Annotated in this window: 107 protein-coding genes (2 of these 107 cut by a window edge); 66 read left to right on the top strand and 41 right to left on the bottom strand. The window is 63.7% G+C overall.

The window, feature by feature from the left end:
• From tsf to B552_RS0102595, 15 genes are all read left to right on the top strand, one after another.
• Positions 1–755: the 3' portion of a translation elongation factor Ts gene (tsf, locus tag B552_RS0102665; RefSeq protein WP_019447450.1), read on the top strand. Its footprint begins 124 nt before the window's first position; the window shows 755 of its 879 coding nt (coding positions 125–879); its start codon lies off the left edge, out of view; its stop codon occupies positions 753–755.
• 307 nt (positions 756–1,062) lie between these two features.
• Entirely contained in the window at positions 1,063–1,773 is a 711-nt protein-coding gene (gene pyrH / locus B552_RS0102660) for a UMP kinase (RefSeq protein ID WP_026035248.1), read from the top strand.
• A 109-nt stretch (positions 1,774–1,882) separates the two neighbouring features.
• Positions 1,883–2,443 (top strand): ribosome recycling factor, encoded by a 561-nt coding sequence (frr, locus tag B552_RS0102655; protein ID WP_019447448.1) that lies wholly within the window; start codon positions 1,883–1,885, stop codon positions 2,441–2,443.
• 52 nt (positions 2,444–2,495) lie between these two features.
• On the top strand, positions 2,496–3,266 hold the full coding sequence (locus B552_RS0102650; RefSeq protein WP_019447447.1) for an isoprenyl transferase: 771 nt from the start codon (positions 2,496–2,498) through the stop codon (positions 3,264–3,266).
• Between the two features lie 41 nt (positions 3,267–3,307).
• On the top strand, positions 3,308–4,129 hold the full coding sequence (locus B552_RS0102645) for a phosphatidate cytidylyltransferase (protein ID WP_019447446.1): 822 nt from the start codon (positions 3,308–3,310) through the stop codon (positions 4,127–4,129).
• 27 nt (positions 4,130–4,156) lie between these two features.
• Positions 4,157–5,335: a 1-deoxy-D-xylulose-5-phosphate reductoisomerase gene (gene ispC / locus B552_RS0102640; RefSeq protein WP_019447445.1), complete on the top strand. Its 1,179-nt coding sequence runs from the start codon at positions 4,157–4,159 to the stop codon at positions 5,333–5,335.
• A 42-nt stretch (positions 5,336–5,377) separates the two neighbouring features.
• Complete coding sequence (rseP, locus tag B552_RS0102635; protein WP_019447444.1) at positions 5,378–6,769, top strand: RIP metalloprotease RseP; 1,392 nt, start codon at positions 5,378–5,380, stop codon at positions 6,767–6,769.
• A gap of 114 nt (positions 6,770–6,883) precedes the next feature.
• A complete protein-coding gene (bamA, locus tag B552_RS0102630; RefSeq protein WP_193352164.1) occupies positions 6,884–9,244 on the top strand; it encodes an outer membrane protein assembly factor BamA in 2,361 nt (786 codons plus the stop codon).
• A 21-nt stretch (positions 9,245–9,265) separates the two neighbouring features.
• The gene (locus tag B552_RS0102625) at positions 9,266–9,799 is read left to right on the top strand and encodes an OmpH family outer membrane protein (RefSeq protein WP_026035247.1); all 534 of its coding nucleotides are present in this window, start codon (positions 9,266–9,268) and stop codon (positions 9,797–9,799) included.
• A gap of 51 nt (positions 9,800–9,850) precedes the next feature.
• Positions 9,851–10,957, top strand: a complete 1,107-nt coding sequence (gene lpxD / locus B552_RS0102620) for a UDP-3-O-(3-hydroxymyristoyl)glucosamine N-acyltransferase (protein WP_019447441.1) — start codon at positions 9,851–9,853, stop codon at positions 10,955–10,957.
• Positions 10,954–11,406 carry a 3-hydroxyacyl-ACP dehydratase FabZ gene (gene fabZ / locus B552_RS0102615; RefSeq protein WP_019447440.1) on the top strand — a complete coding sequence of 151 codons (453 nt, stop codon included), beginning with the start codon at positions 10,954–10,956 and terminating at the stop codon, positions 11,404–11,406. Before lpxD ends, fabZ begins: the two co-directional genes overlap by 4 nt.
• A 38-nt stretch (positions 11,407–11,444) precedes the next feature.
• Positions 11,445–12,248: an acyl-ACP--UDP-N-acetylglucosamine O-acyltransferase gene (gene lpxA, locus B552_RS0102610; RefSeq protein ID WP_019447439.1), complete on the top strand. Its 804-nt coding sequence runs from the start codon at positions 11,445–11,447 to the stop codon at positions 12,246–12,248.
• Positions 12,249–12,260: 12 nt separating this feature from the next.
• Positions 12,261–13,469, top strand: a complete 1,209-nt coding sequence (lpxB, locus tag B552_RS0102605; RefSeq protein WP_019447438.1) for a lipid-A-disaccharide synthase — start codon at positions 12,261–12,263, stop codon at positions 13,467–13,469.
• Positions 13,469–14,125 (top strand): ribonuclease HII, encoded by a 657-nt coding sequence (gene rnhB, locus B552_RS0102600; protein ID WP_019447437.1) that lies wholly within the window; start codon positions 13,469–13,471, stop codon positions 14,123–14,125. Before lpxB ends, rnhB begins: the two co-directional genes overlap by 1 nt.
• A gap of 9 nt (positions 14,126–14,134) precedes the next feature.
• Positions 14,135–14,923: an RNA methyltransferase gene (locus B552_RS0102595; protein ID WP_019447436.1), complete on the top strand. Its 789-nt coding sequence runs from the start codon at positions 14,135–14,137 to the stop codon at positions 14,921–14,923.
• A gap of 21 nt (positions 14,924–14,944) precedes the next feature.
• On the opposite strand, the gene B552_RS0102590 is transcribed toward B552_RS0102595, so the two are convergent.
• Positions 14,945–15,496, bottom strand: a complete 552-nt coding sequence (locus B552_RS0102590; RefSeq protein ID WP_019447435.1) for a hypothetical protein — start codon at positions 15,494–15,496, stop codon at positions 14,945–14,947.
• A gap of 89 nt (positions 15,497–15,585) precedes the next feature.
• Entirely contained in the window at positions 15,586–16,515 is a 930-nt protein-coding gene (locus B552_RS0102585; protein WP_019447434.1) for a pyruvate, water dikinase regulatory protein, read from the bottom strand.
• Between the two features lie 256 nt (positions 16,516–16,771).
• On the opposite strand from B552_RS0102585, the gene ppsA reads away from it, so the two are divergent.
• The 3 genes from ppsA (at position 16,772) to B552_RS0102570 (ending at position 20,756) form a co-directional block, all read left to right on the top strand.
• Positions 16,772–19,156, top strand: a complete 2,385-nt coding sequence (ppsA, locus tag B552_RS0102580) for a phosphoenolpyruvate synthase (RefSeq protein ID WP_019447433.1) — start codon at positions 16,772–16,774, stop codon at positions 19,154–19,156.
• A 178-nt stretch (positions 19,157–19,334) separates the two neighbouring features.
• On the top strand, positions 19,335–19,769 hold the full coding sequence (locus B552_RS0102575) for an NfeD family protein (protein WP_019447432.1): 435 nt from the start codon (positions 19,335–19,337) through the stop codon (positions 19,767–19,769).
• Positions 19,770–19,817: 48 nt separating this feature from the next.
• A complete protein-coding gene (locus tag B552_RS0102570; RefSeq protein ID WP_019447431.1) occupies positions 19,818–20,756 on the top strand; it encodes a stomatin-like protein in 939 nt (312 codons plus the stop codon).
• Positions 20,757–20,834: 78 nt separating this feature from the next.
• Here the strand turns inward: B552_RS0102570 and smpB are convergent, their stop codons facing one another.
• The gene (smpB, locus tag B552_RS0102565; protein WP_019447430.1) at positions 20,835–21,284 is read right to left on the bottom strand and encodes an SsrA-binding protein SmpB; all 450 of its coding nucleotides are present in this window, start codon (positions 21,282–21,284) and stop codon (positions 20,835–20,837) included.
• Positions 21,285–21,461: 177 nt separating this feature from the next.
• On the opposite strand from smpB, the gene B552_RS0102560 reads away from it, so the two are divergent.
• Both B552_RS0102560 and B552_RS0102555 read left to right on the top strand, forming a co-directional pair.
• Positions 21,462–21,902, top strand: coding sequence for a type II toxin-antitoxin system RatA family toxin (locus tag B552_RS0102560; RefSeq protein ID WP_019447429.1), 441 nt, complete (start codon positions 21,462–21,464; stop codon positions 21,900–21,902).
• Between the two features lie 10 nt (positions 21,903–21,912).
• Entirely contained in the window at positions 21,913–22,242 is a 330-nt protein-coding gene (locus B552_RS0102555; RefSeq protein ID WP_019447428.1) for an RnfH family protein, read from the top strand.
• Between the two features lie 15 nt (positions 22,243–22,257).
• Here the strand turns inward: B552_RS0102555 and B552_RS0102550 are convergent, their stop codons facing one another.
• Complete coding sequence (locus tag B552_RS0102550; RefSeq protein ID WP_019447427.1) at positions 22,258–22,800, bottom strand: DUF4124 domain-containing protein; 543 nt, start codon at positions 22,798–22,800, stop codon at positions 22,258–22,260.
• Positions 22,801–22,895: 95 nt separating this feature from the next.
• Positions 22,896–23,855 carry a DMT family transporter gene (locus tag B552_RS0102545; protein WP_019447426.1) on the bottom strand — a complete coding sequence of 320 codons (960 nt, stop codon included), beginning with the start codon at positions 23,853–23,855 and terminating at the stop codon, positions 22,896–22,898.
• A gap of 125 nt (positions 23,856–23,980) precedes the next feature.
• On the opposite strand from B552_RS0102545, the gene guaB reads away from it, so the two are divergent.
• The 3 genes from guaB to guaA all read left to right on the top strand — a co-directional run bounded on the left by guaB (position 23,981) and on the right by guaA (position 27,775).
• Positions 23,981–25,444 carry an IMP dehydrogenase gene (gene guaB, locus B552_RS0102540; RefSeq protein WP_019447425.1) on the top strand — a complete coding sequence of 488 codons (1,464 nt, stop codon included), beginning with the start codon at positions 23,981–23,983 and terminating at the stop codon, positions 25,442–25,444.
• An 86-nt stretch (positions 25,445–25,530) separates the two neighbouring features.
• On the top strand, positions 25,531–26,181 hold the full coding sequence (locus B552_RS0102535; protein ID WP_019447424.1) for a hypothetical protein: 651 nt from the start codon (positions 25,531–25,533) through the stop codon (positions 26,179–26,181).
• Entirely contained in the window at positions 26,156–27,775 is a 1,620-nt protein-coding gene (gene guaA / locus B552_RS0102530; RefSeq protein WP_019447423.1) for a glutamine-hydrolyzing GMP synthase, read from the top strand. The genes B552_RS0102535 and guaA overlap by 26 nt, the downstream gene beginning before the upstream one ends.
• Positions 27,776–27,820: 45 nt before the next feature.
• Here the strand turns inward: guaA and B552_RS29340 are convergent, their stop codons facing one another.
• Complete coding sequence (locus tag B552_RS29340; RefSeq protein WP_280949268.1) at positions 27,821–27,946, bottom strand: hypothetical protein; 126 nt, start codon at positions 27,944–27,946, stop codon at positions 27,821–27,823.
• Between the two features lie 59 nt (positions 27,947–28,005).
• Between B552_RS29340 and B552_RS0102520 the strand changes: the two genes are divergently transcribed.
• Entirely contained in the window at positions 28,006–29,043 is a 1,038-nt protein-coding gene (locus B552_RS0102520; RefSeq protein WP_026035244.1) for an alpha/beta hydrolase, read from the top strand.
• 61 nt (positions 29,044–29,104) lie between these two features.
• On the opposite strand, the gene B552_RS0102515 is transcribed toward B552_RS0102520, so the two are convergent.
• Positions 29,105–29,719 (bottom strand): DUF2239 family protein, encoded by a 615-nt coding sequence (locus B552_RS0102515; RefSeq protein ID WP_019447420.1) that lies wholly within the window; start codon positions 29,717–29,719, stop codon positions 29,105–29,107.
• A gap of 209 nt (positions 29,720–29,928) precedes the next feature.
• Here B552_RS0102515 and B552_RS0102510 point away from each other — a divergent pair, with 209 nt between their 5' ends.
• A complete protein-coding gene (locus tag B552_RS0102510) occupies positions 29,929–30,975 on the top strand; it encodes an endonuclease/exonuclease/phosphatase family protein (RefSeq protein WP_019447419.1) in 1,047 nt (348 codons plus the stop codon).
• Positions 30,976–31,094: 119 nt separating this feature from the next.
• A complete protein-coding gene (locus B552_RS0102505; protein WP_019447418.1) occupies positions 31,095–31,607 on the top strand; it encodes a DUF1993 domain-containing protein in 513 nt (170 codons plus the stop codon).
• Between the two features lie 4 nt (positions 31,608–31,611).
• Here the strand turns inward: B552_RS0102505 and B552_RS0102500 are convergent, their stop codons facing one another.
• Positions 31,612–32,844: an amidohydrolase family protein gene (locus B552_RS0102500; protein WP_019447417.1), complete on the bottom strand. Its 1,233-nt coding sequence runs from the start codon at positions 32,842–32,844 to the stop codon at positions 31,612–31,614.
• Between the two features lie 54 nt (positions 32,845–32,898).
• Positions 32,899–34,443 carry an MFS transporter gene (locus B552_RS0102495; RefSeq protein ID WP_019447416.1) on the bottom strand — a complete coding sequence of 515 codons (1,545 nt, stop codon included), beginning with the start codon at positions 34,441–34,443 and terminating at the stop codon, positions 32,899–32,901.
• A 451-nt stretch (positions 34,444–34,894) separates the two neighbouring features.
• Here B552_RS0102495 and queE point away from each other — a divergent pair, with 451 nt between their 5' ends.
• The 8 genes from queE (at position 34,895) to creD (ending at position 43,279) form a co-directional block, all read left to right on the top strand.
• On the top strand, positions 34,895–35,530 hold the full coding sequence (queE, locus tag B552_RS0102490; RefSeq protein ID WP_019447415.1) for a 7-carboxy-7-deazaguanine synthase: 636 nt from the start codon (positions 34,895–34,897) through the stop codon (positions 35,528–35,530).
• Between the two features lie 3 nt (positions 35,531–35,533).
• Entirely contained in the window at positions 35,534–36,016 is a 483-nt protein-coding gene (locus tag B552_RS0102485; RefSeq protein WP_019447414.1) for a 6-carboxytetrahydropterin synthase, read from the top strand.
• A 7-nt stretch (positions 36,017–36,023) separates the two neighbouring features.
• Positions 36,024–36,593, top strand: a complete 570-nt coding sequence (gene tadA / locus B552_RS0102480) for a tRNA adenosine(34) deaminase TadA (RefSeq protein ID WP_019447413.1) — start codon at positions 36,024–36,026, stop codon at positions 36,591–36,593.
• Positions 36,590–37,510: a muramoyltetrapeptide carboxypeptidase gene (gene ldcA / locus B552_RS0102475; RefSeq protein ID WP_019447412.1), complete on the top strand. Its 921-nt coding sequence runs from the start codon at positions 36,590–36,592 to the stop codon at positions 37,508–37,510. The genes tadA and ldcA overlap by 4 nt, the downstream gene beginning before the upstream one ends.
• Positions 37,511–37,745: 235 nt before the next feature.
• Positions 37,746–39,368 carry an ABC-F family ATPase gene (locus tag B552_RS0102465; protein ID WP_026035243.1) on the top strand — a complete coding sequence of 541 codons (1,623 nt, stop codon included), beginning with the start codon at positions 37,746–37,748 and terminating at the stop codon, positions 39,366–39,368.
• A 271-nt stretch (positions 39,369–39,639) separates the two neighbouring features.
• Positions 39,640–40,338: a two-component system response regulator CreB gene (creB, locus tag B552_RS0102460; protein ID WP_019447410.1), complete on the top strand. Its 699-nt coding sequence runs from the start codon at positions 39,640–39,642 to the stop codon at positions 40,336–40,338.
• Between the two features lie 6 nt (positions 40,339–40,344).
• Positions 40,345–41,784, top strand: coding sequence for a two-component system sensor histidine kinase CreC (gene creC, locus B552_RS0102455; protein ID WP_019447409.1), 1,440 nt, complete (start codon positions 40,345–40,347; stop codon positions 41,782–41,784).
• Between the two features lie 118 nt (positions 41,785–41,902).
• A complete protein-coding gene (creD, locus tag B552_RS0102450) occupies positions 41,903–43,279 on the top strand; it encodes a cell envelope integrity protein CreD (protein WP_019447408.1) in 1,377 nt (458 codons plus the stop codon).
• A gap of 44 nt (positions 43,280–43,323) precedes the next feature.
• On the opposite strand, the gene B552_RS0102445 is transcribed toward creD, so the two are convergent.
• Positions 43,324–43,980, bottom strand: a complete 657-nt coding sequence (locus B552_RS0102445) for a hypothetical protein (protein WP_019447407.1) — start codon at positions 43,978–43,980, stop codon at positions 43,324–43,326.
• 202 nt (positions 43,981–44,182) lie between these two features.
• Between B552_RS0102445 and B552_RS0102440 the strand changes: the two genes are divergently transcribed.
• From B552_RS0102440 to B552_RS0102425, 4 genes are all read left to right on the top strand, one after another.
• Complete coding sequence (locus B552_RS0102440; RefSeq protein WP_019447406.1) at positions 44,183–45,613, top strand: aldehyde dehydrogenase family protein; 1,431 nt, start codon at positions 44,183–44,185, stop codon at positions 45,611–45,613.
• A gap of 126 nt (positions 45,614–45,739) precedes the next feature.
• Positions 45,740–48,214, top strand: a complete 2,475-nt coding sequence (locus B552_RS0102435; protein WP_019447405.1) for a penicillin acylase family protein — start codon at positions 45,740–45,742, stop codon at positions 48,212–48,214.
• Between the two features lie 105 nt (positions 48,215–48,319).
• Positions 48,320–49,048, top strand: coding sequence for a glutamine amidotransferase (locus B552_RS0102430; protein ID WP_019447404.1), 729 nt, complete (start codon positions 48,320–48,322; stop codon positions 49,046–49,048).
• Positions 49,045–49,761 (top strand): MOSC domain-containing protein, encoded by a 717-nt coding sequence (locus B552_RS0102425; RefSeq protein ID WP_019447403.1) that lies wholly within the window; start codon positions 49,045–49,047, stop codon positions 49,759–49,761. Before B552_RS0102430 ends, B552_RS0102425 begins: the two co-directional genes overlap by 4 nt.
• Positions 49,762–49,794: 33 nt before the next feature.
• Here the strand turns inward: B552_RS0102425 and B552_RS0102420 are convergent, their stop codons facing one another.
• A complete protein-coding gene (locus B552_RS0102420; RefSeq protein WP_026035242.1) occupies positions 49,795–50,046 on the bottom strand; it encodes a DUF1289 domain-containing protein in 252 nt (83 codons plus the stop codon).
• A gap of 151 nt (positions 50,047–50,197) precedes the next feature.
• Here B552_RS0102420 and B552_RS0102415 point away from each other — a divergent pair, with 151 nt between their 5' ends.
• Positions 50,198–50,668 carry a PaaI family thioesterase gene (locus B552_RS0102415; RefSeq protein ID WP_019447401.1) on the top strand — a complete coding sequence of 157 codons (471 nt, stop codon included), beginning with the start codon at positions 50,198–50,200 and terminating at the stop codon, positions 50,666–50,668.
• Positions 50,669–50,696: 28 nt separating this feature from the next.
• Here the strand turns inward: B552_RS0102415 and B552_RS0102410 are convergent, their stop codons facing one another.
• The 5 genes from B552_RS0102410 to prpB form a co-directional block, all read right to left on the bottom strand.
• The gene (locus B552_RS0102410; RefSeq protein ID WP_019447400.1) at positions 50,697–51,824 is read right to left on the bottom strand and encodes an asparaginase; all 1,128 of its coding nucleotides are present in this window, start codon (positions 51,822–51,824) and stop codon (positions 50,697–50,699) included.
• Positions 51,825–52,205: 381 nt separating this feature from the next.
• Positions 52,206–53,399, bottom strand: coding sequence for a 2-methylaconitate cis-trans isomerase PrpF (gene prpF / locus B552_RS0102405; protein ID WP_019447399.1), 1,194 nt, complete (start codon positions 53,397–53,399; stop codon positions 52,206–52,208).
• A gap of 14 nt (positions 53,400–53,413) precedes the next feature.
• Positions 53,414–56,011, bottom strand: coding sequence for a Fe/S-dependent 2-methylisocitrate dehydratase AcnD (acnD, locus tag B552_RS0102400; RefSeq protein WP_019447398.1), 2,598 nt, complete (start codon positions 56,009–56,011; stop codon positions 53,414–53,416).
• A gap of 96 nt (positions 56,012–56,107) precedes the next feature.
• Complete coding sequence (prpC, locus tag B552_RS0102395) at positions 56,108–57,265, bottom strand: 2-methylcitrate synthase (RefSeq protein ID WP_019447397.1); 1,158 nt, start codon at positions 57,263–57,265, stop codon at positions 56,108–56,110.
• A gap of 58 nt (positions 57,266–57,323) precedes the next feature.
• The gene (gene prpB, locus B552_RS0102390) at positions 57,324–58,232 is read right to left on the bottom strand and encodes a methylisocitrate lyase (RefSeq protein ID WP_019447396.1); all 909 of its coding nucleotides are present in this window, start codon (positions 58,230–58,232) and stop codon (positions 57,324–57,326) included.
• 302 nt (positions 58,233–58,534) lie between these two features.
• Here prpB and prpR point away from each other — a divergent pair, with 302 nt between their 5' ends.
• Both prpR and B552_RS27045 read left to right on the top strand, forming a co-directional pair.
• A complete protein-coding gene (gene prpR, locus B552_RS0102380; RefSeq protein WP_083860206.1) occupies positions 58,535–60,526 on the top strand; it encodes a propionate catabolism operon regulatory protein PrpR in 1,992 nt (663 codons plus the stop codon).
• A gap of 338 nt (positions 60,527–60,864) precedes the next feature.
• Entirely contained in the window at positions 60,865–63,300 is a 2,436-nt protein-coding gene (locus tag B552_RS27045) for a hypothetical protein (protein WP_019447394.1), read from the top strand.
• 605 nt (positions 63,301–63,905) lie between these two features.
• On the opposite strand, the gene egtB is transcribed toward B552_RS27045, so the two are convergent.
• Both egtB and B552_RS0102360 read right to left on the bottom strand, forming a co-directional pair.
• Complete coding sequence (gene egtB / locus B552_RS0102365) at positions 63,906–65,195, bottom strand: ergothioneine biosynthesis protein EgtB (protein WP_019447392.1); 1,290 nt, start codon at positions 65,193–65,195, stop codon at positions 63,906–63,908.
• Positions 65,196–65,420: 225 nt separating this feature from the next.
• On the bottom strand, positions 65,421–66,041 hold the full coding sequence (locus B552_RS0102360) for an NAD(P)H-dependent oxidoreductase (RefSeq protein ID WP_019447391.1): 621 nt from the start codon (positions 66,039–66,041) through the stop codon (positions 65,421–65,423).
• Positions 66,042–66,187: 146 nt separating this feature from the next.
• Here B552_RS0102360 and B552_RS0102355 point away from each other — a divergent pair, with 146 nt between their 5' ends.
• From B552_RS0102355 to B552_RS0102315, 9 genes are all read left to right on the top strand, one after another.
• Positions 66,188–67,189 carry a LysR substrate-binding domain-containing protein gene (locus tag B552_RS0102355; RefSeq protein ID WP_019447390.1) on the top strand — a complete coding sequence of 334 codons (1,002 nt, stop codon included), beginning with the start codon at positions 66,188–66,190 and terminating at the stop codon, positions 67,187–67,189.
• Between the two features lie 156 nt (positions 67,190–67,345).
• Positions 67,346–67,759, top strand: coding sequence for a DoxX family protein (locus B552_RS0102350; protein ID WP_026035241.1), 414 nt, complete (start codon positions 67,346–67,348; stop codon positions 67,757–67,759).
• 103 nt (positions 67,760–67,862) lie between these two features.
• Positions 67,863–68,402 (top strand): DUF4136 domain-containing protein, encoded by a 540-nt coding sequence (locus tag B552_RS0102345; protein ID WP_051003516.1) that lies wholly within the window; start codon positions 67,863–67,865, stop codon positions 68,400–68,402.
• A 124-nt stretch (positions 68,403–68,526) separates the two neighbouring features.
• Complete coding sequence (locus tag B552_RS0102340; protein ID WP_026035239.1) at positions 68,527–71,823, top strand: DNA translocase FtsK; 3,297 nt, start codon at positions 68,527–68,529, stop codon at positions 71,821–71,823.
• Positions 71,824–71,833: 10 nt separating this feature from the next.
• Positions 71,834–72,220 carry a cupin domain-containing protein gene (locus B552_RS0102335; RefSeq protein WP_019447386.1) on the top strand — a complete coding sequence of 129 codons (387 nt, stop codon included), beginning with the start codon at positions 71,834–71,836 and terminating at the stop codon, positions 72,218–72,220.
• A gap of 116 nt (positions 72,221–72,336) precedes the next feature.
• Positions 72,337–73,806 carry a glycine betaine ABC transporter substrate-binding protein gene (locus tag B552_RS0102330; RefSeq protein ID WP_026035238.1) on the top strand — a complete coding sequence of 490 codons (1,470 nt, stop codon included), beginning with the start codon at positions 72,337–72,339 and terminating at the stop codon, positions 73,804–73,806.
• A gap of 90 nt (positions 73,807–73,896) precedes the next feature.
• Positions 73,897–75,150: a cytochrome c gene (locus B552_RS0102325; RefSeq protein WP_019447384.1), complete on the top strand. Its 1,254-nt coding sequence runs from the start codon at positions 73,897–73,899 to the stop codon at positions 75,148–75,150.
• The gene (locus B552_RS0102320) at positions 75,147–76,979 is read left to right on the top strand and encodes an NAD(P)-binding protein (protein WP_026035236.1); all 1,833 of its coding nucleotides are present in this window, start codon (positions 75,147–75,149) and stop codon (positions 76,977–76,979) included. The genes B552_RS0102325 and B552_RS0102320 overlap by 4 nt, the downstream gene beginning before the upstream one ends.
• A gap of 68 nt (positions 76,980–77,047) precedes the next feature.
• On the top strand, positions 77,048–77,788 hold the full coding sequence (locus B552_RS0102315; protein WP_019447382.1) for a DUF1120 domain-containing protein: 741 nt from the start codon (positions 77,048–77,050) through the stop codon (positions 77,786–77,788).
• A gap of 53 nt (positions 77,789–77,841) precedes the next feature.
• Here the strand turns inward: B552_RS0102315 and B552_RS0102310 are convergent, their stop codons facing one another.
• Positions 77,842–78,282 carry a MarR family transcriptional regulator gene (locus B552_RS0102310; RefSeq protein WP_019447381.1) on the bottom strand — a complete coding sequence of 147 codons (441 nt, stop codon included), beginning with the start codon at positions 78,280–78,282 and terminating at the stop codon, positions 77,842–77,844.
• Between the two features lie 421 nt (positions 78,283–78,703).
• Between B552_RS0102310 and B552_RS0102305 the strand changes: the two genes are divergently transcribed.
• Together B552_RS0102305 and B552_RS0102300 are read left to right on the top strand one after the other, a co-directional pair.
• Positions 78,704–79,498 carry a hypothetical protein gene (locus B552_RS0102305; RefSeq protein ID WP_019447380.1) on the top strand — a complete coding sequence of 265 codons (795 nt, stop codon included), beginning with the start codon at positions 78,704–78,706 and terminating at the stop codon, positions 79,496–79,498.
• Positions 79,495–80,742, top strand: a complete 1,248-nt coding sequence (locus B552_RS0102300) for a BamA/TamA family outer membrane protein (protein WP_035879304.1) — start codon at positions 79,495–79,497, stop codon at positions 80,740–80,742. Before B552_RS0102305 ends, B552_RS0102300 begins: the two co-directional genes overlap by 4 nt.
• Positions 80,743–80,806: 64 nt before the next feature.
• Here the strand turns inward: B552_RS0102300 and B552_RS0102295 are convergent, their stop codons facing one another.
• The gene (locus tag B552_RS0102295) at positions 80,807–81,346 is read right to left on the bottom strand and encodes a carboxymuconolactone decarboxylase family protein (RefSeq protein ID WP_019447378.1); all 540 of its coding nucleotides are present in this window, start codon (positions 81,344–81,346) and stop codon (positions 80,807–80,809) included.
• A 162-nt stretch (positions 81,347–81,508) separates the two neighbouring features.
• Here B552_RS0102295 and B552_RS0102290 point away from each other — a divergent pair, with 162 nt between their 5' ends.
• The 6 genes from B552_RS0102290 (at position 81,509) to B552_RS0102265 (ending at position 86,643) form a co-directional block, all read left to right on the top strand.
• Entirely contained in the window at positions 81,509–82,438 is a 930-nt protein-coding gene (locus tag B552_RS0102290) for an AraC family transcriptional regulator (protein ID WP_019447377.1), read from the top strand.
• Positions 82,439–82,494: 56 nt separating this feature from the next.
• Entirely contained in the window at positions 82,495–83,412 is a 918-nt protein-coding gene (locus B552_RS0102285) for a LysR family transcriptional regulator (RefSeq protein WP_019447376.1), read from the top strand.
• A 121-nt stretch (positions 83,413–83,533) separates the two neighbouring features.
• Positions 83,534–83,986 (top strand): CidA/LrgA family protein, encoded by a 453-nt coding sequence (locus tag B552_RS0102280; RefSeq protein WP_019447375.1) that lies wholly within the window; start codon positions 83,534–83,536, stop codon positions 83,984–83,986.
• Position 83,987: 1 nt separating this feature from the next.
• Positions 83,988–84,677: an LrgB family protein gene (locus B552_RS0102275; protein ID WP_019447374.1), complete on the top strand. Its 690-nt coding sequence runs from the start codon at positions 83,988–83,990 to the stop codon at positions 84,675–84,677.
• Between the two features lie 145 nt (positions 84,678–84,822).
• On the top strand, positions 84,823–85,776 hold the full coding sequence (locus tag B552_RS0102270) for a Ku protein (protein ID WP_019447373.1): 954 nt from the start codon (positions 84,823–84,825) through the stop codon (positions 85,774–85,776).
• A 15-nt stretch (positions 85,777–85,791) separates the two neighbouring features.
• Positions 85,792–86,643, top strand: a complete 852-nt coding sequence (locus B552_RS0102265) for a tetratricopeptide repeat protein (RefSeq protein WP_019447372.1) — start codon at positions 85,792–85,794, stop codon at positions 86,641–86,643.
• Between the two features lie 6 nt (positions 86,644–86,649).
• On the opposite strand, the gene B552_RS0102260 is transcribed toward B552_RS0102265, so the two are convergent.
• Entirely contained in the window at positions 86,650–86,898 is a 249-nt protein-coding gene (locus B552_RS0102260; RefSeq protein ID WP_019447371.1) for a zinc ribbon domain-containing protein, read from the bottom strand.
• Positions 86,899–87,026: 128 nt separating this feature from the next.
• On the opposite strand from B552_RS0102260, the gene B552_RS0102255 reads away from it, so the two are divergent.
• On the top strand, positions 87,027–87,479 hold the full coding sequence (locus B552_RS0102255) for a MarR family transcriptional regulator (RefSeq protein WP_019447370.1): 453 nt from the start codon (positions 87,027–87,029) through the stop codon (positions 87,477–87,479).
• Here the strand turns inward: B552_RS0102255 and B552_RS0102250 are convergent.
• Together B552_RS0102250 and B552_RS0102245 are read right to left on the bottom strand one after the other, a co-directional pair.
• A complete protein-coding gene (locus tag B552_RS0102250; protein WP_019447369.1) occupies positions 87,415–88,833 on the bottom strand; it encodes a sensor histidine kinase in 1,419 nt (472 codons plus the stop codon). The genes B552_RS0102255 and B552_RS0102250 overlap by 65 nt on opposite strands.
• The gene (locus tag B552_RS0102245; protein ID WP_019447368.1) at positions 88,830–89,522 is read right to left on the bottom strand and encodes a response regulator; all 693 of its coding nucleotides are present in this window, start codon (positions 89,520–89,522) and stop codon (positions 88,830–88,832) included. The genes B552_RS0102250 and B552_RS0102245 overlap by 4 nt, the downstream gene beginning before the upstream one ends.
• Before the next feature lie 214 nt (positions 89,523–89,736).
• Between B552_RS0102245 and B552_RS0102240 the strand changes: the two genes are divergently transcribed.
• A complete protein-coding gene (locus B552_RS0102240; protein WP_019447367.1) occupies positions 89,737–90,801 on the top strand; it encodes a porin in 1,065 nt (354 codons plus the stop codon).
• A gap of 108 nt (positions 90,802–90,909) precedes the next feature.
• On the opposite strand, the gene B552_RS0102235 is transcribed toward B552_RS0102240, so the two are convergent.
• Positions 90,910–91,395, bottom strand: a complete 486-nt coding sequence (locus tag B552_RS0102235) for a GFA family protein (protein WP_019447366.1) — start codon at positions 91,393–91,395, stop codon at positions 90,910–90,912.
• A gap of 233 nt (positions 91,396–91,628) precedes the next feature.
• On the opposite strand from B552_RS0102235, the gene B552_RS0102230 reads away from it, so the two are divergent.
• Positions 91,629–91,967, top strand: coding sequence for a hypothetical protein (locus B552_RS0102230; protein WP_019447365.1), 339 nt, complete (start codon positions 91,629–91,631; stop codon positions 91,965–91,967).
• An 88-nt stretch (positions 91,968–92,055) separates the two neighbouring features.
• On the opposite strand, the gene B552_RS0102225 is transcribed toward B552_RS0102230, so the two are convergent.
• Genes B552_RS0102225 through B552_RS0102205 form a run of 5 tightly spaced genes read right to left on the bottom strand, consistent with a single transcriptional unit; the run spans position 92,056 to position 96,862 of the window.
• Positions 92,056–92,994 carry a LysR substrate-binding domain-containing protein gene (locus tag B552_RS0102225; protein ID WP_019447364.1) on the bottom strand — a complete coding sequence of 313 codons (939 nt, stop codon included), beginning with the start codon at positions 92,992–92,994 and terminating at the stop codon, positions 92,056–92,058.
• Entirely contained in the window at positions 92,991–93,914 is a 924-nt protein-coding gene (locus tag B552_RS0102220; protein WP_019447363.1) for a 2-hydroxy-3-oxopropionate reductase, read from the bottom strand. Before B552_RS0102220 ends, B552_RS0102225 begins: the two co-directional genes overlap by 4 nt.
• A 23-nt stretch (positions 93,915–93,937) precedes the next feature.
• Positions 93,938–94,723 (bottom strand): 2-dehydro-3-deoxyglucarate aldolase, encoded by a 786-nt coding sequence (gene garL / locus B552_RS0102215; protein ID WP_019447362.1) that lies wholly within the window; start codon positions 94,721–94,723, stop codon positions 93,938–93,940.
• A gap of 46 nt (positions 94,724–94,769) precedes the next feature.
• The gene (locus B552_RS0102210) at positions 94,770–95,864 is read right to left on the bottom strand and encodes a malate/lactate/ureidoglycolate dehydrogenase (protein ID WP_019447361.1); all 1,095 of its coding nucleotides are present in this window, start codon (positions 95,862–95,864) and stop codon (positions 94,770–94,772) included.
• Positions 95,865–95,866: 2 nt separating this feature from the next.
• Positions 95,867–96,862 carry a tripartite tricarboxylate transporter substrate binding protein gene (locus B552_RS0102205; protein WP_019447360.1) on the bottom strand — a complete coding sequence of 332 codons (996 nt, stop codon included), beginning with the start codon at positions 96,860–96,862 and terminating at the stop codon, positions 95,867–95,869.
• A 315-nt stretch (positions 96,863–97,177) separates the two neighbouring features.
• Between B552_RS0102205 and B552_RS0102200 the strand changes: the two genes are divergently transcribed.
• Positions 97,178–98,857, top strand: coding sequence for a thiamine pyrophosphate-binding protein (locus tag B552_RS0102200; protein ID WP_019447359.1), 1,680 nt, complete (start codon positions 97,178–97,180; stop codon positions 98,855–98,857).
• 26 nt (positions 98,858–98,883) lie between these two features.
• Here the strand turns inward: B552_RS0102200 and B552_RS0102195 are convergent, their stop codons facing one another.
• From B552_RS0102195 to B552_RS0102180, 4 genes are all read right to left on the bottom strand, one after another.
• Positions 98,884–99,201, bottom strand: coding sequence for a hypothetical protein (locus B552_RS0102195; RefSeq protein WP_019447358.1), 318 nt, complete (start codon positions 99,199–99,201; stop codon positions 98,884–98,886).
• A 110-nt stretch (positions 99,202–99,311) separates the two neighbouring features.
• A complete protein-coding gene (locus tag B552_RS0102190; RefSeq protein WP_035879321.1) occupies positions 99,312–100,556 on the bottom strand; it encodes a type II toxin-antitoxin system HipA family toxin in 1,245 nt (414 codons plus the stop codon).
• A 101-nt stretch (positions 100,557–100,657) separates the two neighbouring features.
• Entirely contained in the window at positions 100,658–100,966 is a 309-nt protein-coding gene (locus B552_RS0102185) for a helix-turn-helix transcriptional regulator (protein WP_026035229.1), read from the bottom strand.
• 328 nt (positions 100,967–101,294) lie between these two features.
• The gene (locus B552_RS0102180; protein ID WP_019447355.1) at positions 101,295–102,401 is read right to left on the bottom strand and encodes a porin; all 1,107 of its coding nucleotides are present in this window, start codon (positions 102,399–102,401) and stop codon (positions 101,295–101,297) included.
• Between the two features lie 372 nt (positions 102,402–102,773).
• Between B552_RS0102180 and B552_RS29045 the strand changes: the two genes are divergently transcribed.
• The 3 genes from B552_RS29045 to B552_RS0102165 are packed head-to-tail and all read left to right on the top strand — an operon-like array spanning position 102,774 to position 104,661.
• Positions 102,774–103,343, top strand: coding sequence for a hypothetical protein (locus tag B552_RS29045; protein ID WP_019447354.1), 570 nt, complete (start codon positions 102,774–102,776; stop codon positions 103,341–103,343).
• Positions 103,340–103,954, top strand: coding sequence for a hypothetical protein (locus tag B552_RS0102170; protein WP_019447353.1), 615 nt, complete (start codon positions 103,340–103,342; stop codon positions 103,952–103,954). The genes B552_RS29045 and B552_RS0102170 overlap by 4 nt, the downstream gene beginning before the upstream one ends.
• Complete coding sequence (locus B552_RS0102165; RefSeq protein ID WP_019447352.1) at positions 103,951–104,661, top strand: hypothetical protein; 711 nt, start codon at positions 103,951–103,953, stop codon at positions 104,659–104,661. The genes B552_RS0102170 and B552_RS0102165 overlap by 4 nt, the downstream gene beginning before the upstream one ends.
• A gap of 146 nt (positions 104,662–104,807) precedes the next feature.
• Here B552_RS0102165 and B552_RS0102160 read toward each other — a convergent pair whose 3' ends face one another.
• From B552_RS0102160 to B552_RS0102130, 7 genes are all read right to left on the bottom strand, one after another.
• Complete coding sequence (locus tag B552_RS0102160) at positions 104,808–105,869, bottom strand: cyclase family protein (RefSeq protein ID WP_019447351.1); 1,062 nt, start codon at positions 105,867–105,869, stop codon at positions 104,808–104,810.
• Positions 105,870–106,023: 154 nt separating this feature from the next.
• Positions 106,024–106,191: a hypothetical protein gene (locus tag B552_RS0102155; protein ID WP_237718150.1), complete on the bottom strand. Its 168-nt coding sequence runs from the start codon at positions 106,189–106,191 to the stop codon at positions 106,024–106,026.
• Between the two features lie 272 nt (positions 106,192–106,463).
• Positions 106,464–106,922 (bottom strand): hypothetical protein, encoded by a 459-nt coding sequence (locus B552_RS0102150; protein WP_019447349.1) that lies wholly within the window; start codon positions 106,920–106,922, stop codon positions 106,464–106,466.
• Between the two features lie 158 nt (positions 106,923–107,080).
• Positions 107,081–108,769, bottom strand: a complete 1,689-nt coding sequence (locus tag B552_RS0102145; RefSeq protein WP_035879301.1) for an MBL fold metallo-hydrolase — start codon at positions 108,767–108,769, stop codon at positions 107,081–107,083.
• A gap of 113 nt (positions 108,770–108,882) precedes the next feature.
• On the bottom strand, positions 108,883–111,276 hold the full coding sequence (locus B552_RS0102140) for a DNA polymerase II (RefSeq protein WP_019447347.1): 2,394 nt from the start codon (positions 111,274–111,276) through the stop codon (positions 108,883–108,885).
• 72 nt (positions 111,277–111,348) lie between these two features.
• Positions 111,349–112,101 carry an anti-sigma factor gene (locus B552_RS0102135; RefSeq protein ID WP_019447346.1) on the bottom strand — a complete coding sequence of 251 codons (753 nt, stop codon included), beginning with the start codon at positions 112,099–112,101 and terminating at the stop codon, positions 111,349–111,351.
• Complete coding sequence (locus B552_RS0102130) at positions 112,098–112,697, bottom strand: sigma-70 family RNA polymerase sigma factor (RefSeq protein ID WP_237718149.1); 600 nt, start codon at positions 112,695–112,697, stop codon at positions 112,098–112,100. The genes B552_RS0102135 and B552_RS0102130 overlap by 4 nt, the downstream gene beginning before the upstream one ends.
• A 169-nt stretch (positions 112,698–112,866) precedes the next feature.
• Here B552_RS0102130 and B552_RS0102125 point away from each other — a divergent pair, with 169 nt between their 5' ends.
• A complete protein-coding gene (locus B552_RS0102125) occupies positions 112,867–113,487 on the top strand; it encodes a ferritin-like domain-containing protein (protein ID WP_019447344.1) in 621 nt (206 codons plus the stop codon).
• Between the two features lie 133 nt (positions 113,488–113,620).
• On the opposite strand, the gene B552_RS0102120 is transcribed toward B552_RS0102125, so the two are convergent.
• Positions 113,621–114,291, bottom strand: the 3' portion of a protein-coding gene (locus B552_RS0102120; protein ID WP_019447343.1) for an aspartate/glutamate racemase family protein. Its footprint extends 31 nt past the window's final position; the window shows 671 of its 702 coding nt (coding positions 32–702); its start codon lies off the right edge, out of view; its stop codon occupies positions 113,621–113,623.

Genomic DNA, 114,291 nt, shown 5'->3' with positions numbered 1-114,291 from the left:
GCGTCAAGCTGGGCAACAAGGCCAGCAAGGCCGCCTCGCGCGTGACCGCTGAAGGCATCGTGGCCGCGTTCATCGACGGCACCACCGGCGCACTGGTCGAATTGAACTGCGAAACCGACTTCGTGTCGAAGAACGACGACTTCCTGGGCTTCGGCGCCAAGGTTGCCGAACTGGTTGCCAAGCAGAACCCGGCTGACGTGGCTGCGCTGTCGGCACTGGAAATGGACGGTTCGACCGTGGACGCGGTCCGTTCGGCACTGATCGGCAAGATCGGCGAAAACATGACGATCCGCCGCTTCGTGCGCTACGCCAATGGTGGCAAGCTGGCTTCGTACCTGCACGGCACCCGCATCGGCGTGATGGTCGAGTTCGATGGTGACGAGACCGCCGCCAAGGACGTGGCCATGCACGTGGCCGCCATGAAGCCGGTGTCGCTGTCGTCGGACCAGGTGCCGGCCGAGCTGATCGCCAAGGAGCGCAGCATTGCCGAGCAGAAGGCTGCCGAATCGGGCAAGCCGGCCGAGATCGTCGCCAAGATGGTGGAAGGTTCGGTCCAGAAGTACCTGAAGGAAGTTTCGCTGCTGAACCAGCCGTTCGTGAAGAACGACAAGCAGACCGTCGAGCAGATGCTGAAGGCCGTCAACACGAACGTGAAGGGTTTCACGCTGTTCGTGGTGGGCGAAGGCATCGAGAAGAAGCAGGACGACTTCGCCGCTGAAGTGGCTGCCCAGGTGGCCGCTGCCCAGAAGGCCTGATGTCCGGGTGGCCGGACGGGTTTCCCCCGAGGGGGTGATCATCCAGCCACCGTATAATGCCGAGGGGCGCCGCAAGGTGCCCCTCTGCACAAGTACGGCTGCCAGTGTGCGCCGTGCCAGTCAGTTTTCGCAGTCACCGGCATCTGGTGTGTCTTTTGACGGGCGTTGCCTGCAGATGACAGCGAAAACCGGCTTGTCTCAGTCATGAGATTCCGTATTCTTGCGCGGCCGGTGCGCAGATGCTTCGTGCCGCCCGCGCCCATCCATCCGTTCGAACGAGCGATCAAGAACCAGCCCGAGGGTGAACATGCCAGCCTATAAGCGCGTCCTTCTGAAACTGTCCGGTGAGGCCCTGATGGGCGACGATGCCTTTGGCATCAACCGGGCCACCATCGAAGGCATGGTCAATGACATTGCCGAAATCGTGAAGCTGGGCGTCCAGGTGGCGGTAGTGATCGGTGGCGGCAATATTTTCCGCGGCGTCGCCGGCGGTGCCGCAGGCATGGACCGTGCCACTGCCGACTACATGGGCATGCTGGCCACGATGATGAATGCGCTGGCACTGCAGGATGCCATGCGCCACGCCAGCATCGAGGGCCGTGTGCAGTCCGCGCTGCGCATGGACCAGGTGGTCGAGCCATACATCCGCCCGCGCGCCATCCGTCAGCTCGAAGAGGGCAAGGTGGTGATTTTCGCTGCCGGCACCGGCAACCCGTTCTTCACCACCGACACCGCTGCCGCACTGCGCGGCTCCGAAATCGGCGCGGAAATCGTGCTCAAGGCGACCAAGGTGGACGGCGTCTACACGGCCGACCCCAAGAAGGACCCCAGCGCCACGCGCTACACCACGATCACGTTCGACGAGGCGATTTCCCGTAATCTGCAGGTCATGGACGCCACCGCGTTTGCGCTGTGCCGCGACCAGAAGCTGCCGATCAAGGTGTTTTCGATCGTCAAGCCGGGCGCGCTGAAGCGCGTCATCCTGGGCGAGGACGAAGGTACGCTGGTGCACGTTTAAGGGGGCCGGATCGCAGCAGAATGCGGATTCGGGCCGTCCTCAGAGTAGAATATTCCATTTTCGATCCCGCCAGGCGGGATCCTGTCAGGCTGTTTTCCGGAGGTAAACCATGACCGTCGCCGACACTAAGAAGAGCGCCGAGCAAAAGATGCTGAAGTCGATCGAAGCCTTCAAGGCCGATCTGGCAAAAGTCCGTACCGGCCGCGCGCATGCCGGCCTGCTTGACCATGTTCAGGTGGATTACTACGGCTCGATGGTGCCGATCAGCCAGGTGGCCAACGTCGGCCTGGGCGATGCCCGCACGATCACCGTGCAGCCGTGGGAAAAGAAGATGGTGCAGGCCGTCGAAAAGGCGATTCGCGATTGCGACCTGGGCCTGAACCCGGCAACGATGGGCGATGTGATCCGCGTGCCGATGCCCGCGCTCACCGAAGAGCGCCGCAAGGAACTGACCAAGGTGGTCAAGGGCGAGGCGGAAGGTGCCAAGGTGGCCGTGCGCAACCTGCGCCGTGATGCCAACGAGCAGTTCAAGAAGCTGGTCAAGGACAAGACCATTTCCGAAGACGACGAGCGCCGCGGCCAGGAAGACGTGCAAAAGCTCACGGACAAGTTCGTGGCCGAGATCGACAAGCTCGTGGCCGAGAAAGAGAAGGAGATCATGACGGTGTAAGGCCGTCCCGGCGGCTGGCCCGCCGGGGTTGCCAGACATCGTCTGCAATTCCATGCAGCACATCAGTTCGACGCTAGGCGTTCCCAATACCACTTATGTGCCTCGACACGTTGCCATCATCATGGATGGCAACGGTCGCTGGGCGACGCAGCGTCATCTGCCCCGCGTGGCTGGCCACAATCGTGGCCTGGACGCCGTGCGCGAGATCGTGCAGGCGTGCGCGGCGCGCGGCGTGCAGTACCTGACCCTGTTCGCGTTCAGTTCCGAGAACTGGCGCCGTCCGGCCGACGAGGTGTCCTTTTTGATGCGCCTGTTCATGACCGCGTTGCGCCGCGAGGTGGTCAGGATGCATGCCAACAACATCCGCCTGCGCGTGGTCGGTGACCTCGCGCGGTTCAGCCCGCGTATCCAGCAACTGATCAAGGATGCCGAAGCGCGTACCGCCGGCAATTCGGGCCTGACAGTGACGATCGCCGCCAACTACGGCGGCCGCTGGGACTTGCTGCAGGCAATGCGCAAGATGCTCGCGCATTCGCCGATGCTCGATACGGAGGCGCTCGACGAATCCGAGCTGGCCCCGCACCTGGCGATGGCCTACGCCCCTGAGCCGGATCTGTTCATCCGTACCGGCGGCGAGCAGCGCATCAGCAATTTCCTGCTTTGGCAGCTCGCCTATACCGAGCTGTATTTCACCGATATCTTCTGGCCCGATTTCGATTCCGCCGAGCTGGACAAGGCATTTGCCTCGTACCGCCAGCGCGAGCGCCGCTTCGGACGGACCAGCGCACAACTGGTGGCGCCGGGCCTGTCCGGCACGGCCTGAAACATCAATCCAGATACAAGAACCACGGGACCCTGCAGCGCATGCTTCTTACCCGCGTCATCACCGCCGTATGCCTGTTGCTGTTGATCCTGCCAATTCTCTTCCTGGCGCCCCCGACGGCGCTGGCAGGCCTGGTCGCGGTTATCGTGCTGCTGGGCGGATGGGAGTTCGGGCGCCTGATCGGGCTGCGCGGCGCCTGGCCGTACATATATGCCGTAGCCTGCCTGCTGGCGCTGATTGCCTGGCATGACGCACCCGAGCGGCAGGCCGTCACCTGGCTGATGGAGGGCGCGCTGGTTGCCTGGGGTGTTGCGCTGGTGCTGATGGCGCGCGGCGTGCACAAGGCCACCACGGGTTTTACGGTGCTTGGCGCCATCCTCGGCTTGATCATGCTGCCGGCATTCGGCCACGCGGTCATGGTGCTGCGGGCTGCTGGTATCGGCGTCCTGCTGACGGCGGCGGTGCTGGTCTGGGCGGCCGATATCGGCGCATACTTTGTCGGAAAGGCCATCGGCCGGCGCAAACTGGCCCCGTCGATCAGCCCCGGAAAATCCTGGGAAGGCGCCATCGGCGGCTGGCTGCTGGCGATGATCGTGGCCCTGGCATTCGCGGCGACCCGCGCGTTTTCTCCCACGTGGTATTCGCTGGTTGCCGACAAGGGTGGGCTCGGCCTCGTGGCCATCCTGACCACGCTGCTGGTTGCCGCCAGTATCGTCGGCGACCTGTTTGAGTCGCTGCTCAAGCGTCAGGTCGGCATGAAGGACAGCAGCCGCCTGCTGCCCGGGCACGGCGGGGTCCTGGACCGGATCGACGCACTGATTCCGGTGTTCCCGCTGGCAGCGCTGCTGCTGGTCTGGGTCTGATCAATCTGAATTCGCTTTTCTGCTTCTATGCAACGCATCACCATCCTTGGCGCCACGGGATCCATCGGCGAGAGCACGCTCGACGTCGTTCGCCGCCACCCGGATCGCTACACCGTGCACGCACTTAGCGCGCATCGGCAGGTAGACAAGCTGGCTGCGGCCTGCCTGGAGTTTCGTCCGGCACGCGCCGTGGTGGGCTCCGCGGAGGCCGCGCGCGAACTTGAGGGCAAGTTGCGCACCAGCGGCGTCAACACGGAGGTGAGCTACGGCGAAGCGGCGCTTGAATCGATCGCCGAGGATGCCGGCACCGATGCCGTGATGGCAGCCATCGTCGGCGCGGCGGGGCTGCGGTCCTCGCTGGCAGCAGCGCGCGCCGGCAAGCGCGTGCTGCTGGCCAACAAGGAATCCCTGGTGATGTCGGGCAGCATCTTCATGGATGCCGTGCGCGTGAATGGCGCCACACTGCTGCCGATCGACAGCGAACACAACGCGATCTTCCAGTGCCTGCCGACCAGCGATCCGCGCTATGGCGCAGGCGTGACGAAGGTAATGCTGACTGCCTCGGGCGGGCCGTTCCGCACGCGCGATCCGTCCACGCTGCATGACATCACGCCCGACCAGGCCTGCGCGCACCCCAAGTGGGTAATGGGGCGCAAGATCTCGGTGGACTCGGCAACGATGATGAACAAGGGGCTCGAGGTCATCGAGGCCCACTGGCTGTTCGACGCGCCTGCCGAGAAGATCGAGGTACTGATCCATCCGCAGAGTATCGTGCACTCGATGGTGGCCTACGCCGACGGCTCGGTGCTGGCGCAATTGGGCAATCCGGACATGCGAACGCCCATCGCCTACGGCATGGCTTACCCGGAGCGGATCGATTCGGGTGTAACGCCGCTCGACCTGACAGTCTCAGGCGGGCTGCATTTTGAGACTCCGGACCTTGAGCGCTTCCCGTGTCTGGGGCTAGCCTTTGATGCGTTGCGTGCCGGAGGTGTGGCACCGGCCGTGCTGAACGCCTCGAACGAAGTTGCCGTGGAGGCCTTCCTGGGCGGTGACATCCGCTTTACCGATATTGCGCGCGTGGTGGCCGGTGTGCTGGAGCAGCCCGCACAGGGGGCGGCCGACACGCTGGAAGGTGTGCTGGCGGCAGATGCCGAGGCGCGCCGTGCCGCACAGGCGTTGCTGAAAAAGCTGGCCGGCCGCTGAGCCGCTCACGGCACAGGTCAGATATTGAAGGGGTGATTTGCCATGCAAACTGTCATCGCGTTCGTCGTCGCCCTCTGCATTCTGATTTTCGTGCACGAGATGGGGCACTACCTGGCCGCACGCGCGTGTGGGGTCAAGGTCCTGCGTTTTTCCATTGGTTTCGGGCGCCCGCTAGCTCGCTGGATCGGCAAGGGGCGTGACCGGACCGAGTGGACGCTGGCGGCTATCCCGCTTGGTGGCTACGTCAAGATGCTCGACGAGCGCGAGCGCGACCCCGAGAACGATCCTCCGATCGACCCGGCGGAGCTGCCGCGCGCGTTCAACCGGCAGCCGGTCGGCAAGCGTTTCGTGATCGTCGCGGCCGGGCCGCTTGCGAATTTCGCACTGGCTATCGCGCTGTACCTTGTGTTGTTCGCGGGCGGCATGCGCGAGCCGGTGCCCGTGGTGGCTGCGCCGGCAGCAGGTACGGTAGCCGCGCAGGCCGGTGTGCGTGACGGTGACCGCGTGCTGTCTCTGACCGCCAACGATCAGACCGAAGCCGTGCGTTCATGGAACGATCTGCGCATGGCCGTCTTCTCGCAGGGGTTCGGCGATGCGCGGGCAGTGCTGCATGTTCGTGGCGCCGATGACGTGGAGCGCGACGTCACGCTGGCCCGGCTCCCCAATACCGGTGGCAATCCGGATCAGGACCCGCTGGCAACGCTGGGCCTGTTCCTCAAGGGCGGGCCAGTAACGATCACCGAGGTTGTGCCTGATTCTGCGGCGCAGCGCGCGGGGCTCAAGGCGGGCGACAGGGTGGTGGCATGGCAAGGCCAGCCACTCACGCAGGCCAGCGAACTGATTCGCGGCGTCCGGGCCCGTCCGGGGCAGGATGTCACACTTGGCATTGAACGCGCGGGGCAGCGCATCGATGTCACGGCGAAGCTTGACGCCGCCCAGGCGCCACAAGGCGAGTCGGGGGGAAGTGCCCAGGTCGGCAAGCTCGGCGCGGCGCTCACCCAGTCCGTCCAGACGGAAATCGTGCGCTACCCGCTGATCCAGGCCCTTGGCCGGGCCGCGAATCAGGTCTGGAGTACCAGCACGCTATCGCTGAAGCTGCTCGGCAAGATGCTGGTCGGGCAGGCCTCGCTGCAGAATCTCAGCGGTCCACTGACCGTGGCCGATTATGCGGGGCGAGCCGCGAATATGGGTTGGCAGCCGTTTATCAGTTTCCTCGCATTGGTCAGCGTTAGCCTCGGCGTGCTGAATTTGTTACCCATTCCGGTTCTGGATGGGGGGCATTTGCTGTATTATTGCGTGGAATTTTTGACTGGCAGGCCTGTTCCAGACCACTGGCAAGCGATGCTACAGAAGGTCGGCATCGCGTGCATCTTGCTCCTGACCTCACTCGCTTTGTTCAATGACGTCAGCCGACTGTTTCTCGCGCGCGGCTAGTTTCGCGCAGCCGGAAGCTTCTGTCGGAGGGGGGCGGTCGTATCCTGGGGGACGAATTCCCGCCGGGAGTGTACAGCCGTGCCAGCATTGCCAGGCCTGGAGCCAATGCCCTGCATGAAATCGATGAGGAATAGGGGATCGACTTTGATCAGAAATAAGCGCATCTCGCTGGGTCTGCTGACGAGTGCCATTATTGCGGCGTGGAGCCCTGCGGGTTTCGCCGCCGATCCGTTCGTGGTCAAGGATATCCGCGTGGAAGGCCTTCAGCGCGTGGAGCCGGGTACGGTGTTTGGCTACCTTCCGGTCCGCGTGGGTGAGACCTTTACTGACGACAAGGGTGCGGACGCGATTCGCGCGCTCTATAACACCGGCTTCTTCAAGGACGTGCAGATCCGCGCCGAGGACGGCGTGCTGGTCGTGCAGGTGGAAGAGCGCCCGGCGATCTCGCAGCTCGAGTTCGTCGGCATCAAGGAATTCGACAAGGACACGCTGCGCCGCTCCCTGCGAGCAGTGGGCGTGGCCGAGGCGCGTTACTACGACAAGGCGCTGATCGACAAGGCCGAACAGGAGCTCAAGCGCCAGTACGTGGCGCGCGGCTATTACGCGGCAGAAGTTCAGACCACCGTGACGCCGGTAGACCGTAACCGCGTGTCGGTGGTGTTCAACGTGGACGAAGGCCCTGTCGCCAAGATCCGCCAGATCAATATCGTCGGCAACAAGGCTTTCAAGGAAAGCACGCTGCGCGACGAAATGCAGCTCTCCACGCCGAACTGGTTGTCCTGGTACACCAAGAACGATCTGTATTCGAAGCAGAAGCTGACGGCCGACCTGGAAGCGCTGCGCTCGTTCTATCTGAATCGAGGCTATCTCGAATTCCAGATCGAATCGACGCAGGTTTCGATCACGCCGGACAAGAAGGACATCTACCTGACGCTGAACATCAGTGAAGGCGATCAGTACAAGGTGTCCGACATCCACCTGGCCGGCGAAACGCTTGGCAAGCAGGAAGAGATGGAAAAGCTGCTACAGCTGAAGAAGGGCGACATCTTCTCGTCCGAAAAGCTGACCGCCAGCACCAAGGCGATTACCGACTTGCTTGGTACGTACGGCTACGCGTTCACGACGATCAATCCGCAGCCCCAGATCGACAAGGAGAAGCGCGAGGTTGCGCTGACCCTGATGGTGGACCCGGGCCGTCGCGTATATGTGCGCCGTGTGAACGTGGTGGGTAACAGCAAGACCCGCGACGAAGTCGTGCGCCGCGAAATGCGCCAGATGGAATCGTCGTGGTTCGATAGCGAAAAGCTCCAGCAGTCGCAGGCGCGTATCAACCGTACCGGTTACTTCACCGATACCAACATCACCACAGAGGACGTGCCCGGCGCGCCCGACCAGGTGGATGTGAACGTGAACGTGACCGAAAAGCCGACCGGCCAGATCAGCCTGGGTCTGGGCTTCTCGTCGACCGACAAGCTCGTGCTGCAAGCCGGCCTGCGCCAGGACAACGTGTTCGGTTCCGGTACCAGCCTTGGCCTGGATGTGAACACGGCCAAGTCGTTCCGTACGATCGCGCTGACGCAGTACGACCCGTATTTCACGGTGGACGGCATTAGCCGTTCGACGGACATCTTCTATCGCACCTCGCGTCCGCTGTACTACACGGGCGACCAGGACTACAAGATTGAAACGGCGGGTGGTGGCTTCAAGTTCGGCGTGCCGTTCTCGGAAGTCGACACCGTGTTCTTCGGCCTCGGCTACGAGTGGACCCGCATCACGGTCTCGCCCAATACGCCGACCCAGTATGTGTCGTTCCTGCAGAAGCTCAACAAGCTTCCGGCCGGACAGACCGTGGGCACCGCGTCACCGATCAACAACTTCCCGTTCACGATTGGCTGGGCACGTGACCGCCGCGACAGTGCGCTGATCCCGACGAAGGGACCGTACACCCAGGCCAACCTGGAAGTGGGTATCCCGGGCGGTGATACGCAGTACTACCGCGCCAGCGTGCAGCAGCAATACTTCTATCCGCTGTCGAAGTCCTTCACACTGGCTTTCAACGGTGAAGTGGCCTATGGTCACGGCTACGGCAACACGCCGTTCCCGGTGTTCAAGTACTTCTACGCCGGTGGTATCGGCTCGGTGCGCGGTTATCAGACCAGCACGCTGGGTCCGAAGGACCAGAACGGCAACCCGGTGGGCGGTGCATCGAAGATGATCGGTAACGTGGAATTCGTGTTCCCGCTGCCGGGCTCCGGTGTTGACCGTACACTGCGTCTGTTCACGTTCTTCGACTTCGGTAACGTTTATCAGGAAGGCGCGCCGCTGCTGTTCAGCGACCTGAAGTATTCGACCGGTTTCGGTATGTCCTGGCTGTCGCCGATCGGTCCGCTGAAGGTCAGCATGGGCTTCCCGCTGAAGAAGGACCCGACCGACAAGGTCCAGCGCTTCCAGTTCCAGATCGGTACCGCGTTCTGATCCCCACAAAGGATTTGTTTGATGAAACTCCAAACTCCACTGATGAAATCCCTGAGCGCGGCCGCGCTGGCCGCTGCGGCCCTGTGCGTGGCGGCCCCGGCGATGGCTCAGGAGGCGCGCATCGCCGCGGTCAACTCGGAACGTATTCTGCGTGATTCGCAGCCTGCGAAGGCTGCCCAGGTCAAGCTTGAGCAGGAATTCTCCAAGCGCGACCGCGAACTGCAGGACATGGCCCAGAAGATCAAGGCCATGGCTGACAAGCTCGACAAGGACACCGCCGTGTTGGCCGACTCGGATCGCCAGCGCCGCCAGCGTGAAGTGGCTGACCTGGACCGTGAATTCCAGCGCAAGCAGCGTGAATTCCGTGAAGACCTGAACCAGCGCCGCAACGAGGAACTGGCCCAGGTGCTGGAGCGCGCCAACCGTGTGATTCGCCAACTGGCCGAGCAACGCAAGTACGATCTGATCGTCCAGGAAGCTGTTTATGTGAACCCGCGTATCGACATCACCGATGACGTGATGAAGGCGCTGAACGCCGGCAGCACCGGCAAGTAAGCGGCGACGCGGCACGTCGACTGCCGTTTCGATTATCAAGGAAGTACTGCCATGAAGACACCCACACTGGGTCAGCTCGCCACCGAGAACGGCGCGCAGGTTGTGGGTGATCCCGACCTGGCCGTGCACGGCCTGGCTCCGCTCGACCAGGCAGGTCCCGCCGACCTGTCTTTCCTGTCCAATCCGCTATACCTGCCGCAAGCGCTGGCCTCGGCCGCGGGTGCCGTGATCGTGTCGCCTGCCGACCTCGAGCGTATACGCGCGGACGGGAAGGCCGATGGCCGCAACTGGCTGGTGGCACGTAATCCGTACGTCTGTTTTGCGCGCGTGGCACAGCGTTTCGACCGCGTTGCCAATGCAGACCCGCGCACGGGGATCGATCCCCGCGCCAGCGTAGCGGCGGACGTTGTGGTGCCGGTGTCGTGCTTTATCGGTCCCAATGTCGTGATCGAGTCCGGCGCCCGGATTGGCGAGCGAGTCCGGATCCTTGCAAATGGCTTTATCGGCGCAGGCGCGGAGATCGGCGAAGATACGCTCATCTACGCCAATGTTTCTGTCTATCATCGTTGCGTGGTAGGTGCGCGCAACATATTGCATAGCGGGGCAGTGATCGGCGCGGATGGATTTGGCTTCGCTCCCGACATCGGTCCGGCCGGCGTCGAGTACGTCAAGATTCCCCAGGTGGGACGTGCCGTGCTCGGCAACGACGTGGAAATCGGCGCCAATACGGCGGTCGATCGCGGCGCGATGGCGGACACGGTGATCGAGGACGGTTGCAAGATCGACAACCAGGTGCAGATTGCGCACAACGTCCATGTGGGTGCCCATACCGTCATCGCCGGCACTGCCGCGGTGTCGGGCAGCACCAGGATCGGCCGTTTCTGCGTGATCGGAGGCGCGGCCAATTTTTCCGGCCATTTGAATATCGCCGACCGGACCACAGTGTCTGGCGGTACGTCGATTACCAAATCGATTACAAAACCCGGTGGGCATTACACCAGCGTGTTCCCGTTCACATCGCATGGCGAATGGGAGCGAAATGCGGCGATTGTTCGTGGCTTGTCAAAGCTGCGCGAGCGCGTGGTGCAACTGGAACGCAGGCTGCGCGGCGAAACTGCCCCGGCCCAAAGCAAACAAGACGAAGAGAAATCATCATGACCGCATCTGACATCGATATCCGCAAGATCCTGAAGCTGTTGCCGCATCGGTATCCGATCCTGCTGGTCGACCGCGTGCTCGAGTTCGAACCGCAGAAGCGTATCAAGACCCTGAAGAACGTAACGATCAACGAACCGTACTTCATGGGCCACTTCCCGGAACAACCGGTGATGCCGGGAGTCATGATCCTTGAGGCGCTGGCGCAGTCGGCCGGCCTGCTGACTTTCGGCGCCGATATGGAGCGCAAGGAAGGCGCACTTTATTACTTCGTCGGGATCGACGGCGCGCGTTTCAAGCGCGTCGTGTATCCGGGAGACCAGCTCCATCTGAACGTGACCGTGGAACGCTATATCCGCGGTATCTGGAAGTTCAAGGCCAGCGCAACCGTTGACGGTGAGGTGGCCTGCGAAGCCGAGCTGATGTGCACCGTCAAGCAGGCCGAAGGCTGAGCGCAGAATCGAGCAGAACAGACCACAGGACAGGACGTATGACGCAAATCCATCCCACCGCACTGGTCGACCCGAAGGCGGAACTGGCCAGCGATGTGACCGTCGGCCCGTTTTCTATCGTTGGCCCGAATGTGCGGATCGGCAGCGGTACGCGGATCGGATCGCATACCACGGTCGAGGGCCATACCACGATCGGCGAAGGCAACCGGATCGGGCCGTATGCCTCCGTGGGCGGTGTGCCGCAGGACATGAAATACGCCAACGAGCCGACCCGGCTCGTGATTGGCGACCGCAACACGATTCGCGAATTCACGACGATCCACACCGGTACGGCGCAGGATCGCGGCGTGACCAGTCTCGGCAACGACAACTGGATCATGGCCTACGTGCATATTGCGCATGATTGCAGCGTAGGCAACCACACGGTGTTTTCGAGCAACGCGCAGATTGCCGGCCACGTGGAAGTGGGCGACTGGGCGATCCTGGGCGGCATGAGCGGCGTGCATCAGTTCGTCCGTATTGGCGCCCACGCGATGCTGGGCGGTGCCTCTGCGCTCGTACAGGACGTGCCGCCCTTCGTGATCGCTGCAAGCGACAAGAATGGCAACAAGGCGACCCCGCATGGCGTCAACGTCGAGGGGCTGCGTCGCCGTGGGTTCGATGCCGGCCAGATCGCCGCATTGCGCCAGGCCTACAAGCTGCTCTACAAGTCCGACCTGAGTTTTGACGACGCACGCAACGAGATCGCTGCAATGCTTGGCCAGGCGGATGTCACCACCGCCGCGCCTCTCAAGGCGTTCGTGGAGTTTCTGGCCGCGACCCAGCGCGGTATCGTTCGCTGATTCCGGCGCAACATGGTCGACGCCGTCGTGCAGGCCGCGCTTCCCGTCAATGCGGGCGCACATGTAAACAAGCGAGGCACGATCGCCATGGTTGCCGGGGAGGCATCCGGCGATCTGCTTGCTTCGCTTTTGCTGGAAGGGTTACACACAAGGCTTGGTGAATCCGTGGACTACGCCGGGATCGGCGGCCGCCGGATGATGGCTCAGGGCTTTGTCTCGCATTGGCCGATGGAGACGCTGTCGGTCAATGGCTATGTGGAAGTACTAGGTTCGCTGCGCGAGATCCTGGCAACGCGCAGGGCAATTCGTGATCGGTTGCTGGCGCAGCCGCCGCTCTGCTTTATCGGTGTTGATGCCCCCGATTTCAACTTCGGGCTAGAGGTGCCGCTGCGCCGCGCCGGCATCCCGGTCGTGCATTTTGTCAGTCCATCGATCTGGGCATGGCGCGGCGGGCGAATCCGTACGATTGCACGGGCCGTCGACCATATTCTCTGCCTGTTTCCATTTGAGCCGGAAATCTACGCAAAGGCTGGTATTCCGGCGACCTATGTTGGCCATCCGCTGGCCGATGTCATTCCGATGGTGCCGGACGTCGCCGGCGCCCGCGCAAAGCTGGGACTGCCGGAAGGCAAGCGGATCGTGGCGGTGCTGCCGGGTAGCCGGCAATCCGAAGTGCGTAACCTCGGAGCGACATTCTTCGCGGCCATGGATCGCATGCATCGTATGGACGGCAACCTGTCGTTCGTGCTGCCGGCAGCCAGCGCTGCGCTGCGGGAGATCGTCGAGACCTTGCATGCGCAGTACCCGGATGTCGACCTGACCATCGTGGAAGGGCAATCGCATCTGGCGATGGAGTCGGCTGATGTGGTGTTGCTCGCAAGTGGTACGGCTACGCTCGAGGCGGCGCTGTACAAGAAGCCGATGGTGATCTCATACAAGGTGCCCTGGCTCACTGCGCAGATCATGAAACGGCAGGGGTACCTGCCGTACGTGGGACTGCCGAATATACTTTCGGGCCGCTTTGTCGTGCCCGAGTTGCTACAGGACGATGCCACGCCGGAAGCGCTGGCACGCGAGACGCTGCTGCAACTCAATGACGAAGGCAATATCGCCTTCCTGCACGAGCACTTTACGGCCATGCACAAGACCCTGAAGCGCGACACCGCCAGGCTCGCGGCAGGCGTGGTTGTTGACCTGATGCACAGCCGAGGGGTGGTCTGATGGCAAGATCCAAGAGCACGGCATCGGCACAACTCGGCCTTGAGCTGACGCAAACCGTGGCGGTGGTACAGCGCCTGTGTGGTGTTGATGAGGCTGGGCGCGGCCCATTGGCGGGCCCGGTCTATGCTGCCGCGGTGGTGCTGGACCCCGCGCGTCAGATTCGTGGGCTGGCCGATTCGAAGATTCTCAGTGCCGAGAAGCGTGAGGCACTGTTCGATCGAATCTGCGAGCGCGCGCTAGGCTGGCACATCGCGTCGGCTTCCGTGGCCGAAATCGATTCGCTGAATATCCTGCACGCATCGATGCTTGCCATGCAAAGGGCCGTGCAGGGCCTGGCTGCCAAGGGCGTGATCCCTGATCTTGTGCAAGTCGACGGCAATCGTTGTCCGCAGGTGGCGTTCCCGGTTGAGGCCATCGTGAAGGGGGATGCAAAGGTGCGCGCCATTTCAGCCGCGTCGATTCTGGCAAAGGTTGCGCGAGATCGTGATCTGCTGGTGCTGCATCAGGAGTTCCCGGAGTATGGCTTCGATTCGCACTTTGGCTACCCCACGCCCCAGCATTTCGCGGCGCTGGAACGGTTCGGCGCGACGCCGCATCATCGGCGCTCCTTTGCGCCGGTGCGCAAGGTGCTTGAGCGCGACGCCCTACCTTTTTGAGGCAGATACTTGAAGCATGTCACTTCGCGCGACAACGCGCTGTTCAAACAGCTTAAGGCCCTGACGGGGTCCACGCACCAACGCCGCAAGGCAGGACAGTCCGTGCTCGACGGCGTCCATCTTGCGCAAGCCTACGTCGCTGCCCTCGGGCAGCCTGCGAACTGCGTCGTTAGCGAGCGCCACTATGACCATGTAGAGGTGCGTTCGCTGCTCGAGCGGATCGATTCGGACAGGGTCGTGGTGCTGGGCGATGCGCTGTTCACGCAGATCAGCAGCGTGGTCAATGGCATCGACCTGATGCTGGTGATCGACACGCCGGCGGGTCATCTGCCTGCGAAGATCGATACGGACTGCATCATCCTTGATGGCGTGCAAGACGCCGGGAACGTCGGGTCCATTCTGCGAAGCGCGGCTGCGGCCGGTATTCCGCATGCATTCCTGACCACTGGCTGCGCGTTTGCGTGGTCGGTCAAGACGCTGCGCGCCGGCATGGGTGCGAACTTCCATCTCAATATTGTCGAACACTGCACGCTCGAGATGCTTGAGAGCCGCCTGGCCGTGCCGTTGCTGGCAACGTCGTCACATGCAGACGCAGCCGTGTTCGATACGGATCTGCGTCAGCCGGTAGGCTGGGTGGTCGGCAATGAGGGCAGCGGTGTCAGCCCTGTGTGGATGGCGCGCGTATCCCGCACGGTAGGCATTCCTCAGCCTGGAGGGCTGGAGTCGCTGAACGTTGCCGCCGCAACAGCGGTGTGCCTGTTCGAATCGGTCCGTCAGCGCCGAACACCTGGCAGGTAGAAGTGGTGCGGCGGGCCATGGCTACCTCGGCCGCTTTGTCGCACCTGCTCCGGAGGCCGCCGGCGTATTCGCCTTCTGGTCGACTAGCTGGATCAGCAGTTCAGTGATCGAGTCGAGCTTCTGATCGACCTTGGTTTCCAGTCGCTCGAATTTACTGTCGAATTTGGTTTCCAGTCGCTCGAACTTGCTTTCGAACTTGGTTTCCAGTTTCTCGAAGCGCTCCTCGATTTTCTCGAAGCGTTCATCAATCTTGTCAAATCGCTGATCTACCCGGGCGAACCGATTGTCCACGGAGGCTTCCAGCCTTCCCACCCGGTCGCCGAGTCCTGTGATGGCTTCTTGTTGGGTGTCGAGTCGGGCCGTAACGGTCCGGATGTCGGCATCGACCATCGCCCGGGACTGGCGCGCGGAGTATTCGACGACGGCAAAGACGCCGGTCAGCGACAGCGCGACGCCGCTGAAGATAAGGCCGGCACTTTTCAACGTGTGGAAATGGCCGGTGGACGCCGCTGAGCGGCGCCCGTCGCGGCGCGCGGCATTGTCGGGGCGGTCAGAATATTGGTCTGCGGTCATTATGTGCATTGGTCCGATGGAGGCAATGTAGGACAGCCTTCATCGTGCCCATCCGACCGCAGTCATAACAGGGGACGATTCTGAAAATGCTAGTAGTTGTCCCGGTCGACCTTGATCTCCTGAAGGATCGTGGTAGCGATCTCCTCGATCGATTTGTGTGTCGATGACAGCCACTTGATGCCTTCACGGCGCATCATTGCTTCAGCCTCGTTGACTTCGTACCGGCAGTTCTCGACTGCTGCGTACTTGCTGCCCGGACGCCGCTCGTTGCGGATTTCCGTCAGGCGCTGCGGGTCGATCGAGAGGCCGAAGATCTTCGGCTTGAACGCGTACAGTGCGGACGGCAGCCGGCCGCGCTCGAAGTCGTCCGGGATCAGCGGGTAGTTGGCCGCCTTGAGTCCATACTGCATGGCCAGGTAGAGGCTGGTCGGCGTCTTGCCGCTGCGCGACACGCCCACCAGGATCACATCGGCCTCCTGGAGGTTCTTGTGCGACTGCCCATCGTCGTGCGCCAACGAGAAATTGATGGCCTCGATGCGGTTCTTGTATGCCTCGGTGTCTGCGTTCTGGTGAAAGCGCCCGATGGCATGCGTGGATTTCAGGCCCAGTTCCTTTTCGAGAGGCTCGATGAAGGTCTGGAACATGTCGAGAATCATCCCCTTGGCGCGCCGCATTGCCTTGTTCGACTCGGCGTTGACCAGGGTGGTGAATACGATAGGCGGCACGCCCTCGTTGTAGAAAGCCTCGTTGATCTTGCCAACCGCCATATGTGCCTTATCCGGCGTGTCGACAAACGGCATGCGCACCTTGCGGAACCGCATCTCGAACTGCGCCAGGATTGAATGGCTGAACGTTTCGGCCGTGATGCCGGTACCGTCGGAGACGATAAAGACCGTACGCACTGCAGGGCGATCCGCAGGTGCCACTTCATCGGAGCGGGTGGCAGGGCCGGCCGTGCCGGAAACGGGCGCCGCCTGCGGTGCCGGTTGCGCTCCTTCAGGCGTTTCGGGGAGGGACATGTCTGACAATTATTTGAAGCCGCGGCTGCGCGAAAGTGCGATGCGGCACGGTAGAATAGCGGCGATCTTTTGGCTAAGCAATTCCGCCAATGCCGTTCGGACAACGATCTGCGGCTAAATTGTCGACAATGTGCGCCGCAGCATGAAATGCTTCCGCTAGCACACGGAATTGCTCAGCCAAGCGATCCGCCGGGAACAGAACCCCAACAACATACCGGTCGGTGCGAAAGATTTCTTACTTTGTTTTGAGGCTTTTATGACCAACCAGGTAGATAACGGCGCCTACGTGCTGCCGTTCGAGCAGTTGCGCATGCAGGACGTGGAAACCGTCGGCGGCAAGAACTCCTCGCTGGGGGAGATGATCTCCCAGCTCGCCGGTGCCGGCGTTCGCGTTCCGGGCGGTTTTGCCACCACGGCACTCGCGTTCCGCGACTTCCTCACGCACAACAACCTGACCGCACGCATTTCCGAACGCCTGAAGACGCTCAACGTCGACGACGTGAAGGCTCTGGCGGAAGCCGGCGCCGAAATCCGTGGATGGGTGGCGGCCGCGCCGTTCCAGCCGCGCCTGGAAGCCGAAATCCGCGAGCACTACGCCCGCGTGTCGGCCCGCGAAGGTGCCGAGGCATCGTTTGCGGTGCGTTCCTCGGCCACGGCCGAAGATCTGCCCGATGCATCGTTTGCCGGTCAGCAGGAGTCGTACCTCAACGTCAGCGGCATTGACGACGTGCTCGACAAGATCAAGCACGTGTTTGCGTCTCTCTACAACGACCGTGCCATTTCGTACCGTGTGCACAAGGGTTTTGCTCACGACGTGGTGGCGCTGTCGGCTGGCGTGCAACGCATGGTGCGATCGGACCTGGCTGCCTCGGGCGTGATGTTCACGATCGATACGGAATCGGGCTTCCCGGACGTGGTGTTCATCACGTCGAGCTACGGCCTGGGCGAAACGGTTGTGCAGGGCGCAGTGAACCCGGACGAGTTCTACGTCTTCAAGCCGACGCTGCAAGCCGGCAAGTACCCGATCATCCGCCGTTCGATCGGCTCGAAGCTGATCAAGATGGAATTCACCAAGCCGGGCGAAGCCGGCCGTGTGAAGACCGTGGACGTGCCGCCTGAACTGCGCAACCGTTATTCGATCACCGATGACGACGTGAGCGAACTGGCGCGTTACGCGATGATCATCGAAAAGCACTATGGCCGCCCGATGGACATCGAGTGGGGCAAGGACGGCAAGGATGGCAAGATCTACATCCTCCAGGCTCGCCCTGAGACGGTGAAGAGCCAGTCGGCCGGCAAGGCCGAACAGCGCTTCAAGCTGAAGGGTACGTCGGCTGTGCTGACCAGCGGCCGCGCTATCGGCCAGAAGATCGGTACCGGCCCGGTACGCGTCATCAACGATCCGTCCGAAATGGAACGCGTGCAGCCCGGCGATGTGCTGGTGGCGGACATGACCGACCCGAACTGGGAGCCGGTCATGAAGCGCGCTGCTGCGATCGTCACCAACCGTGGCGGCCGTACCTGCCACGCTGCGATCATCGCACGTGAACTGGGTGTGCCGGCAGTGGTGGGTTGCGGTGACGCGACCGACCTGCTGAAGGATGGCACGCTCGTGACGGTATCGTGCGCCGAGGGCGACGAAGGCCGCATCTATGACGGTTTGCTCGAAACCGAAGTGACCGAGGTTCAGCGCGGCGAAATGCCCAAGATCTCGACCAAGATCATGATGAACGTCGGCAATCCCCAGCTTGCGTTCGACTTCGCGCAGATTCCGAACGAGGGCGTCGGCCTGGCCCGCCTCGAGTTCATCATCAACAACAACATCGGCGTTCACCCGAAGGCGATCCTCGACTATCCGCAAGTCGATGCCGACCTGAAGAAGGCTGTCGAATCGGTGGCTCGTGGTCACGCCAGCCCGCGCGCGTTCTATGTCGACAAGCTGGCCGAAGGCATTGCGACGATCGGTGCTGCGTTCTATCCGAAGCCCGTGATCGTGCGTCTGTCGGACTTCAAGTCGAACGAATACAAGAAGCTGATCGGCGGTTCGCGCTACGAGCCGGACGAGGAAAACCCGATGCTGGGCTTCCGCGGCGCGTCGCGTTACATCGCGGACGATTTCGCCGAGGCGTTCGAGATGGAATGCAAGGCCATGAAGCGCGTACGCGATGAAATGGGCCTGACCAATGTCGAGATCATGGTGCCGTTCGTGCGCACGCTGGGCCAGGCCGAGCGCGTGATCGAACTGCTGGCCAAGCACGGCCTGAAGCGCGGCGAGAACGGCCTGCGCATCATCATGATGTGCGAGGTGCCGTCCAACGCGATCCTGGCCGAGGAATTCCTGCAGTTCTTCGACGGTTTCTCGATCGGTTCGAACGACCTGACGCAGCTGACGCTGGGTCTGGACCGCGACTCCGGCATGGAGCTGCTGGCCCGGGACTTCGACGAGCGCGATCCGGCTGTGCGTTTCATGCTGCAGCGTGCCATTTCCACGGCGCTGCGCCTGGACAAGTACGTCGGCATTTGCGGTCAGGGCCCTTCGGACCATCCGGACTTTGCGGCATGGCTGGCCAAGGAAGGCATCAAGTCGATCTCGCTGAATCCTGATTCTGTGGTCGAAACGTGGCAACAACTGGCTTCGTGAGGCATTTCGCGTCACAATAGCGACTATCACGAATAGACAGTGTCCGGCCTGAAGGCCGGCACACCGCGTGACACCGGCCCTGCGGCAGGTGTTCCATCTGCCCCCGCAGACGCCGTAGGCGTTTGGCGGGGGTTTTTGTTTTTGCGGGGTGTCTTGTTTCCTCCGGGAAAGGAGCGGGATGACGTCGTACTATCTTTGGTTTGCCGCTGCGGTCGTGCTCGTGATCGCGGAAATGGCAACGGGGACTTTCTATCTGCTGATGATCGCCTGCGGAGTTGCCGCAGGTGGCATTGCCGCGCTACTGGGCGCTGATGAGCCAATCCAGACCATAGTCGCGGCGGCGGTTGCCATCGTGGCAATTGTGCTGTTACGCCGTACGCGCTTTGGCAAATTACGCCGCCGCGATGCTGCTTCCAATCCAGACGTCAACCTCGATATCGGCCAGGAAGTCGAAGTGCCGGTCTGGGATGACTCCCGCCGTGCACGCGTGCCATATCGCGGTGCCGATTGGACCGTGGAACTCGCGCCAGGTAGCGAGCCGAAGCCGGGCCGCTATCGCATCGTCGAAGTGCGCGGCGCCACGCTGATCGTTGCTCGCCATTACACGGCCTGATTTCTTTCGCATTACACAAGTAGTCAATCCTTTTGAAGGGAGTCGTACATGCTCGCCTATCAGCTTGGTCTGTTTCCGCTGATCCTGCTTATCGCCGCCATCGTGCTGATCGCCAAGTCGATCAAGATCGTGCCGCAGCAGCACGCATGGGTGCTTGAGCGCCTGGGGCGCTATCACGCCACGCTGACGCCGGGGATGTCGATCGTCGTGCCGTTCATCGACCGGGTAGCCTACAAGCACATCCTCAAGGAGATCCCGCTTGATGTGCCGAGCCAGGTCTGCATTACCAAGGACAATACGCAGCTTCAGGTGGATGGGGTGCTGTACTTCCAGGTCACCGATCCAATGAAGGCGTCCTATGGGTCGAGCAACTTTGTGGTGGCCATCACGCAACTGTCGCAGACCACGCTGCGTTCGGTGATCGGCAAGCTTGAACTCGACAAGACCTTCGAGGAGCGCGAGTTCATCAACCACAGCGTGGTAAATGCACTGGATGAGGCTGCCGCGAACTGGGGCGTGAAAGTGTTGCGCTACGAGATCAAGGACCTGACGCCGCCGAAGGAAATTCTCCATGCGATGCAGGCGCAGATTACGGCGGAGCGCGAAAAGCGTGCACTGATCGCTGCGTCCGAGGGCAAACGGCAGGAGCAGATCAACCTGGCGTCCGGCGCGCGGGAGGCGGCCATCCAGAAGTCCGAGGGCGAGAGGCAGGCGGCCATCAACAAGGCGCAGGGCGAGGCGGCCGCGATCCTGGCCGTGGCAGAGGCAAATGCACAGGCAATCGAGAAGATCGGCCATGCCATCCGTGGCGAAGGCGGCACCGAGGCCGTCAATCTGAAGGTTGCCGAGGAATATGTGGCCGCATTTGGCAATCTTGCCAAGCAGGGCAATACGCTGATCGTCCCGGGCAACCTTGGGGAAATGAGCTCGATGATCGCGTCCGCACTACAGATTGTGAAGGGTCAGAAGGCCGAGAAGGTGGCTTGATCGGTCCCGGAATGGAGCCGGCAGAAGCGAAAACGGAGGCATTTGCCTCCGTTTTTCATGAAAAAGGCCGCGCCGAGACTATTCCTTGGCGCCCTTCATGAGGCGTGCCTTCTCGCGCTGCCAGTCGCGGTTCTTCTCGGTTTCGCGCTTGTCGAACTGCTTCTTGCCCTTGGCGAGGCCAATTTCGCATTTGACGCGGCCGCGCGTGTAGTGAAGGTTCAGCGGTACCAGCGTATAGCCGCGCTGCTCTACCTTGCCGATCAGTTTCTTGATTTCGTCGGCCTTGAGCAACAGTTTGCGCGTGCGGACCGGGTCGGGCTGGACGTGGGTGGAGGCGCTTTGCAGCGGGCTGATATGCGCGCCGATCAGGAACATTTCTGCATCGCGCACCACGACGTAGCCTTCCTTGATCTGAACGCGCCCGGCGCGAATCGCCTTGACCTCCCAGCCCTCGAGCACGACCCCGGCCTCATACCGCTCTTCAATGAAGTAGTCGAAAAAGGCCTTCTTGTTTTCAGCGATCGTCATGCGGGAAGTGGGTTCCTAAACGTGTGTGCCGCCACGGGTTCGGGGGCGGCATGGGTAAGCCGGGTAGGGTACTGGCAGGGCGGGGCGTGCCGTGCGCGCGGCTGTCGGCTAAAATTGCGATTTTAGCAAACCGTTCCGGCCCCGGCCCAGTCCGGCAGCGCCCCGCAATCCGTATACATGGCAGATGTCCATAAATCCGTCCTGCTCGGTTTTTCGGCCGAACAGATGTACGACCTGGTAACGCGCGTGGAGGACTATCCAAAGTTCCTGCCGTGGTGCGGCGGCGTGGAAGTCTTCGAGGAGACTGACGCGCTGCTGGATGCCAAGATCCATATCCATTTCAACGGCATCAAGCAGTTTTTTCACACGCGCAACGTGCAGGAGCGTCCGACCCGGATCGATATGACGTTCGCCGATGGACCTTTCAAGGTATTCAACGGCTCGTGGCGATTCACGCCTTTGCGTGCCGACGCGTGCAAGATCGAATTTCACCTGCACTACGAGTTTTCAAGCTTCATCCTCGAGAAGATCATCGGGCCAGTGTTCAGCATGATTGCCAACACCTTTGTCGATGCCTTCGTGAAGCGCGCCGAGGTGGTCTATGCCAACAACGATTGAGCCACAGGCCATGGTGCGCCTGACCGTCTGCTACGCGCTCCCCGACGCCGTGTTCCTGAAGGAACTGGATGTTCCTGCTGGCACGACGATCATAGGCGCGATACAGGCGAGCGGCCTGACACAAGCACATCCCGAGGTGGATCCGACGACGCTGCGCGTCGGCATCTTTGGCAAGCTCAAGACGCTGGATACGCCGGTGCGTCCGGGGGACCGCGTCGAGGTGTATCGCCCGCTGACCGCCGACCCGAAGGCGGCTCGGCGCAAGCGGGTGCAGAAGACTCGTGAGACGGGGACGCGCGAGGGCCAGAAATGGCTGCGCAGGGGCAGCCAGGGCGATTGATCGCGGCAGGGCAGGTCAGCTACTGCATTGCTGCTGCAGGGCTTCGTTGGTCCGGGTCAGTTCCGCGGTCCGTTCGTCATTGTTCATGCGCACGGGTGCGCCGTCGGGGCCGGCTTTCGCCGCGCGCATGCCTTCGCTCAGGCCCGTTGCATAGTTGCGCAGTTCCTGGCAGTTCTGCTGTTTGGCCAACTGCTCGCGCTCCTTGGTGGCTGCATCGAGGTCCGCCTTGATGCGCGCTTCGCGGCGCTCGCGGAAATCGGCATCCGGGTCGCTCGGCTTGTTGCTGGCGGACTTGGCGCTGGCAGTCTGCATGCGCGGCGCATCTGCCTTGGCCTGACCATCTGCTTTCGGTGCGGTGTCCGCCTCAACGGGGCGGTAGGCGCCCGCTACGCGGCCCGGGGCCACGATGATGGCCCGATCCGGTACTGACGGCGGCGGCGGGACATCGCTGTAGACCGTGCGCCCGTTGGCTTCCTTCCATTGCCATTGAGAGAACGCCGTGCCTGGCACGGCGAGGCTTGCAGCAATCAGCAGGTACAGCGCGGACGATCGGTTCATGGCGAAAGCGTCAACAGGTGGTCAGCGGGTTGCGATGGGCATCAGACGCCAGTGGGGTTGACAGCGAAGTGACCCGTGCGTCATTGGCCGCTAGTCTACTGAGACTTGTCGGTCGCGTGCAAGCGCACGGACCACGCCACGCCGGCCATCAGCAACACGATCGCCGCGATTTCAAGCGGCCGTGGCCAGCGGTGATCGAACACAAAGCCGTATGCCAGCGCGAACAGCGTCTCGAAAACGATCATCTGACCAGATAGCGTCAGCGGCAATCGGCGGCTGGAAATGTTCCAGAGGTTGTTGCCAATTAGCGACGCTCCGAGTGCCACGGCTGCGTTGATGGTCCAGAACCACTGCCAGTCCCGACTGCTGCCAGGCGCGGTCAAGATATCGCCAAATGCCAGCCAGCCGATGCTGCCGAGCACAAGGGACACAAGGCCGGTGGAGAGGCCGTAGAGCGCGGACCATTCGTTGCCGCTGTACTGGGGGTTGCGCTGCAGGTAGCGTGCGTTGTCCACGGCGTACAGCGTCCAGCAGACCAGTGCGCCAGCCGCGCAGACCACGCCCGCGAACTTCTGCCAGACGGGGCGCGCCGCCGCGCTGACCGCGGCGCCATGTGCGCTCCCGACGCCGCCAAACAGGTCGATATTGATGCAGGCGATGCCGGCGGCCACCACGAGCAATGGCAGCACCAGGCGGCGCAGCGGCACGGCGCCGTGGTCGCGCCGGCCCATCAGGGTGACCGAGATCGGCAGGATGCCGATGATCAGCGACGTTGGCCCCACGCCCGCAAGCTGCACGCCAAAGGCCAGCAGCACGTAGTAGAGCAGGTTGCCGGTGAACGCCTGGCGCAGCAGGGCAAGGCAGTCGGCGCGCGTCAGTTTGCGTGCGAGGCGCCGCATCAGCGGCAAGGCCGCGACAAGTGCCACCAGGCCATAGGCCAAATACCGGCCAATCGCGAGTTCCCATGGCGAAAATGCCGGCAGCAACTTGGGCGCGATGAAAACCATCCCCCAGAAAGCGCCCGCCATCAGGCCGCACAACACACCGATTCCCATGGTCTCCCCAATCCGTCCTTGCTGGTCGCCGAAAAAGGAGGCCGAGATTAGCAAAGGCACTGCAATAACGCATCAGCAAATCCTGCATTCCTGTATAATCTGCTTTTGCGCCTAGAGGATTCGCTATGCGTCTTGTCCAGAAAGCACTCACATTCGATGACGTGCTGCTCGTCCCGGCCTATTCGGCCGTCCTGCCCCGGGATGTTTCCCTCCGCACCCGCCTGACCCGTTCGATCGAACTCAACATTCCGCTGGTTTCCGCCGCCATGGATACCGTGACGGAAGCTCGCCTGGCCATTTCGATGGCGCAGTCCGGCGGTATCGGTATCGTTCACAAGAATTTGAAGCCGGCTGATCAAGCGCGCGAAGTGGCGCGTGTGAAGCGCTATGAGTCCGGTGTGCTGCGTGACCCGATCACCATTTCGCCGGAAATGAAGGTGCGTGATGTGATCGCCCTGTCGCAGCAGCACGGCATTTCGGGTTTCCCGGTGCTTGAAGGCAAGACCGTGATCGGCATCATTACCAACCGCGACCTGCGTTTCGAGGAAGAGCTTGACGCCCCGGTGCGCGCCAAGATGACGCCGCGCGAAAAGCTGGTGACCGTGGCCGAAGGCGCGCCGCTGGAAGAAGCCAAGCGTCTGATGAACCGCCACCGCCTGGAGCGCGTGCTGGTGGTCAACAGCGCATTCGAACTGCGTGGCCTGATCACGGTGAAGGACATCCAGAAGGCCGTGGACAATCCGCTGGCCAGCAAGGATGCACATGGCCAACTGCGCGTAGGCGCCGCGGTGGGCGTGGGCCCGGATAACGACGAGCGTGTGGAATTGCTGGTCAAGGCAGGCGTGGACGTGATCGTGGTCGATACTGCCCACGGCCATAGCCAGGGCGTGCTGGACCGCGTGCGCTGGGTCAAGCAGAACTTCCCGCAGGTTCAGGTGGTTGGCGGCAATATCGCCACCGGCGCGGCAGCGCTGGCGCTGGTCGAGCATGGCGCGGATGGCGTCAAGGTCGGTATCGGCCCGGGTTCGATCTGCACCACGCGTATCGTCGCAGGCGTCGGCGTGCCGCAGATCACCGCCGTGTCGAACGTAGCCGAAGCGCTGAAGGGCACCGATGTGCCGCTGATCGCCGACGGCGGCGTGCGTTACTCGGGTGACGTGGCCAAGGCGCTGGCGGCTGGCGCGCACACCGTGATGATGGGCGGCATGTTCTCGGGTACCGAGGAAGCGCCGGGCGAAGTGTTCCTGTACCAGGGCCGTTCGTTCAAGAGCTACCGCGGCATGGGTTCGGTTGGTGCCATGAAGGATGGCGCTGCCGACCGTTACTTCCAGGAAGACAACACCGCCAACGTCGACAAGCTCGTGCCCGAAGGCATCGAAGGCCGTGTGCCTTACAAGGGCTCGGTGCAGGCGATCATCCACCAGCTCACCGGTGGTATCCGCGCGTCGATGGGTTACTGCGGCGCCAGCTCGATTGCCCAGTGGCACGACACTGCCGAGTTTGTGCAGATCACTGCTGCAGGCATGCGTGAATCGCACGTGCACGACGTGCAGATCACCAAGGAAGCGCCGAACTACCATATCGATTGATTTCGATCTGGTGCCTTTCACCACGGCCGCGCTGGCTTCGTCGACGTTGACGGGGCCGCGCGGCCGCGCCGCAAGAAGGAGCGCTCATGAAAGTATTGCTGCGAGCCGTGCTGTTCTTCGACGCATTGCTCGAGTTACTGCTCGGCATCCTGCTGCTGATGTCGCCGTTCACCACGCTGTACGCGGCGTTGCAATTGCCGCAACCCCAGCCGGCCCTGTTCGGCCAGTTGCTTGGCGTGGCGACGATCGGGCTGTCCTGGCTGCTGTTCCAGGCCACCATCAACGGCCAACTGACCGTCGCGGTGGCGCGGACCACGGGCTACGTGAACCTGGTCAGTGCGGTGCTGGTTGCCGCCTGGACGCTGTTCCTCGACATGCCGGTGCAAGGCGCCGGAAAGATCTGGCTGCTGACGCTGGCCGCGGTGCTGATCTTCTTCGCCATCGTGCAGATTCCTGCGGCCAAGAAGGTGCGCCTGCGTGAACGGCAGCAGGCTGAACTGGCCAGGGCTGACCGCGATAGCGGCGCGGCCGATGGCTACTATCCGAACAACGAACCTGGTGCGGCCCGTCCGGCGCGCCCGAATGCATCCCCCGTATCCCCCGCATCTCCAGAATACCGGCGCGAGCCGGGCATCACGCCACCGCCCGGCTATGGTCCGGGCACCGAGGTGATGCCCGAACCCGATCCGGAAGCACTGCCAACTGCCAATCATGCACGACAAAATCCTCATTCTTGATTTCGGCTCGCAAGTCACGCAACTGATCGCCCGCCGCGTTCGCGAGGCGCACGTCTACTGCGAAATCCATCCGAACGACGTTACCGACGAGTTCGTGCGCGACTTCGCGCCGAAGGGCATCATCCTGTCCGGCAGCCACGCCAGCACCTACGAAGACCATCAACTGCGCGCGCCGCAGGCCGTATGGGACCTCGGTGTTCCGGTGCTTGGCATCTGCTACGGCATGCAGACGATGGCCGTGCAGCTGGGCGGTAAGGTGGAGTGGAGCGATACGCGCGAGTTCGGCTATGCCGAGGTGCGTGCGCATGGCCACACGAACCTGCTCAAGGGCATCGAGGACTTTGCCACGGACGAAGGCCACGGCATGCTCAAGGTCTGGATGAGCCACGGCGACAAGGTCACGGCGCTGCCGGAAGGCTTCAAGCTGATGGCCTCCACGCCGAGCTGCCCGATCGCCGGCATCGCCGACGAAGCACGGGGCTATTACGGCGTGCAGTTCCACCCGGAAGTTACGCATACGTCGAAGGGTCGCGAGATGCTCGAGCGCTTCGTGCTGCAGATCTGCGGTACGAAGGCTGATTGGGTCATGCGCGATCACATCGCCGAAGCCGTCGCAAAAATTCGCGAGCAAGTGGGCGATGAGGAGGTGATCCTCGGCCTGTCCGGTGGTGTCGATTCGTCTGTGGCTGCTGCGCTGATCCACCGCGCGATTGGCGACAAGCTGACCTGCGTGTTCGTCGATCACGGCCTGCTGCGCCTGGATGAAGGCAAGATGGTGATGGAGATGTTCGCGGGCCGCCTGCATGCGAAGGTCGTCCACATCGATGCCTCCGAGCAGTTCCTCGGCCATCTGGCCGGCGTGACCGATCCCGAGCAGAAGCGCAAGATCATCGGCCGCGAGTTCGTCGAGGTATTCCAGGCCGAGGCGAAGAAGCTGAGCAACGCCAAGTGGCTGGCGCAGGGCACCATCTACCCGGACGTGGTGGAATCGGGCGGCACCAAGACCAAGAAGGCAACCACGATCAAGAGCCACCACAACGTCGGTGGTCTGCCGGAAACGCTGGGCCTGAAGCTGCTGGAACCGCTGCGCGACCTGTTCAAGGACGAGGTGCGCGAACTGGGCGTGGCGCTGGGCCTGCCGCCGGAAATGGTCTATCGCCACCCGTTCCCTGGCCCGGGCCTGGGCGTGCGGATCCTCGGCGAGGTCAAGCGCGACTACGCGGACCTGCTGCGCCGCGCCGATGCGATCTTCATCGAGGAACTGCGCAAGACGATCGCGACGGAGCAGGATGCGGCTGCCGGCTTGTGCGAACCGAATCAGGTGGGCAAGAGCTGGTATGACCTGACCAGCCAGGCATTCGCCGTGTTCCTGCCGGTGAAGTCCGTCGGCGTGATGGGCGATGGCCGCACGTACGACTACGTCGTGGCGCTGCGCGCCGTGCAGACCACCGACTTCATGACCGCGCACTGGGCGCATCTGCCGTACGCGCTGCTGGGCCGCTGCTCGAACCGCATCATCAACGAGGTGCGCGGGCTGAACCGGGTGGTGTACGACGTGTCGGGCAAGCCGCCTGCAACGATCGAGTGGGAGTGATTCGGCGTCCAGCACCTGCTGGCTTCGAGTAGCACGAGAACACAGCTAAGCCCGCGTCACCGACGCGGGCTTTTTTGACGCCGCCTGCCGGTCGTCAATTTCTTCTTTTGGGTTGGTGGGTATTTTGGGCTGGCAAATGTCGCTGCTTGCCTGCGCTGTGCTCTGCTTCATGATCCTCTTGTGGTATTTCGCGGGCACCATCCCTCCATTAGAAGGAGCAGAGGTTTCTCATGGTTCCACTCGATAGCCGACTTCGTCGCGGGCCAGTCGCCAAGACCACGTTGCGGTACTGGGCGACTGCGCTGGCGGCCATTTATTTGGTACTTGTCCAGACGGGCTGCTCCACCATGCCCGACAACGTTGCTGAACAGACGCTGCCTGTCCGCGGCGAGTCCTTCCATTTTCTGGACACAGCGGATGCGCGCTTCTATCGCCTTGAACTCGGTATCGAGAATTCGTCTGAGATCGCGATTTTTTTCATCAGCGGCTCCGGATGCGCCAGCATCAAACATCGCCTGAGTCCCTTCTTCGGGCCGATCCGCGGCAAGGTCAATGCAACGGTTTTCGCGCTCCAGAAGCGATCGATCGATGAAGAGAACCGTACAGGCGGCGCTTGTTCGGCGGACTTTCGCAAGACGGATTTCATCGGGCAGTCGGTTGCCGACCAGCGCGAGTTCATTGATGCTCAATTGGCCAAGCTCTCCGTCAAGCCAACTGCTGTCGTGCTTATGGGGGCCTCGGAAGGTGCTGTCGTCGCTACCAAGATTGCAAATGCAGACCGACGGATCACCCATCTCGGTCTGATCGGTGGTGGCGGCACGACGGTACGGGAGAACCTGCAGGGCCTGTCGCGTTCCACCTGGTACTTGCGTAACCCGGAGAAGGGGTTCGCGGAAATCGCGAGAGATCCCGACAATACCGACGCGAAGGTCTGGGGCCACAGCCACAAGTACTGGGCTTCCTTGCTGGATATCGATATCGGCAACGAGCTGATCCAGCTAGACATCCCGATCGTCGCCGCCATGGGGGAAAAGGATGAAGCCGTGCCGGTTGATGCCGCGCGCCGCCTTTATGCAAGGTTCGAGATAGCCGGCAAGAAGAACCTGGTGCTGCTGATCTACCCTAACGCCAATCACCGCCTGGAGGACCGGGAGCTCAAAACGTCCTACGCCGGCGATTTTCTCGAAAAGCTTGTTGCGACCATTCAGGATTCCGTGGCTGCCGAGCGCCACCGGGCGCTCGGCCAAGGAGAGACCCGTGAAGAGTAGGTGAAACGCGACGGTGCGTGGCGCCTTCGCGCTTGGGGGCATTTCGCCCCCCTTTATCTTTTCAGTCCGGAGCGGAAGCTGCCAGATGCAGCGCGTGGTTGCGCACGTCGGTGGGCCATGCGCCGATCAGGTCTTGCAGCCTGGCCTGATCGTTGGCGAACAGCGCGCGCGTGGCTTCTTCGTACCCGGGCAGATCTCCCGCGATGGCCAGCATGAAGTGATAGGCGCGCTCCTGGGTTTGCCGGAGCCGAGCCTTTTCGCTGCCGGTGCGGCGGGCTTCCTCGACGAGTTTCCTCAGTGCCACCGACGCGCCGCCGGGTTGGGCGGCAAGCCATTCCCAATGCCTTGGGAGCAGGGTCACCTCTCGCGCCACCACGCCCAGCTTCGGGCGTCCGCGCCCCTTCGGCGCCGACGCTTCCGACGTTTCTGACGCTTCCAATTGGTCGTCCGGATGCTCGTTTCGCGGGGTTCCGGTGGGCAACCGGCTGGCAATCTCCTGTTCCGTTCCCCTGATGTCCACGTCGATCGAGCGGCCGGTGGCGTCGTCGAAGATCAATACCGGGCCGGGCGTGCCGGCTTCAAGTACCTGTTTGACGGCTAGGGCATTTGCCAGCAGCGGCCCGGAGGCGATGCGCTGGTATCCGTTGAAGCTGGTGTAGGTAGCGGTTTGGGTCATGGCGGGGCGGGTGAATTTGTCAGCACCGTTGAATAATATCCGGGTATAAATTGAATTGCAATATCACCCGGGTACAAATTACGTGGCTGTTCAACGAAATCCGTTCGCGGCCTTGCAGCAATTTGACCGAGTCCAACGCTTCACGGACCAAGCCTCTGCACGATCGACGGCTCCATTTGCGAGCAAATCGTCAACGATCCGAGGCACAGATGTCAGGCTACGAAGGTATCGGGCGCATCGCCGACCCCCAAACCCGCACCCGCACGATTGAAGGCCTGACGCGCCTTCGGCAGGCGCTTTCCACCGAAATCCCCACCCGGACGGCCACGGATACGCTGTTGCTGGCCACCTGGAACATTCGCGAGTTCGACTCCGGCAAGTTTGGCTATCGTTCGGACGAGGCTTACTACTACATCGCGGAGGTCCTGAGCCGTTTCGATCTCATTGCGATTCAGGAAGTCCGCGACGGGCTTTATCCGCTGCAGCGCATTCGCGACTTGCTGGGACCCGCCTGGTGGGACTACCTGGTGACGGACGTCACGCTCGGTGTGTCAGGCAATGCCGAACGCATGGCGTATCTCTACGATCGACGCAAAGTGCGTTTCACGGGGCTGGCGGCGGAGCTTGTACTGCCCAGGCCGAACGGTGCAAAGGCGGAGCCGGTGCAATTGGCCCGCTCTCCCTACCTGGCGGGGTTCCAGGCCGGCTGGGCCTTCCTCACGCTCGCAACCGTCCATATCTACTACGGCACCGGCACGGCGGCGGACCCACGCCGGCTGGCCGAAATCACCGCGCTGAGCCAAACCATCGCCAAGGCGGCAGGCAAGCTGTCTGCGGCGCCTCAGCCGGGGCCGGGCATTCGGCCCGAGCCTGGCAACCTGATCATGCTTGGCGACTTCAACATCTTCAATCGCCGCGACGTGACGATGCAGGCGATTACCGATGCCGGATTCGTCATCCCCGAGGCGCTCCAGTCGGTACCGGGTTCGAATGTGGACGGGAGCCGCCACTACGACCAGATCGCGTACTTGCAGCAGCTCTCCCATATGCAGCCGACCGGGCGCGCGGGGGTGTTCGATATCTACGAACACGTCTACCGGCTTGCCGATGCCGCGGACTACGCCCGTGAGCGGCAGGCGCGTCCCGGCCAAAGTTTCAAGGACTGGCGCACCTACCGGATGAGCGATCACCTGCCGATGTGGCTCGAGTTCCGGATCGACGACGCGGACGCGTTCCTGGCTGGTCTGGCATCTTGATCTCATAGCCTGATCTCAGAGCCTGATCGCACGGCCTGGCGAATTCCGGTCTATGCTCACGCCAGCGGGGCCAGGGGCCCCGCATGAAGGCAAGACACGTTTCCATGCAAGGAGTCACGATGGCCCTCTCGATGTACGACGTATCGATACCCGTATTCATCCGCGCGCTGACAAACCTGTCCGCGATTCTCGAAAAAGGCGCTGCGCACGCAACGGCGCAGGGCATGGACGCCGCCGAGCTGATTCAAACGCGCCTGATCGCCGATATGGATCCGCTGGCGGCGCAGGTGCAGCGCGCGAGCGATTCGGCCAAGGGCTGTGCGGCGCGCCTGGCCGGTATCGACATTCCGTCCTTCCCGGACAATGAAACGACGTTTCCCGAGCTGCAGGAGCGGATCGCCAAGACCATCGGCTATCTGAAGACGATCCAGCCTGCGCAGCTTGAAGGCAGCGACGCGCGCCCGGTCGAACTCAAGCTGCGCAACGGACCGATTACGTTCGACGGCAAGAGCTACCTGCTTGGTTTTGCGCTGCCGAACTTCTTCTTCCACGTGACCACCGCCTACGACATCCTGCGCCACAAGGGTGTGCAGATCGGCAAGATGGACTTCATTGGCGCGCCGCCGCGCTGAAGCGTCAGGCCAGCAGGTCGAACTCCCTATTCCGAAAGACGCGGCCGCCACGCATCACGAAGTCCACCTGAGTGGTGACCGAAATATCGGTGGTTGGGTCGCCGGGCATGGCAACGATGTCCGCCTGGCGGCCGACCTCCAGCACGCCCAGGTCGGGACGCTGGAGCAGGTCCGCCGCCACGCTGGTGGCAGACCGCAACGCGCGCGCGGCAGACATGCCCGCTGCAACCATCGCCTGGAATTCGAGAACGCCATGCGAGAACGGGAACATGCCGCAGTCTGTCCCAAAGGCGATGTTGGCACGGCTGGCGGTCATCCGCCGTTGCGCGGTCTCGATTTCTTCCATGTCGCGCGCGAACTTCCACACGGCCTGTGGCGGAAGCTCACCGGCCTGCAGCATGTCCTTGTCTTCGCGCGTGAGCTGCATGGTCGGCACAAGGAACGCGCCCGATGATTCGGCCATGGCGATGCCCTCGTCGTCGATCAGGTAGCAGTGCTCAAGACTGCGGACTCCCGCACGCAGGGCCTGCTTGCAGCCTTCGGCGGCGCCAGTGTGGACCGCCACGGGAATGCCCAGTTGCCGTGCGGTCTCGGTCACGGCGTGCATTTCGTCCTCGAACCATGTGACGCGCGCGGGGTCGTCGCCAAAGCTCATGTAGCCGCCGGTGTTCATCGCCTTGATCCAGTCCGCGCCGTGCGCCTGTTGGCTGCGCACCAGTTCGCGGATCTGCTCCGGCGAGTCGGCCGTCTTGGAAAGTCCCCGGTGGCAACGGCACGGAAAGGCGGCCTGCATGTCGGCGTGGCCGCCGGAGGCGCTGATCATATGCGGGGCCACGATCAGGCGAGGGCCCTGGAGCACGCCGGCATTGATCGCGTTGCGCAGGTCCAGGCCGGGCCATTCCGGATCGAAAGTGCCCAGGTCGCGCAGCGTCGTGAAGCCGTAGCGCATGTAGCTGCGCGCCAGATGCAGGCCGTGCAGCGCCTTGAATGCGCTTGACTGGAGAATCTGCAGCTTCAGGTTCATCCCGTCGAGGAACAGGTGCACGTGCGTGTCGATGAAACCTGGTGAAACGGTGCGGTCGGACAAGTCGATCACGCGTGCATTGCGTGGTCGACCGACAGACGGGCCGATCGCCGCAATCGCGTCATGTTCGATCAGGATTTCGGCCGGGCCCAGCAATGTGTCGCCGAGGCCGTTGAACAGGTTGCCGCAAACAAGGACTGTGGATTCAGGCATGGGAACTGGCTCCTTGGAAATTGTCGGGTTGTGATCAGGGGCGCGGCGCCAGGGTCAGGCGGACTGGCGTTCCTTGGTTCGAGGAATTGTCAGCATGATCGCTACAGCTGCGACGGCGATCATGCACAGGTTGAACATCAGCGCGAGGGTGGCCGCTTCGCGGATCGGGACTAGCGTCTGGTCGCCCTGGAAGTCGATCAGCCCGTCGAGCCAGGGCCCGCCTCCCGTGTCGGCCCGGACAGCGGTAAAGATGGCGGCGGAGATGGCGACACCGAACGCGCCGCCCAGCGACGACGCCATCTTGTAGATGCCGGCTCCGGAGCCGGCCTGGTTCTCCGGCAGGGCCGACAGCGCCGCGTCCGTGGACGGTGTGGCATAGAACGCCAGCCCGATCCCCTGCAGTGCGAAGCCGATGCACGCCAGCAGCTTGTAATCGGCCAGTGTCGTGTGTGTCATCGACAGCAGCACCACCGACATGCCTGTGATCAGGCAGCCCCACAGCATGGGCTTGCGCGCGCCAAATCGTTGCAGCAGCTTCTCGCCGACGCGGATAAAGGCAATGATCGTGACAGCGAACCCGATGGTCAGCATGCCGGCCTGCTGCACGGTCAGGTTGCCGCCGATCTGCACCAGCTGCATGACGACGATCAGCGTGCCCGCCACGCCGTTGAGCATGAAGTTTGAGATGGTTGCGCCGGTATAGGACCGGTTGCGGAACAACGCGAAATCGATCAGTGCGTCGGAGGTACGTGCTTCGTGACGCAGGAACAGTACGCCGAAGACCAGTGCGATGGCGATCAGTACAAGGACGGGAGCACTGCTCCAGCCGAGCCGCGCGCCTTGCGTCACAACCACCTGGAGGCAGATCATCGCGATCATGAACGCGAAGATGCCGAACCCGTCGATCTTCGCGTCCCGCATGTTCCGTGCCCGGCTTTCGGGTGTGCCGCGAATCATCAGCAGACCGGCAATGGACACCGCCACGGACACAAGGAAGATGGCCCGCCAGCCGAGGTTCTGCGCGACCAGTCCGCCGAACAGCGCGCAGAGTCCGGAGCCGCCCCAGGAGCCGATCGACCAGATGCTGATGGCTCGTTGGCGCGCTGGGCCGGTCCAGTAGGTCTTGATCAATGCCAGGCTGGCCGGCATGATGCATGCCGCCGACAGGCCCTGCAACGCGCGGCCAAGGATCAGGCAAGCCGCGGAAAGGGACCCCGGCGGTGCGAACCCCACCAGCAACGATCCGGCGATGCTCAGGCAGAGGCCAAGCTGGAGAACCCTGAGGCGGCCAATCCGATCCGCGACGCCGCCCATGAAGACGATGAAGATCCCCGAAAACAGCGCGGTGATTGCCACGGCGATGTTCATCGTCGTGGCGGGCAGGCCAAGGTCCGTGCCCATGTCCGGCGCGATGTTCAGCGTGGTCTGTGCGAACAGCCAGAATGTGATGACGCCAAGCACGATGCCGAACAGCAGCCGGTCATTACCCTGGAAGGCGGGTTCCCCGGCTGCGGCTTCCCCGGTTGCTTCGGGGCCGCCTGGTGCTGGAGGTGGAGGCGGCTGATGCGGTTGCGCCGCGGTGCGATCTCGGTGTGCCACAGTCGTGTCCTATTTTCGCAGAGCAACCGGAGAGGTCGCCGCACTGGTTCGTCTTGTCGATGCATCGAAATGCAGCGCACAACGTAGCAGTCATGTGGAGAAGACATGTTGCGCAAAGGCAGGAATGCAGGCTGCGGGCCTTCGGCGCGCATTGATGCATGGCAACTGGCGTGACATGGCATTCGGTCCGATCGGCGGCGCCTCGCCGGCAGGGCGTTTGTGCCGGGTCCACGACACGACCGTCCACACGATGCGTGCCAGTGGATTTGGCGCGGTTTACTATGTGAACTGGCAGTTGCAGGTATCGCTCGCCGGGTTTCCTGGTTGCCTGATGGGACGGGTCAGCACTTGCTTAGCGAAAACCCTAGGTTCTTGATACAATCGCCGGTTGCCCATCCATCGGCTTTTGCCTAATTTTTAAGCAGATACCGGACATTCAAGACTCAATCGCATGACTTACGCCGTCAAGGAAATCTTCTATACGCTGCAGGGCGAAGGCGCCAACGCCGGCCGCGCCGCGGTGTTCTGCCGCTTCTCGGGTTGCAACCTGTGGACCGGCCGCGAGGAAGATCGCGCGCGGGCGGTTTGCCAGTTCTGCGACACGGACTTTGTCGGGACCGATGGTACGCTGGGCGGCAAGTACAAGACTGCCGAGGAACTGGCGGCGGTGGTGGCTGCCGAATGGCCGCAGGTTGCGGGCGGCAAACCGCTGGTGGTCTGCACCGGCGGCGAGCCGTTGCTTCAGCTGGACACCCCGCTGATCGACGCGCTGCACGCGCAGGGATTCGAGATCGCCATCGAAACCAATGGGACGTTGCCCGTACCCGATGGGATCGACTGGGTTTGCGTGAGCCCGAAGATGGGTTCGGAACTGGTGGTGAAGAAGGGCGACGAACTCAAGGTCGTGATTCCGCAGGACGGTCAGGACTTCGCGGCATACGAGCAACTGGATTTTCGCTATTTCATGGTGCAGGCCATGGATGGCCCGCTGGCGCGACAGAATACGGCCGCGGCGGTGGAGTTCTGCCAGCGCCATCCGCGCTGGCGCCTCTCGCTGCAGACTCACAAGCTGCTGGGCATTCGCTGACACATGAGCAAACAAGTTTCCATTACGCGCCGCCTCGAATTCGATGCCGGCCACCGCATTCCCAGCCATGGCGGCCAGTGCCGCAATATCCATGGCCATCGCTATCGCCTGGACCTGACGCTTTCGGGCGAGGTCCTGCATCAGGAAGGCGCGCCCGACGACGGCATGATCCTGGACTTCGGTGATATCAAGTCGCTCGCCAACGAGCACCTTGTGTCGAAGTGGGATCACGCGTTCCTGATCTATCGCGGCGATACCGCATTGCTGAACTTCCTGCAGTCGATGGACAACCACAAAACCGTGGTGATCGACAGCATCCCGACCGTGGAGAACCTCGCTCAGGTGGCCTTCGACATCCTGGCGCCGATTTTCAAGGACTGCTTTGGTCATCATCTGCAACTGACCAGGCTGGTGCTGTTCGAAACGCCGAACTGCTGGGCCGAAGTCAGCGCACCGCTCAGCAGCAGCCTGCCGGCGCAGGACTGAGCGTTCCATGTCAGGCGCGCCCGTATTTGCCGACGCCGCCGCGCGCGACCGCTTCTACATGACCGCCGCGCTGGAAGAGGCGCGGCTGGCCGAAGCGGCCGGCGAGGTGCCGGTGGGCGCCGTCGTGGTCTGGGACGACAAGATCATCGCGCGCGGCCATAACCTGCCGATCCGCTCGGTCGATCCGTCCGCGCATGCGGAAATGCAGGCGCTGCGCGCCGCGGCCAAGGTGCTCGGCAACTACCGCATGCCCGAGTGCGAGATCTACGTGACGCTGGAGCCGTGCGCGATGTGCAGCGGCGCGATCCTTCATGCGCGTCTGCGCCACGTGGTATTCGGCGCGGCCGACCCCAAGACTGGCGCGGCCGGCAGTGTTGTCGACCTGTTCGCGCAGGCCACGCTCAATCACCAGACCACGCTTGCGCGTGGCGTGATGGCCGAGGAATGCGGCCAGTTGCTGCGCGATTTCTTTGGCGCGCGGCGTCGGGCGCAGAAGGCGGCAAGAGCCTTGCAGGTCTCGCCAGCGGAGGCCGATTCGGGGAAAATTCAGGCTTCCGACCCGACATCCGAAACATGAGCCAGTCCATTGAAGTCCGCCTGATTGCCTCGTCCGGCTATCCCCACGACGTTGCCGTTGCCGCACGCGGCTGTGCCTGGCTCAAGCACCACGGCTACCACGTCAACAACCCCGATGTGCTCGCGCGCCGCTACCTGCGCTTTGGCGGTACCGACGAAGAACGTCTGGCCGACCTGCATGCGATCGGCACCGGCACGGCGCGCGAACTGACGCTCGCTGTGCGCGGCGGTTACGGCCTGGCGCGTCTGCTCGACCGGATCGACTTCGCGCGCATCGCCGCGCAGGCGAAGACGAGCGGTACGCCGATTGTCGGCCATAGCGATTTCACGGCGTTCCAGCTTGCCTACCTGGCGCTTGCGGGCGGAGTGTCGTTCGCCGGCCCGATGCTGTTGGCCGATTTTGGCGAGGAGCGCGTGGACCCCTACATGTGGCGGCATTTCGAAGGCATCCTGCACGATCCGGCCTACACGGTCGAAGTCGAGTCGCCCCAGTTGACCGCGCCGATCACCGTGGAGGGCACGCTGTGGGGCGGCAACCTTGCCATGCTGTGCACGCTGCCTGGCACGCCGTATATGCCGAAGGTGGATGGCGGCATCCTGTTCCTCGAGGACATCAACGAGCCGCCTTACCGTGTGGAGCGCATGCTGCTGCAACTGCTGCATGCCGGCGTACTGGCCAGGCAGCAGGCCATCGTGCTCGGCGATTTCTCGAACTACCGCACCACCGACTACGACAACGGCTACAACATGGACGCCGTGTTCGACTACGTGCGCGAGCAACTGCGCATTCCGGTGCTCACGGGCCTGCCGTTTGGCCACTGCACGCGCAAGCTGACGCTGCCGGTGGGCGGCAACGCGCGCCTGACCGCACATGCCGACGGGTTCACGCTGGCCATGTCCGGCTATCCCACGCTTTAACCACGCTTTGACCACGCTTTGACCACGCCTTAACCACGCTTCAAGCTGCAACCGGGCCGGCATCAGGCCGGCACCCGGCCAGCACCGGGCTGGCTGGCGGCTTACCAGATACACCCGCGAGTGGTAAAATTGCGGGTTATTTCCCCATTTCGCTGCGCCGGGCGCTGATGCCGGCTGCCAGCAGCCATACCAGGGTGCCCAAGCGGCACACCGACATCCAGACAAGGTTCCAGACGTGCTTTCTACCGCAAACATCACCATGCAGTTCGGCCCCAAGCCGTTGTTCGAGAATATCTCGGTCAAGTTCGGCGAGGGCAACCGCTACGGCCTGATCGGCGCGAACGGCTGCGGCAAGTCCACGTTCATGAAGATCCTGGGCAGCGATCTGGAGCAGTCGGCGGGCACGGTGATGCTGGAGCCGGGTATTCGCCTGGGCAAGCTGCGTCAGGACCAGTTTGCCTATGAAGACAACCGCGTGCTCGACGTGGTGATGATGGGCCATACGGAAATGTGGGCCGCCGCCAGCGAGCGCGACGCGATCTACGCGAACCCCGAGGCCACCGACGAAGACTACATGAAGGCCGCCGAGCTGGAGGCCAAGTATGCCGAGTACGACGGCTACACGGCCGAAGCGCGTGCCGGCGAACTGCTGCTGGGCGTGGGCATCCCGACGGACCAGCACCAGGGCCCGATGAGCGAGATCGCCCCGGGCTGGAAGCTGCGCGTGCTGCTGGCGCAGGCGCTGTTCTCGAATCCGGACGTGCTGCTGCTCGACGAACCGACCAACAACCTCGACATCAATACGATCCGCTGGCTGGAAGACGTGCTCAACGAGCGCAATTCCACCATGATCATCATTTCCCACGACCGTCACTTCCTGAACTCCGTGTGCACGCACATGGCGGACATGGACTACGGCACGCTGAAGGTCTATCCGGGCAACTACGACGACTACATGCAGGCGTCGATGCAGGCCCGTGAGCGCCAGGTGGCCGCCAACGCGCGCGCCAAGGAACGCATCACCGAACTGCAGGACTTCGTGCGCCGCTTCTCGGCCAACAAGTCCAAGGCCCGCCAGGCCACCTCGCGCCTGAAGCAGATCGACAAGATCAAGGTCGAGGACATCAAGCCGTCGTCGCGCCAGAACCCGTTCGTCCGCTTCGAGTTCGAGAAGAAGCTGCACAACCTGGCCGTGGAAGTGGAGAGCATCACCAAGACCTACGACCGCAAGATCATCAACAACCTGTCGATGGCGGTCCAGGCCGGCGAGCGCGTGGCCATCATCGGCGAAAACGGCGCGGGCAAGACCACGCTGCTGCGCAGCCTGCTGAACAGCGTCGTGGAGACCGGCGTGCAACGTGGCGTGGAAGTGGACCGCGGCACGGTCAAGTGGGCCGAGAACGCCAACGTCGGCTACATGCCGCAGGACACGTACGAAGAATTCCCGAATGACGTCAATGTGATGGACTGGATGAGCCAGTGGACGCAGGCCGGCGACGACGACCAGTCGCTGCGTGGCACGCTGGGTCGTCTGCTGTTCTCGGCCGACGACATCAAGAAGAACGTCAAGGTGCTGTCCGGCGGCGAGAAGGGCCGCATGATCTGGGGCAAGCTGATGCTGGGCCGCCACAACGTGCTGGCGATGGACGAGCCGACCAACCACATGGACATGGAGTCGATCGAATCGTTGCAGATCGCGCTGGACAAGTTCCCCGGCACGCTGATCTTCGTCTCGCATGACCGCGAACTGATCAACGGCCTGGCCACGCGCGTGATCGAAGTCCGCGCCGACGGCTCGATCACGGACTACCTCGGCACGTACGACGAGTACCTGCAATCGCAGGGTATCGAGGCGTAAGGTCTCGACTCCTGGTCGTACTTCCCCCTTTCACCCGTATGTGATGTGAAAGGGGGGCAATTTCACACTCCCGCCTTCACATTCGGCTCACCGTCCCTTCACCGGACATGTCGACACTGGCAGCTCCATCTCACCGGGGGCTTGCACATGAGACGTCGTCGACCAGCCGACATCGCCGCCTTTCTTCGTCGCGTCCGCCAACTTCTGCGCGTGGCCGAACCAGCCCGCAATGGCGGATAATGCGCTTCATTCCTGCCGATGCAGCGCCCGAATGAAACAGCCATCCATTCTTGTGGTCGAGGACGAGTCCGCCATTGCGGATACGATCCTGTATGCCCTGCGTACGGACGGCATGCAGGCCGAACATTGCATGCTGGGCGGCGAGGCGCTGGCAAGGTTGCGGGCGCAACAGCCGGATCTTGTCGTGCTCGACGTGGGCCTGCCCGACATCAACGGCTTCGAAGTCTGCCGGACACTGCGGACGTTCACCGATGTGCCCGTGATCTTCCTTACGGCCCGCCACGAGGAAATAGACCGGATTGTCGGCCTGGAGATTGGCGCCGATGACTATGTGGTCAAGCCGTTTTCCCCCAGGGAACTGGCGGCGCGGGTGCGCGTGATTCTGCGTCGGGTACGTCGATCCGAGCCCGTCGTGGTCATGACAGCGCAAGCGGCCGAGCGGATGGATGGCTTCCACCATGATCCTGAGGGTGCGCGGGTGGCGTATCGGGGCCAGTGGCTGGACCTGACACGCTACGAATACCGGCTGCTGGCGCTGCTGGTGCAGCACCCGGGGCGAATCTATGCCCGTGCGCAACTGATGGACCTGGTATGGCAGGACGCGCTCGATACAGTCGACCGGACCGTCGACACCCACGTGAAGACCCTTCGCGCGAAACTACGCGAGGTGGACCCGGCGGGCGACCCGATTCGCACGCATCGCGGCATGGGGTATTCGTTGGAAGTCTGACCGTCCATGCACATCGGCCTGCGTATCTTTTTCGGTTTCTTTCTGGTGGTCGGCCTGGCCGCATTCCTGACGCTGCGCGTGTTCGTCCAGGAGGTCAAGCCAGGGGTGCGTCAGGCAATGGAAGACACGCTGGTTGATACCGCACACGTATTGGCCGTGCTGGCAGCGGACGACCTGAAGAACGGTCACATCGCGGATGGAGGGTTTGCACACCGCCTGGCGCAACTCCGGGAGCGACCCATCGATGCCAGCGTGTGGGGCATGCACAAGGATGCGGTCGGCTATCGCATCTACATCACGGACGATCATGGCATCGTCCGCTTCGATACGCTGGGCGCTGCGGTTGGTCAGGACTATTCCCGCTGGAACGACGTCTATCTGACGCTGCAGGGCAAGTACGGTGCGCGCAGTACGCGCTCGGTTCCCGACGACGAGAACAGTACGGTGATGTACGTGGCGGCCCCAATCCGCGATGGCGAGCGGATTATCGGGGTGCTGACCGTGGCCAAGCCAAACCAGACCGTGGCGCCATTCATCGCGCGTAGCCAGGGGATCATCCTGACCTACGGCCTGCTGCTGATCGGTGGCGCGGCGGTGATTGGCGTGGCCTGTACGCTCTGGCTGGTGTTCGGCTTGCGCAAGCTGCAGCGCTATGCGCGGGCAGTGGCCGCTGGCGAGCGTGCCGAGATGCCGCTGCGGGGCGCTAGCGAGCTGGCCGAACTTGGCCGCGCCGTGGAGACCATGCGCCTGCGTCTGGAAGACAAACAGTATGTGGAGCATTACATCCACACCCTTACGCACGAGATGAAGAGCCCTCTCGCGGCCATTGGCGGCGCAGCGGAGTTGCTGCAGGAAGACATGCCCGCTTCGGATCGCCAGCGTTTTGTCGGCAACATCCGTAGCCAGGCGCAGCGGCTCGATCTGTTGATTCGCAGACTGTTGACGCTGGCGGAAGTCGAGCAGCGCCAGCACCTGGAAAATCGTGAGTCCGTGACGCTGGCGAATGAGATCGGGCAGATTCTGCAGTCGCTGGAACCCAGGGCGCGCCGGCGCGCTGTGCAGCTGCGTTGGCAACCGCCGGCCGAGAGCCTGGTGGTGACGGGTGACGTGTTCCTGCTGCGTCAGGCAATCATCAATTTGCTGGACAATGCGCTTGATTTCGCGCCTGCGGGCACGGCAATCGATGTGGCGGTTGAGCTGTCGCCACAGCAGGACCAGGCTGTGGTCAGGATCGACGATCGTGGTCCAGGCATCCCCGACTATGCGATGCCTCGGCTGTTCGAGAGGTTTTATTCGCTGCCACGCCCTGACGGACGTGATCGCGGCACTGGCCTTGGCTTGTGCCTGGTTCGGGAAGTGGCATTGCTGCACCAGGGTACGGTCACCATGACCAATCGCGAGGGCGGCGGCGCGCGCGCGGAACTGGTCCTGCCCGCCGCGACCTGAGTGCTGCCAGCGCGCGGTAAGGCGACGCTAAGGGCTCTTCCTGATCTCTTCACGTCCACCCCACGTTCGCTCCACATCCAGTGGCTAGTCTTGCTGCATCTCCACTCGCAAGACTCTCATGAACAAGGCTCTGTTTTACCGAATCGCGATCATCGCCTGCGTGATCCTGCTGTTGTGGATTGCCTTGCAGATGGTGCTTGGCATCGTAAGCGAACGTAGTGAGTATCGTGATGCCGCCGAGCGCAGCATCTGGCAAAGCTATGCCGGGCCCCAGACCCTGACCGGCCCGATCATCGTCGTGCCATACAAGGAAGTCATCGCAGTGGCGGGTGTCTTGCCACCACAGTTTCGAGAGGAATCCCGGCAGCTGCTGGTATTCCCGAAGACTTTGCAGATGCGCGCCGAGATGATGCCTGGCGAGCGCTACCGGGGCATCCACAAGACCATTGTCTATGAGGCCGCGAGCCAATGGTCGGGTACGATCGCGCTGCCCGACCTGACTTCGACCGAGGACCTGCGCAAGTCCGTCGACCATGTCCGCTTCGAGATGGGGCAGCCCTACGTGGTGCTTGGGGTGGGCGACATGCGAGGGCTGATTTCGCAGCCGGTGCTGTACCTTGACGGCAAGCCCATTGCCCTGCAGCAGGGGACCCGGCTCGATACCTTGCCTCAGGGGCTGCATGCTCGGGTGGACACAGGGGGCGCCGCGGGCAAGCCGCTGGAGTCGCGCATCGTACCGTTCCAGTTGACGCTGTCCGTATTGGGCGCCCGGTCAATGTCGATGGCACCGATAGGGGACCAGAACCAGTTCACGATGCATTCCAAATGGCCGCATCCCAGTTTTGACGGTGACTTCCTGCCTCGCCAGCGCACCGTCAAGGACGATGGCTTTGCCGCGGAATGGTCGGTCACCGCCTTCAATACCCGCGTGCGTGACCAGTTGGCCGGCGCACCAGGGGCAGGCCAGACGGCAGCGTTGCAGGCGCCGTCCGTGACGCTGATGGAACCGGTCGATATCTACGTCAAGGCGCAACGTGCGGTGAAGTACGGATTGCTATTCGTGCTGCTGACCTTCGCCGGGCTCTATCTGTTCGAAATCGTGAAGGCATTGCGCATTCACCCGGTCCAGTACCTGCTGGCGGGGCTCGCGCTGGCGCTGTTCTTCCTGCTGCTGGTCAGCCTTTCGGAACATTTGCCGTTTCTGTTTGCCTATCTGTCGGCAAGTGCGGCCTGCATTGGTCTGCTGGGCTTCTACCTGACCTTCGTGCTGCGGAGTTGGCGGCGTGGCGCGGGTTTCGCGCTACTGCTGATCGCACTGTACGGGGCGCTCTATGGCCTTTTGGTGTCAGAGGACAGCGCGCTGGCGTTGGGATCGCTGCTGCTGTTCGTGATGCTTGCCTGCATCATGACGATTACGCGCAAGGTGGATTGGTATACGGTGGGTGACCAGCCACAGCAGGTCGAGCTACTTTCTCCGGCAAAAGAAACGATCTGAGCGGCATCGTCCGTCGCACTGGAATGTGCGACGGACGATTGGTGCTACCGTGCCGGCGCCACCCCCATCTCCGCCAGCATCTCGTCAAGCTGATCGACGATCGCGCGTGCAGTGATCTCGCCCTTGGCCTTCTGCAGTGCCGCGCCAAGCGTATCGCGCAAGGCAGCCAGTTCCACCAGCGTGGACGCCTTTTCCACCTTGACCTGCAGCACGTAGCCGCGCAGGCCGAGATGATTTCCGATCACATCCGTGAAGAAGTGGTACAGCCGCTGATAGCTGTCCGTGCCCGTCGGGGCTGATCTGGCCGGGGGCGCCGGGGGCGCCTTGGCGCCGGTGGCGATCGTGGTATCTGCAAGGACATCGTCGATGCCCTTGCCGTCAGCGGTGTTGAACGCGGAGTAGGCTGCAAACAGATTGGTTTCGGCCGGTGCGCGCTGCGTGGCGGGCTTGGCCGGGCGGGCGACGGCAGCGGCGGGCGCCGGATTGGCGCTGGCCATCGGCTCGACCAGCCCAAGCGCAAGCAGCGTATCGAACGCTTCCTCGGCAACGCCCAGGCCGCTTACCTGCGCGAACAGCTCCGATTTCACGCGTTCCCCGTTCACAATCAGCAGCAACGCGCGCAGCTTCTGGTCAAGCTTGCGCGCGCGTGTGCGGATCTCCTCGTGTCCTGCCTCCGTCTTGCGATAGACCGGATCGACCATGTCTCGCTCCTTTGTTATGGTTCGGCCGCCCGCGGCGAGCCCCTCGGGAGTTTGTGGTACGCGGCCGATTATCGCCATCTTGTTGTCCGGAGCGGGTTGCGTCGCAGGAAAATCCGAACTGCAAACCGCTCTACAATGTGGTGCACCACGAAAGTAACAAAAAAAATTGCAACCGCCGATCCACCTAATGAGAACTGTGGCCATGCAACAACGAGACAAACTTTTCATCAACGGTACATGGGTGGCACCCCACGGCACGGGGGCCATCGATGTCATTCATTCCGCCACCGAAGATGTCATGGGCAGGATCCCCGAGGGGGATGCCCGTGACGCCGAAAACGCCATCGCCGCAGCGCGCGCCGCGTTCGACGGCTGGTCGAGCACGCCGCCGTCCGTGCGTGCCGGCTATATCCGCAAGATTGCCGAAGGGCTCAAGGCGCGAACCGAAGAACTGGCGCAGATGATTGCCGGCGAAGTTGGCATGCCGATCAAGCTGGCTCGCGCCATTCAGGTGGGTGGACCCGTGTACAACTGGGGCCAGGCCGCAGCGATGCTCGAACAGTTCGAGTTTGAGGAGCAGGTCGGCAATTCGCTGGTCGTGCGTGAGCCGGTTGGCGTTGTCGCGGCGATCACGCCCTGGAACTACCCGCTGAACCAAATCACGCTGAAGGTGGCGCCGGCGCTGGCCGCCGGCTGTACGGTGGTGCTCAAGCCGTCTGAAGTGGCACCGCTCAACGCCTTCGTGCTGGCCGAAGTGATCGAGGCCGCCGGCCTGCCGCCTGGCGTGTTCAACCTCGTCACCGGCTATGGCCCGGTGGTGGGCGAGGTGCTGGCGAGCCATCCCGAGGTCGACATGGTGTCGTTCACCGGTTCGACCCGCGCGGGCAAGCGCGTCTCGGAACTGGCAGCGCAATCGGTCAAGCGTGTGGCGCTGGAACTGGGCGGCAAGTCGGCATCGGTGGTTCTGGACGACGCGGACCTGCCGGCGGCCGTCAAGGGCACGATCAGCGCCTGCTTCCTGAATTCCGGTCAGACCTGCTCGGCGCACACGCGCATGCTGGTGCCGCGCTCCCGTTATGACGAGGTCAAGGCGATCGCCGCCAAGGTGGTGGAAGGCTTTACCGTGGGCGATCCGCTCGTCGATAGCACGAAGCTTGGACCGCTGATTTCCGCTGTGCAGAAGGAGCGCGTCACCGGCTACATCCGGCGCGGCCTGGAAGAGGGTGCCGAGCTGGTGGCGGGCGGCCCCGACACCCCGGTCGGCCTGGACCGTGGCTTCTTCGTCAAACCGACCGTGCTCGGCAACGTGGACCCTAGGGCTACCGTGGCGCAGGAGGAAATCTTCGGGCCGGTGCTTTCGGTCATCTGTTATGACGACGAGGACGAGGCCATCCGCATCGCCAACGACAGCATCTATGGTCTGGGCGGCGGGGTCTGGTCGGGCGACGAATCCCGCGCGATCCGCGTGGCACGTCGTATCCGCACGGGTCAGGTCGATATCAACGGTGGGCCGTTCAACATGAATGCGCCGTTCGGCGGCTACAAGCAATCAGGCAACGGCCGCGAAGGCGGCAAGTTCGGCCTTGAGGAATTCCTCGAGTACAAGTCGCTGCAACTCAAGAAGCCCGCCTGATCGGCGATTGGGTTCGCGATATCATCAATGCCCGGCATGTCCGGGCATTTTTTTATGGCGTCGTTGATGACGCCATTTGTTGCGTCTGTCTTGCGTCTGTCTTGCGTTTGTCCACGGGGAAAGTTGATGCGCTGGTTGAAACGGCTGGGCTTGGGTTTGTTGGGCATCGTGCTGCTGGCAGTAGCCGCGTCGATTGGCGGCTATATCTGGTACCGGCAGGCGTCCCAGCCGGATGTGGCCGGTACCCTGCGCCTGACGGGCCTGCGGGACCGTGTCATCGTGGTGCGCGACCGCAATGCCGTACCGCATATACAGGCGGCCAACGCGCTCGATGCCTATTACGCGCTTGGCTACGTGCATGCGCAGGACCGGCTCTGGCAGATGCAGATGAGCAAGCGCATCGTGGCAGGCCGGCTGGCCGAGATCCTGGGCCCCAGTGCGCTGGATACCGACCGCTTCCTGCGCACGCTGGGCGTGCGGCGCAATGCCGAGGCGATCCTTGCGCAGATGCCACCCGAGCCCCGCGCCGTGCTGCAGGCCTATGCCGATGGCGTCAATGCATTCATCGATACGCGCAAGTCGGCCCTGCCGCCCGAATTCCTGATTCTCGGTACCCGGCCCGAGCACTGGGAGCCGGCCGACACGCTGGGCTGGCAGACCATGATGGCGTGGGACCTGGGCGGCAACTGGACGCAGGAAGTGCTGCGCATGGGGCTGGCGCAGCAACTGCCCACGGCGCGTATCGCCGAAATCCTGGCGCCGTATCCGGGCGACAAGCCGCTGCGGACGATGGACTATGCAAGCTTCTATCGCCAGCTCGCCCCGGTGGCCACCGCCATGGCGCGCGTGGTGCAGCAGGCGCCGTCCGGTTACGTCGAAGGGATGGGATCGAACAACTGGGTTGTCTCCGGGGCTCACACGCGCAGTGGCAAGCCGCTGCTGGCCAACGACCCGCACCTGGGGCTGCAGGCGCCTGCGCTCTGGTATTTCGCGCATCTGCAGGCGCCGGGCCTGGAGCTGACCGGAGCCACGCTGCCCGGCGAGCCACTGGTGGTGCTGGGGCACAACAAGCGCATTGCATGGGGATTCACCAATACCGCGCCGGATGTCCAGGATCTCTATATCGAACGGATCGACCCCGCCAATCCAGGCCGCTACCAGACGCCGGATGGCTGGGCGGAGTTCGCGACGCGCACCGAGACCATCCACGTCAAGGGCGAGCCCGATGTCACGCTGACCGTGCGCAGTACGCGCCATGGTCCGGTCATGTCCGATGTGGCGGAGCCGATCAGCGCTGCGGCAAAGCCGCTTGGCGCCCAGTTTGTAGTGGCGTTCCAGTGGACCGCGCTGCGGGCCGATGACCGCACGTTCCAGGCCGGCCTGAAGATGAGCCAGGCATCCGACTGGAAGTCTTTTCTGGCGGCCCTGCGGGATTTCCACGCGCCGCAGCAGAACATCGTCTATGCGGACGTCGATGGCAATATCGGCTATATCGCGCCGGGGCGCGTTCCGCTGCGCCGCGCCGACAACGACCTCATGGGCCTGGCCCCGGCGCCGGGCTGGGATGCGCGCTACGACTGGCAGGGTTTCGTGCCGTTCGAAAAGCTGCCGCAGCGATTCAATCCGCCAGAGGGCATGATCGCCACGGCCAACCAGAAGATCGTGCCGGACGATTATCCGTACTTCATCACGAGCGAATGGACGGTGCCGTATCGATACCAGCGTATCCGCACGCTGCTGGAGGCCGAACCGCACCATACGCCGGACACGTTTGCCGCGATCCAGAAGGACGTAGTCTCGCTGGCGGTGCGCGACGCGCTGCCGCTGCTGCTTGCCGCGCCCGTGGCCAGCGACGCCACGCGCCCGCCGCGCGAACGCGCGTTGCTTGACGCGCTGCGCAAGTGGGACGGCACCATGGCAGCGGATCGTGCCGAGCCGCTGGTTGTGACCGCCTGGCTGCGCGAATTGTCGCGCCTGCTGTTTGAGGACAAGGTTGGCGAAGCCCAGTTCAACCGGCTCTGGGAACAGCGCAACGTCCAGTTGCCGATGCTCAATGCCATGCGCGATCCGAAGGGCATGGGTGCGTTCTGGTGCGACAACTCCCGTACGACGGCGCATGAGAGCTGCGCGGACACAATTGGGCTGGCCTGGCAACGTGCCATCGCCGACCTGGACCGGCGCTATGGCGACGACCCGGGCAAGTGGCGCTGGGGCAAGGCCCACACCGCGCGCGCCGAGCACAAGCCATTCGGCAAGGTGCCGTACCTGGCCAGCCTGTTCAACGTGCGCGTGCCGACCGGCGGCGACACCTATACGATCGATGTGGGCCGCCACAACCTTCGCGATGAACATGCGCCATTCGAAAGCACTCACGCGGCCAGCGTGCGTGCGATCTACGATCTGGCCGATCTGTCGGAGTCGCGCTTCATGACGTCGACCGGACAATCGGGCAATCCACTTTCGACCCACTACCGCGACTGGACCGAGAAATGGGCGGCAGTACAGTTCATTACGATTGGTGCCCATCGGCGCAATCCGGGCGGCGACAGCTTCGACACACTGGTACTGCGGCCCGCTACCGATGGACAGGATGGGCACTGAAGTATCCGAAGGCACGCGCAGGGTGTCAAAGATTGTGTCAGTGCGGATGGGTGGATCACGGACCGGCGTTAACATGTCGGGGCTTTCTTCCGCAGGAGTCATTCGATGAGCGATATCCAGCCGGGCCGAGGCTCGCGCCGTACTGACGTTATCCAGCACGTGGCTTTCGAGCACGCGGGCGTGATTGCCGATGCCGCCCGCGCACGCGGCCATGAGATCCGCATCTACCAGGCCGGCGTGGACGACCTGACGCCGGTGCAGGCCGATCCGGCCGATCTGCTCGTGGTGCTGGGCGGCCCGATCGGCGTCTACGAAACCGAAGCCTATCCATGGCTCGAAGCCGAGATCGCGGTGATTCGCCAGCGGCTTCATGCGCGCCGGCCGATGATCGGTGCATGCCTGGGGGCGCAATTGATTGCGGCCGCCGCCGGTGCGCGCGTGTACCCGGGAACACGGGAAATCGGCTGGGCGCCAATTACGCCGACGGACGCGGGGAAAGGCTCGCCGCTGGCTACGCTGGCCGAGGCAGACTGGCACGTGCTGCACTGGCACGGCGATACCTTCGACCTGCCAGCCGGGGCCGAACTGCTTGCCTCGACGGCCGCCACGCCGCACCAGGCCTACGCAATCGGCAAGCATGTGCTGGCGCTGCAGTTCCATCCCGAAGTGAAGGCCGGTGATATCGAGACCTGGCTGATCGGCCATACGGTCGAACTGGCCCGCGCCGGTATCGACCCGCGTACGATCCGCCGCCGCACCGCCGAGATCGGCGCGACGGTTGCCAGTGCCGGCGAGCGGATGTTCGCGCGCTGGATGGAGGAGGCTGGCCTGTGAAGGATGAGGGAATCGACATCGACATCGACATTGCCGCGGTGCTGGCCGGTAAGGTCCGGCCATTTGGCCCGAAGGGTTTGCCCAGCGGCATCGCAAAGATCGTGGTCGACGGCCCGGTGAAAGTCACGACGCTTGGCCTGGATATCGACGAGCAAGGCGACCCGAAGCACCACGGCGGCCCAGAAAAGGCCATTCACCACTATCCACGCGATCACTATCACGCGTGGCGCGAGTCTTTGACGGCGCAGGGCGGCGAAGTCGGGGTGCTGGACCACGCGGGGGCATTCGGCGAAAACCTGAGCACGCAGGGTTTGACGGAAGCAGATATCTGCATTGGCGACCGTTTTCGTATCGGTACGGCGCTGGTGGAAGTCTCGCAGGCGCGCCAGCCGTGCTGGAAGCTCAATCACCGATTCGGTTTTGCGGGGATGTCCCGTGCCGTGCAGGAGAGTGGGCGCACGGGCTGGTACTACCGGGTGATCGAGGAGGGCGAAGTCTCGTCCGGCGACAGGCTGGTGCTGGTGGCGCGCCCGTACCCGCAGTGGAGTCTGCAGCGGCTGCTGCATGTGCTCTATGTGGATCGCCTCAACTACGCGGCACTGGCCGAGATGGCCGAACTGCCTCCGCTGGCCGAAAGCTGGCGCAAGCTGGCCCGCCAGCGCGTGGCAAACCATGTGGTCGAGGATATGGAAAGGCGGCTGGCCGGCGGCTGATGCCGCGTTGGCCGCATTGGCCGCGCCGGACGGTCAGTCCTGCTGGAACCGCCGTGCGGTGCCTTCGCGGGTGATCCGCTCCCAGATCACCTGCTTTTCCTCTTCGCTGAAGAACACCCAGTTGCTGACCTCGGCGGCCGTGCGGCCACAGCCCTGGCAGACCTCGTCGAAAAGCGTCGAGCAGATGCCGACGCACGGGCTGTCCGGGCGGTCCCCCAGGCGCGCCTGGCCATCGGCTGCGGCGGTGTCGGACGGGGCAAGTGACTCGGACGGATTGACGGGCATAAGGCGGTGCGGGCGGTACGGAAACGACAGGCCGCACATTATAAACGTCCGCCGATCGGGGATTACCCGCGACGTCATTGTGGTCGTGCAGCCACCCGTCTACGCTGGACGGGTCATGATTCCACCGCAGCCAATTTCCGGGAGATTGCCGATGGCCGAGCCAAGCAGACCTGTGGAGCCGCGCAATGCGGCGATGATCGAGTCGGTGCTGATTGCCTCGCCGGTTGCGCGCGCGCTCGGTATCCGGATCGATTCGCTTTCTGCCGATCACGTGGAAATGCTGCTGCCATTCAGCATGGCCAATATCACCGTCGGTGACATCGTGCATGGCGGCGTGATTGCCACGCTGATCGATGTGGCGGGTGCGGCCGCGGCGTTTTCGGCGGTAGATCTGGATGTCGTGAAGACCGGAGCAACTGGCTCACTGTCGATCCAGTACCTGGCACCGGCCAGGGCGGTAACCCTGCGCGCCGTTGCCGACGTGCTGCGCCGGGGCAAGCGGCAGGTGGCGACCGAGGTCTCGGTCTATGCGGTACAGGACGCGGAACAGGATACGGATGGGAGTGGTGATACGGAGGCCGTGCTCGTTGCCAAGGCATTGATGAGCACGGCCCTGATCTAGCGGGCCGGACGCTGCCGGCCTCCGGGGATCAGTACTTCCAGAAGATCTGCTGCAGCGCCTTCGGGTCGTTGGTCTTGGTCAGCGCCAGCGCCATCAGGATGCGCGCCTTCTGTGCGATCTGGTCGTCGGTCACGATCCAGTCGTACTTGTCGTCAGGCTGCTCGCCATTGCGGATCACCACGCCGCTGCCCGTACGGGACGCACGCACGATGAACACGCCCTTGGCGCGTGCGGCCTTGAGCGGCTCGACCATGTAGTCGCCCACGCTGCCATTGCCGGTGGCGTCGAAGATGATGGCCTTGGCGCCGCTCTTCACGGCGGCATCGACGGCGGCCGGGTTCATGTTGCCGTACGCATAGACGATGGCCACTTCAGGCAACTTGTCGATCTTGTCGATATCGAACTCGGTCTGCGTGGTGTGCGGACGGGCCGGCAGGCGGAAATACAGCGTGCGGCCTTCCACCACATAGCCCAGCGGGCCGAACGGCGAGCGGAACGTCTCGACCTTGAACGTGTTGGTCTTCGTCACGTCGCGGCCGGTCTGGATCTCGTCGTTGAGCACCACCAGCGTGCCCTTGCCCTTCGATGCCGGGTTGGACGCCACCAGCACGGCATCGTACAGGTTCAGCGAGCCATCGGCGCCCAGCGCCGTGCCAGGGCGCATCGAACCGACCACCACCACGGGCTTGTCGCTCTTCAGCGTCAGGTTCAGGAAGTAGGCGGTCTCTTCGATCGTGTCGGTGCCGTGCGTGATCACGATACCGTCGACATCGGGCTGCTTGAGCAGTTCGGAAACGCGCTTGGCCAGCTTGAGCAGCCGTTCGTTATTGAAGCTCTCGGAGCCGATCTGGAAGACCTGCTCGCCCTTGACGTTGGCGATCTTCGAGATTTCCGGCACGGAAGCAATGATCTTGTCGACCGGTACCACGGCGGACTGGTACGCCGCCGTGTTGGTGGCCGCCGCGCCAGCACCGGCGATGGTGCCGCCCGTGCCGATGATCACGATGTTGGCCTTGCGGGCTTCGGCCGTGGTGCCGGCCGGTGCCGTCGTGGCGGTGGCCGGGGCAGGGCTCAGCTGGGCGTGTGCAACGCCGGTGAACAGGGTGGCCGAAAGCAGCAGGGCGGCCAGGGGTTTGAGGTGGGCAGGATGTTGCATGATTCTCCTCATGGCGGCAGATCGCATGGCTCTTGTGGAGGCATGCTTGCCGCTTGTGGTTGGGGTCATGAAACCGCAGCACTGGAACGGCAATGCCCTCTCCCCCGACCCCTCTCCCGTTTCACGGGAGAGGGGAGCAGACCGACGTCATTTCAAATGCGTTCGGTGTTCTCCCCTCTCCCGCGCGCGGGAGAGGGGCGGGGGAGAGGGCCTGCAGTTCAGGCGCCACGGAGCGTGCACTATACCGAGGCACTCAAGTTGCGTCGACAACTGCACCAATAAAGGCACAACCCGCAAACGTATGCCAGATAAGACAAAGCGGCATCTTCCGTGAGGAAGATGCCGCTTCATGGGGACCAGCAGAGGAGTGTATGTCCGCGCTTAGAACGCGTCGCCCGGAATGCGAACCCAGCCTTCCATCAGCACGCGTGCGCTGCGGCTCATGATGGCTTTCGTCACGGTCCATTCACCGTCGACCTTGGCGGCCTGCGCACCCACGCGCAGCGTGCCAGACGGATGGCCGAACCGCACGGCCTCGCGTTCGCCGCCGCCAGCCGCCAGGTTCACCAGCGTTCCGGGGATCGCCGCGGCGGTGCCGATGGCAACGGCGGCGGTGCCCATCATCGCGTGGTGCAGCTTGCCCATCGACAGCGCACGGACCAGCAGGTCTACGTCCGAAGCGTTGACGGTCTTGCCGCTCGATGCGGTGTAGGTAGCCGGCTTCGCCACGAAGGCAACCTTCGGCGTGTGCTGGCGCCGGGCCGCTTCGTCGATATCGCGGATCAGGCCCATGCGCTTGGCGCCGTACGCACGGATCGTCTCGAACATCGCCAGCGCCTTGGGGTCGCCGTTGATCGCTTCCTGCAGCTCGGTGCCGGTGTAGCCGATAGCCTCGGCATTGACGAAGATCGTCGGGATGCCGGCGTTGATCATCGTGGCCTTGAGCGTGCCGACGCCGGGCACTTCCAGGTCATCGACGAGGTTGCCGGTCGGGAACATCGAGCCGCCGCCATCGTCGCCTTCGTCGGCGGCCGGGTCCATGAACTCCAGCTGGACTTCGGCTGCCGGGAACGTGACGCCATCGAGTTCGAAGTCGCCCGTTTCCTGCACCGCGCCGTTGGTGATCGGCACGTGCGAGATGATGGTCTTGCCGATATTGGCTTGCCAGATCCTGATCGTCACAGTGCCGTTCTGCGGAATCCGCGCGGCATCGATAAAGCCGTTGCTGACCGCGAACGGGCCCACGGCGGCCGACAGGTTGCCGCAGTTGCCGCTCCAGTCGACAAACGGCTGGTCGATCGATACCTGACCGAACAGATAGTCGACGTCGTGGTCCGGACGCGAGCTCTTCGAGACCAGCACGGTCTTGCTGGTGCTCGAAGTGGCCGCGCCCATGCCGTCGATCTGCTTGCCGTACGGATCAGGGCTACCGATCACGCGCATCAGCACCGCGTCACGGGCCTTGCCCGGGACCTGCGCGGCCTCGGGCAGGTCCTGCACGCGGAAGAACACGCCCTTGCTCGTGCCGCCACGGATGTACGTGGCGGGGATTCTGATTTGGGGTACATGTGCCATCGTCAGATTCCTTATCAGGCCGCTGCGCGCGAGGACTCGAGGAAGTCCTGCGCAAAGCGCTGCAACACGCCGCCGGCCTCGTAGATCGACACTTCTTCGTCGCTGTCGAGGCGGCACAGCACCGGCACTTCCACGCGCTCGCCGTTCTTGCGGTGGATCACCAGCGTCAGCGCCGCGCGCGGCTTGCGTTCGCCGATGATGTCGAACGTTTCCGTGCCGTCGATGCCGTACGTGGCACGGTTCTCGCCAGTCTTGAACTCCACGGGCAGCACGCCCATGCCGATCAGGTTGGTGCGGTGGATGCGCTCGAAGCCTTCGGCAACGATGGCTTCCACGCCAGCCAGGCGTACGCCCTTGGCGGCCCAGTCACGCGACGAGCCCTGGCCATAGTCGGCCCCGGCCACCACGATCAGCGGCTGCTTGCGATCCATGTAGGTCTCGATGGCTTCCCACATGCGCACGACCTTGCCTTCCGGCTCCACACGCGTCAGCGAACCCTTCTTGACCGCACCGTCGACCACGGCCATCTCGTTGATCAGCGTCGGGTTGGCGAACGTGGCGCGTTGCGCGGTCAGGTGGTCGCCGCGGTGCGTTGCGTACGAGTTGAAGTCTTCCTCTGGCAGGCCCATCTTGGCCAGGTACTCGCCGGCCGCACTGTTCAGCAGGATCGCATTCGACGGCGACAGGTGATCGGTGGTGATGTTGTCGCCGAGCACTGCCAGCGGACGCATGCCGCGCAGCGTGCGCTCGCCGGCCAGCGCGCCTTCCCAGTACGGCGGACGGCGGATGTACGTGCTTTGCGGACGCCAGTCGTAGAGCGGGCTGATCGACGTATCGTTCTGTGCCTGCAGCGCGAACATCGGCTCGTAGACCTTGCGGAACTGCTCGGGCTTCACGCTCTGCTTGACGATCTCGTCGATCTCTTCGTCGGTCGGCCAGATGTCCTTGAGGTACACGGGCTTGCCGCTGGCATCGGTGCCCAGCGCATCGCGTTCGATGTCGAAGCGGATCGTGCCGGCGATCGCGTAGGCCACCACCAGCGGCGGCGAGGCCAGGAAGGCCTGCTTCGCGTACGGGTGGATACGACCGTCAAAGTTGCGGTTGCCGGACAGCACGGCCGTGGCGTACAGGTCGCGGTCGATGATCTCCTGCTGGATCTTCGGATCGAGCGCGCCGGACATGCCGTTGCAGGTCGTGCAGGCGAACGCCACGATGCCGAAGCCGAGCTTTTCCAGGTCCGGCAGCAGGTTGGCTTCTTCCAGATACAGCTCCACCGCCTTCGATCCCGGCGCCAGCGACGACTTGACCCAGGGCTTGCGGGTCAGGCCGCGTTCATTGGCGTTGCGGGCCAGCAGCGCGGCGGCAATCACGTTGCGCGGGTTGCTGGTGTTCGTGCAGCTGGTGATGGCGGCGATGATGACGGCGCCGTCGGGCATCTGGCCCGGCACTTCTTCCCACTTGCCGGCGATGCCGCGTGCGGCCAGGTCGGAGGTCGGCAGGCGCTTGTGCGGGTTGGACGGGCCAGCCATGTTACGCACCACGGAGGACAGGTCGAACTTGAGCACGCGCTCGTATTCGGCCGTCTTCAGCGCATCGGCCCACAGGCCGGCGGCCTTGGCGTAGGTTTCCACGAGCTGGACCTGCGCGTCTTCCCGGCCGGTCAGGCGCAGGTATTCGGTGGTCTGCTCGTCGATGAAGAACATCGCGGCCGTGGCGCCATATTCGGGGGCCATGTTCGAGATGGTTGCGCGGTCGCCGAGCGTCAGCGTCGAAGCGCCTTCGCCGCGGAATTCCAGATACGCGCCGACCACCTTTTCCTTGCGCAGGAATTCGGTCAGGGCCAGCACGATGTCGGTGGCGGTGATGCCAGGCTGGCGGCGGCCAGTCAGTTCCACGCCGACGATGTCAGGCAGGCGCATCCACGATGCACGGCCCAGCATCACGTTCTCGGCTTCCAGGCCGCCCACGCCGATGGCGATCACGCCAAGCGCGTCAACGTGCGGCGTGTGGCTGTCGGTGCCAACGCAGGTATCGGGGTAGGCCAAGCCGTTGTCGGCATGGATGACCGGCGACATCTTCTCCAGATTGATCTGGTGCATGATGCCGTTGCCCGGCGGGATCACGTCGACGTTGCGGAACGCCTTCTTGGTCCAGTTGATGAAGTCGAAGCGGTCTTCGTTACGGCGATCTTCGATGGCGCGGTTCTTCGTGAACGCATCGGGGTCGAAACCGCCGCATTCAACGGCCAGCGAGTGATCGACGATCAGCTGCACCGGCACCACCGGGTTGACCTTGGCGGGGTCGCCGCCCTGGTCTGCGATGGCGTCGCGCAGGCCGGCCAGGTCCACCAGCGCGGTCTGGCCGAGAATGTCGTGGCAGACCACGCGGGCCGGGAACCACGGGAAATCGAGGTCACGCTTGCGCCCGATCAGTTGCTGGAGCGAGGCGGTCAGCGTGGCGGGGTCGCAGCGGCGCACGAGGTTCTCGGCCAGCACGCGCGACGTGTAGGGCAGCTTGTCATAAGCGCCCGGGGCGATGGCTTCAACCGCGGCGCGCGCGTCGAAGTAGTCGAGCTTGGTGCCGGGCAGCGGCTTGCGGAATGCAGTGTTCATGGCGTCGTGAGGACTGTTCGTGCCGGCCGCCGCGTCCGGCCCCGAGGGGATCGATGCGCGGACGGCGGCACGTTTTTCTTGCAATACAGGCGCGCCTTAGGCTCGTTTTTCGATCGGCACGAACTTCAGGTTCTCCGGACCGGTGTAGTTGGCGGTCGGACGAATGATCTTGTTGTCGATGCGTTGCTCGATCACGTGCGCGGCCCAGCCCGAGGTACGGGAGATGACGAACAGCGGCGTGAACATCGAGGTCGGCACACCCATCACGTGGTAGCTCACCGCGCTGAACCAGTCGAGGTTCGGGAACATCTTCTTGGCGTCGGCCATCACCGTTTCCAGGCGCTCGGCGATGTTGAACATCTTCATCGAGCCGGCGTCCTTCGACAGCCTGCGGGCCACGTCCTTGATCACCTGGTTACGCGGGTCGGCGATCGTGTACACCGGGTGGCCGAAGCCGATCACGACTTCCTTGTTTTCCACGCGGCGACGGATGTCGGCCTCAGCCTCGTCCGGGGTGTCGTAGCGCTTCTGGATCTCGAAGGCCACTTCGTTGGCGCCGCCGTGCTTCGGACCGCGCAGCGCGCCAATGCCGCCGCAGATGGCCGAATACATGTCGGAGCCCGTGCCGGCCACCACGCGGCAGGCGAACGTCGATGCGTTGAACTCGTGCTCTGCGTACAGGATCAGCGAGGTCTGCATCGCGCGTTCCCACAGCTTCGACGGGGCTTCGCCGTGCAGCAGGTGCAGGAAGTGGGCGGCGATCGAGTCGTCGTCGGTTTCCACTTCGATGCGGCGGCCGTTGTGGCTGTAGTGGTACCAGTACAGCAGCATCGAGCCCATGCTGGCCATCAGGCGGTCGGCGATGTCACGCGCGCCCGGGGTGTTGTGATCGTCCTTCTCCGGCAGCACGGTGCCCAGCACCGAAACGCCGGTGCGCATCACGTCCATCGGGTGGGCGCTAGCCGGCACCCATTCGAGGGCGGCCTTGACGTTGGCGGGCAGGCCGCGCAGCGCCTTCAGCTTGGTCTTGTAGGCGGCCAGTTCGGACTTGTTCGGCAGCTTGCCGTGGACCAGCAGGTGAGCGATTTCCTCGAATTCGCAGGTGTCGGCGATGTCGAGGATGTCGTAGCCGCGATAGTGGAGGTCATTGCCGCTGCGGCCCACGCTGCACAGTGCGGTGTTGCCTGCTGCGACACCCGACAGGGCAACGGACTTCTTGGGCTTCGGGGTGGCCAGCGGTTGGGCTTCGGACATGAGGGTCTCCTGGTTAAGCTTGGTGTGTTTGCGTGCGGTCATGGCGGTGGGTGCTGAATCAGCGGCCCTTGCCCTGTGCGAAAAGCGAGTCGAGCTTCTGCTCGAAGTCATGGTAGCCGATGCGATCGTAGAGTTCGGCGCGCGTCTGCATCGTGTCGACCACGTTCTTTTGCGTGCCGTCGCGGCGGATCGCCTCGAAGACGTTTTCGGCTGCCTTGTTCATGGCACGGAATGCCGACAGCGGGTACAGCGACATGGCAATACCAACGCTGCGAAGGTCGTCCAGCGTGAAGTACGGCGTGGCGCCGAACTCGGTCAGGTTGGCCAGAACCGGCACCTTCACGGCATCGACGAACTTGCGGTACATGTCGAGGTCGGTCATGGCCTCGGGGAAGATTGCATCGGCGCCGGCTTCCACGCAGGCCACGGCACGCTCGATGGCGCTGTCCAGGCCTTCCACGGCCAGTGCATCGGTACGGGCCATGATCACGAAGTGCTCGTCGGTGCGTGCGTCGACGGCGGCCTTGATACGGTCGACCATCTCACCCTTGGTGACGATTTCCTTGTTCGGGCGGTGGCCGCAGCGCTTGGCGCCGACCTGGTCTTCGATATGCATGGCGGCTGCGCCGAACTTGATCAGCGAGCGCGTGGTGCGGGCCACGTTGAAGGCAGAGGAGCCAAAGCCGGTGTCGACGTCGACCAGCAGCGGGGTGTCGCACACGTCGGTGATGCGGCGGATGTCGGTCAGCACGTCGTCGAGATTCGAGATGCCGAGATCGGGCAGGCCTAGCGAGCCGGCGGCCACGCCGCCACCCGACAGGTAGATCGCGCGGTAGCCCGCACGCTTGGCCAGCAGCGCGTGATTGGCGTTGATGGTGCCCGGGATCTGCAGCGGGCTTTCATCGATCAGGGCCTGGCGGAAGCGTGCGCCGGCGGAGCGGGCGAGTTCGGTGGCGGTAAAGGTCATGGCGTGAATCCGTTATTCGTGAATGCTGAAACCTGTCTGAACAGGGCCGCCCTATGGCGCAAGGCGTGTGCCAGCCCGCAAGTGACGGGTACGGCAACCGCCTGCCGGGCTGCCGAACCGGCGGTTATCCCTTATTCATCAGGGGGTTACATCGTGCGAGTGCTGTGTGAGGCCCGAATTCAGATGCTGCATCTGGCACATTTCGCATTCGAATTTGAAATTCATTGCATTTCAAAGTTGAAATGCGAGGCGGGCCGGCGCACAATCCACAACGACTATACGCCCGTCGCAGACGCTGTTCCATGACTCCTTCGCCCCCCACTGTCCAGCAGCCTATTTCCCTGAATCCGTCCGGTCCGGTGGCACCCGGCGCCCGCCCGCGTATCTGGGCCATGGGCATCAGCCGTCTCTCGCGGGCCTTTGCCGAACTGATTCCCGCCTATGCTGGCCGCGCGGAGTTCCGGATCGTCGGCCGGGCGTTCGAGGCAGCCGCCAGTGCAATCAACCGGGAGGCGCGCGAGAACCGCGTCGATGTGGTGGTGGCGGGCGGATCGAACGGCGCCTATCTGCGCCAGCACGTTGATGTGCCCGTGGTGCTGGTCAAGGTGACCGGCTTTGACGTGATGAGCGCACTGGCCACCGCGCGCCGGATCTCGCCCAAGGTGGCGCTGGTGACCCATGCGTCGACCTATGCCGAGGTCGATGAATTCGTGCGTGCCTTCTCGCTCGATATCCCGCGATATACCTATCTGACCGAAGACGATGCCACGGCACGCGTGCGCGCGCTCAAGGAGGAGGGTGTGCGCGTGGTGGTTGGCCCGGGCATGGTGACCGACCTGGCCGACAAGTACGGACTCGTCGGCGTATTCCTGTACTCGGGCAACGCGGTGCGGCTGGCGCTGGAAGACGCAATCGAGGCCGCGCGCCTGCGCCGTATCGAATCCACCCGGCGCGAGTACGTGAACACGATCCTGGCCCACCTGAATGAAGGGGTGGCGGCCGTCGACGGCGAGGGGCGCGTGCAGGCGTTCAATCCGGCGATGGAGCGTTTCCTGGGCGCGCCGGCCGGCGTCGCGGTGGGCCGCAAGCTGTCCACGCTGGCGCCGGGCCTGTCGCTCGACGGCGTGATGCAGAGCGGCACGCGCGAACTGGAGGCGATCCATCGGCTCGGCGACAAGATGGTGGTGGTCAACCGGATTCCGATTGTCGGGGAGACAGGTACCACGGGCGCGGTACTGACGATCCAGGATGCCAACGCAATTCATCGCGCCGACCGCAACCTGCGGTCCCGTTCGCGTGCCCGGGCCGCCGGCGTGCGGTACAGCCTGGAGGACCTGGCCGGCGACTCCCCGGCGATGAACGATTTGCGCGCGTTGGCGCGGCGTTATGCGCTGGTCGATTCAACGGTGCTGGTCAGCGGCGAGAGCGGCACCGGCAAGGAAGTGCTGGCGCAGGGTATGCACGATGCCAGCCCGCGGCGCGCGTTTCCGTTTGTCGCGGTCAACTGCGCGGCATTTCCCGAGACTCTGCTCGAATCTGAGCTGTTCGGCTACGAGGAAGGCGCATTCACCGGCGCGCGGCGTGGCGGCAAGGCGGGCCTGTTTGAGTCGGCCCATAACGGCACGCTATTTCTCGACGAGATTGGCGACATGCCCCCGGCACTGCAAACGCGCCTGCTGCGCGTGCTGCAGGAAAAACAGGTGCTGCCGATTGGCGCCATCGAAGCGGTGCCGGTCAATGTGCGCGTAATTGCCGCTACCCACCGGGACCTCTCCGCGCTGGTGCGCGAAGGATCGTTCCGCCAGGATCTCTACTACCGGCTCAATATCCTGCGCATCGAGATGCCGCCATTGCGCGACCGCGCGGCGGACCTGCCCGTGCTGGCTGAACTGCTGTACCGGCGCGCCCAGGAGCGGCTTGGCATTGCCGAGGCGCAAGCACTGCCCGCGATTGTCCGTGCCCGACTGGCGCGCTACGCGTGGCCGGGGAATATTCGCGAGCTGGAAAACGTGACCGAACGGATCGCCGTGCTCGTGGCCGGCGCCAACCTGACGCCGGCAGCCTTGCAGCGCGAGTTGCAGGCAGCGGTGCCAGAACTGTTCTCAGGCGACCAGGGGATTGCCATCGCGATGGCCGAGGGCGAACCCGCGCAGTCGCTGGCCGGGGTCTCCAAGGCAAGCCAGGCGGAGCATATCCGCCGTGTGCTGGCCGACTGCGGCGGAAATCGCGCGGCGGCGTGCGCGCAGTTGGGTATCAGTCCGACGACGCTGTGGCGGCGGTTGCGTGAGGGGTGATCCTGATCGCTGCCGGTCGGTGGTGAAATCATTATCGCCTCTATCAAGTTGGGGCGATGTTCGGGCAAGAGGCACACTGGCTGGTGGCAATTGGAGCGGCATCCTGCGCAAGTTCCTAGCATGTGCATCAATATTGTGTATATCGTAGAATATTTAAATATTGGATAACTAAAAATTAAATTCCTTTAATAATAAAAATGCTGTTTTCATGGGAATAAAAAAGGTAGCCTTCGGCGCTCGGGTTCTCTGGGTCAACCGATATGTCAGCTGCCACATCTACCAGTCCACCACTCCCCCCACTAAAGTTATTGCGCTTCGTTTTTCCGCTACGCAAAAAGGTGCAAGGTAACGACGCGGAGTCCGTTGAGATCACTGACGAACATGAATTTCATAAGCTCTTGACGAAGGAGCCGTCGGGTACCTTTGCGGTCAGCCGCAATGGCATGTGGCACGGAGGTATCCACATTTCCGAGGCCGGGGCCGGCCAGTGTCTGGACCTGGAGGGTGGGGTGCGTTGCATCGCTGATGGCGAGGTCGTCGCGTGGCGGCTGAATCGAAACTATCCGGTCAGCGAGTTGCCTGCCCAGGCTGATATGCCGTCCATCAAGGCTCCCTATAGCACTGGCTTTGCCCTGGTTCGCCACTCGATGGAGTTTCCCCGGGGTACCAAGCTGGTGTTCTTCAGCCTGTACATGCACCTGCAGGATTTTGCCGGGTATGACGGTGACAAGAAACTGCGTAGGCCCGCATACTGGTCGCCAGAGTTCAAGGTGACGGCCTTTGCCCGAGACAAGCCATATGCGAGGGCATCTGGTCAAGCTGCGCCACCTGAGCAGACGGGGCTGAGGGTCCGTGTTACGAAGCCAGACGGCGCGCCCTTGTGCATTTTGCCCCGAGGAGCACAATTCAGCATCAGTGAACGCGCGGGCGACTGGGGCAGGATCAAGGATGCGCATGGCGCGCAGCCTTATCCACCCAGGGCGGGAGGCTACGCTGCACCAGCAGATGCCCTAGGCGGGTGGGCCTTCCTGGGCAACACGAACGGCGGCCCAGCGGTTGACGAGGTCATGCCGGACACATTCTTCGACCGTGTGGTCATTCCTCCTGCGCCAATCAAGATCAAGGCAGGCGAACTGGTCGGACACCTAGGTCGCCATGATTCGCTCAACCAGTTGATCGCGAACCGGATGGTGCACATCGAGGTTTTTTCCGGGGACGACATCAAGGCCTTCCTCAAGCAGGGGCGTGCGTGGATCTCGGAGAACTCGCATCGGCCCGACGCTTGGGAGGCGCTGGGATTGCCTGGCGATCCAACGATCTTGCGCGTGGACAGAAGGACCAAGCTCTACAAGGCGGCCAATCACGAAGGGCAGGACGCTCCCCAGACAGACGTCATCTACGTGGCGGCACTAGCAGAACTCGCCAGGCGGAAGGAGAACTCCTACACCGAAACTGAAGCGGGCCCTGACCGTCGGCGGCGATGGTGGAAGGTCGAGAGTGCGAATGTATTGCGTCACCCCATCAGTGGTTGGGTGCGGGAGGAGAATTTTGCGGGCGGCAGGGTCACGCTCGAGTCTGCACAGGCTTGGATCGATTTCGACGTCTTCGAGGGGGCGCACGACCCGACCCACACAACGTTTGTCAATGCCAGGGCGCATGTCGACCACGGATTAGGGGCGGATGTGCCTGCGCCAAGCGCACTGGAAAAGCTCAATCCATTGATGGCCAAGGTCTATCGTGCCGTCTATCAGACCGGGGACGGTAGCCAGGCTGCCGACGAACTGCGCGTCGCCTGCGACGACCCGTGGCGGGCATTAAGCCTGTCACGACTCATCATCAAGCACGAGAGCGAATGGGCCAACCCTGCCAAGTGGAAACAGCTTGTCCGGGAAATCGAAAATCAGGCCGGGGCGAAAGCGCTGCACGAGGCCGAGCAGATGCGAATCGAGAAGCTGGTCTGGTGGGATGAGGTGAAGGCAGGCGTCCCGGATCTGCCGCTGCCGAATGTGTTTCATATTCATCCGGTGGGGTTCGTCGGGAATTTCTTCAACAAGTTTCGATTTACATCGGCGCAGTTGAAGAGGCTCTTTCCAAGAGCCAGGGACTCCCTGCTCGTTGAGATTGTTGATGAACTCAATGCGCATATCGATTTCTACAAGCTTGATACGCCATTGAGAAGAGCTCATTTCTTTGCGCAGGTCATGCAGGAGACAGGGTCGTCGATCGGCCTTGAAGAGGGGTTTGTATGGAGCGCGGAAAATCTCAAAAGAACTTTCTCATATTTTCGTCGCAATCCGGAGATGGCGGACGCGCACGGATATGCCAGTCAGCGCGGAGTAAAGGAAGACGGTGCTAGGATGGCCCAGACGGATTTTGAGGCAATCGCGAATGGTGCTTATTGCAACAGGAGGGATCTTGGAAATGGCGACTATAAGAGTGGAGATGGATGGAAATATCGCGGGCGCGGCTTGAAGCATTTGACTGGGCGCGCAAATTATCGAGCGTTCACAGCCTGGCATGTCGAAAATCAGGCGGAATGGCCAACTGAACTGCTTGATTTTGAACAGGCTCCAGATCTGCTGCTTTCTGCAAAGTATGCGGTTCGGTCTGCTGTATATTTTTGGCTGAGTGGGAGGTTGCCAGAAAAAGCTGATCGTGGATCGGATTCAAGTCATGTTGATGATATTACTGAAATTGTGAACTTTCATACAGATAGCAGGGCGGCTCGTGTCAGAAATTTCGAGTTTATATGGTCACAAGGAGTTTTGAATTGAAATGGTTTCATGGTCTCTCTCTTTTTTGTTTGGGTTTTTCTGCCGCGGCCCAACCATGCGGGGCGAACAATGATACTCTTTGCCGTCCAACTGAGGAGGTCTATTTTAGTTGTGCAACGAGTAGTGAAAGGATTATATCTTTGTGTGCATCGGGAAATATATCCCCAAATAACGGCCATGTTCAGTACCGATTTGGGGGGCTAGGCGATATCGAGCTTCAATATCCACGCGTGGCGGATGTGCCGTTTAACCGATTCTTTATTAGCGACATTCATGCGGGTGGCGTAAGTTTTACTCATGTAAGATTCAAATCTAATGGATATGATTATGTTATATATGACGGATTTCCGAGTGGTGTCTATGTTTTGAAAGATGGTCGCAACGTCGCGAATCATGTTTGCAGTTCGGGTGCAGCCACTTATCGCCTGAGTCCAAGGGCGTTCCGGGGGATAACAACCGTTCCGCCCGACGATGAGATCGATGGTTAAGGGGATGTGCGAGGCATTGAAGCGATTGCTGGCCGGTAGCGGAATCCAGCGATTCTAAGATTTGCAATTAACGGCCAAAATTTCACCACGCCAACAGACAGAAGCTTGCAAAACTCGTCAAGCATCATCTGCCAACCGCACTCCCGTGAACTGCCATCGCTGATGCGGATAGAAGAAGTTGCGATAGCTTGCGCGGATATGCGACTCGGACGTGACGCACGACCCGCCGCGCAGCACCATCTGGCTGCTCATGAACTTGCCGTTGTACTCGCCCACGGCACCAGCGTTCGGCCGGAAGCCGGGATAGGGGAGGAAGGCGCTGCCGGTCCATTCCCAGACGTCGCCGAACATCTGTCGCAAGGCTCCGGCCGTGTTCTGGCGATCGGGCAGGGGGCGTAGCACGCGATCTTCGACAAAATTTCCCGTGGCCGCCAGGTTGCGTGCCGCATGTTCCCATTCGGCCTCGGTGGGCAGGCGGCGCTCGGCCCAGCGAGCGAACGCGTCGGCTTCGAAGAAGCTCACATGCGTCACCGGGCTTTCCGGATCGACAGGCTGCATGCCGCGCAGCGTCATCTGCCACCATGTGCCGTCGTGGTCTTCCCAGTAGAGCGGTGCCTCGATGGCGTTGTCGCAGACCCAGCGCCAGCCGTCCGATAACCAAAGCCCGGCAGTCTGGTAGCCGCCGTCCTCGATGAACTCGAACCACTGCCGGTTGCTGACCGGGTGCGAACACAACGCGTAGGGCTGCAACAGGACTTGATGGCGCGGGCTTTCGCAATCGAACGCGAAGCCGTCGCCGCCGTGCCCGATGCTCACCACGCCCCCCGGGATCGAGATCCATTCAGGCTCGGGGCGAGGGTCCGTGATGACCGGCGATGCCAGCGTCGGGGCATAGGCCGGACGCAGCGGATTCTGCGCGAACAGGTGCAGGATGTCGGTGAGCAAAAGCTCCTGGTGCTGCTGCTCGTGATTTAGTCCAAGCGTGATCAGGGCGGCTTCGGTGTCGGTCTGTGCGCGCATCAGCAGCGACTCCATCGCTTCGTCGACGGCCTCGCGATAGGCCAGCACCTCGTCGAGCGTCGGGCGCGTCAGCAGTCCACGGCGCGGGCGAGGGTGGCGGGCGCCAACCGCTTCATAGTACGAGTTGAACAGATAGCGATACTGCGGATCGACCGGCTCATAGTCAGGCAGCCGCGCGGCGAGTACGAATTCCTCGAAGAACCACGCGGTATGTGCAAGGTGCCATTTCGCCGGACTTGCATCGTCCATTGACTGCACTGTGGCGTCAGCATCTGACAGATCTGCCACCAGTGCTTCCGTGGCATTGCGCACATGGCGGTAGCGGCTGAGAAGGGCGGGTTCCTGCGGGGGATGACTGGCGGCGGCAGGCAGCAAGGCTGAAGGCATGCAGGCTCCTGGAAGGCGCGGCAAATGTCGAACCATCATAGACCCATACGCACGCCGGGGCGAGCCGCCCGGCCGGGGGGATCATGCCGCCACTCCCGATACCCCATAGCGCAAATAAAAAAACAGGTGCCCCGGGAGAGGCACCTGTCGCAGCGAAGACGGCGCCGAGGGGGCGGCGCCGGTACTACACGGAGACGAAGATAAGGTTCAGGCGCAGGCTCAGGCTCAGGCGGCAGCGCGCACGGCGTCGTTGAGTGCCGCGATCTGCGTACGCGCGGTGCTCAGGCCCGCTTCGCGTGCGTCGGGGCCCATCGCCAGGCCGTGGGCGCGGACGATGCTGATATCGGTGATGCCCAGGAAGCGCAGCACCGTATCGATGGTGATCTCATGCAGGTCCAGCGCGTTGGAATCCTGACGCACACCGCCTCGCGACGACACGACGATGGTGCGCTTGCCTGTGGCCAGGCCTTCCGGGCCATTGGCGGTGTAGCGGAACGTGCGGCCGGCCTGGGCGATGCGATCGATCCACGCCTTGAGCTGGCTCGGGATGCCGAAGTTGTACTGCGGCACGCCGATAACCAGCACGTCCGCGGCCATGAATTCGGCAAGGAACGCTTCGGTGCGATCGAGTTCGGCTTGCTGCACGGCGTTCAGGCCGTCCTTCGGGCCGCCCAGCACGGGCAGCAGGTGGTTGCCCAGGTGGGCGGGCGCTTCGCGGTCCAGGTCACGCACGGTGACCTTGGCACCCGGGTTCTTTGCAACGAGGTCGGCCACGATGCTGGCGGTCAGGGTGCGCGATACGGAGTTGTCGCCCAGTACGCTCGAATCGATCTGCAGGATGTTCATGTCTGGCTCCACTAAGGTTCGGTTGGGATGGCTGAAAGATAGTGGGTCCCCATTGGTGCCGGTAGTGAGGCAAAATGCAAATGATTGTTCTGCCGACGCAACGACGCATGTCCAGACGCCGTTGCATGTATTGAAGGAGCCCGGCCATGCAGGATCTCAACGATTTGTCGCTGTTTGCCCAGGTGGTACAGCACGGCAGCTTTTCAGCGGCGAGCCGGGCCATCGGTGTGCCGAAATCGCGGCTTTCACGTCGGATCGCGCAGCTTGAAAGGGATCTGGGCGTGCAATTGCTGCGCCGGACCACTCGACAAGTGCGTGTAACACCACTCGGCGAGGCGTACTACGAGCGTTGCCGCGAGATGCTCGACGCAGCGGAAGCCGCCCGGGAAGTGATTGAACATGCGCGCGAACAACCGGGCGGTTCTCTCAGGGTGAGCTGCCCGGTGGGCATTGCGCAGGTGTTGCTGGCCCCGTCGATCGGCCATTTCATGCGCGCGAATCCGGGCATCCAGCTTGAGATCGAGGCCACCAACCGCCGTGTGGATGTGATCGCCGAGGGCTTTGACCTGGCGCTGCGCGTGCGCAATGTGCTTGAGGACTCCAGCCTTGCGGTGCGCACGTTCGGCAAGAGCGAGTTGCGGCTGGTGGCCAGTCCTGCATTGCTCGACAGTATCGGCCGGCCACGCACGCCCCAGGCGCTGGAGGGCATGCCCGGCGTGGACCAGAAGCCGCACGACGGCAAGTACGTCTGGACACTGTTCTGCAAGACCGGTGAGCAGGTGCAGGTTGGCTATGACCCGAAACTGGTGACTGATGAATTTGCGCTGCTGCGCGAGGCGGCAATCGCCGGCATTGGCGTGGCGCTGCTGCCAAGCATGTACTGCCGCGACGCCGTGGAACGCGGCGATCTGGAAGTGGTGTTGCCGCAGTGGGACCTGCCGATGGGGGTGCTCCACGCAGTATTTCCGTCGCGTCAGGGCGTGACGCCGGCCCTGCGGCGTCTGCTGGACTATCTGGCCGACGTGCTGCCCGAATGCGCGCGCAAGATCGGCATGGTGCCGACCACCAGCCTGGGCATGCATGTGGCGCCACCGACCGAACCCGCTGCACGTGCCGATAGCAGCGCGATGCAGCCGGACCAGCCGTGAAGTAGCCGTGAAATAGCCGTGAAACTGCCAAGGCGCCGTGCCGCAGCGCCTTTACCTTCACGCCGGCACGATCTAAGGTAAGTTGTGCAGGTCACATGCGCATGGTGCGGCGCGCCGTGCGCGGCTGCCATCCAACTCCAGGGAGCCGTCGAGATGATGAGTCGCACGCAGGGATCGCAGGACTTCGGCAAGGCCTTACTCCGCATCGTGCTGGGCGCACTGATCCTGGTGCACGGCATCTCCAAGATCATCGCCGGTCCGGGATTCGTGGTGCAGGTCGTCACGCAGGCGGGCTTGCCGGCACAGACGGCCTATCTGGTCTATGTGGGCGAGGTGGTGGCACCCATCCTGCTGATCATCGGCCTGTGGACGCGGGCGGCAGCGCTGATCATTGCCATCAACATGGTCTTTGCGCTATCGCTGGTCCACTTGAAGCAGCTTACCGAGATGGCATCCACCGGTGGCTGGGCGCTGGAACTGCAGGGGATGTACCTGGCTGGCGCGCTGGCGGTTGCGCTGCTCGGCGCGGGCCGGTTGAGCATGGGCGGCATCGACGGCAAATGGAACTGAGACACTGACGGAGGGAGCCGCAATGCAGGGCCTTCTCAGACAGGCTGGGCGCGCGCTGGCGGGGCCAGCGCCGGCGATTCTGGCTACGGCCACCGTGGCGACCATGGTGGCCATGCTGGCGGGCTGTGCCACGGGGCCGGACATCCGCGCTGATTACAACCATGCCAATGATTTCTCGAAGTACCGCACGTTCGGGTTCGTCGCCCGGCCCGGCACGGACCGCGAAGGCTACGAGAGTCTGACCACGCAGTACCTGAAGACCGCCATCCAGCGCGAGATGACGGCGCGCGGCTACCGGTATTCGGCGCACCTGCCTGACCTGCTGGTCAATTTCAATGCGCAGCTGCGCCAGAAGGTGGTCAGCGAACCGCCACCGATGCCGCCGCCGGGCTACCTCGGCTACTACGCCTATCGCGGCGGACTCTATGCGCCATGGCCGGGCTACGGCTTCTATAGCGATACCTATACGTACACGGAAGGCACGCTCAATATCGACCTCGTCGATGCGCAGCGGAACCAGCTTGTCTGGGAAGGCGTGGCGCAGGGCGACGCCAGCCAGTCCGATCCGCAGGCCAATCAGCAGGCCATCGACAAGGTCGTCAACCAGATCTTTCTGAAGTACCCATTCCGCGCGCCGCAGTGACCGTTGCCGGCAAATCTTCAGATTTGCCGTGCGTTTTGCGACATCAGGTCACAAATTCGGACATGGGACACCGGCCAGACCCGCTACAATCGCTGCCCGTAGTTTTGAACGTGTCATATTCATCATGGGTCTGGGCTGGTTCGGATTGTCGACCTTCTGGCTGTTGCCACTTGTCTGGCGAACAGTGGGGCGTTTGCTGGCTGGCGAGCGGCGGCTGTTTGGCCGTGGCTCGCTGCGCGTATTGCTCGGTACGGTGTTTGTACTGGGGGCCAGCGCCACGCTTGAATCGCTGACTGGCGGCGAGGGTGCGACCGCGGGCGGCGCCGTAGGGCACGCCATGGCGGGCATGGCCAGCGGCATGCTCGGGTGGACCGGCGCGCTGCTGATGATGCTCGCGGTGCTGGGCATGGCGGCGCCGATGGTATTCGGCGAGACCTGGCGCAGCCTTTTCATGCTGCGCAAGCCGCGCGCCGAGGGCGATGGCGATCATGCCGATGCAAGGGCGCCGTCGCGTGCCAATGCCCGCGCCAATACACGTACCAATACACGTGCCGAGGCCCGCGTAGACCCGCGCCCGGACTCCCGCCCCAATTTACGCGCCGATTCACGCGCCGATACCCGCGCCGATACCGCCGCCCCGCAGGTTGCGCCGCGCGATTCGATCGATCGCTGGGAGACCACGTCCCTGCCGGGCCAGTCCGCCGCGGGCTGGCAGGGCGGCGCGCCGCGCCACAAGGGTATCGAAGCGGTTTCGGCTCGCCGCCAGCCAGCCTGGCAGCCGCCGCCCCGTACGCGCCAGTCGCCGCCGCAGCCCGGCGAGATCTGGCTGCATCACGCCGATGCGCCAGGTGCCGTCAAGCCGGCTCCGGTAACAACCGCTGCCGAGACGGGTGCGCCGAAGACGCCGGCAGCCGCTGCGCCGCGCGCTATCACCCCGTCCGTGCCGCCCGCGCCGACGCGCCCCGCACCGGCCTCATCTGCGCAGGCCCGGGTGGAGACGCCGTCCGCACCGAAACCAGCCGTGGCGCGCGCGACGGTGGTCAGCAGCCCGTTCCGCAATCCGCAGCTTGGCGCGCGCTCGGCGATCACGACGCTGCCCGAGGCCAAATCGGCGTCGGTGGCGGCGCCTGTGGTGACGCCGGTGGTGGGGCAGGGCGCCCCGGCAACGGCCGTTGCAGCTGTTGCAATCGCAGACGAAATCACGACCATCGATGCCCCGGTCCCGGCGCCAGCAGAGGACGCGGTACCGGGCAGCACATCGGGCGAGTCTGCCGAAACGGCGGTCACGATGGACGCGATTCGGGAGGAAGCCGAGTCCTTGCTGGCCGAACTGCGTGCCCTGGCGGGCAGGCCAGTGGAAGTGGCGCCCATGGCGGAGCCTGTCGCGCCTGTGATTAAAGCCGAGGCCGCCGAGCCGGTGGAACCCGCTGAGCCGGTAGAACTGGTAGAGCCGATCGAGCCGGATGTAGAGGATTCTCTGGAGGCGCAGTCGGAGCCGGTGACCGAGGTTATCGATGCACCGCAAGCCGTGTCTGACTCCGCCGACGAAGCCATTCAGCAGGCTGTGGCGGCGTCGATGGCTGACGAAGTCCCCTTCGACGAGATCGAGCCCGTGGCCGAGGCCCGAAGTGAAGGTCGGGGCGAAAGCAAGGTGGATGAGCCGGTTGCAGAGCCGATTGAAGAGCCGGTTGCAGAGCAAGCCGAAGCACAGCAAGAGGACCAAGCCGAAGACCAAGCCGAAGACCAAGCCGAGGAACAGGCCGCAGTCGTCGACGCCAATGTCTTCGTCCAGCCCACGCCAAAGCCACGCATCGTGCTGCAGGCCGTGGTTGGCAAGACCGTGGCGCTGGGCGCGCAGGGTTCGCTGGCGACTGTAGCGGCTCCCGTCGCCGCGGCAATTCCGGCCGCTCCGCCCGCGCCGCCGGCTCCGCCCCGCATCGTCGACTATCGCCTGCCGGGCGGCGGCCTGCTGGAAGCGGCCGACGAGAACGCCGAGCAGGTTTCGGAGGAACGGCTGCAGCAGACCGGTGAACTGATCGCGCAGCGCCTGGCCGAGTTCAAGGTGCCGGTGTCGGTGGTTGGTGCCAGCGCCGGTCCGGTCATTACGCGGTTCGAAGTCGATCCGGCGATGGGCGTGCGTGGCGCGCAGGTGGTGGGCCTGATGAAAGATCTGGCCCGCGCGCTTGGCGTGACCTCGATCCGCGTGGTGGAGACGATTCCGGGCAAGACCTGCATGGGTCTGGAATTGCCGAACCCGAAGCGGCAGATGATCCGCCTGTCGGAAATCGTCAACGGCAGCGCGTTCCAGTCGCATGCGTCGAAGCTCGTACTCGCGATGGGCAAGGACATTACCGGCAACCCGGTGGTGACCGATCTGGCGCGCGCCCCGCACCTGCTGGTGGCCGGCACGACCGGCTCGGGCAAGTCGGTGGCCGTCAACGCCATGATCCTGTCGATGCTGTACAAGGCGACACCTGAAGACGTGCGCCTGATCATGATCGACCCGAAGATGCTGGAGCTTTCGGTCTACGAAGGCATTCCGCACCTGCTGGCGCCGGTGGTGACCGATATGAAGCAGGCCGCGCACGCGCTGAACTGGTGCGTTGGTGAGATGGAAAAGCGCTACCGGCTGATGTCGGCGCTTGGCGTGCGCAACCTGGCGGGCTACAACCAGAAGATTCGCGCGGCGGAAGCCGCCGAGCAGAAGGTGCCCAATCCGTTCTCGCTTACGCCCGATGCACCGGAGCCGTTGTCCACGTTGCCGCTGATCGTGGTGGTGATCGACGAACTGGCCGACCTGATGATGGTTGCCGGCAAGAAGATCGAAGAACTGATCGCGCGGCTGGCGCAGAAGGCGCGCGCGGCCGGCATCCACCTGATCCTGGCCACGCAGCGCCCGTCGGTGGACGTGATTACGGGCCTGATCAAGGCCAATATCCCGACGCGCGTGGCGTTCCAGGTGTCGTCGAAAATTGATTCGCGAACGATCCTTGACCAGATGGGCGCCGAAAGCCTGCTGGGGCAGGGCGACATGCTGTTCCTGCCGCCGGGCACCGGCTATCCGCAGCGCGTGCACGGCGCATTCGTGGCCGACGAGGAAGTGCACCGCGTGGTGGAGCACTGGAAGCAGTTCGGCGAACCCGACTACGACGAAGCCATCCTGGCAGGAGATGCGCCCGAAGGCGGCGGCGCCGATCTGTTTGGCGATGGCGGCGACGGCGAGGCAGACCCGCTCTATGACGAGGCCGCCCAGTTCGTGCTGACGTCGCGCCGGGCGTCGATCTCGGCCGTGCAGCGGCAGTTGCGCATCGGCTACAACCGCGCCGCGCGCCTGATCGAGCAGATGGAAGTGGCAGGGCTGGTGTCGGCGATGGGCCGCAACGGCACGCGCGAAGTGGTTGCGCCCGGGCCGGCGGATTGAGGAGCGGAACATGACGGCGACCTCTGGCAACCTTCTGCATGACGTACCGGTTCACGCGTCCGACGAGGTCTTTACCGATCTGCTGCAATGGCAGGCGGCGGGCCGGGTGCGTATCGAACGCATCGTCTCGAACAGCCAGGCCAGCCCGCCCGGCTTCTGGTACGACAGCCCCGATGACGAATGGGTGCTCGTGGTCACCGGCAGCGCCGCCGTGGAAATCGACGATGGCACTGTGCACACGCTGGGTGCGGGACAGTGGCTCCACCTGACGGCCCACTGCCGGCATCGCGTGGCATGGACCGACGCGGCTCAGCCCACGATCTGGCTGGCCGTTCACGTGACGCCCGTGTCCGCGCCTTCGCCTTCACCATCGCCTTCACCTTCACCATCGCCCTGATACGCTGAACCGCCGGATGCCCTTATGATGTCGGGACGTTCCCGAGCAGAGGTTCCGGCTTGCCCATCCCACCCAGGCAGTTCCGCCTCGTTGCCCTGCTGGCATTCCTGCTGGCCATGGTCTTTGGCCCGTGGGCTCATGCTGGCGCCGACACCCTGCGCATTGGCTCCAAGCGCTTCACCGAGTCCTACATCCTTGGCCAGGTCTTGACGCAGGCCGCCGCGCCATACGCAACGGTGCAATACCTGCCCGGCCTGGGCAACACGGCGATCGTCTTCGCGGCGCTGAAGGCCGGCAATATCGATCTCTATCCCGACTACACCGGCACGCTCGCCAGCGAAGTTCTCAAGCTACAGGGTCCTGCCACGCTGGAGCGGATCAACGCGGCGCTGGCGCCGATGGGCCTTGGGGCGGACATCATGCTCGGCTTCGAGAATACCTATGCGATCGCGGTTTCGGAGGCGCGCGCGGGCAGCCTGCGGACGCTCGGCGACCTCGCGCAGCAGCCGGCCTTGCGGCTTGGGCTGTCCCATGAGTTCCTGGGGCGCGCGGATGGCTGGCCGGCGCTCAAGCGCGCGTACCGGCTGCCGCAACAGCCGGTCGGGATTGATCATGGCATCTCCTATGAGGCGCTGGCGCACGGACAGATCGACGCGACCGATATCTATTCGACCGACGCGAAAATCCGCCGCTACCATCTGCGCGTGCTGGAGGACAGCCTGCATGTATTTCCGCGTTATGAGGCGGTAGTCGTCTACCGGCTCGATGTGCCGCGCCGCCATCCAGAGGCATGGCAGGCGCTGCAGCATCTGGCGGGCCGCATCGGCGCGCAGGACATGATCGACATGAACGCCGCCGCCGAAATCGACGGTCAGTCGTTTGAAGCCGTGGCCAGGAGGTTCCTGGCGGGGCATTCCGCCACGCCTGCGAGCGATGCCGCCGCTACCGGTGCCCGGCGCGGCCTGGCTGGCGTGCTGCTTAGCGACGAGACCGGGCGGCTGACCGCCCGGCATCTGGCGCTGGTTGGCGGCGCGGTGGGGGCGGCCACGCTGGTTGGCGTGCCGCTTGGCGTGGTTGCCGCGCGCCGGCGCCGGTTTGGTCAGATACTGCTGGCCGTGGTTGGCATGCTGCAAACCATCCCATCGCTGGCGCTGCTGGCCATGCTGATCCCGCTGCTTGGCCGTATCGGCATCTGGCCGGCGCTGGTCGCACTGTTCCTGTACGCGCTGCTGCCGATCGTGCGCAACGCATGCATCGGCCTGCAGGAGGTGCCGGCCGGCATGCGCGATGCCGCGCGGGCGCTGGGCATGCGGCCGCTGCAGGTGCTCCGGTACGTGGAACTGCCGCTGGCCATGCCCGTGGCGCTGGCTGGTGTCAAGACCGCCGCCATCATCAGCGTGGGCACGGCCACGATTGCCGCGTTCGTCGGGGCCGGCGGCTATGGCGAGCGGATTGTGACGGGGCTGGCGCTGAACGATGCGACCCAGCTTCTGGGCGGGGCGATCCCGGCCGCGCTGCTGGCGCTGGTGGTGCAGGGCGGGTTCGGGCTGGTCGAGCATCTGGGGAATCGAAAGCGCGCACGCTGAGCGAAATTTGAGTAACAATGCGGTGTCCCCCAAAGAGCACAACCAACGGTACTGCGCATGCGTGGATTCGGAAACGGATTACTGGCGTTGATGGCGTGGCTGTCAGCGGCAGCGGCATGGGCCGCGCCGCCGGTTTCATCCGCCGATCAGATCGAGCGCGGGCGCTACGTTGCACGTATCGCCAATTGCGTGGCCTGCCACACGAGCGGCGGCGCGCCGATGGCAGGGGGGCTACCGCTGCAGACTGGCGCCGGCACGGTCTACTCGACCAACATCACACCCGACGCCGAGACTGGCCTGGGCCGATATTCGTTCGAGGACTTCGATCGCGCCGTGCGGCAAGGCGTGGCGCGTGACGGCAGGCGGCTCTATCCGGCCATGCCCTATCCCTCGTACGCGAAGATGACACGTGAAGACGTGGCTGCCGTGTATGCCTGGCTGCGTGCGGAGGTCAAACCGGTGCGGCAGGCCAATCGCGAATCCCGCATGGAATGGCCGTACAGCATACGCTGGCTGATGGTGCCGTGGAACCTGCTGCACCTTGAGCAAGGGCCCGCGCCAGTCAACAAGACCAAGGGCGAAGCATGGAACCGCGGCGCCTACATCGTCCAGGCCGTTGCGCATTGCGGCGCGTGCCATACGCCGCGCGGCATGCTCTTCGGCGAAAGAGGCACCGATACGCGCAGCCGCGACTTCCTGTCCGGCGCGATGGTGGAGGGCTGGTCGGCCACGAACCTGACCGGCGACCCGGTGACCGGCCTTGGCGCGTGGTCGCTGACCGAGATCGTCGAGTATCTGCATACGGGGCGTAACGCCCATGCAACCTCGTTCGGGCCGATGTCCACGGTCATTGCCTCGTCGACCCAGTACATGACGCCAGCCGATCTTGAGGCGGTGGCGACATATCTGAAGTCGATCCCGGGCGCTCGCCGCGAGACCGAGTCGTTCCGTTATGACCCGGCGGTTGCCACGCAGCTTGAGCAGGGCCGGTTCGATACGGCCGGCGCACGCCAGTATGCGACGTACTGCATGCCGTGCCACAACGCCAGCGGCAAGGGCTTTGCGCGCGTGTTCCCGCCGCTGGCGGGAAACCCGACCGTGGTGGACCCGAATCCCGCTTCGCTGGTGAACCTGCTGCTCAATGGTGCCGTCACCGCTCGCGTCAACACCGCGCCAACCGACTATCACATGCCCGGTTACGGCTGGACCATGGAGGACCAGGAACTTGCCCACCTGCTGACCTTTATCCGCAGCAGTTGGGGCAATCGCGCCGCGCCGGTTTCCGTGGAGGCCGTGTCGCAACGCCGAGCCGCGCCTGCAAAGGCATCACCGAACGCACAATGACCATTACTCGCAGAGATTTCCTGAACGGAACCGCGCTGACGATTGCCGCGGGGATGACCCCCGCCAGTCTGCTGCGCGCGGCCGAAACGGCGGCTGCGGGCTATCCTCCGGCCTTGACCGGGCTGCGCGGCAATCACGCCGGCACCTTCACGCTGGCCCACAGTCTGGCCCGCGAAGGCGCCACCTATCCGGGCGTGATGGCGAAGGAATCGTATGACCTGGTGGTAGTGGGCGGGGGGATCGGCGGGCTGTCCGCCGCGTGGTTCTACCAGCAGAAGTTCGGCGCCAAATCCCGGATCCTGATTCTGGACAACCACGACGACTTCGGCGGGCATGCCAAGCGCAACGAGTTCACGGTGCGCGGACGCACGCTGGTGACATACGGCGGCAGCGCTGAAATGCCGCCGTCCGCCAATGACAACGCCGCGGTCCGCACGTTGCTGGCCGGGCTGGAACTTGCGCCGACGTCCCAGGCGCGCCCCGGCGATGACTATGCGCGACGCGGTCTTGGGCGTGCGGTCTTCTTCGACGCTGAGCATTTCGGGCGCGACCAGTGGCTGGCCGGCGACCCGTTCGCCGCGCTTATCGATGCACGCAATGGCGGCACGCGCCCGGCGCTGGACGATCTTGGCGCGTTTCTCAACGCGGCGCCGTTATCCCCGGCCGACCGTCCGGCATTGCAGCGGCTGGCGCAGGGCGAGACCGACTACCTGGCTGGCATGCCGGCCGATGCGCGGGCGCGTTATCTGCAAACCACGCGCTACGCGACATTTCTTCGCGAGAAGGCCGGCCTGGGCCTGTCCGCGCTGCGCTTCCTGCGCAGCCGCAGCCAGGACGCCTTTGCGCTCGATGCCGATGGTGTGTCGGTGGCGCAGGCCATCTCAATCGGCCTGCCGGCCGGCGCCGGCATGCCCGCGCCAGCCATCGACCCGCGCCTGGGGAAGTCCCCGGCGTCGCGCCTCTGGTTTCCCGATGGCAACGCCACGCTGGCACGTGCGCTGGTTGGCCGGTTGCTACCCGACGTGGCATCGGCCCGCGGCCCGGACATCGTCGGCGCGCGACTCGACTACAGCAAGCTCGACCGCGAAGGGAATCCGGTGCGCATCCGGCTGAACAGCACGGCCATCGCCATCGAGCCCGATGTGCGGATCACGCGTGTCACCTATGGCTGGCAGGGCAATCTGCAGCGTGTGGAGGCCAGGCACGTCATCGTGGCCGGCTACGACATGATGGTGCCGTTCATCCTGCCATCGCTGCCAGCCCCGTCCAAGGCGGCGCTGCGTGCGTGCGTCAAGGCGCCGCTGGTCTATACGAAGGTGGCGCTCGACAACTGGCGCGCGTTCGATGCACTGAAGACCTGGCGCATCCACGCGCCAACCATGGCCTATTCCGATCTGTGGCTCGAATCCACGGCAGGGGGCAGGGACGACCCCGTGGTGCTGCACATGCTGTATGTGCCGACCGTACCCGACAGCGGCATGCAGCCGCGCGAGCGCTTTCGCGCGGGCCGCGCGTTTCTGCTAGGCACGCCGTTCGAAGTGCTCGAGCGCGATATCCGCAGCCAGCTTGACCGCATGCTGGTATCGGGCGGATTCAAGTCCGCACGCGATATCCGCGGCATTACGGTCAACCGCTGGGCGCATGGCTACAGCTACATGCCATCGGGCCTGGTGCCCGACGACGCCGGCCTGCAGGCCGCGCTGGAGCAGGCGGGGCGCGGCGAGGGAAATATCCGGATCGCCGGCGCTGACACTGCGGCGAGTCCGTCCGTCACGAGCGCCATCGAGCAGTCGTCGCTGGCAGTGTCGTCACTGAAGGCCCCGGTTTAAAGGAACTGCCATAGATCGCACTGCGCGCGTTTGGCATCATCGGAAGATTCAGTTTTCCGGAGTCTGTGATGAAACATTGGCTTGGAGCGATGGTGTTTGCCGTCGCAGGCAGCGTCGGCAGCGGCGTACAGGCAAGCGAAACCGTCACGCTGCTGTTCAACGCCGATATCGTGCCGTCTGCGTGTTCGGTTTCCCTGGCGACACCCGCGGGCGCCACCCACGTCGACTACGGCGCGATTGACTTGTCGGCCCAAATGACTGCTGGCAGGACCGCAAACCTGACGCTCATGGAGCAGTCAGTCGTCCTGACGGTGAACTGCGATGCGGCCACGCGCGTGGGCATCACGGCGACGGATGGCCGTGCAGGCAGCGCCCCCCAGGGGTTCGATGCGATGATCGGGCAAAACTACGTGGGTATTAACCCGGTAACAGGCGGGGCATTCGGCCTGGGTACTGCCGGCACCTCTCCCATCGGCGGATACTTCATTCACCTGGCGCCGCAGCCAGGTAGCGTGACCATGGGCTCGCAGCAAGCCGGCGCGTTGCGATCCGATAACGGGGGCACAAGCTGGTCCGCAATACATTCCACGCAGAACCACGCCGATCGGGTACAGCTGGCTAGCGGCAGTCGCATCCATACCTGGACGACCCTGTCGAATCAGGGTGTTCTTGGCAAGGCGCCCGCGGCACTGACCAGCGCTACCATGCGATACGAAATATTCCCGGTCATCCTGCCGGAATCACGGCTGCCGCTGACCGGTGCAATCATCCTGGACGGTCACGCCACGTTCACACTGGTATATCTGTAGGGCATCCCACCAGGTTGGCCCGGGGGGCACCGCCTGGCGGGCGCGTCTCCGGGTCATCCGCCGTTGACGAACTTGTGCAACAGTCGCCGGAACTCCTCGAACTCTTCCGGCGAAAATCCCTTCAGACGCTCGTTCAGCACCTCCGGCGCGATCGCCGGAATCTCCGCGGAGATCAATTTCCCCTTGGAGGTCAGCGTCAGATTCACCACGCGGCGGTCGTCAATACTGCGGCTGCGCTCGAGCAGGCCTTTCTCCTCCAGCTTGTCGAGCATGCGCGTCATTAATCCACTGTCGATACCAAGCAGCTTGCTGATCTCGAACGGCGTGGCGGCCATCCCGCGCGTCAGGGCCAGCAGGATGCCCATCTGCTGCCCGTTGATATCGAGCGGGCGCAAGGCCGAATCCATTTCGATCAGCAGGCTGTTGCGCGCCTTGTTCAGGTGAAAGCCAATGCTCTGGGTGAGCTGGAAGTTGTCAGATGTGTAGTGTCTCACTGCAGATTCCTTTATCGAAAACGGTCTCGTCGATCCATCTGCTTGCGGAATGTAGTCTGGCAAATCCTGCATCGAATGGGAATTCAATTTTATTGTGATTTGATATAGATGGAATGGAATTGGCGCCGAATTGCGTGGCTGGTGAAGGTGAATCCGGAAATATCAGAAATATAACACCCGTACGGGTTAATACAATGACCCGTTGATATTGTATTTGCGGTGCTGTGAGCTGATAATCGCCGCGGAAATCATGTGGTGTGAATCCAGTGATGGCCCGTAGCGAGGAAGAAAAACTTAATTCAGCGCGCGAGAAAATTCATGACGCGCTGCTGCGCATCGCCCCCTGCACTCCGGTACATTCGCAGACGAGTATCAAAAAGGGCTTGAAGTGTCACTTCGGGCCAACAAACAGGAGTCTGGAATGCATCGATGGCTGCGATCGGCAATCGCGGGGGGGCTTGCAACAATGGCCATGGCGGGCGGCGCGCAGGCGCAGGGCAGCGCCGAGGATGCCAACAAGAGCAATAACCCACTGAATCTGGCGGCCTCGTTCAATATCCAGAATTATTATTCGCCGAGTCTGTTTGGCAGTAATACTCACACCAACGATTTTCTGCTGCGTCCAACTCTGCCGTTGGGCCCGAACAAATGGGTTGGTGTACCCCAGATAATCCGCGGAACGGTGCCCGTGAGCACGCGTCCGAAAGCCGATGGTTCATATGAAACGGGACTCGGCGATATCAACCTGTTCGATATTTTCCTGCTTCATACCGAGGGCATCCAGATCGGCGCCGGCCCGTTGCTGACACTGCCAACCGCGACTGACCCGAGTCTGGGCACGGGCAAATGGCAAGCAGGTCTTGCCGGTGTGGTCGTGGACGCAAAGCCCGCCCGGCTGCTGGGGATGCTCGTGCAGTGGCAGCATTCGTTCGCGGGGCAAAGCAGCCGCCCGGACGTGCAGTCGCTCACCGCGCAGCCGTTCATGATCTTCAACCTGCCGGACGGATGGTATGTACGTTCCACCGGCACATGGACTTTCGATCTGCAGCACGGCAACTACTATGTTCCGGTAGGGCTCGGCGGCGGCAAGGCCTGGAGAGAGGGCACCACCATCTTCAATGCGTTTGTCGAACCACAGTATTCCGTCCTCCACCAGGGCACGGGGGTGCCTCGATGGACCATCTTCGCCGGTCTCAATATGACATTCGGAAAATGAGGCGTGCACTCCTGGCTTCCGCGTTGACGCTGCTGGCAACCGCTCTTGGGCTGCCGCCAGCCGTTCACGCGCAGTCTCAGGATCAGGCACAGGTGCAGGACCAGGGCAAAGCCCAAGGCAAGGACCAGGCCCCGGCGGATACCGCAAAACCCGCCGACGCAGCGCAACCGCAGGCCGGGAAGAAGCGCCTCTCGTTCTTCGATCCCGAGGATGGCATGCTCGATATGAGCGACTTCCTGCTCAACCACAAGGGCGCGCTGCCGGTACCCATGGTCATTACCGAACCGGCCATAGGCTATGGCTTCGGGCTGGGACTGATGTTCTTCTCGGAGTCAATGGCCGAGGCCGCAGCCGAAGCGCGCGCCAGCGGCAAGGGGCCCGCGCCGCCGAACATCACGTTTGTTGGCGGTGCCTACACCGAAAACGGCACGTGGGCCGCCGGCGCCGCGCATTTCCACACGTGGGATGGCGACCGGATCCGCTATCTCGGCGGCATCGGCAAGGTCGACGCCAATCTCGAGTACTTCGGCCTGTCAAACCAGGCGCGCGCGTACGAGCTGCAGGGCTTTGGCCTTGTGCAGCAACTGCTGTTCCGGGTTGGGGACTCGCACTGGTATATCGGCCCGCGCTACGTGTACGCCGATACGTCGGCCACGTTCAAGTTTGGCAATACCGCTGGTGAGTTGGGCCCATTCGAGCGGGACCAGCGTATCGGCAAGGGCGGGATCGTCATCGACTACGACTCGCGCGACAACATCTTCTACCCGAACAAGGGCAGCTACGCGGAGCTTGAGGCACAGTTTGCTCGCGCCGGCTTTGGCAGCACGCAGACCTTCGACATGTACAACGCGCGCGGCTTCACATGGTTGCCGTTCGCGCGGACGCTGATCCTTGGCTTGCGTGGCGATACGCGCTTTTCGACTGGTGATGTGCCGTTTTATGCACAACCGTACGTGGACCTGCGAGGCGTGCAGAAGGGCCGCTACCAGGATCGCAATGCCGTGGTTACGGAAGTCGAGCTGCGCTGGGACGTGACGCCGCGCTGGTCGCTGCTGGCGTTTTCCGGGGCGGGCAAGGCCTATGGCCGCTGGCACGATTTTTCTGACGCATCGACGGTCGTCAGCGTTGGCGGCGGGTTCCGCTACATGATCGCCCGCAAGCTGGGCCTTGCGATGGGTATCGACGTGGCGCACAGCCGCGATCAGAACGCGTTCTATATCCAGGTGGGCAGCGCGTGGCACTGATTGCCTGCGCCTGACCCTGCCAATATGCAAACGGGCCCGCAAGGGCCCGTTCTCGCTTTCTCCGTTAGTCCACCGCAGGGAAATCCAGCGTCGTGTCGTTGACGCGATTAATCATGTTGGTGAACAGGATGGCACTGACTGCCTGGATGGCCTCGACGATCTGCCCATCGCTGTAATCTGCCGCACGCACCGCTTCCAGGCTTGCCGCAGGCACCGTGCCGCGCGTGCTGACCAGTTCCACTGCAAAACGTGTCAGCGCATCGATCCTGGCATCCGCCGGGTAGCTGCCGCGACGAAGCTCGCGCATCTGCTCGTCGGTGTATCCGGCCATCTTGCCGGTCAGCGTGTGCGCGGCTACACAGTAGTCACAGCCGCTGTGCTCGCTTACGGACAGGTTGATGGCTTCCAGTTCCCGCGCCGACAGGTTGCCCTTCTTCAGCACCGCGCCGGTCTGCAGCGCTTGCGCGAGTACCGCCGGGGCGTTGCTGCCGATCGTCGCGTAGGCGTTCGGCACCTTGCCCACGGCGCCGCGGATGGCGGCAAACAGTTCAGCGGCCTGGCCGGTGGCTTCCTGGACGGCGACGGTATGCAGGCGAGTGGTCATGGTCTTGCTCCTTTGTGTCACGGGTATCGGGGGATGGAGGCGGCGCGTTGTGTTGCTGCGTTTCCATGGACTCCATGGTAGGTGCGGGGGCGATTCGTATGGATTAGAATCGGCTCAACTTTTTGCTCAATCGTCTCACTGCTCTCACTGCCGAATCGCCCCATGGACAGCCTTAGCGAACTCGTACGCCTGCTGGCGCCGGCCGGCACGGTGGACCTTCATTGCCGGGTAGCCGGCGCATGGTCGGCCCACAACGAACAGGCCCCGGCGGGGCATGTGCCATACCACGTCATCCTCGATGGCGACGTGGAGGTGCTGGTGGGCAAGGAAAAGCTGCGAGTTGGCACAGGCGACGTCCTGCTGTTTCCGCACGGCGCGGCGCATACGCTGCAAGGGGCCCACGGCGGCCCGCGCAGAGCCCCGGAGTCGCGGCAATTCAACGGCGTGGTGACCGAGGTGACCGTCCCGGGAGCCGATTCGCCGCTCGATATCCTGTGCGGCACGTTCGTGCTCGGCAGCTCAGCAGGTGTACTGTTGCGCGCGTTGCCCGAGGTGCTCTGCATCGGCACGAAGCGCGCCGACGAAGGCGACCTTGGCTGGCTACGGGGCCTGATCGGCATGATGCACGCTGAAGCCGATCAGCCGCGTGCCGGTAGTGCGGCCATCGTCGCCGATCTTTCCACCGCGCTGTTCACGGTGCTGTTGCGCGCGCTGATTGCACAGGGCATGGTGTCTCACGGCGTACTGGCGTTGATGGCCGATGCACGCATGGCGCGCGCCGTCGATGCCGTGGTGCGTGCGCCGGAGAAGCCGTGGACCATCGACAGCCTCGCGCAGGTGTGCAATGTCTCGCGGGCCACGCTGGCGCGCCGTTTCGCGCAACTGGGCATGACGCCGCTGGAACTTGTCACGACGCTACGCATGGAACGCGCGGCACGGTTGCTGCGCCAGGATGACATGTCGGCCGCAGCCGTGGCGGAGCAGTGCGGCTACGCTTCACAGGCAGCGTTCGGCCGTGCGTTCACGCAGCAGTTTGGCATCGGCCCGGGCGCATACCGGCGGCAGCACCGCGCGTTGCGCAGCGTAGCCTGAGGGCCACGAAGTCAAAGCCAGCCACCGCGCCAGCCCCCAGAGCACAGGAAACTCGTATGCCCCCCGCAACCAGACCCAATGACAACTGGGACGACTACCGCTACTTCCTGGCCGTGGCCCGCGCCGGTACGCTTTCCGCCGCCGCAGAGCGGCTGGGCACCGAACACACCACGGTAGCGCGCCATATCCACGCGCTGGAGCGCGCGCTGAACACGCGCCTGTTCCACAAGAGCCACGTGGGCTACGCGCTGACCGATGCGGGCGAGCGGCTGCTGGCAACGGCAGAAGCCATCGAGAGTGCGCTGCTTGCGTCCCGGGCCGCGGCTGTTGGCGAACAGGAGATCGCGGGGATCGTGCGCATTGGCGCGCCAGACGGCTTTGGCAGCATGTTCCTGGCGCCGCGCATCCATGCACTGACCGCGCGGCACCCACGGCTCGAAGTGGAGATATTTGCGGCTGCGCGGATCTTCAGCCTGACGCGGCGCGAGGCCGATATCGCCATTGGCCTGTCGGGCGCCGAGCATCTGCGCGTGGCGTCGCGCCGGCTGACCGACTACCGGATGTTTGTCTACGGGACGAAGTCGTACCTGAAGCGTGCCGCGCGGATTCGCAGCAAGGCGGACCTCGTGCATCACCCGTTCGTCGGCTACGTGGAGGAATTGCTGTTCTCGCCCGAGTTGAGTTTTTCCGGTGCGGTCGGCGTCGAAAATCCCGCACGCGTGCGCAGCACGAACCTGCTGACGCAGGTGCACGCAACGCTGTCCGGGCACTGCCTGTGCATCATTCCGGCCTACGTGGCGGCCGCCTTTCCGGCGCTGGTGCCGGTGCTGCCGGATGCGGTCGAGGTAACGCGCACCTTCCATATGCACGTGCACGAGGACCACTGGAAATCGGCGCATGTGCGGGCCGTGGCCAGCTTTATCGTCGAGGAAGTGGAAGCGAACACGGCACTGTTCCTCGATCTGGCAATCTGAACCCCCCGAACGGGTGAGCCTGTGGTTGTGCATCTTTGCACAACCGATGCGGATTTCCGGTCTGTCGTTGTGCACAAACTCGGCGAATAATCGCCTTGTGTCAGGTTTGCCGCATAACGTCATGTCCGCCCCCGTATCCGCTCACCCATCCGTCGCCAGTCCCGTCCAGTCCGCTCCCACGCACCCGCTGCGCACGGTGACGCAGGTGGCCGCGTTGCTGGCCGTCTGGTTCGCTGCCGACTGGCTCACGCGCAAGCTGGGCTGGTCGATCTCGCCCGGCGTACTCGGTCTGCTGGCAGTGCTCGGTGTGCTGCTCACCGGCAGGGCCAAGGTTGACTGGGTCAAGGATGGCGCGAACTGGCTGCTTGGCGAACTGGTGCTGTTCTTCATCCCCTGCGTGGTGGCCGTGGTCAACTACCTGCCGCTGTTTCGCCGCGAGGGCGTGCAGCTTGTCATCGCCGTGACGGCTGGCACGGTGCTGGTGATGGCCGCCACTGCTCTGGCCGTTCACGCCGGATGCCGGCTCGAAAGGCGTCTAGCGCGGCTGCGTGGCGAGCCGGAAGGGGAGCATTAAGATGGCGTCGTTTCTTTGCCTGGCCTGGACGGTCGCGCTGTACTTCGCCGTCAAGCCGTTCTACCAGCGCAATCCACGGATCTGGCTATCGCCGGCAATCGTTGTGCCGGCGCTGACCATCGGCTTGTTGCTCGTTGCCGATATCCCCTACGCGGCATATGTGGCCGACACGCGCTGGATGGTCTGGTTGCTCGGCCCGGCCACGATCGCGTTTGCGGTGCCGATCTACGAGCATCGCGAGATCGCGCGCCGCCACTGGATTGCCCTGGCACTTGGCGTGATCGTGGGCATGCTGGTGGCGATGCTCAGCGCGCGCTTGCTGGCCGAGGCGTTCCACTTCAATACCGAGGTCTCGCGCAGCCTCATGGCGCGTTCGGTATCCACGCCGTTCGCGGTGGCGGTGGTGTCCCATACGGGCGGGTCTGCGGAGCTTGTGTCGCTGTTCACGGTGATGACCGGGCTTGCCGGCATGATTGTCGGCGACACGGTGCTGGCTCTGCTGCGGCTGCGTTCGCCGGTGGCGCAGGGCGCGTCGCTGGGCACTGCCGCGCACGGCTTCGGTACCGCGCGGGCCCGCCAGCGCCACACGGAAGAGGGCGTGGTGGCCAGCCTGACGATGGTGCTGGCCGGCGTGCTGATGGTCATTGCCGGCCCGACGCTGACCGGCTGGGTGACGGCGCTTGTGGGCTGACCCCGCCAGCCCAGGTTGATCATCTTGCACCTGTGCGCGATCTGACGCGGCGCGGCGGCCACTTCCGCGCGGCGGGCTAGGTAAGGCCATACCGCGCGAACTAGACTTTCCGTCAGCAACACATGCCACGCGGGAGGTTTGCGCCATGGCTGCACGTTCCATTGCCACGCTTTCGATCAGCTTCGGTCTGGTCTCGATTCCGGTAAAGGTGTATTCCGCCACCGAGACCAAGTCGGCGGTCAGCTTCAACCTGCTGCACAAGGGGTGCGGATCGCGCCTGCGGCAGCAGTACATCTGCCTCAAGGAGGACGTCGTGGTGGACCGCGACGACATGGTCAAGGGCTACGAGTTCGAGAAGGATCGCTATGTGACCTTCACGCCCGACGAACTCAAGGCGCTGGAGGATGCCGCGCATCAGACCATCGACATCGTGTCGTTCATGCCGGTTGGGGCGATCGACCCGATCTATTTCGACAAGGCCTACTACCTGGGCCCGGACAAGCGTGGCGCCAAGCCCTACAACCTGCTTGCGGAGGCGATGCGCAAGACCGGCACGTGCGCGCTGGCGAAATGGGCGTGGAAGGGCAAGCAGTACATGGTGCAGGTCCGCGTGGGCGATGATGGGTTGATCCTGCAGCAGTTGCTCTATGCGGATGAAGTCCGTGACATGGCGGACCTGCACGTGGAGCACACCGATGTGCAGCCGGCCGAGCTGGCGCTGGCGCGGCAACTGATCGAGCAGAACTCGGTCGACGGGTACGACCCGGCCGCCTACACCGATGAGGAGAAGCAGCGCATCCTTGAACAGATCGACAAGAAGATCGCGGGCAAGAAGATCACGGTGGCTGCCGAGGCACCGCCGCCAACCACCGGCGAGGTGATCGATCTGATGGAGGCGCTGCGCAAGAGCATCGGCGCCAACAAGCGGCAGCCTGCAGCGAAATCGGAGGGAAAGGCCGCAGCCAAGGCTCCTGCGAAGACGGCAACGAAGGCTGCAACCGGCGCCGCAACCAACTCCGAACGGCCAGCGCGCAAGACCGCCAGGCGCGCTGCCAGTGCCACGCCCGCAGAAGCGCCACGGCGCGCGGCACGCAAATAGAAGGCCGTTGCGACGATGGATTCCTACTCGATGCGCGATGTCCAGTCCTTGCTGGGCATCCCGCGAACCGTCGTGTCGGCGCTGATAGCGGCGGGCGTGATTGCCCCGCGGCGCGGCGCGCGTCATGCATACCGCTTCACCTTCCAGGACGTGGTGCTGCTTCGCACCGCGCAGTCGCTGCGTGAATCGCGCATTCCCACGCGGCATATCACGCGATCGTTGAAGCGCTTGCAGGGTCTGGGCGAAGGCCGTCCGCCAACCGGCCTGCGCGTGACCGCCGTGGGCGGCGATGTCACGGTGCACGACAGGCATGGCCGCTGGCATGTGGAATCCGGCCAGTTCGTGCTGGATTTTGGTCCGGACGAAGCGGAAGACGCGCAGGATGCGGAAGCCACGAAGGACGTGGGCGGGCGCGGCGCCAAGGTCGTCGATCTTCGACGGTTATCCTCGGCCGACGATCCCGTCACGTGGTTCGAGCGAGCCGCCGCGCTTGAAGACGGCGCCCCGGCAGCCGCCGAGCAGGCTTACAAGCACGCGGTATCGGCCGCCCCCGACTATCTCGATGCATGGCTGAACCTTGGCTGCATGCTGTGTGACCACAGCCGTTTCGACGAAGCCGTTGCGTGCTATCGCATGGCGCTCGAACATCTGCCCGACCAGCCGCTGCTTCACTTCAATCTTGGTGTGGCACTGGAAGACGCCGGTGCGCTGCGCGACGCGCTTCGCAGCTACCACGCGTGCATCGAACTGGCTCCCGACTTTGCAGACGCCCACTACAACGCGGCGCGGCTGCACGAGGAACTTGGCGATCCGCATCGCGCGATTCGCCATTACAACCAGTATCGGAAGCTGGAAGCTGTGGAATAGGGGCTGTTATGACCGCCATCGCGAACTCGCCCCGCCGTCCGCGCGCCCCGCCAGCTTGACGGGCCCGCAGCAGGCACAGCCGGTGCCGTGGCTGGCGGACGCTTCGCCCGATCCGGCCAGCCCGGGCGCGCCAACCAGCGCCCGCGCGGCCTGGCTGCCGCACGCGGGGCAGACGGCCGGATCATCGCGTCGGGCGATTGGACGGATTTCGGCGAAATCGCCGCATTTTTCGCATCGGTAGTCGTACGTCGGCATCGCAGCGCAACCGTGGAGTCATGGCAGACTCGATCTTAGATCAATTGACGTGTGGCGATCACGCGCTGGGCTCCGGAGTCAGGGATTTCGATAGCGCGGGTCGGTGACCGACTCCCTATAATCGCGCGATGGAAAAGAATATTGAGAAGCGCTTCGGTTTTCTGGTGGCGGACGTGGGTCGGCTCTCCGGCAAGCGGTTCGACGACCTCGCGCGCGCAACGCTCGACCTCACGCGTGCGCAGTACCGGGCGCTTGCATACCTCAGGCACTACGGCGAAATCAATCAGGCCAGCCTGGCGGATCTGATGGAGGTGGCGCCGATCTCGGCCGGCCGCCTGCTGGACCGCATGGAGGAGGGCGGCTGGATTGTGCGGCGATCCAATGCCGAAGACCGCCGCGAGCGCATGGTCAGTGTGACGGAAAAGGCCGAACAGGCGCTGGACGCGGCGCGCGAGGTCGGGGACGTGGTGACAGATCAGGCACTCAACGGCTTCAGCGCCGCCGAGGCCGACCAGTTCATCGGCTTTCTTCAGCGGGCCCGGGCAAACCTGTCGAAGCCGGCGCAGCCTCTGGGAACGTGATCGCCACGGTCAGCCCGCCGCCCGGGGTATCGCCGAGCGCGACGGTTGCCCCGTGGATGCGTGCGATCTCGCGCACGATCGACAGGCCCAGGCCGCTGCCGTCGCGACTGGCACTGGACGCCCCACGGTAGAAGCGCTTGAACACCGATTCCCGTTCCGATGCGGCAACGCCGGGGCCGTTGTCTTCCACGGCCAGCCGGTTTGCGTTGACGCGCACGGTGACCAGCGCGCCGGTGCCCGCATAGCGAATGGCATTGTCGATCAGGTTGCCGAGCAGTTCCTGCAGCAATTCGGGCTGGCCGTCGATCGCGGCGGCCGCGTGTCCCTCGAAGCCCAGGTCCACACCTGCGCGCCGGGCCAGCGGTGCCCATTCGAGCGCCACGTTCTGCGCCAGCGTATCAAGCGGCAGACTGCGCAGCGCGGGCGCGTAGCCGCTGTCGGGTTCCAGCCGCGATAGCGACAGCAGTTGCGCCACCTCCTTGGCAGCCTGTTGCACAGAGCCGTGCAAGCGCTCCACGTGTTTGCGCACGCGTGGTAGATCGCGCTCGCGCAGCGCCAGTTCCGATTCGGCCTGCATGATGGCCAGCGGCGTCTTGAGCTGGTGCGCCGCATCGGCAAAAAAGCGCTTGCGGCCTTCGATCATGCGATGCAGCCGCGCTACATACTGGTTGACCGCCGATACCAGCGGCCTGGTTTCCACGGGCAGGCCTGTGTCTTCAAGCGGCTCCAGGTCGTCCGGCCCGCGCGCGGCCATTGCATCGGAAAGGCGGTGCAGCGGCTGCAGGCCGCGCCGCACGCCGAACCATACGATGCCGAGCGCCAGGCAGACCAGCACCAGTTCCTGCAGCAGCGATCCGATCAGGATGTCGCTGGCAAGCTGCTCGCGCGGCTCGGTCGATTCGGCCAGCAGCACCCACACCAGTTGCGTGCGCGCCGAGCGGACGTCGTGCAGCGGCAGCGGCATTGCCGCCATGCGCACGGGCGTCCCGCGATATTCGGCGTCATAGAACTGGGTGCGATATAGCGAACGCCCCGGCTTTTGCGGCATCGGCAGGCCTTCGTAGCCGGTGATCGTGGCGCCGCGCTCGTCGCGGATCTGGTAGTAGATGCGCGACCCGTCCTCGGCATCGAAGATTTCCAGCGCCAGGTTGGGAATCTCCACCTCGACACGGCCATCGCGCAGCGTAATGCCTTCGCGCATGGACTTGAGCGACGCGGCCAGCGTGCGGTCGAACGCCTGGTGGGCCGCGGACATCGCGCGCCGGTCAGTTAGCCACGCGTCCAGCGCCAGCAGCACCAGCAGCGGTAGCAGCAGCCAGAGCGTGAGCTGCAGCCGCAGGCTGCCGGTCTTCATTGGTGCGCGTCCGCCGTGGCGGGATCGCGCGATTCCAGCAGGTAGCCCAGCCCGCGCAGCGTGACGATACTCACGCCGCTGCCCTCAAGCTTCTTGCGCAGGCGGTAGACGTAGATTTCGATCGCATCGGGATTGACCGATTCATCGATGCCGAAAATCTTCTCGGACAACGCGGCCTTGTTGACGGCGCGGCCGTCGCGCAATAGCAGCACCTCCAGCACGGCGCGCTCGCGCCCGGTGAGTTGCAGCAGTTCGCCGTTCAGCATGAATGCGCGGCTGACGCTGTCATAGTGCAGCGGACCGCATTCGAGCGCGGTGCGGTCATGCCCGTGGCTGCGCCGGATCAGCGCGCGCGCACGCGCTTCGAGTTCGGTCAGTGCGAACGGCTTGGCCAGGTAGTCGTCGGCGCCCAGGTCCAGGCCGCGCACGCGGTCTTCGACCGAGCCATGCGCGGTGAGGATCAGAACCGGCACCGGATTGCGCCTCTGTCGCAGCCGGCGCAGCACTTCCAGGCCGTCCAGGCGCGGCATGCCGATGTCGAGGATGGCCAGCGCGTAGTCCTGCGTGGTCAGCAGATGGTCGGCGCTGGCGCCGTCATGCATGCAATCCACGGCAAAGCCGCTCTGGCTCAGTGCATCCACGAGGGATTCGGCCAGTTTGAGATTGTCTTCGGCAAGCAGGATACGCATGGGGATACAGCGGAGGGGCAGGTCTGGATGTTGTTCACGCCAGCGGCGCGCGTGCAGTGATACCTGTAACGAGGGCGCCGTGCCTAGCTAGGGAAACTCCCAATCGTGGTGCATGCCCCACGCCGAAAATAGCCGCCGATCGAAAGCGAACTGAAAGTGCGGCCCAAATACCATCCGTGCCGTTCCACAACTACAAGCAGACAAGGAGACTTGTATGAAACGGAAGGCATTGGTCCTGGCCGCGTTGGGTTGCGCGGCATCGGGTGGCGCAGCGGCTCAGTCGAGCGTGACCCTGTACGGTCTGGTCGATTCGGGTATCGAGTATGTGAGCCACGCAGGGCCAAACGGCAACTCGGTGGTCAAGATGACCTCTGGCGGCAAGAACACGTCGCGCTGGGGTCTGCGCGGCAGTGAAGACCTTGGCGGCGGGCTGAAGGCAATCTTCACGCTGGAATCGGGCATTGCCATCGACACTGGCAAGCTCGACACCGACAACACGCTGTTCGACCGCCGCGCCTGGGTGGGCCTGCAGGACAAGAACCTGGGCAGCATCCGCATGGGCCGTGACTTCACCACGACCTATGACTTCATGCTGCCGTTCGACCCGATGGGCTACGCGCCGAACTATTCGTGGGCCACGTCTTCCACCGCCACGGGCGGCCGCAAGGACGGCATGTTCTCGCGCGCCATGAACATGGTCCGCTACGACGGCAAGTTCGGTCCCGTCAAGGTTGGCGGCACGATGGCCATGGGCGAAGTGCCGGGCAGCTACAAGAGCTCGTCGAAGTATGACCTGGGTCTTGGCTACGAAATGGGCAAGTTTGCCGCCGCGCTGACCTGGGACCGTCAGAACGGCGCCGGTACCAGCACCGTTCCGGCCGACAACGTCGATTACATCCAGGGCATCCACGCGGGCGCCAGCTACGATTTCGGCTCGCTGTCCGTGTATGCCGGGTATCGCAACTACCGCAAGACGTTCACGACCACGGCAGCCAAGCAGCTCAGCGACATGTACTGGCTGGGCGCGGCTTACGACTTCTCGCCGGCGTTCACGCTGTACGGTGCGGTCTACAAGCAGAACATCAAGGGCGACACCGACGCAGATCCGATCCTGTTCTCGCTGCGTGGTCAATACAATCTTTCCAAACGCACCATGGCTTACCTGTCCGCAGGCTACGCCAAGGCGCGCAATGGTCAGAACGTGAGTGTCTCGCGTGACTTCGTTGGCTATGCCAACAACCAGGTCGGCGTGACGGCGGGTCTGCAGCACCGCTTCTGATCTCGCTTTCTGATCGTTGTTTTCGACTGTCGTGGTGGACGGTCGCCCGGCGGTGCGAGGGGCTCGCATCGCCGGTTTTTGCGTTGTCAGGCCCCGCAGTTTTCAGTTTCAGCTCAGCAGCCCGTGGCGCTCGTGCCATTCCCTCAGCGATTCGGCCGGCCATGTGCGTGCATGCCTGTGTCCCTTGCCGCGCGGCACATCCACCCACGGCGCAGCATCGTCTAGCGCAGCCTCGATGACTTCGGGCGGCCTGGGCAGCGGCGTATCGATGGCGCTGGCGTTCGGGTGTACCAGTTCTGGCCAGCGCGGGTCCCACAGCCATAGCGGACTGCCGCATTTCATGCAGAAGTGCCGGAACGCCTTCGATCGCACCGGCCGCTTGCCGGGCTCCCGCATCACCGCGTGAAACTGTCCCACATGCTTCTTGCCGCGTACGCGCAGCGTGCTGGCATCGCCGCCGAGATTGATCCCGTACCCGCCACCGCCGCCCGTCTTGCGGCAGATCGAGCAATGGCAATGCATGAACGGGTAGGGCGAATCCGATTCCAGACTGAACCGCACGGCGCCGCACTGGCACGAGCCTTCGAGATGCATGGCAACTCCCGCATGTTGAACCGTCGATGGGGTTCAGTGTGGGCGATGCGTTGCGTGCTTTCAAGGCGCATTGCGCCGGAGAAACGTGGTGTTGTCCGGCGTTGTCTGTCAGAGCGCCTGAGTTTTTGTAAGGAGTTATGTGAATGCGGCACGGCGGGCACCGCGCGCCACCTAGACTTCGGTCACGGTGCTGAAGGCACCCACGTTCGATAACAGCCATTGAGAGGTTTCATATGTCCAAGCATCGAATCGTTCGCACCACATCGTTGATCGGCGCCATGGCGGCCGGCTTGATGTCCGCTGCCGCCTTCGCCCAGACCACAGCCGCGTCGAACGACACCAACGCAGTGCCGCCGGGCATGACCCAGATCCAGCCGCCGAAGGACCCGCTTGTGGAACGCCGCGAAGCGCGCAAGGCTGCAAAGGATCAGTACAAGACCGAGAAGTCCTCCGCAAAGAGCGAGTATGACCAGCAGGTGGGCGCGGCCAAACAGGAGCGCAAGGACGCCAACAAGGCCGCCAACGAGACTGCAAAGCAGGAGCTTCAGCAGCAATCCACGATAAAGCAGTAGGCTTTCCTGCATGCTGCGCCCTCGCCGAAGGGCGCAGCGTGGCGGCTAACGGCTTGACCGATGGCTAGACCGAATTGGCCGGCGCCGCTCAAACCAGCCTGGCACCTGGCCATGCGCCGGACATCACGATGTTCCGCACCGACTGCCGCACGGTCTGCATGATGTCCCACAACTCCGGCACCGGTGGGCGATTGCGGGCCGTGGCCAGGGCCACCTGGCGGGTGACCACGGGGTCGATCAGCCGCGCGGAGTGCAGGCGGCCCTGCGCGACGCGATCCGCTACCGCCGCAAACGGCAGCAGCGTTGCGCCGCAGCCATCTTCCACAAGCCGCATCGAGACCGTATTCGACGCATCGCATTCAAGCGCCATGTTCAGCGAGGTGCCCATGCGCGTGGCCAGCGATTCGGCCAGCATGCGCAGGCCATGGCCGGTGCTGGGCAGGATCAGCGGCATTTCGCCAAGCCGCCGGACCTGGAACGTCGGGCCAAGATGGCTCCATGATGTTGGCGTGACCAGCGTCAGGTCTTCCTCGAGCAGCACGTCCACCTTGAGTGCGCCCTGCTGCTCGGGCAGGTAGAGCAGGGCGACATCGATCTCGCCCGCTGCCAGCCAGGCCAGGATCGGGCTCGCCAGACCTTCGACGAAGCGCAGCTTCGTCGCGGGAAAGCGTTGCTTGAGCGCCGTGCCGATAGACGCGAACGCAGTGTTGGCGATGGTTGGCTGGGCTGCGATGACAAGCTGGGTCGGGCCCTGTGCGGTGGACGCACGCACCGCGGCGCGCGCCTCGCTCAACGTGGCGGCCACCTGCCGCGCGTAGCCGAGCAACGTGTTGCCGGCCTCCGTCAGTACCACGCCACGGCCGCTGCGATGAAACAGCCGCGTGTCGAGCGATGCTTCAAGCCGCGCGATCTGGCGGCTCACCGTAGACTGGTCCGCGCCAAGTTCAAGCGCCGCGCGCGAGATGCTCTGCGTGTTGGCCACGCAGACAAAGCACGCGAGGTCGTCGGAGTTCAGTGCCGACATCATCCTTTTGTCGTTGCGCCGGTCGGCGTGCTACCCGCTTTGTCGCCAATCGCGAACGACGACATGTGCTCGATCGCCCTGACCAGCCCCGAGTGATCCCAACCCGCGCCGCCCTGCGCCACGCACACGTTGAACAACTGCTGGCACGACGCCGTGTTCGGCAGGCCCACGCCGAGCGCCCTGGCCGTGGACAGCGCCAGGCTCAGGTCCTTCTGGTGCAGTTCTATGCGGAAGCCGGGGTCAAACGTGCGCTTGATCATTCGCTCGCCGTGCACTTCCAGAATGCGCGAGCTGGCAAAGCCGCCCATCAGCGCCTGACGCACGCGCGCCGGGTCTGCGCCGGCCTTGGCCGCCAGCACCAGCGCCTCGCTGACCGCCTCGATCGTCAGCGCGACGATGACCTGGTTGGCCACCTTGGCCACCTGTCCGTCGCCGACGTTGCCAACCAGCGTGATGTTCTTGCCCATCAATTGCAGCAGCGGAAGCACCTTGTCGTAAATGTCCTGCTTGCCACCGGCCATGATCGACAGCGTTGCGGCCTTCGCGCCAACCTCGCCGCCTGACACCGGGGCATCGACATAATCACAGCCGAGCTTTTCGATGCGCGCGGCGAACTCGCGGGTCTCGATCGGCGAGATCGAACTCATGTCGACCACGATCTTGCCCGCGCTGAGGCCTTCGGCCACGCCGTTCTCGCTGAACAGCACGCGTGCCACGTCTGGCGTGTCCGGCAGCATCAGGAAGATGATTTCGGCCTGCCGGGCCACGTCGGCAGCGCTGGCGCATGACTGGATGCCGGCGTCGAGCAGTGCCTGCGGCACGCCGCTGCGCGTATGGGCATGGACGGTGTGGCCGCCCGCCTGCAGATGTTGCGCCATGGGCTTGCCCATCACGCCGAGTCCGATAAATCCGATCTTGCTCATGGTGATATCCGGTTGAAGGTGACTCACGCGGTAAAGCGCTCGCGCAACGCGCGCGCGGCGTCGCGCAGCAATGCGTTGTCGATGCCCACCGCCACGAAGTGTGCGCCCATATCGAGGTAGCGTCTCGCGTCAGCCTCCACAGGCGTCAGCGTGCCGATGGCCTTGCCGGCGCGGTTGGCTGAATCATAGATCTGCTGCACGGCTGCCTGCACTTCGGGGTGGTTCGGGTTGCCCAGGTGTCCGTAGGCGGCGGCCAGGTCGTTCGGTCCGATGAAGACGCCATCGACACCGGGCTCCGCGCAGATTTCGTCGGCAGCTTCCACGCCCTTTCGGCTTTCGATCTGTACGAGCACGCAGATGTTGTCGTTGATGGTCTTGAAGAAATCGGGCAGCGTGCCGTATCGGTTCTGGCGCTGGGCACCGGAAACGCCACGGATGCCATCGGGCGGATAACGCGTGGCACGCACCGCGCGGCGTGCTTCCTCGGCGGATTCCACGAACGGGATCAGAAAGTTGTAGAAGCCGATGTCGAGCAGCCGCTTGAGCATCACTGGGTCGTTCCACGGCGGACGGACTACCGGGGCGCTGGTGCTGTCCTTGAGCGCCATCAGTTGCGGCATGAACGTCAGCACGTCATTGGGCGAATGCTCGCCGTCCAGCAGCAGCCAGTCGAAGCCGGCCAGGCCGATGATCTCGGTGGTTACGGGCTGGCCCAGCGCGCTCCACAGGCCGATCAGTCGCTTGCGCGCCAGCACGTCGGCCCGGAACCGGTTCGGCAGCGGGGTGATCTGTGGCAGATGTTGGGTCATGCTGATACTCCTGGTTCCATCGGTTCAGTCCGGGTTCAGTCCGGGTTCAGTCCGCCGCCAGTGGGGAAAGCGGCCCCGGCGACTTGCCGCGCGATTGCAGCACGCGCGCGGCGGCGTCGTCGAGCTGGACCAGCGTGCCGCTGTCCACGGGGATGAATTCGGCGCGGGCGCGGCGCCATTCACGTTCGGTATCTCCGGGCAGGCGGATTTCGTCATTGCCGGGCTGCAGGCGCGACGCCTTGACCCAATCGACAAAGGACTCGACCTCGTGGCCAAACGTGGTGCTGCTGCCCAGCCGTGCGGGATCGAAGATGATCGCCAGCATGTTGTTCCACACCGCGTGCTCGTGCGTCAGTGTCTCGGGGCGGATCGTATGGCCGCCGGTCACGGCCGCGCCCAGGAGTTCGCACATGACGGCCAGCACATGGCCCTTGTGCTCGCCGAACGTGCGCAGCGCGCCCTGTGTGGCGCCGGGGACGGGGAACATGACCGACGGGTCGTCGCTAGGGTGGCCGGAAGGGTCCATCAGGCAACCCGGCGGCACGGGCACGCCCTTGTTGTTGGCCACGCGCACCTTGCCGAGCGCGATCGCGCTGGTGGCGAAATCGAGTACCAGCGGCGGCTGCGCGGGCAGCGGCACGCCGATCGTAAACGGGTTGGTGCCGAAGCGCGCGTCGTAGCCGCCGTGGGGCGCGACAATCGGCTTGGACAGCACGTTGACGAAGTGGATCGAGATCAGGCCGGCCGCCGTGGCCTGCTCGGCCCAGTGGCCAACGCGCCCGAGGTGGTGCGAGCGGCGCAGGCCGAGCACGCAAACCCCGTGCTCCCGCGCGCGTTCGATGCCCATGTGCATGGCCTGCTCGGTCACCGCCTGGCCCATGCCACGATTGCCGTCCAGGCTCAGGATGCCGCCCGATTCGTGCACCACGCTGACCTGCTGGTTGAGCTGCAGCTGGTCTGCCTGCCACGACATCACGTACTTCGGAATCATCCCCACGCCGTGTGAATCGTGGCCGGACAGGTTGGCGCCCACCAGATGATCGGCGGTCAGCCTGGCCTCGCGCGCATCGGAGCCCGCGGCCAGCCAGAGATCGACTACCCACTGATGCAGTCCGGCGGTCGGAATGCGATGTTCACTCATGCTTACTCCAGGTGAATATTGGCCACCTTGATCAGGTTTGCCCATTTGGCCACTTCGCTCTTCTGGAAATTGCCCAGTTCGGTCGGGCCGGCGCCCGAAGGCTCGATGCCCATCGACGCCAGCTTGCTGCGCACATCGGGCTGGCGAATGATCTTGCCGATCTCGGTCGAGAGCTTGTTGACGATCGGCATCGGCGTGCCGGCCGGCGCGAAGATGGCCTGCCACGACACGATTTCATAGCCGGTCAGGCCGGACTCGGCCATGGTCGGCACGTCTGGCAGTTCGGGCGCACGCTTCGCGCCGGTCGTGGCCAGCGCGCGGAACTTGCCAGCCTGGATCATCGGCATTGCGGCCACGCTATTTTCGAAGACGATGTCCACCTGATTGCCCAGCAGTGCCTGCACGGCCTGGCTGCTGCCCTTGTATGGCACGTGGGTCATGCGCAGCCCGGCCATGTTGGCGAACAGTTCGGCGGCCAGATGCTGCGAGGTGCCGTTACCGGACGATCCGAAATTGATCGAGCCGGGCTTGGCCTTGGCTGCCGCGATCACGTCCTGCACGCTCTTCCACGGGCTGCTGGCGTTGACCACCAGCACATTGGGCAGCGTGCCGATCAGCGCCACGGGCTGGAAGTTCTTGACCGGGTCGTACGGCATCTTCGGATACAAGCTCACATTGATCGCGTGCGAACTGATCGTGCCGCCCAGCAGCGTGTAGCCATCCGGGGCGGCCTTGGACACGTAGTCAGAGCCTATATTGCCGCCAGCGCCGGCACGGTTCTCCACGACGATCGACTGGCCCAGCGTCTGCGAGAGCCGCTGGCCGATCAGCCGGCCGAGCAGGTCGGTGGTGCCGCCTGCGGCGAACGGTACAACGTAGGTGATCGGCTTGGTCGGCCAGTTGTCGGCAGACTGTGCGCCGGCCTGCGTGGCGATGGTCATGCATCCTGCACAAAGCGCGGCCAGCATCGGGCGGACCAGTCGATGGATGAAAAACATTGCGTGTCTCCTGTTGCGCGAACTTGTAGGTACGGCGTTGCGGTACGATCTTCGCTGCGTTTTTGTGTTCTGCCTGCTGATTTTCCTCAGGGTTTCCCTGGGGGCTTCCTCGGCAGATCCGGGCGTCTTGTGCTGCGCCTCGCCAGCAAATCTACACGCGCAGGTGCCACGCTGACTTGCAAGAAATGCATAACAGAAATGCACGATAGACCCCGCGACGATGCGCGTCAAACGGAACAATCGCAGACATTCGCTGGCCCACGTGCCGAGCACCCGCCAGGCACTCGCCGGACACTTTCAGGACCTGTCATCGCCATGACCGCTAACGCTTCTTCTCCCGCCGCTCGCACTGGCGGGCGCGTACTTGTCGACCAACTGCGCATCCACGGCACCGAGCGCATTTTCTGCGTGCCGGGGGAAAGCTTTCTGGACGTTCTGGACGCGTTGCATGACCAGCCCGCGATCGACCTGATCGTCACCAAGCACGAAGGCGCGGCAGCCAACATGGCCGAGGCGGACGGCAAACTGACCGGGCGGCCCGGCATCTGCTTTGTGACGCGCGGCCCCGGTGCAACGCACGCCAGCTGTGGCGTGCATATCGCCGCGCAGGACTCCACGCCGATGATCCTGTTCGTCGGCCAGATCGCGCGCGAGCACAAGGGCAGGGAAGCGTTCCAGGAGGTGGACTACGCCGCCGTATTCGGCTCGATGGCCAAGTGGGCAGCCGAGATCGACGATCCCGCGCGGATTCCGGAGATGGTGGCGCGTGCATTCCAGGTGGCCACGTCGGGCCGGCCCGGTCCGGTGGTGCTGGCGCTGCCTGAGGACGTGCTGGACAACATGGTGGAGTGTGTCGACGCAGCGCCGTATCGCGCCGTGGCCGCGGCGCCGCGCCCGGAAGACGCCACGGCGTTGGCCGCAGCGCTGCGCGCGGCACAACGGCCACTCGTGATCGCCGGTGGTGCCAACTGGACGGAAGCCACGGCGCGCGACTTCGCCGCCTTCGTGCATGCATGGGATCTGCCAGTGGCCTGCGCCTTCCGCCGCCAGGACGTGATCGACAATCGGGACCCGCATTACATCGGCCACCTGAGCCTGGGCGTCAGCCCGAAACTTGCCGAGCACGTGGAGGCCGCCGACCTGATCGTCGCGTTCGGCACGCGGTTAGGGGATATCGCCACCGACGGCTACACGCTGCTCGACGTGCCGCAGCCGAAGCAGAAGCTTGTGCATATCCATGCCGACAGCTTCGAACTGGGACGCGTCTACCAGGCGGCGCTGCCGATTCATGCCGGCGTGGAAGCGGGCGCGGCGATGCTCGCATCGTTGCAGCCGCCCGCGTCGCTGCCGTGGAAGTCGTGGACGGCTGGCGCACGGGCCGCCCACGAGGCGTTCGTAACCCCGCCGAAACCGCACGCCGAATTGAGCGGTGTGAATATGTCGGCAGCGATATCGCACCTGAATAGCGTGCTGCCCGAGGATTCGATAGTGACCAACGGCGCCGGCAACTACGCCGTCTGGCTGCATCGCTTCTACGCGTACAAGCGCCCGCGCACGGAACTGGCGCCGACCTGCGGCGCGATGGGTTACGGCTTGCCGGCTGCCATTTCGGCCAAGCTGCGCCATCCGGAAAAGACTGTGGTCTGCCTGGCTGGCGACGGCTGCTTCCTGATGTACCCGCAGGAAATTGCCACCGCCGCTGCCCACGGCGTCAACCTGATCGTGCTTGTGGTCAACAACCGCATGTACGGCACGATCCGGATGCATCAGGAACGCCGCTACCCGGGCCGTCAGAGCGGCACGACAATCGTCAACCCGGATTTCGTGGAGATGGCCCGCGCCTGCGGCGCCTGGGCCGAGCGCGTGGAGAGAACCGAGGATTTCGCGGCGGCGTTCGAGCGCGCCCGCAATGCTGGCAAGCCAGCCGTGCTGGAACTGCTGACCGACCCGCTGCAGATCACGCCGGCCATGCGGGTCACCGACTTGCCCGCCTGACCTGCGCTGGATTGGTCGGATAGCTCTTAGAACAGTGATGCTTGCGGCCGGGCCTCATGTCCGGTCGTCCTGTTCTGGCCGCTCGGCTGGTTCAGGATTTCGCGAATCTGCGCCAGATACCGCTCGCCCACAGCGTGGTGGGTCTTGCGGGCTTCCTCCGCAAAACTGCGGCGGGACGGCGCCCGGATGTTCAGCAGGCGGCAAATCGTTGATAGATAGGGCTTTTTGCCATCCGCGGCGACGCGCCGTGCGGCTGACATCAGTGCTGCGTCACCAATCCGGCCACGCAGCCAGACGAGAATCTGGCGGTCATATTCGTTCTGCACACGGATCAGGTGTTCCATCAGAAAGCTCCGAATACTGTTTATTCATACAGTACCTGTAAATATATACAGTGATTCGGAATTTTCAAGGCGATGTGTCTGGCGATCACAACGCCGGGATCAGGTGGTGATCAGGTCCTGAATAGCCGCAGGCGGCTGGCGCGTGCCTCGATCTCGTTCGGCGCAACGTTCCAGTGCCCAGCGAGCGTTGCCCAGCCGCCGAAAACGTCCACCGTGCGCTCAATCACTTCCCTGGGCCGCGCGACATCGAACTTCCTGCCGAACTCCACCAGGTCTTCCAGCGTGAATGCATCGGCCTTGCCGCCGATGGTCATCTGGTGCTGAAGCGTATAGCCGCTGCCGGCGGAAAAGGTGAGGTCATAGCTTGGGGACAGGCGCCACTCACCGGAGGGCTCCATCAGGAACGCGAAGTTTTTCACGTGATCGTCCTGATTGCGTCCAACGACATTGAAAATCATCCGCCGGTACGCTTCCTCGATGGCCGTGTGGGGCATTTCGAACTGCAGGATCCAGCGGAAATACTGGTCGTAGCTGTAGGCGCGCGGGATGTTGTAGTCGACGTGGGTCAGCCCCGCAAGGCTGTGCATATGCACCCGCCCGCCATCCGCTGTGCGGTCGAACCGCTTGGTCAGGAAGTGGAATCGCCCGTTCGGCTCTTCGATGAAATCGACGGGCGCCATTTCAATGTCCAGTTCCTTTGCCAGAAGAGCGTAGGTGTACTCGACACGGTTGAACGGTTGCGCGTGGTGGTCCTTCGGGTTGGCGGACTCGACGCCGCCGAACTTGATCAGCCAGCTTTCCTCGTCCTTATGCGGCCTGACAAACGCGGAGCGGATCTGCTTCCTGTTCCGGTCCCACAGGATCAGCGCCTTCGCGCGGGCGCCGCCGGCGCTGGCACCGATGCGCATCAGCTCCGAAATGGCGCCGTCCTGCTCTCCCGCCACGAGTTTGCGTGCCGCCTCCACCAGGGAGCCGACCTCCAGCGCCTCGGTTTCGCCGGCAGTTGCGCGGCGATCGATTCGCGGGCGAAACTCCAGCGCTCCCATCGCGCGATCGCCGATATACAGCAGCCGCTGGACAGGACTCATCGCCTTGTCCGGCTCGCCCCGATCGGCGAAATACTTCTTGATGATCAGGTTGCCGAAGGTGTCGGGCAATGCGTCGGCCAGGACGCCGGGCAACCCCAGGAACGATTCCACGCGCCGCAGTTCGGGGAACTCGAACGTACCGGGCTCGGCGGGCAGGAATTCAGGCGAAATGCTGGGGCCGCCAGTGCCCAGGTATTCGGGGTCGTAGTTGAAGCCGATCCGGCCGCTGTCGAACTCGGTGACGGTGCCGACGTGTTGGCCATGCATCAGGACATGCGCACTGGCCGCGACACCCACTGCGGGGCGAACGCTCCTGGAAACGCGTTTTCGTGCCGTTGGCTCGGGCTTCTTCTGGGTCACCAAGACCGTCACTCCCTAGGCTTGCGGGCGCGCTGACGCAATTCACCGCGCGAGTTGAAAGATTCGCTGGACGGAAGAACGTCCGGAAACGCCGCGTCGAGGTTGCTGACCATGCTCAGGGCACGCATCACCTTTACGAGTGTCGATACGCGCACATCCCGGCCTGCTTCGATATCCCCCACCTGGTTGCGTCCGACCCCGGCGCGTTTTGCCAGTTCCTCGATCGTGAGGTTGCGTTCCATGCGCTTTGCACGAAGCCGGGCCCCGATTGCAGCGGCGATCTCGTCGCCAGTGGATGAGCTACGTATGGCGTGCATCGCAATTCACCTGAGGGTGGAGTGACGGCGTAACAATGGCGTAATCTCCCTTAATCGGGGTCGTATAGGCTTAAATCCTATTTATGCACCCTTAATCGGGATGTTACGTATCATCCGTTAAGGCCTGGCGCCTGTCAATGACAGTTTGTTTCGCCCTCAATATAGGGCGATAAGTCGCTGATAGATGCATAACGTACTGAATAGGGTCTGTAACGTTGCACAATGTTCCCGAGGTGGCCGGGTGCATCAAAAAAAATGGCCCGCCAAAGGCGGGCCGCAATGACGAAGAAAAATCCTCGTCGTGGAGTGTTTGAAGGCCGGGCGGGGCTCAGAAGCGGTGGCGCACGCCGATGATTGCGCCGAACTGGTTCTGGCCAGCGCCGACTTGTTCCGTGGTGGCCGTCAGCGTGGTGGCATTGGCATTCAGCGACGGGCCAAAGCCCGACAGGCCCAGGGCCGAGCCGTTGCGGTTCTGCGCGTAGCCTGCGATCGCATAGAGGTCGGTGCGCTTGGAGAACGCATAGGTGCCGGACAGCACGAAGCTGTACGGATCGCCGCCGCTGTTGCGCACGTCGGTGTAGTAGGCCGCGCCGGTCAGCGTGATGGCCGGGGTCACCTGGTATGCCGCGCCAAGCCAGTACAGGTTGGTGCGCAGCGAACTGGAGGTGAAGTCGCCGTAGTACCAGCGATAGCCTGCGAACGCACGACCGCGGCCAAAGTTGTAGCTGGCGGCGATGCCTGCGCGGCGCTCGCGGTTATCGGCAGTGGCGACGGTGCTGCCGCGCACCTCGTCATAGACCACGCGCGCCGACAGCGGACCAGCGTCGTAACCAACGGCGGCCGACCAGTTGCGGCCGGCCTTGTAGTCGCCCGGGATTTCGCCGCCCGACTTGCTGTCGTAGCCCGTGCTGTAGAACAGGCCGTAGTAGACCGCGCCAAGCTTGCCGGCCAGCTTCACCGAGTTGTCGGCACGGCCCGACATCCACTTGTCGTGCATCAGCACCGAGTAGCGCGTGGCAATGGCCATCGGGTCATATGCCAGCGAGAAGTCGTACAGCACGGTCTGATGACGACCGAGCGTCAGCGCGCCGTACTGGTTCTGCAGACCCACAAACGCCTGACGGCCAAACAGGCGGCTGCCTTGGTTGGCGTTGCCGGTATCAAGGTCGAAGCCATTTTCCAGCGTGAAGATGCCCTTCAGGCCGCCACCAAGATCCTCGCTGCCACGCAGGCCCCAGCGAGACGTCGACAGGTTGCCTGCCGACATGCGCACGACATTGTTGCTGCCGCCAGTGCCGGTCTTCGGCACGTGCGTCAGGTATTCAACGCCGGCATCCACCACGCCATAGAGCGTGATGCTGCCTTCGGCTTGCGCCGTGGCGGGCAGGGCAGGGAAAACGGCCATCGCGGCCAGACAGGCAATACGGGTCTTCATGCTTCGTGATCCTTGTTATCAGACGCACGCACGCCTCCTTGCGGGCTCGGGCGCGGTGCGGCGACAGGAATGTAACGAGAGGTGACGAAGCAAAGAAGGGGGATTTGGATGACAGTTTGTTCGCAGCTGCGAACAATGCGGCCCTCGTAGGGGGCGTGTCCACGCAGCGAAACAACTTGCAAGATTCAATCTTTTGCTATGGACACAGTGCACTCCGTCCAATATGAAAGATCTTTGCGCCCTCATTCAATCATCGCCAGGAGCTTTCACCATGTCAGGTGTTGAGGTGAGTAAAGATGTTCATCCCGAATCCGCGATCAACGTGCCGCATCTGTTTGCGACTATTGGAGAATGGCCGATGCGGGAGGCCACATGATTCGCTACTTTCTAGCTAGAGGGGATCGCGCTGGCAGTGCAGTGATTACCGAAGGCCTCGAGCACATGATTTGCTCGAATCCGCCGCCCGCGGTGAACATTGCCACGCTATATATGAAGACCTACTGCACTGCTTGTAAGCAGGAGGGGTTCATTGCACCGAAGGGACCCCGCTGGCCAGGCACTGCTCCCAATGGCAAGCAGTGGGCGCTCAGCGGCGACATCAACGTATGTGGCTGCAATCCCCCGCCCGTTTTCTACGCCGAGCGCGGCATGTCAATGACGTTTACGGCCGAAGAAGCGGCTTCACTCGTCGCCCCTCGTTATTGCTCCAACTCGCGCTCGCTAGAGGCAATGGAGAGTGCCGACGAAGATCTTGAGTGCTATTACGAGATCGTCGACGCGAAGACCGGTCAACCAGTCGAAGGAATGACGTACAAGCTGTCGAGCAGCAGCGGAACGCTCGTCGACAGTGCGTCGCTGACAGATGGCAGAACGCGGTCCTTTCCGGTGAAGGATTATCCGAACGTAGCTTTCGTTGCCTGGCATGCGGGGGATGTGAGATGAGCGACACGATCAATACAGACCTTCGATTGCTGGCCGCGATCGCCTATGGAGAAGCATCCACAGCCAACGACATGGACGAAATCGGAGGCATCGCGTTTGCCGTGGCCAACAGGTGCCGAGCATGGGGTGGGAAGACAGTATCCGAGTTGCGTGCAGCGGACCCAAACTATGCTTTTGCGTGGAACGGTTCGAACCAGCGCTTCAATAAGCTAATGTCCACCCCGGACGACAAGCTTGAAGCGGACACTGGGATGAAGCTTGCAATTGAATGGGCTCGGAAAGCGTTGACAAATGAAGGCCGGAATCCATCGAATGGCGCTTTCTGGTGGGATGGCCTCGATTTCAAGACCGAGTACGCGACCCACGCAAAGGCTCAAAGGGGATTCAAATGGGGCGATCCGTCTCACAACATTTTCGAAGTCCCGGAGAACAAGCGCCTAATGATAAAGCAATGGCGAGTGGTGAACCGGAAGACCGGAAAAATCGTTGATGGCGCCGAACGAGGCCGCTACGACTCCGTGTGGGTTTCCACGGCCGCCCACGGCAGCACGATTTTCTGGACACTCAATCCGGACTACTTGAAAGCGACGGGAGCGAAGGCGTACAGATGAAAATCACGACGACGTTGGCGGTGGCATTGGCTACCCTGTCAAGCTGCGCATATGCTGCGCAGTCGTACGACGCCTTCTACTCGGCCCAACCCGGGGCCGTATTTGGTGACCCGATCCCCTTTGACCCTGACCCTGTGAAAAAGGGGGCCACAGTGGTCTACTCCTATCCGGGCAAGCCAGGCGTTTTCACGGCACTACGGGCCAGACTGAATCGGAGAACACTAGATATTGAAGTCTGGAAAGATCAAACGGTAATCAACGGCAAAGCCTATCGATTTGCGAACGCCAGAAAGTTTCCGGGAGAGCATGTGTCGGACATCTTTCCGGAATCGGCCGAGGTATTCGTTGCGAGCAGTACAAGCTCCCATCCGCCCCTTCTCTGCATTGAGGGGCATGGCAACGCATCAGGCGAAGCGGGAAGTCGGTACACGCAAATCTCCCTCTTGATAGATCCGTTAGCCCGCAAGCCCACGTTTCTGCATCTGCCGAGCTTGCTTTCGTCATGTCGAGGCGTACGGATGTTGAACAATGGGAAGTTGGCATTTCCAAGCAACAGCTATCTATACGACGAAGCGCGAGAGGCTCGCGTGGGCCTGTTGATGTCCTACTACACGTTCGAGGACCGGCGCTTCGTGCCGGCGCTGAACGAGATCCGGCTTCTATTCAAGCAGCCGGAGATACCGTTTCAATTTTCAGTTCAGGAATAGAGTCCGGCCAATTGGCCACCATCGGCAAGCAGAACCTCGTTGCCCTCTCCCCCAACCCCTCTCCCGCGCAGCGGGAGAGGGGGAGCTGTTCTGTGGCCGTTTTCTGACCCCACTCGCGGCAGAGGGGAGCGGTTCTGTGGCCGTTGTCAGACCGTCGCGATTGGTGTCACCGGCGATCCCACCGCGCCGGGCAGCCTGAGCGGTGGCGCGGTCAGCATGAAGCGGGTGCGGCGGTGCGCGCGCAGCCAGCCGGCCAGTTCGCGCAGGTACCAGAGTTCACCAAGCGGCAGGCCCAGCTTGAACAGGCAGTGGTGGTGCAGCGGCAGCAGCGGGTGGGTCTTTGTGCCGGCGGGTACAGGGCGGGCGGGATAGCGTTCCACCGCGTAGTTGTCGGCGATCAGCGCGGCAATGCCGGAATCGGTGATCCAGTTGAGCAGGCGGTCGTCGCGCCCGTCCAGCGCGCAGCAGCTGTGGTGCAGCACGTTCTCGTCGGGCTCGCGCTGCATTGACAGCACCACCTCGGCAAAACCGGTGCGCAGCAGCAGCATGTCGCCTTTTTCCACCACCACCTTGTGCGCTTCCATCGCGCGCATCAGGTCGTCATAGCCGACGTTGCGGAAATCCATACCGTAGACGTCGGCCAGATCCACCAGCACGCCTCGGCCCTGCATGCCCTTGACGGCGAAGTTCTCGATGCCGAGCGCATCGGCATGGCTGCCGCCGTGGCCGTGCCCGCAATCGTGAGCTTCGAAATGGTCGTCCTCGGCGTAATCTACGGGGCCGACGACATCGTCATTCGCACGGTAGCCGTTGTAGTAGACGCGCTCCGGGCGGCCGTCGCCGTTGGCATCGAACAGCGCGCCGACGTGCGCCAGGGCATCCCATTGCGTGGAGTACTGCAGGCTCAGCAATACCTGGTCGTCGCTGATCACGTCGGTGGCAGCCGGATCGACCTTGGCCAGCGGGAAGTTCAGGTACGGAATGTCGTCGCGGAATGTCGGGCGCAATTGTGGCGGGTGACGGCGCGGATTGAGCTTGTTGCCGCCGGGGTAGTCAAGCGGCAGCGACAGGCAGAAACTGATGCCGGCCTGAATCTCGCGCGCGCCCCTTATCACCTGTTGCTGGCCGATCAGGTTGACGCGGCCCAGTTGATCGTCGGGGCCGAAATCGCCCCAGTTGGAGCCTTCCGGACGTTGCTTCCAACGCATGCTTTGTGCCTCCTCGTGCTGTGGCCAATCGTTGGTTTATAAGCGAACGGCGATGCGCGGTCATTCTGCGTCGCATCAAAGGAAAGGGCGGCGGAAAGTAAAACGCCGGTCTCGTGGACCGGCGTTTCGAAGGGGTGATACCGCTTGCAGCGTATCAGTGGTGCGTGAGCGTGGGATGGTCGTCCGTGCGGGCACCAGTCGCAGAATCAAGCAGTTGCTGCTGCTTGAGCAGTGGATCGTTCTTGAGTACCCAGCGGGCCCCAAAGGCCAATGCAACGATGCAGGCCAGCACATACGCAACTATCGCAGTGAGAGTAAGCATGATCTTCACAGGAGCAGGTTGCGACCGCATTGCCACCGTTCGGACCATGACTGGTTCCGCATGCAAATGAAAACGTGGCGGGCCGGATGGGAACGAATTGTATGTGACTGCAGACCTTAATCTGGCCCTAATCCGCCTGAAATTTTCTGTATGCCGATCTAAGCGCATTTAATATCGGCGCGTCATCCTATGTCGGGACATTCGGCGGTGGGGAAAGGCAGCAGACAATCAGCCGGAGGCCCGAATGCCTTCAGCCGGCCGGTGGCCGGCGCCTAGAAGCAGCCCATGTCGTACTGCAGCGTCCGCACGGCCTTCACGGCATCGCGGTAACGGTCCGCACGGCTCCAGTACTCGGTGTGGTACATCGCGCGTTCCGTCGCGTGGGCCTGATAGTCGAGCAGCCGGCACTGGTTCCAGAACGTGTTCAGGGCGCGCCATTCAAGCTCTTCGTCGCGGGCATCCCAGTTCTGGATCTGGCTCGAAATCTGCGCCTGCTGGGCCAGGTAGGCCTGTTCGTCCTGGCGCGCCTTGGGGCTGGAGCGCGGCACCGTCACCACACTGCCGCGCATCGTGCCGGTGACGTTGGCGTAGCCGGACGGGCAGGAGGCCGCGGCCGTATAGAGCGTGTCGCTATCGCTCTCGCACTTGGTCACGGCCGGCGCCGCAGCGGCGCTGGTGGCAGCGGCAGCGACAGTCAGCATCAGCAGCGTCGCGGCAAGATGTCTGGACATGATGGCGCCCCCAACGAGTATCCAATGCCATCAATGTAGGCAGTGCGCTCCCCGGCAGCCAAGGCCGTCATGGTATCCAGATATTTCACAACCGTTCGACAGCCGTTCAGATGCTGTCTGGGGCATCGCGTCGGGTGTGAAATTGTCTGATTTTGCAGTTAATGCAGGTGCCAGGCGCCGTCCGATTCGTACACCACGCCATCGGCTTCCAGCTTGCGCAGGTGCGCAACCAGCGAGCGCAGGGCGATAGGATGCTTGCCTGGCGGCACGTCGTCGTAGACGCTGGCCAGCAACGTGGCAGTGTCCACCGGGGCCAGCGCGCGCAATGCGTTCATGACCTTGGCCTCGCGCTGCTGGCGATGCCGGATCAGCAGGCGGATGGCGTCGTGTGGCCGGGGCATCAGGAAGCCGTGACCCGGTGCGATCCACTCGATGTCCTCGCCAAGCAGCGCCTGCAGCGACGCCAGATAGGCACGCATGTCGCCATCGGGCGGATTGATGACGACGGTCGAGCCCTGCATGACATGGTCGCCCGTGAACAGCGTTTTCTCTTCTTCGAGCAGGTAGCAGAGATGGTTCGATGCGTGGCCCGGGGTGTGGATCACGCGCAGCGTCGTTTGCGGGCCCAGCGCGATGCGGTCGCCGTGCTGCGGCATGTGGTCCGGCGCAAAGGTCTGGTCCTGGCGGTCGGTTACGGCCGTCACGCGTCCCCAGACCGGCGCGCCGGTGGCCGCGCGCAGGCGCACCGAACCCGGCGAGTGGTCCAGATGCGTATGCGTGACCAGAATCCATTTGACTGGGCCGGGCGCGGCGGCCATCACGGCTTCGAAGTGCGCGGCATCTTCGGGGCCCGGGTCGATCACGGCCCACGTGTTGTCCGCCCCCGCCACGAAGTACGTGTTGGTGCCCGGGCCGGTCATCACATTGCCGTTGTTGGCCGTCACACGCCAGACGCGGTCGGACAGTTTCACCGCGCGGCCCGGATCGAGCGCGTAGCGCGCGTGTCCGGCGCCATCGGGGTCGATGCGGGCGATCTCCGCGTACGGCGCTTCTTCCGGCATCACGGGCCGCTGGCCCTTCGGGCCGTCGGCAAGGCGCGGCATGACCAGCGCGATATTGCGCTGCTGGCGTGCGTAGTCGAAACAGGCCTGCGCGGTCTGGAAATGCGCGATCGACTGCAGGATCTTGCGCGTGGCGTTCACAAGCGTCAGGTTGTTGGCCGGATCGACCGCGTCGGCCGGGCGCATCCAGCGGTGTTCCACGGCTTCCACGCCATCGTGCGCCGCCGTCTGGCCGGCTGGCAGCAGGGCCATGAAAAAGCGGGTATCGAAGCGCTTGGGCAGCCCCGGCGGCGTGAGCCAGTAGGCGCTGTATGCAAGCTGGTCCACGCCAAGCCGCAGGCCCAGCAGTTCGCACACGTGCGCAAGTCCCTTGCCGCCGTAGCTGGCCGCCTCGTGCAGTTGCTGGCGAATCTCGTCGGCGAGGTTGTCGATCTGCACGGTCTGGCCGTGCGCATCGTACGCAAACAGCAGGCCTGCCTCCTCGAATGCCTCGCGCACCGCGCACAGGTAGTAGTCCAGGCCGTTCGCGTCCACGTTGAGCCGTGCGCTGGCCGCGGCATCGTCCAGCCCGGCACACAGCGCATGCAGCGCGGCGTCCTGCGGATCGAGCGTGCCGCCCGGGAACACAAAGGCGCCGGCGCTGCGGTCATCATCGCGTTGCGGGCGGCGCATCATCAGGACTTCCATGCCTTGCGGGCCGTCGCGCAGCACCAGCATGCTGGCGGCGGCGCGCATGGCCTTGGAGCCGGTATTCGGGGAATTGGGGTGTGGGACTGTAGCGGACATGGACAGCAGGTGAAGTCTCTCGCGGATTCTTGTTCCAAGACGGCAAGGATACCTCAGGCGACAAGCGCCGCCCGCCCGTGCCGCCGGGGTGCCGCCGGGGTGCCATCAGGGTGTTACTGCGGAAACAGTGCCATCTGGCCGGTCAGCAGCGTCTCGAAGTCGTCGTCCAGGAACGGCAGGATCGCGTCGGCGATTGGCTGTAGCTGGCGCGTGACGTAATGGTCATAGTCGATCGACGACGCCAGCGTCTCCAGCGGTTCGGGGCCGGCAACCGTCATCAGGTAGCTGATCCATCCGCCGTGCTGGTACTGGCGCGGGCGGCCGTGGCGCGCGTTGTATTCGTCGGCGATCCGTGCCGCGCGGACGTGCGGCGGCACGTTGCGCTGGTATTCGTCGAGCTGCCGGCGCAGGCGTTTGCGGTAGACCAGTTGCGCGTCCAGTTCGCCGGCCAGTGTGCGGCGCACAATCTCGCGCACGTAGTCCTGGTAGGGCTCGTGATTGAAGATCTTCTCGTAGAGCGTCTGCTGGAACTGCTGCGCCAGCGGCGACCAGTCGGTGCGCACCGTTTCCAGACCCTTGAAGACCATCTCCGCGCGCCCGTCCGCGCGTACCACCTGGCCCGCGTAGCGTTTCTTGCTGCCGAGGTCGGTGCCGCGGATCGTCGGCATCAGGAAGCGGCGGAAGTGGGTCTCGAACTGCAGTTCCAGTGCCGACTCCAGGCCGTGGGCCTGCCACAGGTGGTCGCGCCACCAGTCGTTGACGTAGGCCACCAGGCTGCGGCCGATCTGCGCGGCGTCGGTTTCGGAACGCGCGCGCCGTAGCCAGACGAACGTGGAATCGGTGTCGCCATAGATCACCTCGTAGCCGCGTGCCTCGATCAGCGCGCGTGTCTGGCGCATGATCTCGTGGCCGCGCATGGTGATCGACGATGCCAGGCGCGCGTCGAAGAATCGGCAGCCGCTGGAGCCCAGTACGCCGTAGAACGCGTTCATGATGATCTTGAGCGCCTGCGACAGCGGCTTGTTCTTGTCGCGCTTGGCGGCCTCGCGTCCCTGCCAGACGCGCGCGACGATGGCCGGCAGGCAGTGCTTCGTACGCGAAAACCGCGCGCCGCGGAATCCAGGCACGGAATCGGCATCGTCAGGATGGGCCAGACCTTCCACCAGCCCGATCGGATCGATCAGGAACGTGCGGATGATCGACGGATAGAGGCTCTTGTAGTCGAGCACAAGCACCGACTCGTAGAGCCCCGGGCGGGAGTCCATCACAAAGCCGCCGGGGCTGGCTTCCGGCGCCTTTTCGCCGAGATTGGGCGCCACGTAGCCCTGGCGGTGCATCAGTGGCATGTAGAGATGCGTGAATGCCGCCACCGAACCGCCGCTGCGGTCGGCTGGCAGGCCGGTGACGGTGGCGCGCTCCAGCAGGAACGTCAGCAGTTCGGTTTTTTCGAAGATGCGCGTTACCAGTTCGCAGTCGCGCAGGTTGTAGCGCGCCAGCGCGGGCTTGTCCTCGGCGAACATCCGGTCGATCGCGTCCATGCGGTCATACGGGTTGTCGATTGCCTTGCCTTCGCCCAGCAGCGTCTGCGCCACGGATTCGAGGCTGAACGACGGGAAATTCCACGTGGCGGAACGCAGGGCCTCGATGCCGTCGATGATCAGCCTTCCGGCGGCCGCCGCGAAGTAATGCTGCTGGCGGTTGTGCTCGCGCCATTCCAGTTCGGCGCCGGCACGGCCCAGGCGCAGCGGGATCTGGTACTGGCGCGCGTGCTCGCGCAGCACGCGCAGGTCGAACTGCACGAGGTTCCAGCCGATGATCGCGTCCGGATCATGCCGGGCCAGCCAGTCGTTGAGCTTTTCCAGCAGTGCGGCGCGGGAGTCGCAGTATTCGAGTGCGAAGTCGATGTCTGGCGGCGTCTGCTGCGGCGTCTGTGGTGGCGATTGTGGCGGCGTCGGGCCGAGCATGTACACCTGGCGCTCGCCGCAGCCTTCCAGCGCAATCGAATAGAGATCGCCAAACGCATTGGTTTCGATGTCCAGTGAGACCAGGCGCAGCGCCGGCCGGTAGTCGGCAGCTGGTTTCATCTGGGCGTCGCACAGCACGCCGCCTGCATCGGGCTGGCCGTCGAACCAGACCGGCGCGGTGATGAAGCGCTCCATCAGGTAGCGCTCGGGCGGACGGATATCGGCCTCGTAGACATCTACGCCCGCGTCGCGCAGTGCTCGCTCGATGCGGATCAGTTGGCGGTGCTGGTTGCAGTAGAGGCCAAGCACCGGGCGGTGCTGGAAGTCGTGCAGGGACAACGGGCGCAGTTCGACATCGCGTTCGCCGCGCAGCAGCGCTTCCGCACGCTCGCGCTGAGCGGCCGGAATGAATGCCGTCGACGATTGCCAGGGCAGGCGCACCCGGCGCGGGCCGTCATCGGTGGCCAGCCAGAACTCGACTTCCGTGCCGCCGGGCGTATCGCGCCAATGTCGAGTCAGGATGAAACCCTGTTGTAGTGCCAACTTCGAAACCTTCCGGGCATGTGTCTGGGCCGAATTCTAGCGGACGAAACCCGATTCTTATGCGCTTGCAGCTCAGGCCGGCGGCTTCAGCAGCGCGCCCTGGAACACCACGGGGCCGCTCGGACCGTCCGGATTGGGCGAGCCGCCGGGTGGCTCAATGCTGACTGCCAAGGCCGGCACGTTGGCGGGCAGCGCGCCAACTGGCAGGCGAGCCTCGCGTGCACGGCCGATTACGCCGAGCGACTGCGGCTTGCCCCCCTCGGGCAGCGCCCAAAGCTGCAGAACCTGCTGGTCCGACAACGTCAGGTCGTCAAGCCTGCGAACCAGCAGGGCCCGGCTGGCCGCATCCCAACTGACCAGCATGGCCGCCTGTGCCTGTTGGGATTGCAGCAAGGCGATCACCGTGGCCGGGGTGGATCGCTGCGCCGGCAAGCGGCCCATGGTGCCGACCATCGCGATCACGGCAATGACTGCCATCGCTGCCGTGGCGCCGCGCCAGAAGCTGGCGGCTTGCCACAGGTGGCGCCAGCCGCCAGCGGGCGCGGGCGTTGCGGTGGGCGTGGCGGCAGGTGTGGTGGCCGGTGGATCGGCTTTCCAGCCAAGCCGCCTTTCTACACCGCACCAGACCGCTTCCACCGGCACAACCGGCGCCTGCAACTCGGCCATGCCAGCCAGCCTTGCCTGCCAGTGGGCAATCGCCGCCCGTACGGCTGGTTCCTCGCGCGCCAGTTGCTCCATGCGCCGACGCGCGCCGCCACGCAGCACGCCCAGCGCGTACTGGGCGGCCATGCGATCGAGCAGGTTGGGGTGGCGCACAAGATTCATGGCGTGGCCTCCAGGCAGGACCGCAGTTTCTCCAGGCCACGGCGGACCCACGATTTGATCGTGCCCAGTGGCGCCCGCATCCGAGTGGCCAGCTCCGCATGACTGAGGTCCTGCAGGTAGGCCAGCACCACCGCCTCGCGCTGCGACGGCTCCAGCCGTTGCAGGCAACGGTTCAGCGCGCGCGCCTGTTCGCTGGCCTGCGCCAGTTCGGCCGGGCCGTCATGCTCGTCCTTGAAAAAGATTTCCGGGGCCTCTTCCAGCGGCATGGCCGATGCCAGCCGCGCCGCGTTGGCCCGGCGCAGGCAGTCCAGAGCCCGATTGTGCACAATCGTCGTCATCCACGTCATCGGCGCCGCCAGTTGCGGCCGGTAGTCGCCGGCGTGGTGCCAGATGCTGACGAAGCTTTCCTGCACCACGTCCTCCGCCCAGTCCCGCCTGCCAGTTATACGCAGCGCGAGGCCAAACAGTTTCGGTGCCGCCTGATCGTAGATCGCACGCAGCGCGAGCCGGTCACCCATTGCCACCCGTCCGAGCAGCGCCTCGAACGGGTCGGGGGCATCGGGCAAAGGTAAGGGGGACTCCGGCGACAGGGCCACGCGGTAGCTCCACGCTATTGGTGTTGCCGGATTATAGGCAGAGAGATGGGCAGAGAGATGGGAAGAGACAGGGGGTGCATCCGGCGGGCCGATGGCTGCGTATAAGCCGATGACGCGTGGGCGATGCCTCGCCCGCGAGCGTTCATCGCCCAATCAAAGGAGGGTTCCCATGAAAACGAAGCTAGATCTGTCTTTGCCGATCATCGGTGGTTGCCGCGACGCGGACCTTGCCCCCGATCTGGTCCGTCGTGGCTGGCTCAAGGCACCTGGCGCATTCATGCTTGGCTCGCTGGCGGCGCTGTCGCTCGGCGAGGCGTTGCCGGCGTGGGGGCAGACGAAGTCCACCAGCACGAAAGACGACATCAATATCCTCAACACGGCGCTTGGACTGGAATACCAGGCGATTGCCGCCTACCAGGTGGGGGCCGAAAGCGGCCTGCTGCAAAAACCGGTGCTGGACACCGCCGTCAAGTTCCAGACCCATCACAAGGCGCACGCGCAGGTGCTGGCCGGCACCGTGGAAAAGCTCGGCGGCACGCCGGTCAAGACCAAGGCAGCCGGCGAGTACAAGTTCCCCGTGGCGGATCTGAAGACCCAGGCAGACGTCCTGCGCTTTGCGGCCGGGCTGGAAAAGGGCGCCACCGCCGCCTACCTCGGCGTCCTGCCGAGCTTCCACAACCGCGAACTGAGCAAGGCCGCCGGCAGCATCCTTGGCGACGAAGCGATGCACTGGGCCGTCCTGCTCAGCGTGCTTGGCGAGGACCCGGTGCCGGGAGCGTTTGTTGGGTGAGGCGGGCAACATCGCCAGGTTTCACGGCGGTGCAGGCCGAATGCCGCGTCCGCTGTGCCGGCCGTCCTACTGGAACGGGCAGACGGCTGGATTCGACCCGGACTTCGGTCCGGGTCTTTTCTAGGAGGGCTTATCAAGCGTGGTCGGCGATGGCCATGTCGACGGCGGCCATCGCATGCAGCGCGGTGGTGTCGAACACGGGCAGGGCGCTGTCCTGCGGGCCGATCAACAGCATGATTTCGGTGCAGCCGAGAATCACGGCCTGGGCACCGTCGGCCTGCAGCGCGGCGATGATGCGCTGATAGGCTGCCCGCGATTCATCACGCACGATGCCATGGCAGAGTTCGTCGTAGATGACGTCGTGGACGATATCGCGCTCGGCGTCTTCCGGGACCAACACCTTGATGCCATGACGGTCTTCCATCCGCTGGCGGTAGAAGTCCTGCTCCATCGTGAACCGCGTTCCAAGCAGCCCCACACGCTGAACGCCAGCCACGCGCAGCGCCGCCGCGGTTGGATCGACGATATGCAGGAAGGGCACGTTGAGTACTTCCTCGATGGCCGGTGCCACCCTGTGCATCGTGTTCGTGCAGAGCACGACGAAGTCAGCCCCGCCGGCCACCACCTGCCGGGCCGCCTGCTGCATCTGTTGCCCAAGTTCGTCCCAGCGCTCCGCGTGCTGCAGCTGTTTGATTTCCTCGAAGCATACGGTGGCCATGATGCTGCGGGCATTGCGATGGCCGCCAAGGCGGGCCTTCATGCCCTGGTTGATCAGCCGGTAGTACTCGGCCGACGATTCCCAGC

The organism is Cupriavidus sp. BIS7, assembly GCF_000292345.1.
GTDB lineage: Bacteria > Pseudomonadota > Gammaproteobacteria > Burkholderiales > Burkholderiaceae > Cupriavidus.
The sequence above is the reverse complement of the archived record's forward strand: the minus strand, read 5'-3'. Positions and strand labels throughout refer to the sequence as shown.

Bases quoted from the DNA above. Each gene is read 5' to 3' on its own strand.
- pyrH (WP_026035248.1), top strand. From the start codon at position 1,063: ATGCCAGCCTATAAGCGCGTCCTTCTGAAACTGTCCGGTGAGGCCCTG.
- frr (WP_019447448.1), top strand. From the start codon at position 1,883: ATGACCGTCGCCGACACTAAGAAGAGCGCCGAGCAAAAGATGCTGAAG.
- B552_RS0102650 (WP_019447447.1), top strand. From the start codon at position 2,496: ATGCAGCACATCAGTTCGACGCTAGGCGTTCCCAATACCACTTATGTG.
- B552_RS0102645 (WP_019447446.1), top strand. From the start codon at position 3,308: ATGCTTCTTACCCGCGTCATCACCGCCGTATGCCTGTTGCTGTTGATC.
- ispC (WP_019447445.1), top strand. From the start codon at position 4,157: ATGCAACGCATCACCATCCTTGGCGCCACGGGATCCATCGGCGAGAGC.
- rseP (WP_019447444.1), top strand. From the start codon at position 5,378: ATGCAAACTGTCATCGCGTTCGTCGTCGCCCTCTGCATTCTGATTTTC.
- bamA (WP_193352164.1), top strand. From the start codon at position 6,884: ATGAAATCGATGAGGAATAGGGGATCGACTTTGATCAGAAATAAGCGC.
- B552_RS0102625 (WP_026035247.1), top strand. From the start codon at position 9,266: ATGAAACTCCAAACTCCACTGATGAAATCCCTGAGCGCGGCCGCGCTG.
- lpxD (WP_019447441.1), top strand. From the start codon at position 9,851: ATGAAGACACCCACACTGGGTCAGCTCGCCACCGAGAACGGCGCGCAG.
- fabZ (WP_019447440.1), top strand. From the start codon at position 10,954: ATGACCGCATCTGACATCGATATCCGCAAGATCCTGAAGCTGTTGCCG.
- lpxA (WP_019447439.1), top strand. From the start codon at position 11,445: ATGACGCAAATCCATCCCACCGCACTGGTCGACCCGAAGGCGGAACTG.
- lpxB (WP_019447438.1), top strand. From the start codon at position 12,261: ATGGTCGACGCCGTCGTGCAGGCCGCGCTTCCCGTCAATGCGGGCGCA.
- rnhB (WP_019447437.1), top strand. From the start codon at position 13,469: ATGGCAAGATCCAAGAGCACGGCATCGGCACAACTCGGCCTTGAGCTG.
- B552_RS0102590 (WP_019447435.1), bottom strand. From the start codon at position 15,496: ATGACCGCAGACCAATATTCTGACCGCCCCGACAATGCCGCGCGCCGC.
- B552_RS0102585 (WP_019447434.1), bottom strand. From the start codon at position 16,515: ATGTCCCTCCCCGAAACGCCTGAAGGAGCGCAACCGGCACCGCAGGCG.
- ppsA (WP_019447433.1), top strand. From the start codon at position 16,772: ATGACCAACCAGGTAGATAACGGCGCCTACGTGCTGCCGTTCGAGCAG.
- B552_RS0102575 (WP_019447432.1), top strand. From the start codon at position 19,335: ATGACGTCGTACTATCTTTGGTTTGCCGCTGCGGTCGTGCTCGTGATC.
- B552_RS0102570 (WP_019447431.1), top strand. From the start codon at position 19,818: ATGCTCGCCTATCAGCTTGGTCTGTTTCCGCTGATCCTGCTTATCGCC.
- smpB (WP_019447430.1), bottom strand. From the start codon at position 21,284: ATGACGATCGCTGAAAACAAGAAGGCCTTTTTCGACTACTTCATTGAA.
- B552_RS0102560 (WP_019447429.1), top strand. From the start codon at position 21,462: ATGGCAGATGTCCATAAATCCGTCCTGCTCGGTTTTTCGGCCGAACAG.
- B552_RS0102555 (WP_019447428.1), top strand. From the start codon at position 21,913: ATGGTGCGCCTGACCGTCTGCTACGCGCTCCCCGACGCCGTGTTCCTG.
- B552_RS0102550 (WP_019447427.1), bottom strand. From the start codon at position 22,800: ATGAACCGATCGTCCGCGCTGTACCTGCTGATTGCTGCAAGCCTCGCC.
- B552_RS0102545 (WP_019447426.1), bottom strand. From the start codon at position 23,855: ATGGGAATCGGTGTGTTGTGCGGCCTGATGGCGGGCGCTTTCTGGGGG.
- guaB (WP_019447425.1), top strand. From the start codon at position 23,981: ATGCGTCTTGTCCAGAAAGCACTCACATTCGATGACGTGCTGCTCGTC.
- B552_RS0102535 (WP_019447424.1), top strand. From the start codon at position 25,531: ATGAAAGTATTGCTGCGAGCCGTGCTGTTCTTCGACGCATTGCTCGAG.
- guaA (WP_019447423.1), top strand. From the start codon at position 26,156: ATGCACGACAAAATCCTCATTCTTGATTTCGGCTCGCAAGTCACGCAA.
- B552_RS29340 (WP_280949268.1), bottom strand. From the start codon at position 27,946: ATGAAGCAGAGCACAGCGCAGGCAAGCAGCGACATTTGCCAGCCCAAA.
- B552_RS0102520 (WP_026035244.1), top strand. From the start codon at position 28,006: ATGGTTCCACTCGATAGCCGACTTCGTCGCGGGCCAGTCGCCAAGACC.
- B552_RS0102515 (WP_019447420.1), bottom strand. From the start codon at position 29,719: ATGACCCAAACCGCTACCTACACCAGCTTCAACGGATACCAGCGCATC.
- B552_RS0102510 (WP_019447419.1), top strand. From the start codon at position 29,929: ATGTCAGGCTACGAAGGTATCGGGCGCATCGCCGACCCCCAAACCCGC.
- B552_RS0102505 (WP_019447418.1), top strand. From the start codon at position 31,095: ATGGCCCTCTCGATGTACGACGTATCGATACCCGTATTCATCCGCGCG.
- B552_RS0102500 (WP_019447417.1), bottom strand. From the start codon at position 32,844: ATGCCTGAATCCACAGTCCTTGTTTGCGGCAACCTGTTCAACGGCCTC.
- queE (WP_019447415.1), top strand. From the start codon at position 34,895: ATGACTTACGCCGTCAAGGAAATCTTCTATACGCTGCAGGGCGAAGGC.
- B552_RS0102485 (WP_019447414.1), top strand. From the start codon at position 35,534: ATGAGCAAACAAGTTTCCATTACGCGCCGCCTCGAATTCGATGCCGGC.
- tadA (WP_019447413.1), top strand. From the start codon at position 36,024: ATGTCAGGCGCGCCCGTATTTGCCGACGCCGCCGCGCGCGACCGCTTC.
- ldcA (WP_019447412.1), top strand. From the start codon at position 36,590: ATGAGCCAGTCCATTGAAGTCCGCCTGATTGCCTCGTCCGGCTATCCC.
- creB (WP_019447410.1), top strand. From the start codon at position 39,640: ATGAAACAGCCATCCATTCTTGTGGTCGAGGACGAGTCCGCCATTGCG.
- creC (WP_019447409.1), top strand. From the start codon at position 40,345: ATGCACATCGGCCTGCGTATCTTTTTCGGTTTCTTTCTGGTGGTCGGC.
- creD (WP_019447408.1), top strand. From the start codon at position 41,903: ATGAACAAGGCTCTGTTTTACCGAATCGCGATCATCGCCTGCGTGATC.
- B552_RS0102445 (WP_019447407.1), bottom strand. From the start codon at position 43,980: ATGGTCGATCCGGTCTATCGCAAGACGGAGGCAGGACACGAGGAGATC.
- B552_RS0102440 (WP_019447406.1), top strand. From the start codon at position 44,183: ATGCAACAACGAGACAAACTTTTCATCAACGGTACATGGGTGGCACCC.
- B552_RS0102435 (WP_019447405.1), top strand. From the start codon at position 45,740: ATGCGCTGGTTGAAACGGCTGGGCTTGGGTTTGTTGGGCATCGTGCTG.
- B552_RS0102430 (WP_019447404.1), top strand. From the start codon at position 48,320: ATGAGCGATATCCAGCCGGGCCGAGGCTCGCGCCGTACTGACGTTATC.
- B552_RS0102420 (WP_026035242.1), bottom strand. From the start codon at position 50,046: ATGCCCGTCAATCCGTCCGAGTCACTTGCCCCGTCCGACACCGCCGCA.
- B552_RS0102415 (WP_019447401.1), top strand. From the start codon at position 50,198: ATGGCCGAGCCAAGCAGACCTGTGGAGCCGCGCAATGCGGCGATGATC.
- B552_RS0102410 (WP_019447400.1), bottom strand. From the start codon at position 51,824: ATGCAACATCCTGCCCACCTCAAACCCCTGGCCGCCCTGCTGCTTTCG.
- prpF (WP_019447399.1), bottom strand. From the start codon at position 53,399: ATGGCACATGTACCCCAAATCAGAATCCCCGCCACGTACATCCGTGGC.
- acnD (WP_019447398.1), bottom strand. From the start codon at position 56,011: ATGAACACTGCATTCCGCAAGCCGCTGCCCGGCACCAAGCTCGACTAC.
- prpC (WP_019447397.1), bottom strand. From the start codon at position 57,265: ATGTCCGAAGCCCAACCGCTGGCCACCCCGAAGCCCAAGAAGTCCGTT.
- prpB (WP_019447396.1), bottom strand. From the start codon at position 58,232: ATGACCTTTACCGCCACCGAACTCGCCCGCTCCGCCGGCGCACGCTTC.
- prpR (WP_083860206.1), top strand. From the start codon at position 58,535: ATGACTCCTTCGCCCCCCACTGTCCAGCAGCCTATTTCCCTGAATCCG.
- egtB (WP_019447392.1), bottom strand. From the start codon at position 65,195: ATGCCTTCAGCCTTGCTGCCTGCCGCCGCCAGTCATCCCCCGCAGGAA.
- B552_RS0102360 (WP_019447391.1), bottom strand. From the start codon at position 66,041: ATGAACATCCTGCAGATCGATTCGAGCGTACTGGGCGACAACTCCGTA.
- B552_RS0102355 (WP_019447390.1), top strand. From the start codon at position 66,188: ATGCAGGATCTCAACGATTTGTCGCTGTTTGCCCAGGTGGTACAGCAC.
- B552_RS0102350 (WP_026035241.1), top strand. From the start codon at position 67,346: ATGAGTCGCACGCAGGGATCGCAGGACTTCGGCAAGGCCTTACTCCGC.
- B552_RS0102345 (WP_051003516.1), top strand. From the start codon at position 67,863: ATGGTGGCCATGCTGGCGGGCTGTGCCACGGGGCCGGACATCCGCGCT.
- B552_RS0102340 (WP_026035239.1), top strand. From the start codon at position 68,527: ATGGGTCTGGGCTGGTTCGGATTGTCGACCTTCTGGCTGTTGCCACTT.
- B552_RS0102335 (WP_019447386.1), top strand. From the start codon at position 71,834: ATGACGGCGACCTCTGGCAACCTTCTGCATGACGTACCGGTTCACGCG.
- B552_RS0102330 (WP_026035238.1), top strand. From the start codon at position 72,337: ATGGTCTTTGGCCCGTGGGCTCATGCTGGCGCCGACACCCTGCGCATT.
- B552_RS0102325 (WP_019447384.1), top strand. From the start codon at position 73,897: ATGGCGTGGCTGTCAGCGGCAGCGGCATGGGCCGCGCCGCCGGTTTCA.
- B552_RS0102320 (WP_026035236.1), top strand. From the start codon at position 75,147: ATGACCATTACTCGCAGAGATTTCCTGAACGGAACCGCGCTGACGATT.
- B552_RS0102315 (WP_019447382.1), top strand. From the start codon at position 77,048: ATGAAACATTGGCTTGGAGCGATGGTGTTTGCCGTCGCAGGCAGCGTC.
- B552_RS0102305 (WP_019447380.1), top strand. From the start codon at position 78,704: ATGCATCGATGGCTGCGATCGGCAATCGCGGGGGGGCTTGCAACAATG.
- B552_RS0102300 (WP_035879304.1), top strand. From the start codon at position 79,495: ATGAGGCGTGCACTCCTGGCTTCCGCGTTGACGCTGCTGGCAACCGCT.
- B552_RS0102295 (WP_019447378.1), bottom strand. From the start codon at position 81,346: ATGACCACTCGCCTGCATACCGTCGCCGTCCAGGAAGCCACCGGCCAG.
- B552_RS0102290 (WP_019447377.1), top strand. From the start codon at position 81,509: ATGGACAGCCTTAGCGAACTCGTACGCCTGCTGGCGCCGGCCGGCACG.
- B552_RS0102285 (WP_019447376.1), top strand. From the start codon at position 82,495: ATGCCCCCCGCAACCAGACCCAATGACAACTGGGACGACTACCGCTAC.
- B552_RS0102280 (WP_019447375.1), top strand. From the start codon at position 83,534: ATGTCCGCCCCCGTATCCGCTCACCCATCCGTCGCCAGTCCCGTCCAG.
- B552_RS0102275 (WP_019447374.1), top strand. From the start codon at position 83,988: ATGGCGTCGTTTCTTTGCCTGGCCTGGACGGTCGCGCTGTACTTCGCC.
- B552_RS0102270 (WP_019447373.1), top strand. From the start codon at position 84,823: ATGGCTGCACGTTCCATTGCCACGCTTTCGATCAGCTTCGGTCTGGTC.
- B552_RS0102265 (WP_019447372.1), top strand. From the start codon at position 85,792: ATGGATTCCTACTCGATGCGCGATGTCCAGTCCTTGCTGGGCATCCCG.
- B552_RS0102260 (WP_019447371.1), bottom strand. From the start codon at position 86,898: ATGCCGACGTACGACTACCGATGCGAAAAATGCGGCGATTTCGCCGAA.
- B552_RS0102255 (WP_019447370.1), top strand. From the start codon at position 87,027: ATGGAAAAGAATATTGAGAAGCGCTTCGGTTTTCTGGTGGCGGACGTG.
- B552_RS0102250 (WP_019447369.1), bottom strand. From the start codon at position 88,833: ATGAAGACCGGCAGCCTGCGGCTGCAGCTCACGCTCTGGCTGCTGCTA.
- B552_RS0102245 (WP_019447368.1), bottom strand. From the start codon at position 89,522: ATGCGTATCCTGCTTGCCGAAGACAATCTCAAACTGGCCGAATCCCTC.
- B552_RS0102240 (WP_019447367.1), top strand. From the start codon at position 89,737: ATGAAACGGAAGGCATTGGTCCTGGCCGCGTTGGGTTGCGCGGCATCG.
- B552_RS0102235 (WP_019447366.1), bottom strand. From the start codon at position 91,395: ATGCATCTCGAAGGCTCGTGCCAGTGCGGCGCCGTGCGGTTCAGTCTG.
- B552_RS0102230 (WP_019447365.1), top strand. From the start codon at position 91,629: ATGTCCAAGCATCGAATCGTTCGCACCACATCGTTGATCGGCGCCATG.
- B552_RS0102225 (WP_019447364.1), bottom strand. From the start codon at position 92,994: ATGATGTCGGCACTGAACTCCGACGACCTCGCGTGCTTTGTCTGCGTG.
- B552_RS0102220 (WP_019447363.1), bottom strand. From the start codon at position 93,914: ATGAGCAAGATCGGATTTATCGGACTCGGCGTGATGGGCAAGCCCATG.
- garL (WP_019447362.1), bottom strand. From the start codon at position 94,723: ATGACCCAACATCTGCCACAGATCACCCCGCTGCCGAACCGGTTCCGG.
- B552_RS0102210 (WP_019447361.1), bottom strand. From the start codon at position 95,864: ATGAGTGAACATCGCATTCCGACCGCCGGACTGCATCAGTGGGTAGTC.
- B552_RS0102205 (WP_019447360.1), bottom strand. From the start codon at position 96,862: ATGTTTTTCATCCATCGACTGGTCCGCCCGATGCTGGCCGCGCTTTGT.
- B552_RS0102200 (WP_019447359.1), top strand. From the start codon at position 97,178: ATGACCGCTAACGCTTCTTCTCCCGCCGCTCGCACTGGCGGGCGCGTA.
- B552_RS0102195 (WP_019447358.1), bottom strand. From the start codon at position 99,201: ATGGAACACCTGATCCGTGTGCAGAACGAATATGACCGCCAGATTCTC.
- B552_RS0102190 (WP_035879321.1), bottom strand. From the start codon at position 100,556: ATGCATGGCCAACACGTCGGCACCGTCACCGAGTTCGACAGCGGCCGG.
- B552_RS0102185 (WP_026035229.1), bottom strand. From the start codon at position 100,966: ATGCACGCCATACGTAGCTCATCCACTGGCGACGAGATCGCCGCTGCA.
- B552_RS0102180 (WP_019447355.1), bottom strand. From the start codon at position 102,401: ATGAAGACCCGTATTGCCTGTCTGGCCGCGATGGCCGTTTTCCCTGCC.
- B552_RS29045 (WP_019447354.1), top strand. From the start codon at position 102,774: ATGATTCGCTACTTTCTAGCTAGAGGGGATCGCGCTGGCAGTGCAGTG.
- B552_RS0102170 (WP_019447353.1), top strand. From the start codon at position 103,340: ATGAGCGACACGATCAATACAGACCTTCGATTGCTGGCCGCGATCGCC.
- B552_RS0102165 (WP_019447352.1), top strand. From the start codon at position 103,951: ATGAAAATCACGACGACGTTGGCGGTGGCATTGGCTACCCTGTCAAGC.
- B552_RS0102160 (WP_019447351.1), bottom strand. From the start codon at position 105,869: ATGCGTTGGAAGCAACGTCCGGAAGGCTCCAACTGGGGCGATTTCGGC.
- B552_RS0102155 (WP_237718150.1), bottom strand. From the start codon at position 106,191: ATGCTTACTCTCACTGCGATAGTTGCGTATGTGCTGGCCTGCATCGTT.
- B552_RS0102150 (WP_019447349.1), bottom strand. From the start codon at position 106,922: ATGTCCAGACATCTTGCCGCGACGCTGCTGATGCTGACTGTCGCTGCC.
- B552_RS0102145 (WP_035879301.1), bottom strand. From the start codon at position 108,769: ATGTCCGCTACAGTCCCACACCCCAATTCCCCGAATACCGGCTCCAAG.
- B552_RS0102135 (WP_019447346.1), bottom strand. From the start codon at position 112,101: ATGAATCTTGTGCGCCACCCCAACCTGCTCGATCGCATGGCCGCCCAG.
- B552_RS0102125 (WP_019447344.1), top strand. From the start codon at position 112,867: ATGAAAACGAAGCTAGATCTGTCTTTGCCGATCATCGGTGGTTGCCGC.